The organism is Rathayibacter sp. AY1C7 (genome assembly GCF_002931865.1).
GTDB lineage: Bacteria > Actinomycetota > Actinomycetes > Actinomycetales > Microbacteriaceae > Rathayibacter.
In genome coordinates, this window is sequence record NZ_PSWB01000003.1 from 1 (window position 1) to 111637 (window position 111637).

Sequence of the window (111637 nt, forward strand, 5' to 3'; positions counted from 1 at the left end):
TTCCAAAGGAATCCCAACCCGATCCGAAGATCAAGGCCGGGGTATAAAATTGGCATTGAACATAGTGCACGCTGTTGAGTTCTCAAGAATCGGACACATCCCGCCTCCACACCAGAACGGTGCTTCACAACGAAAGTGATCGAAGATTAATGTACGAGGGCGTGAGCCACTCGATTTGTCTTGCTTGCCGAGACCGGTTAGGCTTGTCAGAACCGAAGTCCCGATCGCCTCCGTGGCAACTCGACTAACTTAGCACATCCGCAGGCCGTGTCAAGTCCGGCTTCTCCGTGGTGTTCGCTGCACGATCGAGGACCGCACCGCTGCACCGGGCTCGGCCGTGAGGCCTTGCAACGAAGCCGGGACCGTGTCCCGTGGAGGCTTTGCATCTTACGCTCGCGATCCCGCAGTCTTCAAGAGACGAATCTCTAACAGGCCTGGGAGCGAGGGGATGGTCCCCGCTTGAGGTGGGCCAGCTGGTCTCGACGCTCTGCGCCTGACTCCCGCTTGCCGCTCCTTTGGGGTGACGAGGAGTTACATTACGTCGGGCCTCGGCCGAGCGGCAAATCGCCTGCGTCCCGGGCGTGTCGCGATTCAAGGGCTCTGCGTCGCTGAGTGTCCGACTCGGTACCCGACACCGGCTACCGGCTACCGGCTACCGGCTACCGGCTACCGGCTACCGGCTACCGAGCTGATGAGACCGCCGATGCCGTCATCGCCCGCGTCCGCTCGTGGAGAGCGTGCACGCGGTCAGCGGACGAAGGCCCCGGCGAAGCTCTTCTTGCCGCGACGGAGGACGGCGATCCCGTCGATCAACGGGAGCTCGCCGAGCGTGACGGTCTCGGACGGGAGGGCGGTGTTGTTCACCGAGAGCCCGCCCTGGGCGAGAGCCCGCCGCGCCTCCCCCGTGCTGGCGACGAGTCCGGTCTCGACGAACGCCTGCAGCGCCGACGTCTCCGGGGTCGCCTCCATCGAGGGCACCGCCTCGAGTGCGCCACGGAGGATGACCGCGTCGATCCCCTCGAGCGAGCCCTTGCCGAAGAGCGCGGCCGACGCGTCGATCACCGAGCGCGTCGCCTCCGCTCCGTGCACCAGCGACGTGACCTCCCAGGCGAGCGCGCGCTGCGCCTCCCGGCGGAACGGCTCGTCGGCGGCGGCCTTCTCCAGGCGCTCGATCTCCGTGCGCGGCAGGAAGGTGAAGATCCGCAGGCGGTCGGCGACGTCGCGGTCGTCCGTGTTGACCCAGAACTGGTAGAACGCGTACGGGCTGGTGAGCTCGGAGTCGAGCCAGACGGCGTTGCCCTCGCTCTTGCCGAACTTGGTGCCGTCGGAGTTCATCACCAGCGGTGTGCCGATCGCGTGGACCGACACGCCCTCCGTGCGGTGGATGAGGTCGGTCCCGCTCGTCAGGTTGCCCCACTGGTCGCTGCCGCCGGTCTGCAGCACGCACCCGTACTGCCGGTAGAGCTCCAGGTAGTCGAGACCCTGCAGGATCTGGTAGCTGAACTCGGTGTAGCTGATCCCCGCGTCGGAGTTGAGGCGGGCGCTGACCGCGTCCTTCTTGAGCATCGTCCCCACGCGGAAGTGCTTCCCGATCTCCCGCAGGAAGTCGATCGCCGACAGCGGAGCGGTCCAGTCGAGGTTGTTGACCAGGCGCAGCCCGTTGTCGCCGCCCGCGGGAACGAACCGGCTCACCTGCGCCTGGAGGCGCTCGACCCACGCCGTCACCGTCTCGCGCGAGTTCAGCGTCCGCTCGGCCGTCGGACGCGGATCCCCGATCAGCCCGGTCGAGCCGCCGACGAGCCCGAGCGGCCGATGCCCGGCCAGCTGGAGCCGGCGCATGACGATCAGCTGCACCAGGTTCCCGAGGTGGAGGCTGGGCGCGGTCGGGTCGAACCCGCAGTAGTAGGTGATCGGCTCCCCCGACAGCAGCTCGCGCAACGCTCCCGCATCGGTCGACACGTGCACCGAGCCTCGCCAGACCAGCTCGTCCCACACGGAGTCGAAGGCGGGGTCGAGCTGCGGGCTCGTCGCGGACCCGGGGAGGTGCTGGTCGATCACCCGACCATGCTACCGTGGCGGGAAGAAGCTGGTCTCCACCAGTCAAGCGCGCAGGCTTGATCTCGGGCGATCAAGTGCGGATACTTGATCGGGGAGGTCCGATGTTCGTCGTCACCGCGGATCAGCGCGACAGCAGGCACGACCACGACCGCGTGGACCAGGCGATCGCGAGCCTGATCGACGACGGTCGGGCGTCGTTCGTCCTGCCCCCGGAGCGGACGGCGGGCGACGAGTTCCAGTGCGTGCTCGACCGGGCCGATGCCGTCGTCACACTCGTGCTCGAGCTGCACCGGACCGGCCACTGGAGCATCGGCCTCGGGATCGGACCCGTCGACCGGCCGCTCCCGGCGACCACGAGAGCGGCGACCGGCGAGGCGTACTTCGCGGCGCGCCGGGCGGTCGAGGCGGCGAAGGGCCGGCCTACGCGCTTCTCCCTCGATCCGGACGCACCGGGAACGGCGGCGCCGGCACCGGCGGACGTCCAGGCGCTGATCGATCCGCTCCTCCTGCTGCGCGACGCGCGCTCCGAGGCCGGCTGGCAGATCGTCGACCTGCTCGAGAGCGGCCTCTCCCAGAAGGATGCGGCCGAGCGCCTCGCCGTCAGCCCGCAGGCGGTCAGCCTCCGGGTCCGCGCGGCGAGTGCTCGGGTCGACGCTCCCGCCCGTGACGCGCTCGCGCGCCTGCTGACAGTGGTCGACCGTACGCTCGACCCCACCGACGAGAGGACACCCCGATGACGGCACCCCCCGGATCCCCCGCCCTGCTCCTCGCCTCCGCGCTGCAGTCCGCCTCGTGGACGGGCGTGGTGCTCGTGCTGCTCGCCGGACTCGCCGGTGCGGTGCTCGCCGTGCGCCTTCGCCGTCCGCAGCTCGCCTGGATCCCCCTCGTGGCGGCGGCCGCCGCCTTCCTGCTCACGGCGGTCGCCGGACCGTCCGCGCCCCCGATCCACTCCGTCCTGGTGGCGGTGCTGGCCTTCGCGCTGGCGATCGCGGGCGGCGGGCCGGTCGTGCTGCTCACCCTCCGGCTCGCGACGGCCGACTCCCGCAGCGGCAGCCACGGCGGCATCATGGTCGCCGGAACCTCCCGCCCCGCCGCCGGGAGCGCGCCCTCGGCGATCGGCCAGCCGATCGAGGTGCTGCGCGGGGGGACGACGATCGGGGTCCTCGAGCGGATCGCGACGGCCGGCGCACTGATGAGCGGTCTCCCCGAGGGGATCGCGGTCGTGGTGGCGATCAAGGGCGTCGGCCGCTTCAGCGAGCTCGCCTCCCCGGAAGCGCGCGAGCGGTTCATCATCGGCACGCTGGCGAGCCTCGCCTGGGCGGCGGCTCTCGGCGTTCTCGCCCGGCTCTACCTCGCGGGCTGAGCTCCGGGCCGCCGCCGGGGCACTGCTCTCCGGTAGGGCGAGACGGTGGGGTCGCCCGGGATGCTGAAGCGCCACGGGAAGTCGTCCCCGCCGCCCGGGCCCGAGACTCCGGTGCGCGGGCCCGCCGCCACGGAGGACGGCCTCTCCCCCGGCAGCAGCTCGAACGCCGCCTCGAGCGGGTCGCCCGACTCGGTGAGACGGACTCCGAGGGCCTTCGCCAGCCGTGCGGGTCCGCGGGCCAGATCCCGGCTGCGAACGGGTCCGCGCCGGATCATCGCGAGATCCTCCCCCGATACGACCTCGCCGGCGCGCAGCAGCACCGCCGACGCCGTGCCCGCCGGGGAGCAGACGATGTTCACGCAGGTGTGCATCCCGTAGGTGAAGTACGCGTACACGGACCCGGGCGGACCGAACATGGGAGCCGTCCGGGGTGTCGGTCCGCGGTGCGCATGCGAGCCCGGATCCTCACCGGTTCCGAGGTACGCCTCGACCTCGGTCAGCCGGACGCCGACCACGCCCTCCGGCGTGCGGTGCAGGAGGACGCGGCCGAGCAGCTCCGGTGCCACCTCGAGGGCCGAGCGCGAGAGATCGGGGAGGTCGGCGCTCAGAAGAAGCTCTGGCCCGACACGAGGGTGATCGCGATCACCGCGACGATGACGACTGCGGCGACGAGCACCAGAGTCCGCTGCTGCCAGGGGCGCAGCGGCGGACGTCCGTCGTCGCCCGGCGCTCCTCGAAGAGTCACGGGCGTTCCCCTCGGAGGGATCCGCGCACGACCCGGACGCGCTCGGTCAGCCGGGCGAGCTGCTCCGCGACGCGGTCGGGAGCCGTGCCGCCGACACCGTCCCGGCTCGCCACCGATCCCTCGATGCTGAGGACGGACCGCACGTCTGGAGTGAGCAGCGGCGACACCGAGGCGAGCGCGGCGTCGTCGAGATCCTCGAGCCCCCTCCCCTGCGACTCCGCCAGCTTGACCAGCTCACCGGTGATCTCGTGGGCGTCCCGGAAGGGCACGTGCTTCTTCACGAGCCACTCGGCCACGTCGGTCGCGAGGGAGAAGCCCTGGGGCGCGAGCTCCGCCATCCGGTCGGTGTGGAAGGTGAGGGTCGCGATCATGCCGCTGAACGCGGGCAGCAGGACCTCGAGGGTCGTCACCGAGTCGAAGACCGGCTCCTTGTCCTCCTGCAGGTCGCGGTTGTAGGCGAGCGGCAGCGCCTTGAGGGTCGCGAGCAGCCCGGTGAGGTTGCCGATCAGCCGGCCGGACTTCCCCCGGGCGAGCTCGGCGATGTCGGGGTTCTTCTTCTGCGGCATGATCGAGGACCCGGTCGAGTAGCCGTCGTCGAGCGTGACGAAGGCGAACTCCCGCGTGTTCCAGAGGATGACCTCCTCCGCGATGCGCGAGACGTCGATCCCGATCATGGCGCTGACGAAGGCGAACTCGGCGACGAGGTCGCGGCTGGCCGTCCCGTCGATCGAGTTCGGCACGCTCGACGCGAAGCCGAGATCGCGGGCGACCGCCTCGGCGTCCAGGCCGAGGGTCGAGCCGGCGAGGGCGCCCGAGCCGTAGGGCGAGACGTCCGCCCGGACGGCCCAGTCCCGCAGGCGCTCCAGATCGCGCAGCAGCGCCCAGCCGTGGGCGAGCAGATGGTGCGCGAGGAGCACGGGCTGAGCGTGCTGGAGGTGGGTGCGCCCGGGCATGATCGCTGTCGGGTGCGCCGACGCCTGCGCGGCGAGGGCGTCGATGAGCTGCACTACCAGCTCCGAGACGAGCGCCGCGTGGTCGCGGAGGTACATCCGGACGAAGGTGGCGATCTGGTCGTTGCGCGAGCGCCCCGCGCGGAGCTTGCCGCCGAGCTCGGGACCGGCTTCGAGCATCAGGCCGCGCTCGAGGGCGCCGTGCACGTCCTCGTCGGATTCGTCGGCGGCGAAGCTCCCGTCGGCGACGGCAGCCTCGAGCCGGTCGAGCGCCGCGAGCATCGCGGTGAGCTCGGCGTCGTCGAGGTAGCCCGCTCCGGCGAGCGCCCGGGCGTGGGCGCGGGAGCCGGCGAGGTCGTAGGGGGCGAGCTGCCAGTCGAAGTGGGTCGATCTCGAGAGCGCGGCGAGCTCGGGCGAGGGGCCGCCGGCGAAGCGGCCGCCCCAGAGGGCTCCGGCCTCGCCCGCGCGGGCGGAGGGTCGTTCCGTCATGGTTCTCCTCGGGTTCGGCTGTCGAGTCTACTGAGCGGCGTCGGCGGTGCCGGCGCGCTCCAGGAGCCACACGAGCAGGGCCTTCTGCGCGTGCAGGCGGTTCTCCGCCTCGTCCCAGATCACGCTCTGCGGGCCGTCGATCACGTCGGCGGTCACCTCGTAGCCGCGATCCGCGGGCAGGCAGTGCAGGAACAGCGCGTCGGGAGCGGCAGCGGCCATCGTGGCCGCGTCGACCCGGTAGGCGCCGAAGGTCGCGACGCGCGCCGCCTTCTCGTCCTCCTTGCCCATCGACACCCACGTGTCCGTGATCACGATGTCGGAGCCGGCCGCGCCCTCGTCGGGGTCGGTCGTGGTGATCGCCGATCCGCCGGTGGTCGCGGCGATGCGCTGCGCATCGGCCAGGACCGCCGCGTCCGGCGAGTACGACTCCGGGGAGACGATGCGGACGTGCATGCCGGCCGTGGCCCCCGCCAGGAGGTACGAGTGCGCCATGTTGCTCGCTCCGTCGCCGAAGAACGTGAGCGTGAGTCCGGCGAGGCGACCGCGGTGCTCGCGGATGGTCAGCAGGTCGGCGAGGAGCTGGCACGGGTGGAACTCGTCCGAGAGCGCGTTGACGACCGGCACGCGCGTGCTGCGCGCCATCTCCTCCAGGCCCGACTGCGCGTAGGTGCGCCACACGATGGCGGCGACCTGGCGCTCCAGCACCCGCGCCGTGTCGGAGGCGGTCTCCTTGCCGCCGAGCTGGCTGCTCGCGGTCGAGATGATCAGGGGGCTGCCGCCGAGATCGGCGATGCCGACCGCGAAGGAGACACGGGTGCGCGTGGAGGACTTGTCGAAGATCACGGCGACGGTCTGCGGCCCGGCGAGGGGCTTCCGGGAGAAGCGGTCGCGCTTGAGCTCGAGGGCGAGGTCGAGGATCTCGGCCTGCTCGGCGGGAGTGATGTCGTCGTCGCGGAGGAAGTGGCGGGTCACGGTGCTGGTCGCTTTCGGTGGAGGTACGGGGTCAGAGGGTCTGCAGTGCGCGGCCGAAGCGCTCGGCGAACTCGGCGACGTCGGCGGCGGTCACCACGAGCGGAGGCGCGAGCCGGATGCTCGAGTCGTTCGCCGCGTTCACGATCAGGCCGGCGTCGAGGCAGGCGGCGGCGAGCTCGGCGGCGACCGGCCGGGTCAGGGCGATGCCCAGGAGGAGGCCCGCGCCGCGGACCCCTCCGATCAGGGGCGAGTCGAGAGCGGTCAGCGCGTCGACGATCTGCGCCCCGCGCTCCCGCGCGTTGCCGAGAAGGTCGGCGCGCTCGATCTCGGCGAGCACGGCTCCGGCCACGGCGGTCGCGAGCGGATTGCCGCCGAAGGTGCTGCCGTGGTGGCCCTTCTGCAGGAGGTCGGACGCCTCGCCGAAGGTCACCAGCGCTCCGACGGGGAAGCCTCCGCCGAGCCCCTTGGCCAGGGTGACGGCGTCGGGCAGGATCCCCGCCTCCTGGTAGGCGAACCAGCGTCCGGTCCGCCCGACCCCGGTCTGGATCTCGTCGACGATGAGCAGCGCGCCGTGCTCGCGGGTGAGCTCACGCGCGCGCTCGAGGTAGCCGGCCGGCAGCGGGATGACGCCCGCCTCCCCCTGGATGGGCTCGACGATCAGCGCGGCGACGGACTCGTCGAGAGCCGCCTCGAGGGCCTCGATGCTCGCCTCGAGGTGCTCGACCCCTCCCGGCATCGGCTCGAACGGCGCGCGCATGGCCGCCTTGCCGGTCAGCGCGAGCGCGCCCATCGTCCGCCCGTGGAACGCATTCTGCAGCGCCAGGACGCGGTGCCGGCCGCCGGCCGCGTTCAGCCGCGCCAGCTTGAAGGCCGCCTCGTTGGCCTCGGTGCCCGAGTTGGCGAAGTAGACGCGGCCCGTCTCCCCGGCCCCGGTGAGGCGGCGCAGGGTCTCGGCGAGCTCGATCTGCGGGGCGGTCGCGAAGTAGTTGGAGACGTGGGCGAGCGCACCGGCCTGGCGCGTCACGGCCTCGACGAACACGGGATGCGCATGGCCGAGCGAGTTGACGGCGATGCCGCCGAGGAAGTCGAGGTACTCCCGCCCGTCGACGTCCCAGACCCGGCAGCCCTCGCCGCGCTCGAGCACGGCGAGCGGCGGCGCGAAGGTCTGCATCATCGCGGCGGAGTAGCGGTCGCGCGCCGAGCCGGTGCGGGACGCGGTCGTGGGGATGGACATGGTGGCCTTTCGATCGGAGCGGTCCGGCCGCGAGGGCCGACGGTGCGCGCGTCCCGGACGGGACGGGCGCTCGGAGCCGGGGCCGCTGAGGATCAGCGGCCCGACATTCGCTCCCGGTCGCGGGGGTCGAGCGAGGCGACGACCTCGGTGCCGATGCCCTCCGAGGTGAACACCTCGAGCAGGATCGAGTGCGGGATGCGGCCGTCGATGATGGCGGCCTTGGGCACTCCCCCGCGCACGGCGTCGAGGCAGGCGGTCATCTTGGGGATCATGCCCGATTCGAGCGAGGGCAACAGAGCCGCGAGGTCGTCCGAGCGGATGTGCGAGACGAGCGACTCGCGGTCGGGCCAGTCGGAGTAGAGGCCGGCCACGTCGGTGAGGACGACGAGCTTCTCGGCGCCGAGCGCGACGGCCAGCGCGGCGGCAGCGGCATCGGCGTTGACGTTCAGCGACTGCGTGGGGTCGTCCGAGTCGGGGGCGATCGAGGACACGACCGGGATCCGGCCGGCCTCGAGCTGAGCGAGGACGGCGGCGGGATCCACGGCGATCACGTCTCCGACGAGTCCGAGGTCGTGCTCCTCGCCGTCGATCACGACACCGCGGCGGCGGCCGACGAAGAGGCCCGCGTCCTCACCGGAGATGCCGGCGGCGAGGGGGCCGTGCTCGTTGATCCGGCGGACGATGTCACGGCTGATGCTGCCGGTGAGCACCATCCGCACCACCTCCATCGCCTCGGGGCTCGTGACCCGGTAGCCGCCCCGGAACTCGCTCTCGATCCCGAGCCGGTCGAGCATCCGCGAGATCTGGGGCCCGCCGCCGTGGACGACCACGGGGCGGATCCCGGCGTAGCGCAGGTAGACCATGTCCTGGGCGAAGGAGCGCTGCAGCTCCTCCGACACCATCGCGTTGCCGCCGAACTTGATCACCATCGTGCGCCCGTGGAAGCTCTGCAGCCAGGGCAGCGACTCGATGAGCGTCGCGGCCTTCCCGGGTGCGGCGTCGCGCTCGGCGCGGCTCTCGGCCGAGAGGGTGGTGTCGTCGCTCATGGCCGCCTCAGCTCGAGTACGCGGAGTTCTCGTGCACGTAGTCGTGCGTGAGGTCGTTTGTCCAGATCGTGGCCGTCGCGTCGCCGGCGTGCAGGTCGATGTCGACGGCGACCTGCCGAGGGGCGAGGTCGACGAGGTCGCGGCTCTCGTGCGGCTCGCCCGCGAGGCAGACCTGCACCCCGTTCATCGCGACGTCGATGCCGTACGGGTCGAACTGCGCATCGGTCGTGCCCACGGCGGCGAGGACGCGGCCCCAGTTGGGGTCCTTGCCGAAGATCGCGGCCTTGAACAGGTTGCTGCGGGAGACGGCGCGGGCGACGACCACGGCCTCGTCCTCGGTCGCGGCGTTCAGCACGCGGATCGCGACGTCGTGGGCGGCGCCCTCCGCGTCGGCCTGCAGCTGCAGGGTGAGGTCGCGGCAGACCGCGGTCAGGGCCTCGGTGAACTCGTCGGCGTCGGCCTCGACACCGCTGGCGCCGCTCGCGAGCAGTGCGACGGTGTCGTTCGTCGACATGCAGCCGTCCGAGTCGAGGCGGTCGAAGGTGACGCGGGTCGCGGCACGCAGGGCGGTGTCGAGAGCGGCGGACTCGAGGGCCGCGTCGGTCGTGATCACGACCAGCATCGTCGCCAGACCCGGCGCGAGCATCCCGGCGCCCTTGGCCATGCCGCCGATGCTCCAGCCCTGCTCGGAGCGGATAACCGCCTGCTTCGGGACCGTATCGGTGGTCATGATCGCGCGGGCGGCCGCCTCGCCCGCCACGGGTCCCCCGGCGAGCTCGGCGGAGGCGCCGGTCACGCCGGTGGCGAGCTTCGCGAGGTCGAGCTGGTCGCCGATCAGCCCGGTGGAGCACACCAGCACGTCGCCGGCGGACACCTCGAGGCTCTCGCCCACGAGCTCCGCGGTGCGGTGGGTGACCTGGAAGCCCTGAGCACCCGTGTAGCAGTTGGCGCCGCCGGAGTTGAGGACGATCGCCGAGACCACGCCGTCGCGCATCACCTGCTCGCTCCAGAGGACGGGGTTCGCCTTGCAGCGGTTGCTCGTGAAGACCGCGGCGGCGCTCTGCAGCGGGCCGAGGTTCTGCACGAGCGCGACGTCGCGCGCTCCGGTCGACTTCAGCCCGGCGACGACTCCCGCCGCCCGGAACCCTGCTGCTGCGGTGACGCTCACGGCGCGACTCCGTTCACGCTCAGGCCGAGGGACTCCGGGAGTCCCAGGGCGATGTTGGTGGACTGGACGGCCGCGCCCGCGGTGCCCTTGACGAGGTTGTCGATGGCCGAGACGACCACGACGCGGCGGGCCCGCTCGTCCACGGCGAGTCCGATCAGAGCGGTGTTCGCCCCCACCACGTCGGCCGTCCGGGGGAAGGAGCCCTCCGGGAGCAGCTGGACGAAGGTCTCGTCGCCGTAGGCGGTCTCCCACGCGGCGCGCACGTCCTGCGCGGAGACGCCGGGAGCGAGGCGCGCGGTCGAGGTCGCCAGGATGCCCCGGGACATCGGCACGAGGACCGGGGTGAACGAGATCGAGACGGGTCCGGCTCCGGCGAGCAGGAGGTTCTGCCGGATCTCGGGATTGTGGCGGTGCGCTCCGCCGAGGCCGTAGGCGTGCGCGGAGCCGAGGAGCTCGCTGGCGAGGAGGTCGATCCGCAGGCTCTTGCCCGCACCCGAGGGTCCGACGGCGAGGACCGCGACGAGGTCCGACGACTCGATCACTCCGGCGTGCAGGCCGGGGGCCAGGCCGAGCGTGATCGCCGTGACGTTGCAGCCGGGGACGGCGATGCGCCGCACTCCGGCGAGCGCCTCGCGCTGCTTGCGTCCGCCGCCGCCGATTAGCAGCTCCGGGAGCCCGTAGGGCCAGGCCCCGGCGAAGTCGCCCCCGTAGAAGTCGGCCCAGTCCTGCGGGTCGGTCAGGCGGTGGTCGGCGCCGCAGTCGACGACGAGGACGTCCTCGGGGAGGGTCGCGGTGATCTCGCCCGACTTCCCGTGCGGGAGGGCGAGGAAGACGACGTCGTGCCCGGCGAGGTTCCCGATCGTCGTGTCGACGAGGACGAGGTCGCGGAGCGAGCGGAGGTGCGGGTGCACGGCGATGAGGGGCTGACCCGCGTTGGCGTGCGCCGTCACCGTGCGCACCTCGAACTCGGGGTGGTCGGCGAGCAGTCGCAGCAGCTCGCCGCCCGCGTAGCCGCTCGCACCGGCCACCGCCACGGAGAAAGTCATGCCCGAGAGCCTAGCCGGTGCGGGTGCGGGGCCCCGCCCGGCCGAGCCGGACGGGACCCCCGGCCTCACTCGCGGAGTCGGGCGCCGAAGCGCTCCGCCGCCACGGCCACGCCGTTCTCCTTCGCGGCCGTCGCCTCGGCCGCGGTGAGCGTGCGGTCCGGCGCGCGGAAGCGCAGCGCGAACGTCAGCGACTTCGTCCCCTCGGCGAGCCCGGTGCCGCGGTAGTCGTCGACCAGGCGGATCGCCTCGAGCAGCTCGCCCGCCCCCTCGGCGACGGCGGCACGCACCTCGGCGGCCGCGGTGCCGACCGGGACGACGAGCGAGAGGTCCTGGGTCGCGGCGGGCAGCGCGCCCACCGGGCGGGCCACGACGACCCTCCCGGCCCGCGCGATCAGCGGCTCCAGGTCGAGCTCGACCACGGCGACGCGGCGCGGGAGGTCGAGCTCCTCGGCGAGCGCCGGGAGCAGCTCCCCCGCGTGCCCGATGACCGCGCCGTCGAGAACGACCTCGGCGGTGCGGCCCGGGTGCAGCGCGGCGTGGGCCCCCTGGCGCAGCACCAGCTCGGTGCCGGTCGCCGCGGAGACCTCGCGGACCACGTCGAGGGCGTCGCGCCAGTCGACGTCACGGCCGGCGACACCGGGCTGGCGCACGACGGCGGCGCCCGTGAGCAGCGCCGCGAGGTGCCGCGGCTGCGGCGGGATGCCCGCGTTCAGCTCGGCCTCGACCTCCGCGGACGGACGCGCCCCGCCCGCAGGGAGCGCCCCGGAGCCGAACGGGCCGCCGGCGGCCGGGAGGAAGACGGAGCCGAGCTCGTAGACCGCGAGATCCGTCAGGCCGCGCGAGCGGTTGCGGGCCGCGACCTGCACGAGACCCGGCAGCAGCGAGATGCGCAGCTGGCCCGCGGTCGCGTCGAGCGGGTTCGCGAGCGTGATCTGCTCCTGCGGCTCCCCGTCGACCGAGCCGAGCCGGTCGTTGATCGAGCGCGAGAGGAACGGGTAAGAGAGCACCTCGGTCAGACCCGCGGCGGCGAGCGCCTGGGCGAGAGTGCGGCGCAGCCTCTGGCCCGGGGTCAGACCGCGGCCGGGAGGCGCGACGGGCAGGATCGCCGGGATGCGGTCGTACCCGGTGATGCGGGCGACCTCCTCCGCGAGCGAGGCGCGGTCGACGAGGTCGGGGCGCCAGCTCGGCGGAGTCACCAGCAGGCCCGCTCCGCCGGCCTCGACGGAGGCGCCGATCTCGACGAGCGCGCCGCGGATCTCCTCCGGGGTGTACTCCACGCCGATGAGGCCTGCGACGTAGCCGTCCGGCAGCTCGACCGGCTCCGCCGTGCGCGGGTCGGCCAGGACCGAGCCGAGCTCGTCCGCCGTGCCGCCGGCGAGCTCCACCAGCAGCTGCACCGCCCGGGCCGCGGCGACCGAGGCCACCTCGGGGTCGACGCCGCGCTCGAAGCGCCGCGACGCCTCGCTCGGCAGCTTGTGCCGGCGAGCCGTCCGGGCGATCGAGACCGGGTCGAAGTTCGCCGCCTCGAGCAGGACGTCGGACGTGGCGTCCGAGATCTCGGTGCGCGCGCCCCCCATCACTCCGGCGAGGCCGATCGCCCCGCCGTCGTCGGCGATGACGAGGTCCTCCGCGTGCAGGCGCCGGGTCTGGCCGTCGAGCGTCTCGAGGGTCTCCCCCGGCGCGGCGCGCCGCACCACGATGCCGCCCTGCAGGGTCGCCAGGTCGTAGCCGTGCAGCGGCTGGCCCAGCTCGAACATCACGTAGTTGGTGATGTCCACGACGAGCGAGATCGAGCGGACGCCGGCCAGGCGCAGTCGCGCGAGCATCCACGGCGGCGTCGGTCGCGAGACGTCGACGCCCCGGACGACGCGCGTGACGAACACGGAGGCGCCGACACGGCCGCGGATCGGCGCCTCGTCGGCCACGGACACGGGGAAGACGGGCGCCGTCTCCGTGCGCTCGTGCGGAGGGAGCGCCCGAGCGGGGTCGCGGAAGGCGGCTCCGGTGGCGTGGGCGTACTCGCGGGCGATGCCGCGGATCGAGAAGGCGTAGCCGCGGTCGGGCGTCACGTTGACCTCGACCGCGGCGTCGTCGAGACCGAGGAGCGCGACGGCGTCCGTGCCCGGCTCCGGGTCGAGCTCGAGCGAGGCGAGGCGGAGGATGCCCTCGTGGTCGTCCCCGAGGCCGAGCTCGCGGCTCGAGGCGATCATCCCGTCGGACACGTGCCCGTAGGTCTTCCGCGCGGAGATCGGGAACGGCCCGGGCAGGACCGCACCCGGCAGGGACACGACGACCTTGTCGCCGGCCGCGAAGTTGTGGGCTCCGCAGACGATGCCGCGGACGTCCTCTCCGCCGTCGGCGGCCCGCCCGCCCTCCGGGGCCACGCGGACGTGGCACCAGTTGATGGTCTTGCCGTTCTTCTGCGGCTCCGGAGCGAGGTCGAGCACCTCGCCGACGACGACGGGCCCGGTCACCTCGAACCGGTGGACGTCCTCCTCCTCCAGGCCGACCGACACCAGGGCCGCGTGCACGGACTCCGTCGTGACGTCCTGCTCGAGGTCGACGTACTCCCCCAGCCAGCTCAGCGGGATGCGCATCAGATCACCATCCCGTACTGCTCACTGAAGCGGACGTCGCCCTCGACCATGTCGCGCATGTCCTTCACGTCGTTGCGGAACATCAGGGTCCGCTCGATCCCCATGCCGAAGGCGAACCCGGAGTACTCCTCCGGGTCGATCCCGGCCGCGCGCAGCACGTTCGGATTCACCATGCCGCAGCCGCCCCACTCGATCCAGCGGGCACCGCCGACGAAGGTCGGGTGCCAGACGTCCAGCTCGGCGCTGGGCTCGGTGAAGGGGAAGTAGTTCGGGCGCAGGCGGATGCGCGCGTCGTCGCCGAAGAGGATCCGCGCGACGTGCTCGAGGGTGCCGCGCAGGTGCGCCATGGTCAGGCCGCGGTCGACGGCGAGGCCCTCGAACTGCGTGAACACGGGCGTGTGCGTCGCGTCGAGCTCGTCGGTGCGGTACACCCGGCCCGGAGCGATCACGTAGAGCGGCAGCGGGCGCTCGAGCATCGAGCGGATCTGCACCGGCGAGGTGTGCGTGCGCAGCACCAGGTGCGAGTCCACGGGGTCGACGAAGAAGGTGTCCTGCATGGCGCGGGCCGGGTGGTCCTCGTCGAAGTTCAGGGCGTCGAAGTTGAACCACTCGTTCTCGAGCTCCGGCCCCTCCGCGATCTCCCAGCCCATCCCGACGAACACGTCGGCGATCGACTCCTGGAGGAGCGAGAGGGGGTGGCGGGCGCCGCGGCGCACGAAGCTGGCGCCGGCGGTGACGTCCACGCGCTCGGCCTCGAGCGCGGCCGCGTCCTCCGCCTCGACGAGCTCGGCCTCGCGGGCGGCGTAGGCGTCGCCCACCTGCTTGCGGGCACCGCCGACGAGCTTGCCGGACGCCGCCTTGTGCTCGGGCGGGACGGAGCGCATCTGCGCGTTGAGGCGGGCGAGGGCGGACCCCTCGCCGAGGTGGGCGGCTCGGGCGGACTTCAGAGCGGCGGAGTCGCCCGCCGCGCCGATGGCGGCGAGGGCGTCGGCGACCGCCGCGGAGACGGCCTCGTCGGTGATCGGGTTGCTGTCTGACACGATCCCCCAGTGTAGGCGAGGGCCTCCGTCCCCTCCCGCCGCCCGTGCGCGGTGCTCGTCGCGCTCGCCCGCGACCGGCCCCCGTCTGCGCCGACGGCTCTCGAAGCCCCGCCACCGGCGCTGCTCGACCAGCAGGGGCGGGTTCTCGCTACGCCGGGGTCGGAGGCTGCTCGACCGGCAGGAAGCTGGGCGCCGCCGGACGGGAAGACGCCCGGATCGATCGCGGCTCCCCGATCACCACCGCCTCCGCGTCGACGACGCCGGAGCGGAGCACCACCGCTCGATGCGCTGAGCGATCGCCGGACCCTCGAGGCGAACGGAGGAATCGCGTGCGAGCGATTCCTCCTAGCCGGACGCAGGACGCTCTGCGGAACCCGACCCCGTCAGGAAGCCGACCGCGGTGAGGATCGCCCTCGGGCGATCCTCACAGTTCAGTCCTGCACAGCGATCAGCTGCGTGTCCGTCTGCGCGCGGGCTGCGGGGTGGCCGCCGATGGTGCGGCCGCCGCGTCCGCCGCTCTTGGTGCGGATCTCGATCCACTTCGCCAGCCCCGAGAGGAGGAGGCAGATGCCGATGTAGATCGCTCCGATGACGATCGCCGCCGGGATGATCGGGCTGTCGAGGCTCGACTGGTTGCCCAGGTAGCGCGCGTAGTACAGCAGCTCGTTGTAGGTGATGATCGAGCCGAGCGCCGTGTCCTTGAGGGCGACGACGAGCTGGGCGATGATCACGGGCAGCATCGAGCGGATCGCCTGGGGGAACAGGATGAGCCGCATCACGCCGGACTTGCGCAGGCCGATCGCGTAGCCCGCCTCCTTCTGTCCTCGCGGGAGGGCTTCGATGCCGGCGCGGAAGATCTCGGAGAAGACGGAGCCGTTGTAGAGGGTCAGGGCGATGACGACGGCGAGGTAGGGGCTGAGCTTGAGGCCCGCGAACGGCAGGCCGTAGTACATCAGCATCATCAGGATCAGGACGGGGATCGCCCGGAACAGCTCGATGAAGAGCGTGACGGGGACGTTGATCCAGCGCCGGTCCGAGAGCCGGCCGATCGCCAGGAGGAGGCCGAGGACGAGGCTGGCGACGCCCGCCGTGGCGAAGGCCGCGAGCGTGCGGCCGAGGGCGCCGCCGATGCTCTGCCAGACCAGCGGGTAGCCGAACGCGCGCCACTTGGAGGCGTCGAACTGGCCGGACTCCGCGAAGCGCCAGACCACGAAGCCGAGGAACGCCGCGATCAGCAGGACGACGACGACGCCGATGACGCGGTTGCGCACGACGGCCCGGGGGCCGGGGTTGTCGAAGAGGACGGAGCTCATCGGGCGACCCTCCACTTCTTCTCGAGCTGACGTTGGACGAGCGAGAGCAGCGTGACCAGGACCACGAAGACCAGGGCCACCCAGAGGACGACGATGAGGCTGTTCTCGCCGCGCTCGTTGAGGACGCGGACGATGGTGCCCGCCTCCGCGACCGAGAAGCCGGCGGCGACGGTGGTGTTCTTCAGCAGCGCGATCAGGACGCTCATGAGCGGCGGGATCACGGAGCGGAAGGCCTGGGGCAGGACGACCTGCGTCATGGTGAGGCCGAAGTCGAGACCGATCGCGCGGGCGGCCTCGGCCTGGCCGATCGGCACGGTGTTGATGCCCGAGCGCAGCACCTCCGCGACGTAGGTCGCGGTGTAGAGGCTGAGGGCGCAGATCGCCAGGTTCGTGTAGTCCACCTGCGGCAGGTCGAGCTTGGGGTAGCCGAAGGCGAAGAAGAACATCACCAGCGTGAGCGGGGTGTTCCGGATGGTGTTCACGTACACCGTGCCGACCGCGCGGGCGATCGGGACGGGCGAGACGCGCATCGCGCCGACCACCGTGCCGATCAGCAGGGCGAACACGAGCGAGACGCTGAAGAGGATCAGGGTGTTGCCGAAGGCCGGGACGTAGACGTCGAGGTTGTTCAACAGGACATCCATGCGGCTGGCCCTTCTGTCGGAGCGGTGGTGGTGGTCGAGGAGAGGGGACCCCCGGGCGGCGGTCGGGCCGCCCGGGGCGCCTCCTAGTAGTCGTTCACCGCCGGCTGGGTGACGGTCGTGCCGGACTGGCCGAGCGTCTCGTCGTAGATGGCGCTCCAGGTCTCGCCGCCGTCGGTCAGCATGCCGTTGACGAAGTGGCGCAGGGCGTCGTCGTCCTTGGGCAGGCCGATGCCGTACAGCTCGGTGCTGAAGGGCTCTCCGACGACCTTGAGCTCGTCGGGCCGCTGAGCGGCGTAGCCGATCAGGATCGCGCCGTCGGTGGTGACGGCGTCGACGGTGCCGTCGGCGAGCGCGTCCACGCACTGCGAGTACGTGTCGAACTCCTCGGTCTTCACCTCGGGGTAGTTGGTGCGGATGTTCTGGATCGGGGTGGAGCCGGTGGCCGAGCACACGGTGGTGTCGGCGGTGAGGTCGTCCGGTCCGGTGATCGTGTCGTTGTCGGCCGCGACGAGCAGCTGCTGGCCGGTCTCGAAGTAGGGTCCGGCGAAGCCGACCTGCTCCTTGCGCTTGTCGGTGATCGAGTAGGTGCCGACGTAGTAGTCGATGTCGCCGTTCACGATCGACGCTTCGCGGTTGGCCGACGGGATCGCCTTGAACTCGATGGCGTCGGCCGCGAAGCCGAGCGAGGCGGCGGTCCACTTCGCGATCTCGATGTCGAAGCCGGAGCGCTCGCCGGTCGCCGCGTCGAGGTAGCCCAGCCCGGGCTGGTCCTCCTTGACGCCGATGACGACCTTGCCGTCCGCGGTCATCGCGTCGAAGGTCGGGCTGCCCTCGAGAGTGACGTCGGAGGCGACCTCGTACGCGGAGGTCCCTCCCTCGGAGCCTCCACCGGCGCCGCCGCCGGCGGTTCCGGAGTCGCCGGAGCAGCCGGCGAGGGCGAGGGTCGCTGCTGCGAGTCCCGCGGTCATGAACATGAGCCTGGTGCGCATGATCGTCCTTCCTGGGGTTCGGCCCGCCGGAGCGGGCGATGTCGGGTCGGCTCCCGGGTCACGGGTCCGACCTGCCTGGTGGCTGCGGATCGCGCTTCTAGTGCGTGATGAGCTTGGAGAGGAAGTCCTTGGCCCGGTCGGTGCGGGGCGCGGTGAAGAACGACTCCGGGTCGGTGTCCTCGAGGATCTCGCCGTCGGCCATGAACACGACGCGGTCGGCGGCCTTCCGGGCGAAGCCCATCTCGTGGGTGACGACGATCATCGTCATCCCGTCCTTGGCGAGCCCGACCATCACGTCCAGGACCTCGTTGATCATCTCGGGGTCGAGCGCCGAGGTCGGCTCGTCGAACAGCATCACCTTGGGCTTCATCGCCAGCGCCCGTGCGATCGCGACGCGCTGCTGCTGCCCGCCGGAGAGCTGGGCCGGGGTCTTGGCGGCCTGGTGGCCGACGCCGACCCGGTCGAGCAGCGCCGTGGCCTGGGCCTCCGCGTCCTTGCGGGAGAGCCCGCGGACCTTGATCGGGCCGAGGGTGACGTTCTCGAGGATCGTCTTGTGCGCGAAGAGGTTGAACGACTGGAAGACCATCCCGACGTCGGCGCGGAGCGCGGCGAGGCCCTTGCCCTCCTCCGGGAGCTTCTGCCCGTCGATGGTGATGGTGCCGCCCGAGATCGTCTCGAGCCGGTTGACCGTGCGGCAGAGCGTCGACTTGCCGGATCCGGAGGGGCCGAGGACCACGACGACCTCGCCCCGGTGCACCGTCAGATCGATGTCCTTCAGAGCCTGGAAGTCGCCGTAGTGCTTCTGCACCCCGGAGAGGACGACGAGGGGTTCACCGGCGGGAGCGGCGGCGCGCTCGTCTTGCGGGGCTGTGACCATGCCGTCAGAGAAGCACACGGGGATGGGCCGGTCAAATCATGAGGGAATTCTTAACCGAAGGGTAACATCGCGCCCTGTTCTCCAGGTTCGCGGCACCCTCGGCCCGGTTCCTCTCAGGAACGCAGCGCGAAGGCGCTCTCGTACAGGCAGACGGAGGCCGCGGTCGCGAGGTTCAGCGACTCCGCCGCCCCGTAGATGGGCACCGCCACCACGCCGTCGACGAGGGCGAGCGACTCGTCCTCGAGGCCGCGCGCCTCGTTGCCGAAGACCCAGACGGTCGGCTGGGCGAGGTCCCCGCGGGCGCGGACGTCGAGCAGGTCCTCCCCCTTCACGTCGGCCGCGACGGAACGGAGGCCCACGCCGCGGAGCCGGCCCAGCACGTCGGCGAGGTCGGCGCCGACCGCGACCGGGAGGTGGAAGAGCGAGCCGGTCGTGGAGCGCACGACCTTGGGATTGTAGAGGTCGACCGAGCGCCCGGACAGCACGACCGCGTCAGCGCCGGCGGCGTCGGCGGCACGGATGATCGTGCCGAGGTTGCCCGGATCGCGGACCTCCTCGAGCACCGCCACGAGGCGCGGCTCGGAGGCGACGACGTCCTTGAGCGACGTGGGGAACTGACGGCAGACCGCGACGAAGCCCTGCGGAGTGACGGTGTCGGCCATCGCGTCGAGGACGTCCTCGGTCACGTACTCGATCTCCACCTCCGCCTCGGCGGCGGCGGCGACGATCTCGGGGTGCCGCTCCAGAGCGGTCGGAGTCGCGAACGACTCGACGATCAGCTCCGGGCGGTACTGCAGCGCCTCGGAGAGAGCCTGCGGGCCCTCGAGGAGGAAGAGCCCCGTCTCGAGCCGGGCCGGGCGGCGGGTGAGCTTCGCCACGGAGCGGACACGGGGAGAGCGGGGGTTGTCGAGCATGCGGCGAGCCTATCGGCGCGGTGATCGCCGCCCCCGCAGACACGGCGCGGGAGGGCCCGCCGACGACGGAGGGGGCCGCGACCTCTCGGTCGCGACCCCCTCCGGGAAGCCGTGCTGACTACGCTGCGGCCTTGGGCGCCGAGGTGTCGGCGGGCAGCGCGCTCTTCGCGGTCGCGACGAGCGAGGCGAACGTGGCCGGCTCGGTGATCGCGAGGTCCGCGAGGATGCGGCGGTCGACCTGGACGCCGGCCAGGGCGAGGCCCTGGATGAAGCGGTTGTAGGTCAGGCCGTTCGCGCGGGACGCGGCGTTGATGCGCTGGATCCAGAGACGACGGAACTCGCCCTTCTTGGCGCGGCGGTCGCGGTACGAGTAGACGAGGGAGTGGGTGACCTGCTCCTTCGCCTTGCGGTAGAGGCGCGACCGCTGGCCGCGGTAGCCCGAGGCGCGCTCGAGGATGACGCGACGCTTCTTGTGGGCGTTGACGGCCCTCTTCACTCTTGCCATTGCTGTTTCTTCCTATCGATCCGTGTCGGCTGAGTAGCGACCACGCGGCGCAGCGGGCTGCGCCGGCGGTGGGCTACAGACCGAGAAGCTTCTTGGCGACCTTGGCGTCCTGCGGGGCGAGGACCTGGTCCTGGTTGAGGCGGCGCGTGCGAACGCTGGACTTGGACTCCAGGTTGTGGCGCATGCCGGCCTGCTGCTTCATGACCTTGCCGGAGCCGGTCACCTTGAAGCGCTTCTTGGCACCCGAGTGGGTCTTCATCTTGGGCATGTTCTCTCCTTGTGAACGTCACTCCGCGCTCGGCGGGGCGAAACCGGTGCCCCGCGAGCGGGGCGTCCACCGGCCCCGAGGCCGGGGCGGCGAAGTACTAGACGGACTCGGCCTCGGCCGTGTCCTCGGGGGTGTTGGCCTCGCGACGAGCGGCGCGGACCGCATTGGCCTCGGCCTTCGCCTCGGACTTGTTCTTCAGCGGGCCGATGACCATCACCATGTTGCGACCGTCGATGGTCGGGGTGGACTCGACCTGGCCGAACTCGGCGACGTCCTCCGCGAAGCGCTGGAGCAGACGGACGCCCATCTCGGGGCGCGACTGCTCGCGACCGCGGAAGAGGATCATCGCCTTGACCTTGTCGCCGGCCTTCAGGAAGCCCTCGGCGCGCTTGCGCTTGGTCTCGTAGTCGTGCTTGTCGATCTTCAGGCGGAAACGGACCTCCTTGAGGATCGTGTTCGCCTGGTTGCGACGGGCTTCCTTGAGCTTCTGAGCCTGCTCGTACTTGAACTTCCCGTAGTCCATGATCTTGGCCACGGGCGGCTTGGAGTTGGGGGCGACCTCGACCAGGTCCAGGTCTGCGTCCTGCGCGAGTCGCAGGGCGACCTCGATCTTGACGACGCCGACCTGTTCTCCTGCGGGACCCACGAGGCGGACCTCGGGGACGCGGATACGGTCGTTGGTACGGGGATCGCTGATTGCGTTTCTCCTCTGATCTCGGTGAGTGCAGCTGCGCTGCCGGAGTCTTCTCCAGCGCACCCGAGAGAGGTGATCGTCCCGTCCACGTCGTGCCTGCAGCACGGCGCTCGCACCCTGTGACGCGGTTCCCGAGGCGGACCTCGAGAGCCGCAGCCCTGCCTCCGGTGGTCTGACGACCCTCGGGGGCGGAGTGCTTCTGACCCGGTAACCTTGTGAAGCGGTCAAGCGCGGGTGGGAGAATCTCCACTTTCGAACCGAGGACATGCCTCGGAGCCCGGACAACCATAGCAGACCGGCGGCCCGCCCGACAGACCGGATCCGGCCGCCCCTCGATCCTCTGCTCCGGCGGCCGCGCCCCTCCACCACGGACGACGAACGAAGGACCCATGGCACAGTACGACGACGACTACACGCGACGATTCGGCGAGGACGGCGGAGCCTCCGACGTGGAGGCCGCCCGCGACATCGCGGAGGTTCCTGCGGTGGAGATCATCACCACCGCCGCCGTGCACCTGATGAGCGCGGCCGCCGTCAAGTGCGGACTCGCCGACGAGCCCGGAGCGCAGGTCGACCTCGACGAGGCGCGCAAGCTCATCAACGCGCTCGCGGGCCTGGTCACGGCCGGGGCGCCCGACATCAGCGACATGCACGCCCGGAGCCTGCGCGACGGCCTCCGCACCCTCCAGCTCGCGTTCCGTGAGGCGTCCCCGATCGCCGACCCGATCGGCAAGGGCCCGGGCGAGAAGTGGACCGGCCCGGTCACCTGATCGGGAGTCAGCGGGCGGCGGCGAGCTGCAGCGTCATCGAGTCGACGCGCTGCGCGACGGTCTCGTCGGCCGCCCACCGCTCCCCCAGGCGCGCGACGAGGGCGCCGAGCGCGTCCTGATCGAGCCCCGGGCGCAGGCTCAGGACCACCACGAGCTCGGGGCCCGCGAGGCGCTGCTCCGGGTCTCCCGCGCGCACCTCGAGCGAGGCGACCGCCCGCTCCCCCTCCGCAGCCGCGCGCAGAGCCAGGAGCACCTCCGCATCGGCAGGGGCCGGCCGCCAGTCGCCGCCCTCCGCGATCGCCCAGAGGGCCGGGCGCCGGACCGCGAACTCCCGCTCGGACGCGGGGTCGAGGACCATCACCTCGGTACCCTCCGCGACGGCCGCCAGGGCCGCGCGGCGCCCGTCGACAGGGACGGGACGGGCGGCCGGGTCCCATCGGCGCATGCTCTCGACGCCGCTGAAGACGGGGAGCACCGTGCGGCCGTCGGGTCCGGCGACCGTGACGATCGCGAGCTCCTGCGTCTTGTCCGCCCGGAGTCCCCCGACCCCCTCGGCCTCCTCGCCGAGGCGGGCGACCAGCGGGATGAGCAGGCGGGACGTGCGGATCGCGTCGACCACGGCCTCCGGGCCGCGAGTGCCACCGGCGAAGGACTCGAGCGCTGCGACCAGCGCCTCCGGGGCGCTTCCGTCGTCCTCCGGTGCTGCGCTCGGCTCGAAGTGCCGGCCCGCCCAGGGGGTGCCGGCCGAGTCGGTCAGATGCGCCGGGAGCGGGCGGGGCTCACTCGGATGCGACATCCAGGGCCTCCGCGAGCGTGAACGCGCCCGCGTACAGCGCCTTGCCGACGATCGCGCCCTCGAGGCCCTGGGGCACGAGGTCGCGAAGAGCGGCGATGTCGTCGAGGTTCGAGATGCCGCCCGAGGCGATCACGGGGCGGTGGGTGCGGGCCATGACCTGCTCGAGGAGCTCGAGGTTCGGGCCCTTGAGCGTGCCGTCCTTGGTGACATCGGTGACGACGTAGCGGGTGCAGCCGGCCTCCTCCAGGCGGTCGAGGACCTGCCAGAGGTCGCCGCCCTCCTTGGTCCAGCCGCGCGCGGCGAGCGTGGTGCCGCGGACGTCGAGCCCGACGGCGATCTGGTCGCCGTACTGCGCGATGACGCTCGCGGCCCACTCGGGGTTCTCGAGCGCCGCGGTTCCGAGGTTGATGCGCTTCGCGCCGGCACTCAGCGCGGACTCGAGGCTGCGGTCGTCGCGGATCCCGCCGGAGAGCTCGACGTTGACGCCCTTCACCTGCCGGATGACCTTCTTCATGATGCCGTGGTTGTCGCCGCGGCCGAAGGCGGCGTCGAGGTCGACGAGGTGGATCCACTCCGCGCCCTGGTCGGCCCAGTCGCCCGCGGCGTCGATCGGGTCGCCGTAGTTGGTCTCGGTCCCGGCCTCGCCCTGCGTGAGCCGCACGGCCCTGCCGCCCGCCACGTCGATCGCGGGCAGGAGGACCAGGCCCGGGGCCTTGGTGAACTCGCTCATCGTCATCCTCAGTCTCGGAGCCGGTGCCGGCCCCTGGAGGCGCCGACCACCGGCCGATCCTAGTTCGTGCGGAGGGTGCCCAGCCAATTGGCCAGCAGCCGGAGCCCGGCGGCCCCCGACTTCTCGGGGTGGAACTGCGTGGCCGAGAGCGGCCCGTTCTCGACCGCGGCGATGAAGGGGCCTCCGTGATCGGCCCAGGTGACCGCGGGACGCGGGAACGGGGGCATCACGTCAAGCGACCACTCGCGGGCGCCGTAGGAGTGCACGAAGTAGAAGCGCTCCTCGGCGATGCCGTCGAAGAGCACCGAGCCCTCGGGAGCGGAGACGGTGTTCCAGCCCATGTGCGGGACGACCTCGGCCGGGAGGAGGTCGACCGTCCCCGGCCACTCGCCCAGGCCCTCGCTCTCGACCCCGCGCTCGACGCCGCGCTCGAAGAGCACCTGCATCCCGACGCAGATGCCCAGGACGGAGCGCCCGCCGGCGAGGCGCTTCTCGATGATCTCGCCGCCGCGGGCGCGGGTCAGCGCCGACATCACGGCGTCGAAGGCGCCGACGCCGGGCACGAGGAGGCCGTCCGCCTCCAGCGCCCGCTGCCGGTCCCCCGTCAGCTCGACGTCGGCCCCGGCGAGCTCGAGCGCCTTGACGGCGGAGTGCACGTTCCCCGAGCCGTAGTCGTAGACCACGACGGAGGGGCGGGCCGAGCTCACAGCGCGCCCTTCGTCGACGGCACGCCGGAGACGAGCGGATCGAGGGCCTTGGCCTGACGGAAGGCGCGGGCGAACGCCTTGAACTCCGCTTCGGCGATGTGGTGCGGGTCCCTGCCGCCGAGCACCGTGACGTGCACGGTGAGGCCGGCGTTGAAGGCGATCGCCTCGAAGACGTGGCGCACCATCGACCCGGTGAAGTGACCGCCGATCAGGTGCAACGCGAAGCCCTCCGGCTCGCCGGTGTGCACGAGGTAGGGGCGCCCCGAGATGTCGACGACGGCCTGCACGAGCGCCTCGTCGAGGGGGACGAGCGCGTCGCCGAAGCGGGAGATCCCGGTCTTGTCGCCGAGAGCCTGTTGGATGGCCGTGCCGAGCACGATGCCGATGTCCTCCGCGGTGTGGTGGATGTCGATCTCGATGTCGCCGCGGGCCCGGACGCGCAGGTCCGTGAGCGAATGCTTCGCGAACGCCGTCAGCAGGTGGTCGAAGAAGGGCACGCCGGTCTCGAGATCGGCGACGCCCGTGCCGTCGAGGTCGAGGGAGAGCTCGATGCTCGACTCGCTGGTGGCACGGCTGAGGGAGGCGGTGCGCCCGGGTGCGGCGCTCGGGGAGGTCATGCCTCCCAGTCTATTCGCGCCGCGTCGCCGCCCCCGGGCGGAGCTCACTCACGCGAGAGCGCCACCGTGGCGTCGGCCGACGGTGCGGGGAGGGAGGCGAGCGCCTCGAGGAACGCGGTCGTCTCCTCCTCGGTGCCGGCGCTGACACGGAGGTGGTTCGGGATGCCGACGTCGCGGATGAGGACGCCGCGGGCGAGCAGGCCCTCGAACACGGCGGCCGGATCCGCGACGCCGCCGAAGAGGACGAAGTTGCTGCCGGTCGTGTACGGGCGGTAGCCGAGGGCGCGCAGGCCGTCGATCATCCGGTCGCGCTGCACGATGATCTCGCCGACCATGGCGAGCATCTCGTCGGCGTGAGCGAGGGCGGCGGTCGCGGCGGCCTGGGTGAGGGCCGACAGGTGGTACGGGAGGCGGACGAGGCGGAGCGCGTCGATCACCGCGGGGTCGGCGGCGAGGTAGCCCAGCCGGACGCCGGCGAAGGCGAAGGCCTTGCTCATGGTGCGGGACACGAGCAGGCGCGGTCGCCCGGGGAGGAGGCTCAGCGCAGTGGGCGCGCCCCTGCCGGCGAACTCGGCGTACGCCTCGTCGACGACGACGATGCCGTCGGTCGCGTCGTAGACCGCCTCGATCACGGCGAGGTCGAGCGGCGTCCCGGTCGGATTGTTCGGAGCGCAGAGGAAGACGATGTCGGGCCGGGCCCGGCGCACCTGCTCGGCGGCGTACTCGGCTCCGACCTCGAACTCGGCCTCGCGCGGAGCGGGGATCCACTCCGTTCCGCTCCCCGACGCGAGGATCGAGTACATCGAGTAGGTGGGCGCGAACCCCAGCAGCGAGCGCCCCGGACCACCGAACGCCTGAAGGACGTGCTGGAGCACCTCGTTCGATCCGTTCGCAGCCCACACGCCATCCGCGGTGAGCCCGAGACCGAGGTAGCCGGCGAGGGAGTCGCGAAGCTCTCGGAACTCGCGGTCGGGGTACCGGTTGACGGTGCGCAGCGCCTCCGAGACCCGCCCGACGATGTCGGCGATCACGTCGTCCGGGACCGGGTGGGTGTTCTCGTTGACGTTGAGGGCGACGGGCACGACCGCCTGGGGTGCGCCGTACGGGTGCTTGCCTCGGAGGTCGTCGCGGAGGGGCAGGTCGTCGAGAGTCGTCACCAGGGAATGGTAGCGAAGCGCCCGGCGCGGACGACCGGGCAGCCCGGCTCAGCGAGCGGTGTCGTACTGGGCCGGGACGGCGAGGCGCTGCCCGGGCTCGACGCCCGCGCTCGAGAGCTGGTTGAGGGAGAGGATGTCGTCGACCACGTCGCGCGGGTCCGCCTGCGGGGCGAGCTCCTCGGCGAGCGACCAGAGCGACTCGCCCGCGTGGACGGTGACGTACTGGAACTCCATCGCAGCGGCGTCGCTCGACGCGACCGCTCCACCGCCGTTGAGCCCGAAGGCGAAGGCACCCGCGACGATCGGCAGGGCTCCCAGAGCGGCCACCACGGCGCGGCCGCGGCGCGTGAGGCGGAGACGGGTGCGGACGATCCGCGCCTCGCCGAACGCGTTCATCGGCTCGGAAGCGGACGGCAGGACCTCGACGGGCCGGGCCGCGGACGAGCGCTGCAGCGGGCGGGAGGTGAGCTGTGCGGTCATGGGATCGCTCCTTTCAACAGGGATTCGGAGAGGCCCTCGGCCGGGAGGGCCGCCCCGAACGCCTGTACCGAACATATCTTCGAACGATGAAGCGGTCAAGAGACCGTTCCGGCTGATCCGCGTGCGGACTCGCGCGCGACACACTCGAACGAATGTTCCGAGTCGGGAGTTCCGGCGGATACAGTTTCGAGAGCCTGGTCGTAGTACAGCAGCGACCACCGACATTCCTTGTCGGGTCGCGACCGGGCGGGCGCGCACGCGGCGTGCGCACCGGGAAGAGGGAGCATCGTGAGCGACGGGCAGAGGGCCGGGACCCCGGCCGCCAAGACGAAGGCGGCCGCGGGCCGGCGCCGGAAGAGCCTGAGCGCCAAGCAGCTCGCGATCCTCGACGCGATCCAGCGCTCGGTGTCGAGCCGCGGCTACCCGCCGAGCATGCGCGAGATCGGCGACGCGGTCGGCCTCGCCTCGCTGTCGAGCGTCACCCACCAGCTCAACCAGCTCGAGCTCAGCGGCTACCTGCGCCGTGACCCGAACCGGCCCCGCGCCCTCGAGATCCTCATCGACGTCCCCAGCTCGACGGAGGACGACGGGTCGTTCGAGTCGACCGCGACGGTCGGCGACGCGGCGATGGTCCCCCTCGTCGGCCGGATCGCGGCGGGTGTGCCGATCATGGCCGACCAGCAGATCGACGAGGTGTTCCCGCTTCCCCGGCAGCTCGTCGGCAAGGGCGAGCTCTTCATGCTCAAGGTCGTCGGCGAGTCGATGATCGACGCCGCGATCTGCGACGGCGACTGGGTCGTGGTCCGCTCGCAGCGCACCGCCGAGAACGGCGAGATCGTAGCGGCCATGCTCGACGGCGAGGCCACCGTCAAGGTGCTGCGCCAGCGCGACGGCCACACCTGGCTGCTGCCCCGCAACTCCAACTTCGAGCCGATCCTCGGCGACGAGGCCGAGGTGCTCGGGAAGATCGTGGCGGTCCTCCGCTCGGTCTGACACCGGGCGTGCAGGAGGGGCTCGACCGGCGTGCAGCCGGTCGGGCCCCTCCTGCATTCGACAGGCACGGGCGATCGGGGCGCGCGCCCCTCCGTCGCGGTCACGGGAAGGCGGAGGAGAGCTGCCGAAACGAGAGCGCCGAACCCTCCGACCTCCGGAGCGGGTCGATGGTGCGGGACGCCGCACCCCCTCCCGGATGCGCCGAGCGCCCGCCTCCCTGACGGGGAGACGGGCGCTCGGGTGGTGGCGATCAGGCCTGGACGGCCGCGCGCGGAACCGCGAACTCGGTGAGCGAGCCCGCCAGATCGGCGTGCACGAGGGCGACCACGTGGGTGCCGCCCTCGACGTACTGCGTCGACAGGATCCGGCCGCTGCGGTGCAGATGCGAGATCACGTCGCCCCGGTCGTACGGCACGAGCAGGTCGATCTCGACGTCCGGCTCGGGCAGGATCTCGGCGATCCGCGCCTCCAGCTCGTCGATGCCCTCGCCGCTGCGCGCCGACACGAAGACCGCGTCGGGAGCGAGACCGCGCAGCACCAGCCGCGTGCCCTCGTCCACCAGATCGGCCTTGTTGAAGGCGATGATCTCGGGGATGCTGCGGGCGCCCACCTCGCCGATCACGTCGCGCACGGTGGCGATCTGCCCGGCCGGATCGGGGTGGGAGGCGTCCACGACGTGGACGATCACATCGGAGTCCGCGACCTCCTCGAGCGTCGACCGGAAGGCCTCGACGAGCTGGTGCGGAAGCGCTCGCACGAAGCCGACCGTGTCGGCGAGCGTGTAGAGGCGCCCGTCCTTCGTCTGGGCCTTGCGAACGGTGGCGTCGAGGGTCGCGAAGAGCGAGTTCTCGACGAGGACGCCCGCGTGCGTCATCCGGTTCAGCAGGCTCGACTTACCGGCGTTCGTGTACCCCGCGATCGCCACCGAGGGGACGGCGTTGCGCTTGCGGTTCGCGCGCTTGGCCTCGCGGGCGGGCTTCATCGCCGTGATCTGCTTGCGCAGGCGCGCCATGCGGGTGTGGATGCGGCGACGATCGAGCTCGATCTTCGTCTCACCCGGACCGCGCGAGCCCATTCCGGCTCCCGCGCCCACCTGGCCCCCGGCCTGGCGGGACATGGACTCGCCCCAGCCGCGCAGTCGCGGGAGCAGGTACTCGAGCTGCGCGAGCTCGACCTGCGCCTTGCCCTCACGGCTCTTCGCGTGCTGGCTGAAGATGTCGAGGATCACCGCGGTGCGGTCGATCACCTTGACCTTCACCACGTCCTCCAGCGCACGCCGCTGGCTCGGTGCGAGCTCGGTGTCGGCGACGACCGTGTCCGCGCCGAGGGCCGCGACGAGCCCCGCGAGCTCCTGGGCCTTGCCCTTGCCGAGGTAGGTGCTCGGATCGGGGTGCGGGCGGCGCTGGAGCAGGCCGTCGAGGACCGTCGCTCCCGCCGTCTCCGCGAGCGCGGCGAGCTCGTGCAACGAGTTCTCCGCGTCCTCCAGCGAATTCTGCGAGTACACGCCGATGAGCACGACGTTCTCCAGGCGCAGCTGGCGGTACTCGACCTCCGTGACGTCCTCGAGCTCGGTCGAGAGGCCGGCGACGCGTCGCAGCGCCTGCCGGTCGTCGCGGTCGAACTGCTCGCCGTCGCTGTTCTCGCCCTCGTGGCCGGCGCTCTGCAGCGCCTGGGCTCCACCCGCGACGAAGCGCGAGTACCCTGCCGAACGCGACTGCGCGTTCGCCAGGACCCTCGAGACGACGTCCACGGCCTCGGTCGTGTCGGTCTCGTTCAGGTCTTCCGTCATCCGGATAACACTAACTCCTCAGGTCTTGATAGGTTCACTTCTCATGGCCGCCGAGCACTACTTCTCGAGTACTCCCGACGGCGACCTCCGGCCCCGCAGGATCCAGGCCCGCCTGGCCGGCCGCGACCTCGAGGTCACGACGGCAGGAGGGGTGTTCAGCCCCGGTCACGTCGATCTCGGCACGCGCGTCCTGCTGGACGCGGTGCCCGACGCCCCCGCTGACGGGGACCTGCTGGACCTCGGCTGCGGCTGGGGCCCGATCGCCCTCGCGCTCGCCCTCGCCTCCCCCGACGCCCGGGTGTGGGCGGTCGACGTCAACCAGCGGGCGCTCGAGCTGGTCCGTCGCAACTGCGAGGAACTCGGCGTCCTCAATGTCAACGCCGTGCTGCCCGAGGATGTTCCCGACGACGTCCGCTTCCGCACGGTGTGGTCGAACCCGCCGATCCGCATCGGCAAGGAGGAGCTGCACCTCCTGCTCGAGCGCTGGCTGCCGCGGCTCGAGGAGGGCGCGGACGCCTGGCTCGTCGTGCAGCGCAACCTCGGCTCAGACTCGCTCCAGACCTGGCTGGGCGCCGCGTTCGCCGGGCGGCTCGACGTGGAGCGCGTCTCTTCTGCGAAGGGCTTCCGCGTGCTCCGGACGACCCGCCGGGCCTGACCGGGTCCTCAGTCGATCCGGATCGTCCCGGTGAAGACGAGGTCGGCCGGGCCGGAGAGCCCGACGTGCTCGCCCTCCTCCGCCGCGAACATCGTCACGCCGAGCGTGCCGCCCGGGACCTCCACGCGCCAGGCCTGCGGAGCGCGCGCTCCCGCCCAGTAGCGCACCGCCAGTGCCGCCGCCGCGGCACCCGTGCCGCAGCTCAGGGTCTCGCCGCTGCCGCGCTCGTGCACGCGCATCCGGATCCGCCCGATCCCGTCGTGGACCAGGGGCTCGCCGGGAACCACGAACTCGACGTTCGCGCCGTCCTCGGGCTCCGGGTCGAGCTGCGGGATGTAGGAGAGGTCGGCGGAGTCGAGCTCCTCGTCGTTGCTGAGGGCGACGACCACGTGCGGATTGCCGAGGTCGATCCCGAGACCGGGGCGCGCGACCTTGAGCTCCTTCGCCCGCACCAGGGGCTCGCCGCCCGCCAGCTCCCAGCGGCCGAGGTCGACCTGGAACCCGGCACCGCTGCGGGTGACGTCGCGGACGCCGGCGCGGGTGCCGATCGGCAGGGTGTCGCCGGGCTCGAGCGCCGCGAGGCCGCCCGCGAGCAGGAACGCGGCGTAGACGCGGATGCCGTTGCCGCACATCTCGGCGATCGAGCCGTCGGCGTTGCGGTAGTCCATGAACCACTCCGCTTCGCTCTCCTCGGCCAGAGCCGCGGCGCCCTCCGGGATCGCGCGGGAGCGGACGGCACGGATGACGCCGTCGGCGCCGACGCCGAAGTGGCGGTCGCAGATCATCGCGATCTGCGCGGGCGAGAGGTCGACCTCACCGTCCGGGTCGCTGAAGAGCACGAAGTCGTTGCCGGTGCCCTGGCCCTTGGTGAAGTGCAGCTCGATCGTCATGGCGCACAGCCTAGCGAGGAGCGGGAGCGGCGGCCTGGGCGGCGGCATGCGCCCGCGACACCAGGTCCGGCGCGTCGTACGGGAGCCGGTGGGCGCCGGCGTAGCGCCGGAACCAGCTGTTCTGCCGACGTGCGTAGCGGCGCGTGAGCGCCTGCGTCGCCGCGATCGCCTCCTCCTCGCGGAGGACGCCGGCACGCTGGGCGAGCGCCTGGGCGTACCCGATGGCCCGCCCGGCTGTGACGCCGCGCTCCAGGCCGAGGGGGACGAGCCGCTCGACCTCGTCGAGCATCCCGGCCGCCCACATCCGCTCCACCCGCCGGTCGAGGCGCTGCACCAGCTCCTCCCGCGGAGCCTCGAGGAACAGGATCGAGGCGGGGCGCCACCGAACCGGCTCGTCGGACATCAGCGCGCTGTGCGTGCTCCCGCCGGTGAGCTCCGCGATCTCGAGCGCGCGGACGATGCGCCGGGCGTTGTGCGGACCGATCCGCTCGGCCACTCCGGCGTCGATCCGGCGCAACCGCTCGACGAGGGCGCCCAGGCCCTCCCGCTCGGCGGTCTCCTCGAGCCGGCGCCGGACGGCCGGGTCGGTGCCCGCGAACGAGAACTCGAAGACGACGCTGGAGACGTACAGACCGGAGCCCCCGACGAGGATCGGCGTCTCCCCGCGCGCCAGCACGCTCTCGATCACGCGCCGCGCCTCGCTCTGGTAGCGGGCGACCGACGCCTCCTCCGTCACGTCGAGGACGTCGAGCAGGTGGTGCGGGACGCCCCGACGCTCGTCGGCGGGCAGCTTCGCGGTGCCGATGTCCATCCCGCGGTAGAGCTGCATCGCGTCGGCGTTCACGATCTCAGCGGCGCCGCCGTCCTGCCGGATCGCCTCGGCGAGCTCGAGCGAGAGGTCGGACTTGCCCGTGCCGGTCGCGCCGACGACCGCGATCAGCTCCGGCGCGGTATCGGGGGCTCCGGTCTCAGCGCTCGCCATCGAGGGCGTCGTAGATCGGCGTCGTCAGCGTGCCGGCGTCGCGCACGCGCAGCGACGGCAGGCCCAGCGAGACCCGGGGCGCCCCGCTCGCGCCCGGGGCGGCCGGAACTCCGCAGGACTCGGTCTGCGCCCGGTCCCAGGCGTCGCCCGCGCGGGTGCGGCGGATGCGGAGCGGCGCGCCGTCGGGCGAATCCGCCAGGAGGTAGAAGGGGGCGGCACGGGTGACCCGGACGGAGACCACGTCTCCGGGACGCGGCTGCTCGGAGCCCTCGGGCACGTCGAAGTGCACCAGACGGCTGTCCTCGGCGCGTCCGCTCAACCGGTGCGTCTCCGTGTCGCGGCGGCCCTCGCCGGTCGCGACGAGGACCTCGACCTCTCGGCCGACGACTGCGCGGTTCTCCTGCTCGCTGATCGCGTCCTGCAGGGCGACGAGCCGCTCGTAACGCTCCTGGACGACCGCCTTGGGGATCTGGTCGGGCAGCGTCGCGGCCGGGGTGCCGGGCCGGATGGAGTACTGGAAGGTGAAGGCGGAGGCGAAGCGGGCCGCCTCGACCACCCGCAGGGTCTCCTGGAAGTCGGCCTCGGTCTCGCCGGGGAAGCCCACGATGATGTCGGTGCTGATCGCCGCGTGCGGGATGCGATCGCGGACCCGGTCGAGGATCCCGAGGAACTTCTCGGAGCGGTAGGAGCGGCGCATCGCCTTGAGGATGCGGTCGGAGCCGGACTGGAGCGGCATGTGCAGCTGCGGCATCACCGCCGGCGTCTCGGCCATGGCGTCGATCACGTCGTCGGTGAAGGCCGCGGGATGGGGGCTCGTGAAGCGGATCCGCTCGAGCCCGTCGATGGTGCCCGCCGCGCGGAGCAGCTTCGAGAACGCCTGGCGGTCGCCGAACTCGACGCCGTAGGAGTTCACGTTCTGGCCGAGAAGGGTGACCTCGATCGCGCCGTCGTCCACGAGCGCCTGGATCTCGGCGAGCACGTCGCCGGGACGCCGGTCCTTCTCCTTGCCGCGGAGCGAGGGGACGATGCAGAAGGTGCAGGTGTTGTTGCAGCCGACCGAGATCGAGACCCAGCCGCTGTAGGTCGAGTCGCGCTTCGTGGGGAGCGTGGAGGGGAAGACATCGAGCGACTCGAGGATCTCGAGCTGCGCCTCGTCGTTGTGGCGGGCGCGCTCGAGCAGGCTCGGGAGGGCGCCCATGTTGTGCGTGCCGAAGACGACGTCGACCCACGGGGCGCGGTCGAGGATGACGTTCTTGTCCTTCTGCGCGAGGCAGCCGCCGACCGCGATCTGCATCCCCTCGTGTCGGCGCTTCACCGACGCGAGGTGGCCGAGGTTGCCGTAGAGCTTGTTGTCGGCGTTCTCGCGCACCGCGCAGGTGTTGATGACGACGACGTCGGCCTCGGCTCCATCGGCGGACACGTAGCCCGCCGCCTCGAGCGAACCGCTCAGCCGCTCGGAGTCGTGCACGTTCATCTGGCACCCGAACGTACGGACCTCGTAGGTCCTCGGCCGGGTCTCGGCGACGGGCGACGGGGCGGTACCGAGCGTGCTCATGGTGTGGGATTCTACGCTCCGGTCGGACCGCTCCCGGCTCGCCGTGTCAGCGGAAGCGGACGCTCGACCCCGGCTTGCGGATCGTCTCGCGGACGACGCGCTGCACGAGTCCGCCGGCGTAGCCGCGGCGCGCGAGGAATCCCGTGAGCCGGCGCTCGGCGACCTCGTCGGAGAGCGAGCGCAGGCTCGGCAGGCGCTTGCGCGCGAGCTCGAGCGCCGTGCGGTACTCGTCGTCGCCGTCCAGCTCGTCGAGCGCTGACGCGATCGCCTCGGGGTCGATCTTCCGCGCGCGCAGCTCCTGCTGGATGGAGGAGCGGCCGAGCTTCTTGCGGTCACGGAGCGAGACGACCAGCTGCTCCGCCATGCGGAGGTCGTCGAGGTAGCCGAAGCGCGTGAAGCGCTCGAGGATCTCGAGGGCGTCCTTCTCGGCGACGCCCTCCGTGTAGAGGCGCGCCTCGACCTCGGCGACCGAGAGGCTCTTGCGGGAGAGCCCCCGTACGATCCGATCCGCGACCTGCTCCGGATCGATCTCCTCCGGGATCTCGATCGCGTCGTCGTCGTCCTCGTCGTCCGCGTTCTCGACGAACGCCGGCACGCGCCGGGCGACATGAGCCGAGAGCTCGGCGATCCGCTCGGAGGCCGGAGACGCGGCGCCCCCGAGGGCGGAGCCTCCCGACTCTCCTGCGACCGTCCGGGGAGCACTGGTACTCGGCGTCCCGGCTCCGGACGGCTCCGGAAGCGACCCGGCCCCGTCGGCGTCCGGCGCCGCCGGAGCCCAGCCCTCGTCGCCCGCCGCACCCCGGTCGACCCAGGGCAGGAAGGCCACGGGGCGGCCCTTCGCCCCCTCCGCGGCCTTCTCCGCCACGGGCTAGGCGCCCTTGCGCACGGGCTGCTTGGTCTCGATCGCGACCGGCGCGGCCTCGACGGCCGCGTTCGGGTCGACGATCACGCCGAGCTTGACCAGGATGCGCTTCTCGATCTCGGCGGCCACATCGGGGTTGTCGATGAGGAACTGGCGCGCCTTCTCCTTGCCCTGGCCGAGCTGGTCGCCGTCGTAGGTGTACCAGGCGCCCGACTTGCGGACGATCTCGTGCTCGACACCGAAGTCGATCAGGCTGCCCTCGCGGGAGATGCCGACGCCGTAGAGGATGTCGAACTCGGCCTGCTTGAAGGGCGGGGCCATCTTGTTCTTCACGACCTTGACGCGGGTGCGGTTGCCGACCGCGTCGGTGCCGTCCTTCAGCGTCTCGATGCGGCGGATGTCGAGGCGGACCGACGCGTAGAACTTGAGCGCCTTGCCGCCCGCCGTGGTCTCGGGGCTTCCGAAAAAGACGCCGATCTTCTCGCGCAGCTGGTTGATGAAGATCATCGTGGTGTTCGTGGTGTTCAGTCCGCCGGTCAGCTTGCGCAGCGCCTGGGACATGAGGCGGGCCTGCAGGCCGACGTGGGAGTCGCCCATCTCGCCCTCGATCTCGGCACGCGGCACGAGGGCCGCGACGGAGTCGATCACGATGAGGTCGATCGAGCCCGAGCGCACGAGCATGTCGGCGATCTCGAGCGCCTGCTCTCCGGTGTCGGGCTGCGACACGAGGAGGGAGTCGATGTCGACGCCGAGCTTCTTGGCGTACTCGGGGTCGAGCGCGTGCTCCGCGTCGATGAAGGCGGCGATGCCGCCGTTGCGCTGCGCGTTCGCGATCGCGTGCAGCGTGAGGGTGGTCTTTCCGGAGGACTCTGGGCCGTAGATCTCGACGATGCGGCCGCGGGGGAGCCCGCCGATCCCGAGCGCGACGTCGAGCGCGATCGAACCGGTCTGGATCACCTCGACGGGAGCGCGGTCGTCGCTTCCGAGGCGCATGACGGCGCCCTTGCCGAACTGGCGGTCGATCTGGGCGAGTGCGGTCTCGAGGGACTTCTCGCGGTCGGAGGAACTGGGCATGGCCGTCTCGCTCTCGTGTTCGTGTTGGTGTCGCCTACAGGCTGTCGCGACATGCCGGTGGCTGTCGGAGTGACAGTGCCGGCCGGCTGCGACAAGGCGGTGAAGCAGGTCCGTTCAGGTGCCTCCGACGGTACGCCCGACCACCGACATCGAGGCCGAGCGAGAGCGACTCCGTGGAGACGGGGCCGTTCCTGCTTCTGTGGAGGAGCCTAGACCCGTTCGAACACGGATTCGAGCACGAGCCGTCGGCGTGTCGAACACGGCTTCGGCGACGGGAGCGTCAGCGGTGGCGCTTCCGCGGATCCACGCCGTGCCACCGGGCCTCCGGGACGTCGTTGGCGCGGCAGAGGGCGAGCCAGACCTCGCGCGGCTCCGCTCCGTCCGCGAGGGCGCGCTCGGCGGTGCGGCCCCCGAGCTCGGTCAGCACGAGGTCCGAGACCAGGACACGGGCATAGGCGCCGCCGAACTCGTCGTCCACCAGCTGCCGGAACTCGCTCAAGCGCATGCGTCCACGGTAGCCGCTGCCCGGAGGCCGCACTCCCCCGGGAACGCCGAAGGGCGCCCGGCCGGAGCCTGGGCGCCCTTCGGGTGGAACGGGTGCGGTGAGTGGAGGGGACGGGGGCCGACTACTGCGTGACGAGGTCCGCGTCGAAGCCTGCGACCATGTCGGCCGGGATGGTGTCGGGGATGGTGTCGATGCCCTCGATGACGGCGAGACGATCGCCGACCTCGCGCATGATCACCGAGATGGGGGTGTCGAGGGCGTCGGCGACAGAGGCGAGGATCTCCGAGGAGGCCTCCTTCTGACCGCGTTCGACCTCGCTCAGGTAGCCGAGCGCAACGCTCGCCTTGCTCGCCACCTGACGGAGCGTACGACCTTTCTGCAGGCGAAAGTCCCTGAGGACATCGCCGATCTCCTGACGAACTAGAACCACTGGACCCTCCTTCTCCACGTCAACCGCATGTCGTGCACCTGCACCGCGAGCACGAGCGCCGGAGATTCCGGAGCGGGTGATCGGGGGGCTGGGACGAGAGAACCGGATAGCTGTTCACTACCCGGTTCGTATGGTGTCGACTCTAATACCGGATGACTGGACTTTGCGTGTGAGCGACACCAGTTGTAACCGGGCCGCAATGCGGCGCATTCCGATTCCCGAAGGGCCCCGGCTGGGTATCCGCCTCATGGGCCGCGGGAGATCAGCTCCGCGCCGAGGGCGAGAGCAGCGTCGACCGAGGCGGCGCGGATCGCGGCGCGGTCGCCGTCGAACCGGTGCTCACGGACGAGCTCGTCCTCGCCGAGCACGGCCGCCACGAAGACGGTGCCGACGGCTGCATCCCCCTGCGGATCCGGACCGGCGACCCCCGTCGTCGCCAGGCCGAGCGTCGGACGCCCGTCGGCTGCGAGCCGCGAGGACGCTCCGCGCGCCATCTGCACGGCGACTCCGGGATCGACGGCCCCCCGCTCGCCGAGGACGCGCGCGTCGACCCCGAGGAGCCGGTCCTTGAGGTCGGTGGCATAGCTCACCACTCCCCCGCGGTACACGGCGGAGGCGCCGGGCACCTCCACGAGGGCGGAGCTGAGCGCGCCGCCGGTGAGCGACTCCGCGACGGCGAGGTCGACACCCCGCCGCCGGAGCTCGGCGATCAGCTGCGCGGCCGTCACCGCGTCGACCGGGCGGCCCGGCTCTGGCGGGCGGCGTCGGCGAGGTAGTCGATCCCGGTGGCGACCGTGAGCACCACCGCGGCCGTCATCGTGATCCCGTTCAGCCAGTGGACCCACTCGCCGAGGACGGCCCAGAGCGGCAGCAGAGCGAGGGAGATCGCGATCGACTGCACGATCGTCTTGAGCTTGCCGCCCCGTGACGCCGGGATCACCCGGTCCGAGAGCACGGCCATCCGGAAGACGGTGATGCCGATCTCGCGCACCAGGATGACGATCGTCACCCACCACGGCAGCTCCGCGAGGATCGAGAGCCCGACGAGCGCCGCACCGGTCAGCACCTTGTCGGCGATCGGATCCAGGAGCTTGCCGAGATCGGTCACGAGGCCCCGGCTCCGGGCGATGTGCCCGTCGATGCCGTCCGTGGCGATCGCGACGATGAAGAGGAGCGCCGCGGCGATCCGGATCCCGCCGTCCTGCCCCCCGTCGGCCAGCAGGAGCCAGAAGAAGACGGGCGCCAGCAGGATCCGGAGGACCGTGATCGCGTTCGGCAGGTTCCAGTTGCCCGACGCGGCCGGAGCCGGTGCGGTGGGGTGGGTCATCGTGCTCCGCCGTTCCTCGCAGTGCGGGCGACCGGGACGGTCACTCGCGTCCCGTCAGCGTCCAGGCGTCCTCGCCGGACCCCTCGTCGTCGTCGTGGTAGTCGGTGGCGGCGGGCCCCGTCGGCTCGGCCAGCGGATCCGCATACGGATCCGGGGCGACCGAGGACGGCGCGGCCGGCCCCTCGCCCGGGTCCTCGCCGCGCATCCGCGCGAGGACGCCCGGCAGCTGCTCGGCGGTGACCAGCACGTCGCGGGCCTTCGACCCCTCGGAGGGGCCGACGACCTCGCGCGACTCGAGCAGGTCCATCAGTCGGCCGGCCTTGGCGAAGCCGACGCGGAGCTTGCGCTGCAGCATCGAGGTCGAGCCGAACTGCGTGCTGACGACGAGCTCGGCCGCCGCGACCAGCAGCTCGAGGTCGTCCCCGATGTCGGAGTCGATCTCCTTGCGCTGCGCCTGCACGGTGATGTCCTGGCGGTACTCGGGCTGCGCCTGACGGGTGACGTGCTCGACGACCTTCGCGATCTCGTCCTCGCGGACCCAGGCGCCCTGCACGCGCATCGGCTTGTTGGTGCCCATGGGGAGGAAGAGGCCGTCGCCCTGCCCGATGAGCTTGTCGGCTCCCGGCTGGTCGAGGATGACCCGCGAGTCGGTCACGCTGGTCACCGCGAAGGCGAGGCGGCTGGGCACGTTCGCCTTGATGAGGCCGGTCACCACGTCGACGCTCGGCCGCTGCGTGGCAAGCACGAGGTGGATGCCCGAGGCGCGCGCGAGCTGGGTGATCCGCACGATCGAGTCCTCGACGTCGCGCGGGGCGACCATCATCAGGTCGGCGAGCTCGTCGACCACCACGAGGAGGTACGGGTACGGCTTGAGGACGCGGCTGCTGCCCGCCGGGAGCTTGATCTCGTCCGCGCGGACGGCCGCGTTGAAGTCGTCGATGTGACGGAACCCGAACGAAGCCAGGTCGTCGTAGCGCATGTCCATCTCCTTCACGACCCACTGCAGCGCCTCGGCGGCCTTCTTGGGGTTCGTGATGATCGGAGTGATCAGGTGCGGCACTCCGCCGTAGATGGTGAGCTCCACGCGCTTGGGGTCGATCAGGACCATCCGCACGTCCTGCGGGCGCGCGCGCATCAGCAGGCTCGTGATCATCGAGTTGACGAAGCTGGACTTGCCGGAGCCGGTGGAGCCGGCGACCAGGAGGTGCGGCATCTTGGCGAGGTTCGCCACGACGTAGCCGCCCTCGACGTCCTTGCCGACGCCGATGGTCATCGGGTGCGTGGACGTCGTCGAGGCCGGCGAGCGGAGGACGTCGCCCAGCGAGACGATCTCGCGGTCCGTGTTGGGGATCTCGACGCCGATCGCGCTCTTGCCCGGGATCGGGGAGAGGATCCGGACCTCGTTGCTGGCGACGGCGTAGGAGAGGTTCTTGCTGAGCGCGGTGACGCGCTCGACCTTGACGCCGGGGCCGAGCTCGATCTCGTAGCGGGTGACGGTCGGGCCGCGGGAGAAGCCGGTGACCGTCGCATCCACGTTGAACTGCTGCAGCACCTCGGTGATGGCGCGGACCATCTCGTCGTTGGCCGCCGAGCGCGCCTTGGAGGGCGTGCCCGTCGAGAGGGCGGCCGCCGAGGGGAGGCGGTACGGCGCGTCGTCCTCGAACGAGGAGTCGAAGCCGGCGGTCGGATCCTCCTCGGCGAGGGGCGCGATCGGGCCGGTCTCGATGACGGGCGGGATCGGGACGGCGGGCGCCACATCGAGGCGGTCGAGCCGGATGACCTCGGTCGCGTCGTCGTCGACCACACCGGTCGCGCCGCGGGGAGCGCCCGTCTGCTCGAAGCGGGCGAGCGCGGCCTCGGCGGTCTCGGCCTCGGCCAGCACCTCGGTGGCGTAGGAGCGGGTCGGCGGGTGGGCCTCGTCGTCGCGCTCCTCGAGCGCGGTGTCGAAGCCCTTCGCGCGGCCGCGGGCGGGAGCGGTGCCCTCGAGCACCTCGGTGAAGGAGTCGATCGGGAGCTCGGTCTGCACGGTCGGCTCGTCCTCGCGCCCGGACTCGGTGCGCCGCCACCAGGGCAGCTCTCCGCCGTCCTGCTGCGCGTCCTCCTCCTGCTCGGCCTCCGCCTTCGCCGCGGCCTTGGCGGCGGCCCGCTCGGCCTTGAGGCGGGCGCGCTCCTCGTCGTCGAGCACGGGGGCGCCGAAGAGGTAGCCGTAGAGCTCCCGCGAGCGCGCGCCGATGCGGTTCGGCGGGGTCTTGGTGATGATGAACAGCGACAGCAGGATCACGAGCGACAGCAGCACGGTCGCGCCGGGGACGGTGGCGATCGCCACGAGCGGGGCGCCCACCAGCCAGCCGAGGACGCCTCCCGCTGCCGCCATGGTCTCGATTCCCTGGCCGGGCTGCGGCAGGCCGAGGTGCGCGTGGCAGATGCCGGCGGAGGCGACGAGCAGCGTGATGACGCCCACGCCCATCCGCCCGTTGTCGTCGACGGACCGGGGGTGCCGGAAGAGCCAGAGGGAGAAGAGGAGAAGGACGACCGGCAGCACGTAGGCGACCCGGCCGAAGAAGCCGCCGAAGCTCCACGCGTCGAGCACCAGGGCGACCGGGTCGGTCGCGAGGAACCACTCGACGACCGCGCCCGCGACGGCCAGCAGCAGCAGCAGGAAGGGGACGCCGTCGCGGCGCTCCTCCTTCGCCAGCCGCTCGGGACCGAGGGCGCGCGCTGCGCCGCCCGCGAGGTGGGCCAGCGCCATCCAGAGCCGCACGGCGGGGTTGGTGCGCGGGGCGGACTCGAAGGCCACCGTCTTCGTCTCGGCGGCCGCCTTGCCCGAGCCCCGGCCGGATCGCGGCGCGCCGGAGCGCGGAGTCGCGCTGCCGCGCCCGCGCGAGGTCGTCTTGGTACTGGTCGCCATGAGGCCACCGTACCTGCCGCCCCCGTCAGGGCCGGTGACCCGCGCCGCGACGGCAGGCGCCGATCCGCCGCCGGCCGGGAGGCTCAGGCCTCGATGACGAGCGGCACGATCATGGGCCGGCGGCGGTAGGAGGTGTTGACCCAGCGGCCGACGACTCGACGGACGGCCTGCGAGAGCGCGTGCTGATCGCTCGCCCCGTTCCGCACCGCCTCCTCGAGCGCGGCCGCGATCCGCGGCTTGACCTCGTCGAAGACGCTGTCGTCCTCCGCGAAGCCCTTCGCGTGGATCTCGGGGCCGACGACGATCCGCCCCGTGCCCGCCTCGACCACCACGATGATCGAGATGAAGCCCTCCTCGCCGAGGATCCGCCGGTCCTTGAGGTCGGCGTCGGTGATCTCGCCCACCGACGATCCGTCGACGTAGACGAACCCCAGGTCGAGCCGTCCGACGACGGTCGCCCTGCCGTCGAGCAGGTCGATCACGGTGCCGTCCTCGGCGATGATCGTGTTCTCCTCCGCGATCCCGGTCTCGCGCGCGAGCTGCGCGTTCGCGACCAGGTGCCGGTACTCGCCGTGCACCGGCATCACGTTCAGCGGCTTGAGGATGTTGTAGCAGTAGAGGAGCTCGCCGGCCGCGGCGTGCCCGGACACGTGCACCTTCGCGTTGCCCTTGTGCACGACGGTCGCTCCGAGCCGCGTGAGCCCGTTGATGACCCGGTACACCGCGTTCTCGTTGCCGGGGATGAGGCTGGAGGCGAGGATCACCGTGTCGCCCTCCCCCGGCTCGATCTGGTGATCGAGGTTGGCCATCCGGCTGAGGACGGCCATCGGCTCGCCCTGCGACCCGGTGGACATGTAGACGATCCTGTCCTCGGGGACGTCGCCCGACTTCTTCATGTCGACCAGGACTCCCGGAGGGACGTGCAGGTAGCCGAGATCCGCGGCGATGCGCATGTTGCGGACCATGGAGCGGCCGAGCAGCGCCACGCGGCGGCCCGTGGCGTGGGCCGCGTCGAGCACCTGCTGCACCCGGTGCACGTGGCTGGAGAAGCTCGCGACGATGACGCGGCGGGTCGCCCTGGCCATGACGCTCTCGATGACCGGGCCGATGTCGCGCTCGCTCGGCGTGAAGCCGGGGACGTCGGCGTTGGTGGAGTCGACCATGAACAGGTCGACTCCCTCCTCGCCGAGGCGGGCGAAGGCGCGCAGGTCGGTGATCCGGCCGTCGAGCGGCAGCTGGTCCATCTTGAAGTCGCCGGTGTGCAGCACCGAGCCCGCGTCGGTGACGATCGACACGGCCAGCGCGTCCGGGATCGAGTGGTTCACGGCGACGAACTCGAGCTCGAAGGGCCCGAGGTTCTCGACGTCGCCCTCCTTCACCGTGAGCGTGTACGGCGTGATCCGGTGCTCCTTGAGCTTCGCCTCGACGAGGGCGAGCGTGAGGGTGGAGCCGATCAGCGGGATGTCGCGCTTCAGCCGGAGCAGGTAGGGGACGGCGCCGATGTGGTCCTCGTGGCCGTGGGTGAGGACCACTCCGACGATGTCGTCGAGCCGGTCCCGGATGGGCGTGAAGTCCGGGAGGATCAGGTCGACGCCCGGCTGGTCCTCCTCCGGGAAGAGCACGCCGCAGTCGACGACCAGGAGCCTGCCGTCGATCTCGAAGACGGTCATGTTGCGGCCGATCTCGCCGAGGCCGCCGAGGGGGATGATCCGGAGCGTTCCCGGAGCGAGCGGGGCGGGGATGATCACGGGACCGGGCATGCGCCCTCCTTCTCCAGCGGTGCTTTCTCGGGACGTGCCGCTCGGGCTCAGCGGGTGGTGCCGGCGACCTTCGGGAGGGCGCCGCCGGCCGCGGCGTTGCGGTCGGGCCGGAAGTTGCGGAAGTCGACGCCCGGGATGTCGCGGACCAGGCCGAGCTCGTCCTCGATGAGCGCCGCCTCCGACTCCTCCGGGCCGACCAGGGGCAGCCGCACGCGCGGCGAGGAGATGCGGCCGAGGCCGTGCAGGATGTACTTCGCGGCGACGGTCCCGGGGACGTGCGTCATCACGGCGCGCACGAGCGGCTCGAGCTGCTGGTGCGCACGAGTGGCCGCGTGGAGGTCGCCCGCGTTCACCGCGTCGACGATCGTGCGGTACGGCGCGGCGGCGATGTTCGCGGTGACGCCGATGAGCCCCGTGGCGCCGATGGCGAGCTCGGGGAGCACGTTCGCGTCGTCGCCGCAGAAGTACATCAGGTCGGTCTGGTTGAGCACGCGGCTGACCTCGGAGAGATCGCCCTTCGCGTCCTTCACGGCCAGGATGTTCGGGTGCTTGGCCGCCCGCAGGATCGTCTCGTAGCGGATCGGCACGCCGGTGCGGCCGGGGATGTCGTAGAGGATGACCGGCAGGTCCGTCGCATCCGCGATCATCCGGAAGTGGGTGAGCACGCCCGCCTGCGTGGGCTTGTTGTAGTACGGGGTGACGATCATGTTGCCGTCGGCGCCGGCCTTCTCGCTCTGACGGGCGAGCTGCATGGCGTGGGCGGTCTCGTTCGAGCCGCCTCCCGTGATGATCTTCGCGCGGCCCCCCGCGACCGAGCGGCCGACCTCGACGAGGCGGATCTTCTCCGGGTCGGTCAGGGTGCTGGTCTCGCCCGTGGTCCCGGTGACCACGATGCCGTCCGCGCCCGCTGCGATGCAGTCGTCGATGTGCTTCTCGACACCGGGCCAGTCGACCTCGCCGTCGGCGGTGAACGGGGTGACCAGGGCGACCAGGACCTGGCCGAAGGGATTCTCCGGAGTTGACACGCTGCCAGGGTAGCGGGTCGCCGCCGCGCCGCCGGGAGGAGGTTCCCGGAGCCGCCCGCGCGGACGGCAGCAGGCGGATCGGGCGGGACGGCCCGCTCGTCCTCGCCGGGCGGCGGGCTACGGAGCGACGCGGCCGTTCGCTGTGAAGGCGGCGGCCGTGAGGGGCATCAGCTCCTGGAAGTGCGTCTCCATCTGCTCGGCCGCCATCTCGATCTCGCGCTGCGGGAAGGAGGGGAACGTCGAGTCCTCGCGCTTGGTGCGCAGGGAGAGGAAGTTCATCAGCGAGCGGGCGTTGAGCGTGACGTACATCGACGAGTAGATGTTCAGCGGGAGGACGATCCGGGCGACCTCGCGGGCGACGCCCTCGCCGAGCATCCGCCGGTACGACTCGTAGGCCTGCGTGCTGACGCGGCGCGTCTCCTCGGCGACGAGCTCGGCCTGCTCGGGGGTGCCCGGCTCGAAGGAGTAGGCGCCGGGCTTGCCGACCTGCACGAGGTTGCGGCGGGGACCGGGTACGTAGAAGACCGGGCGGAGCTCGCGGTAGCGGCCCGACTCCTCGTTGTAGGAGGCGATGCGGTGCCGCATGAACTCGCGGAAGACGAAGATCGGCGCCTGCACGTAGAAGGTCATCGAGTTGTGCTCGAACGGCGAGCCGTGGCGGTCGCGCATCAGGTAGTTGATCAGTCCGCGGTCGCGCTTGCGCTGCAACTCGGCGTCGGACTCCTCGCCGTCGAGCGCCTCGGCGAGCGTCTTCTCGCCCTGGGTCGAGACGCGGGCCGCGAACAGCACGTCGGAGTCGTGGGCGCTCGCGCGGACCAGCTCGACGACGACATCACTGCGGAAGACGGGACTACTCGGGTCTGCGCTGAGGCTGCTCTGTTCGGTCACGGATCGAACCTAGACCACGCTCCGACCGCGGCCGTCGTCACATCCCGAAACAGTCGTCCGCGGAGCGCCCGCGCCGACCTACGCTTCCCGGATGGAGCCCGTGACGATCCTCGCCGCACTGCTCGGCCTCGTCGTGCTGGGCGTCGTCCTCGGGGCTGTCCATCGGGCCCGCTCCGGGCGCGTCGCGAGCGCCCCCTCGCGCCAGGACCCCGCGATCGACCCCGGCGAGCTCGTCCCCGGCGCAGTGCTCGGGACCCGGGCCACAGTCGTGCAGTTCTCGACCGACGTCTGCACGCGGTGCCCTGCAGTGCGACGGATGCTCGGGGAGCTCGCCCAGCAGCGGCCCGGGCTGGCGCACCTCGACGTCGATCTGACGCACCGCCCCGACCTCGCGGCGCGCTTCCGCGTCCGGCAGACGCCCACGCTCCTCCTGCTCGATCGAGACGGAGTGCCGCGCAGCCGCGTCGGCGGCGCTCCGACCCGGGCCGCCCTGACCATCGAGCTCGACCGACTCCAGGAGACATGATGAGCACCCGCTCCCCCTCCACCACCGGCGCCACTCCCCCGTCCGGCACCGTCGATCCCCGCGGCCCGAGGGTCGCCGCCGGAGTCACCGCCGCACTCCTCCTCACGGCCGTGGGCCTCGGGCTCGCGGCCGCGGCCCGGGCCGACCTCGACGGCCGGCTCTCCCAGCCCGGCTTCCTCCTGCTGCTCGCGCTCGCCGCCCTCTTCGCCTGGTCGGCCGCGCGCGGCGTCGGCTCCGGCCCCTGGGCGGTGCTGTTCCGCCGGGTGGTCCGGCCGCACCTGGCACCGCCGCGCGAGTGGGAGGACGCCCGCCCGCCGCGCTTCGCCCAGCTGATCGGCCTGGTGGTGACCGGCGCCGGCGTCCTCCTGCACGTCGCCGGCGTCCCGGGATCGGTTCCGGTCGCCGCGGCCGTCGCCTTCCTCGCCGCCTTCCTCAACGCCGTGTTCGGCCTCTGCCTGGGCTGCGAGCTCTACCTCGTGCTCGCGCGGGCCGGCCTGGTCGGGCGCTCGGCCGGCTCCCGGGCGTGAGGCTCTAGGCTGGGTCCGCTTCGCGGGCGGCCCGCGACCGGCTCCGGGAGGCACCATGAGCGACTCATCCGCACGGCACTCCGACCACGACGGGACCACGGACTCCGGCTCGCCGCGGCGCGCCGCGCGCACGCCGGGCGAGCGCGTGTCGACGCCGTCCGAGCTGCCGTCGGCCCGGCCGGATGCGTCCGCTCCCCGGCTCCGCGTCCTGATCTCGGGCGCCAGCGGGATGATCGGCTCCGAGCTGACCCGCCAGCTGCGCGCCGAGGGGCACGAGATCCTGCGCCTGGTGCGCCACGCGCCGTCGAGCCCGGACGAGTTCCACTGGGCGCCCACCTCGCACATGCTCGACTTCAGCGTGCTCGACCGCGTCGACGCCGTGATCAACCTCTCCGGCGCCTCGATCAGCCGCCTGCCGTGGACCGCGTCCTACAAGCGGGAGATCCTCGACTCGCGGATCCAGTCCACGCAGACCCTCACCGACGCGATGCGGATGTCCTCGACCCCGCCGACGACGCTGATCAACGCCTCCGCGGTCGGCTACTACGGAGACCGCCCGGGCGAGGAGCTCACCGAGCAGTCCTCGCGTGGCGACGGATTCCTCGCCGATGTCGTCGACCGCTGGGAGAAGGCCGCCCACCTCGCGCCCGAGGCCACGCGGGTGGTCACCGCTCGCACCGGGCTCGTCCTCGGCGACGGCGGCGCGCTCAAGCCGCTCCTGCCCCTGACGAAGCTCGGTCTCAGCGGACCCCTCGGCAGCGGCAATCAGGCCTGGCCCTGGATCAGCCTCTACGACGAGGCCGCGGCGATCCGCCACCTGCTCACGTCCTCGCTCTCGGGCCCGGTGAACCTCGCCGGACCGGTGCCGGCGACCGCGAACGACGTGATGCGCACCCTCGCCGAGCAGCTGCACCGCCCGTTCAAGCTGGCCGTCCCCGAGAAGATCATCGAGCTCGCGCTGCGCGACGCCGGGCACGAGCTCCTGCTCTCGAGCCAGCGCCTGGTTCCCCAGCGGCTGCTGGACGACGGCTTCGAGTTCCGCCACCGCACCGTCGGCGAGGCGCTGGAGTGGGTGCTCGCCTGATCCGGGCCGCCTGAGCGGTCCTCGCCCGGAGGGCCGGGCTCGGGTCGCGGCCGAGCGGTCAGGCCGGAGCCTCGTGCTCCAGCGCGATGGCCCGGCGGATGGCGCCTCGGGCGCGCTTGCGGTCGCCGCTGGCGTCGTAGGCGAGGCCGAGGCGGTACCAGGCGCGCCAGCTCCCGGGCTGCGCGTCGACCTCCTCCGCGTACTGCGGGAACAGCGCGTCCGCCTCCTCCCGGAGCGGACGCCCGCTGGCCCGCGAGTCGAGGACCTCCTGCGGCAGCGCGTTCTCGCCCTCCAGCCGACGGGCCAGCTTCTCGGCGCGGAGCCCGAACAGCAGCTCGCGCACGAGCCCCCAGACGCCGACGGCGCCGAGGATCAGCAGGCCGACGCCCATCACGATGCCGGGCACCGTCGCCGCGGCGAAGGCGACGACGGAGTACTGCAGGCAGACGAACAGGTAGAGGGCCAGCAGGACCGCCATCAGGACGACGCCGACGCGGGTCCTCACGGGGTGCTCGTCGCTGCGGCGGCCTGGCCGGACGGAGTCCGGTCGATGACGGGCTGCTCGTCGACCGGCCGCTCGGCGAGAGGCGCGGCGTCGAAGGCGGCGCGCAGGTCGATCAGCGCGTCGAGGCCCACCACCACGCCCGTGGTCGTCCGGACCGCGTCGAGAGCACGCAGGACGCCCTGCTCGTAGGACGCCTGCGAGGTGGTGTCGTGCCGGATGGTGACCGTCTCGCCGGTGCCGCCGAAGACGACCTCCTGGCGCGCCTCCACTCCGGGCAGGCGGAGGCTGTGGACCGGGACGCTCGCGACCTGCTGGCCGCGGGCCCGCTGGTCGGTGTGCGGAGCCTGCACCGGACCGAGCTCGGCCCGGGCGCGCAGCAGCAGCTCGGCCGTGCGGACCGCGGTCCCGGAGGGCGAGTCGACCTTGCGGGCGCCGTGGGTCTCGACGATCTCGGCGGCGTCGAAGAACCGCGCGGCCACGGTGGCCAGCGCAGTCGCGAGCACCGAGCCCAGCGAGAAGTTGGGGATGATCACGACACCGGCCTCGGGCTGCTCGGCGACGCTGCGCCGGAGGGCCGCGATCCGGTCGCCGGTCCAGCCGGAGGTGCCCACGAGCACCTTCCTCCCGTTGGCCACGGCGAAGTCGACGATCTGCTGGCTGACGGCCGGCACGGTCATGTCGACGACGACGTCGGCCGCGAGCATCTCGGCGGGATCGCTCCGCGAGCCGAGCCGCGCGACGAGCGAGAACTCGCTCGACGCCTCGATGAGCGAGCAGGTGAACGAGCCGAGTCGGCCGGACGCGCCGACCACGGCGACGGAGGTAGTCACCGACTCAGCGTAGCCCGCGGCTCAGTACGGCTGGGCCTCGGGCAGGCCGGTGCGCAGCTCCACGGGCAGGTGCGAGAGATCGTTGTGCACGACGAGCACCGGCGGCTTGCGGGAGCGGACGCGGATGATCGTCAGCCCGCAGTTGGCCTGGTTGAGGCCCAGCCACCGCCAGTCGGGAGCGTCGAACACGTGGCGGACGAACCAGCCGATCACGAAGTTGTGGGTGATGAGGAGGTCGTGGCGGTCCTCGCGCGACGGCGCCAGGAACTCGGCCACCGCGTCCTGCATCTGCGCGTGCCCCGCCTCGATCTCGGCCGCGGTGACGCTGCCGAAGAAGGGCTCGAACGCCTTGGGCATGTCCGGGGTCGGCCCCGAGGGGATGCAGTCGAACAGCAGCGAGGACGGCTGGAGCGGCAGGCTCGGCAGAAGCGTCTGGAAGCGTGCGGCCGTCTCCTCGGCCCGGCGCAGCGGGGAGTGCCACGCTCCGGTGAAGGGGACTCCGCCGAGCCGCTCGGCGATGAGCCTCGCCTGGCGCTCACCACGGGCCGAGAGCGGGCCGTCCGGCATGCCGTGCTCGGCGTCCTGCTGCTCGCCGTGGCGGACGAGGTAGATGTAGTGGGACACGGGGTCCTCCCTGGTGCGGCGCGGCGGTGCGCGGTCAGCGGGCGTTCGACGATCGGATCAGATCGCGGAGGCGCTCTCGATCCCGGCGATCCCGGCGAAGGCCGACTCGTCGACCGCGCCGACGGCCGAGATCGACGACGGCCCCCGGGCCAAGTCTGCCGCGAGTGCCTGGACGTCCTCCGCGCCGACGAGGGCGAGTCGGCGCAGGCTCTCGTCGAGGTCGACGAACTCGCCGAAGGTCAGCTCTGCGCGTCCGAGGCGCGACATCCGGGTGTCGGAGTCCTCCAGCGCGAGCGCCGCCGCTCCCGAGAGCTGGCCGCGGGCGCGGGCGAGCTCGTCGTCGGTGACGCCGTCCTCGGCGAGGCGGTGGAACTCGGTGAGCAGGAGCTCGGCGACCGTCCCCGCCTTCGCCGGGGTGCACGCGGCGTAGAGCCCGAAGAGGCCCGCGTCCGAGTAGGACGGGGCGAAGGAGTAGACGGAGTAGGCCAGGCCGCGCTTCTCGCGTACCTCCTGGAACAGCCGCGAGGACATGCCGCCGCCGAGGATCGAGTTGAGGACGCCCATCGTCATCCGCCGCTCGTCGCCCGCGGCGAGACCGGGGAAGCCGACCAGCAGGTTCGCCTGCTCGGTGGGGCGGTGCACCACCGACAGGGCGCTGCCGCGGGTGTAGGACGCACGGCCGCCGACGCGCCGCTCGACGGGCGGGGCCGCCGTGCCGAGGTCCCAGCCGTCGGCGACGAGGACCCGCTGGAGCAGCGCGACGAGCGCCTCGTGGTCGACGGCGCCGGCGACGGTGATCACCACGTCGCGCGGGCGGTAGGCGGCGCGGTAGTGCGCCCAGACCGCGTCCCGGGTGGCCTCGCCGATGGTCGCGGCGGTGCCCCCGATCGGGCGGCCCAGCGGGTGGTCGCCGAACACGGCCTCGAACAGCTTCTCGCCCGCCACGTCGGCCGGATCGTCGTCCGCCATCGCGAGCTCCTCGAGGATGACCCCGCGCTCGGTCTCGAACTCGTCCGGATCGATCAGGCTCGAGGTCACCATGTCGGCGATCACCTCGACCGCCATCGGGAGGTCGCGGTCCTGGATCTTGGCGTAGTAGCAGGTGTACTCCTTGGCGGTGAGAGCGTTGTGCTCCCCGCCCACGGAGTCGAAGGACACGGCGATGTCGAGGGCGGACCGCTTCTGCGTGCCCTTGAACAGCAGGTGCTCGAGGAAGTGCGTCGAGCCGACGTTGGAGGGCACGGCGGGCTCGCCCGCGGTCGCGGGGCGGCCGAGCCGCTCGTCGCGAGAACCCGCGGCGACCCAGAAGCCGATCGTGGCGCTGCGGGCGCCGGGCACCGATTCGCTGAGGATGCGGACACCGCTCGGGAGGACGGAGCGGCGGACCGTGGATCCGCCTGCGGCCCGGACTGACGTCTCCGGCTGGTCGAGGGGCAGTGCGACTCCGTGATTCATCGTGCCCACCCTAGGCCACCGCGACGGTTGCCCGAGCCGGGCTGTCGCGCCGTGGCGGGAGAGGTGCAGGGGGCGTCGCGGACGGGCGCGGTCAGCGGCGCGCGCGCTCCAGCGCGGCCAGGTGTCCGGGGTCGAGCTCGAGCGAGACCGCGCGCACCAGCGCGTCCACGTCGGCGGGTGAGCGCGGGGCGACCGTCGCGGCGGTCAGCCGCGGCCGGCCGAGCAGCCAGGCCAGGGCGACGGCGGCGGGAGCGGCCGAGAGCTCGGCACCGATCGCGTCGAGGACGGCGAGGACCCGGCGTCCGCGGCGCCCGAGGTGGGAGGCGGCGAGTGCCCCGTCGGGCAGGCGGCCGAGCTCGCGGCGGGTGCGCTCGGCGCCGCGGAGGAACCCGTGGGCGAGGGGGACGGTCGCGAGCAGGGCGAGTCCCTGGCCGGCGGCGACGAGGCCGAGGTCGCCCTCCGAGCCGGGCCGCTCGAGCAGGTTCCAGCGGACCTCCGCGCCGGCGAGGCGGGGCAGCCCGTGGGCGGCCAGGACGCGCGCCTCGAAGAGCTCCTCCGGGGAGAACCCGGAGGCGACCACCGACCGCACCAGCCCGCGCGCCAGCAGCACGTCGACAGCGCTGAGGAGCTCGTCGAGGCGCCCCGCCCCGTCGGGGCGGACCGCCAGCACGTCGAGGCGATCGGTGCGGAGGCGGCGCAGCGCCCCCTCGACACGGTCCACCAGCGCACGCGGCGTCGCGGGCGCGCCGACCGGAGCGGCGAAGCGGCCGATCAGGATGAAGCGGTCCCGGTCGCGGTGTCCGGCGGGCCAGCCGCCGACGCCCTCCGCGAGGCTCGAGTCGGTGACGACGACGCCGTTGCCGCCCCACGCCGCGTAGCGCTCGAGCAGCCCGGCACCGTCGTCGCGGCCGAGGGCCGCCGCGTCGAGCACGAAGGGGAAGAGGTCGTGGCCGGAGTCGCCCATCGGCCGGCGGTGCGAGGGTGCGACGGCGGTCGGCTCGACGGGGCCGGTCTCGGCGAGGACGCCGCTCGAGGAGGCTGCGCGGGACGCCGCGGGCGGGAGCGGGACGGCACTGTGACGGGGAGCCCGCACGACGGCGCCGGTCCTGTCCCTGGGCACGCCACCACTCTCCCTGCGGCGGCTCGGGTCCCGCCAGGGGAGAGAGTATCCGAGCGCCGGAGCCGCCACTCCGCCGGGTCGCGCACGGTTCACCAGATCGTTACACGGGCGCCGCCGGCGGGGTCGACTCGCGCCGGGCAGCGGTGCGGCGGGTCCCTCCGTGTCGGCCGTCCGGGCTAGATTCGCGACCATGGACTCCGCCGCCCCGACCCCCTCCGAGACCGCCGCCCCGACCTCCGACTCCCCCGAGCGGGAGACGTCCGCGCCCTGGTGGACGAGCGCCGTCGTCTACCAGATCTACCCGCGCTCGTTCGCGGACTCGAACGGCGACGGCATCGGCGACCTGGGCGGCATCCGCTCGAAGCTCGACCACCTCGCCGACCTGGGGGTCGACGTGATCTGGCTCTCGCCGGTCTACCCGTCGCCGCAGCACGACAACGGCTACGACATCTCGGACTACGAGGACATCGACCCGCGGTTCGGGACGCTGGAGGAGTTCGACCTGCTCCTCGCGGAGGCCCACGAGCGCGGCATCCGCATCGTGATGGACCTCGTGGTCAACCACACGAGCGACGAGCACGCCTGGTTCGTCGAGTCCCGCTCCTCGCAGGAGGACCCGAAGCGCGACTGGTACTGGTGGCGCCGCGGGCGCCGCTCGGCCGAGCCCGGCCGCGAGCTCGAGGCGGCCGCCGGCGCCGGCCTCGACGTCGCCGAGCCGAACGGCTGGCGCTCCTACTTCTCCGGCCCGGCCTGGACGCTCGACCCGGCGACGGACGAGTACTTCCTCCACCTCTTCGCGGTGCAGCAGCCGGACCTCAACTGGGAGAACCCCGAGGTGCGGCACGCGGTGCACGCGATGATGAACCGCTGGCTCGACCGCGGAGTGGACGGCTTCCGGATGGACGTGATCAACCTCGTCTCGAAGGACGTGGGAGCCGTCGACGGCGAGCAGGGCGGCGCGGGCATCGTCGGAGGGGTGGGTCCGCGGCTCCACGAGTACCTCCGCGAGATGCACGAGGCCGTGTTCGCGCACCGCGAGGGCTCCTTCCTCACCGTCGGCGAGATGCCCGGGGTCACCCTCGAGGAGGCGGTGCTCGTGACCGATCCCGAGCGGCGTGAGCTCGACATGGTCTTCCAGTTCGAGCACGTCGGCATCGACCACGGAGTCGACAAGTTCCACCCGGTGCCGCTGGACCTGGTCGCCTTGAAGGCCAACCTCGCGCGCTGGCAGGACGGCCTGGCCGAGCGCGGCTGGAACAGCCTGTACCTCGGCAACCACGACCAGCCGCGTCTCGTCTCGCGCTTCGGGGACGACGGCGCGCACCGCTACGAGTCCGCGACCCTCTGGGCGACGCTCCTCCACCTCCAGCGCGGCACGCCGTACATCTACCAGGGCGACGAGATCGGGATGACGAACGTCCCGTTCGCCGGCATCGAGGACTTCCGCGACGTCGAGTCCCTGAACTACTGGGCCGAGGCCGTCGGCGAGCGCGGCGAGGACCCGGCGACCGTGCTCGCCGGGCTGCGCGCGCAGAGCCGCGACAACGCCCGCACGCCGGTGCAGTGGGACGACGGCCCCCAGGCCGGCTTCACGACCGGCGAGCCGTGGATCGCGGTCAACCCCAACGCCGCCGAGGTGAACGTCGCCGCCGATCGGGCCGCCGAGCGGTCGGTCTTCGAGTACTACCGGGCGCTGATCGCGCTGCGGCACTCCGACGAGACGGTGCAGCTGGGCCGCTTCGCGCTGCTGGAGCCCGAGCACCCCGCGCTCTTCGCCTTCACACGCACCGGACCGGGCGAGCTGCTCGTCGTCGGGAACGTGTCCGGTGAGCCGCTCGAGGAGCCGCTGCTCGAGGAGTGGGCGGCTGCCGAGACGGTCCTCGGCAACGTCGCCGGTGCGACCGGGTCGACGTTCGGCCCGTGGGAGGCGCGCATCCTGCGCCGCTGAGCCTCGCCGCGCCCCGCTCCGAGCCCGGCGCGGGGCGCGGCGCCCGACGGCGGCGGACCAGCGGGCGAGAGCCTCAGGCGGAGACGCGGTCCAGCTGGGCGATATCGCTCCGGGTCAGTGGGAGCGCGGCCGCCGCGAACAGCGACTCGAGCTCCGCGGCGTTCCGGGCCCGGACGATCGCCGCCGAGACCTCCTGGTGCGAGAGCACCCAGGCGAGCGCGACCACGCCGGGCTCCGTGCCGTGGGCGCCGGCGATCTCGTCGAGGGCAGCGAGCACGCGGGAGCCGTGGCGGCCGACGTAGTCCAGGCCCGCCTCGAACAGGGCCGACTCCGGCTCGTCCGTGCGGCTGCGCAGGGCGCCGGTGAGGTAGCCGCTCGCCAGGGGCAGCCGCGCGAGGGTGCCGAGCTCTAGCCGCACCACCTCGGGGGCGACGTCGGTCTCGTAGGTCCGGCGCTCCATCAGGCTGTACTCCGACACGACGGCCGAGAGCGACGGCAGCGCGAACGCGGTCGCCGTCTCGTGCAGCGCCGTGATCGCGGCTCCGCTGAAGTGCGCGGCGCCCAGGGCGCCGACCGAGCCGTCCGCCAGGAACGGCGCGACCGCCGCCAGGCTGTCGGCGATGGGGATCCCGGGGTCCTCGCTGTCGAACGAGAGCAGGTCGATCCGGGTGCCGAGCCGCTCGAGGCTCCCCTCGATCGCGATGCGGACGTCCTCCGGGGCGAGTCCCGGCGCGTCCGGGTGCCGGCCGACCTTCGTCGCGACCAGCATCCGCTCGCGCAGCCCGCTCTGCTCGAGCCAGCGGCCGATCATGTACTCGCTCCGACCGGTCGCGTAGTGGTCCGCGGTCGAGATCAGGGTGCCGCCGAGGCGGCCGAACGCGTCGAGCACCTCGGTGGTGTCGTCGATCCCGGCGGCCCAGCCGAAGACGGAGCCGTCGAGGGCGAGCGGATGCACGGGGAGGCCGGTCCGACCCAGGGTGCGTGAGAGGAGGGGCGTCTCCGGCTCGGTGGCCAGGGGCGTCGGGTCGGTCACGGAGTCCTCCGGTCGGGGCGGTGCGGCGCGGTCCCGCCACCGTACCCCATGCCCCCGCCGACGACGGACGCCCGCCCCACCGGAGTGGGACGGGCGTCACGGTCGTGCAGGAGGGATCAGCTCTCGGCGGGAGCCTCGGCCTCGGCCTCCTCGGCCACGACGGGCGCGAGGGACAGCTTGCCGCGGTCGTCGATCTTGGTGATCTGGACGAGCAGCTTCTGGCCGACTCCGAGGACGTCCTCGACGTTCTCGACGCGCTTGCCGCCGGCGAGCTTGCGGACCTCGCTGATGTGCAGCAGTCCGTCCTTGCCGGGGAGGAGCGAGACGAACGCGCCGAAGGTCGCGAGCTTGACGACGGTTCCGAGGAACTGCTCGCCGACCTCGGGGTTGGTCGGGTTCGCGATGGCGTTGACCTGCGCACGCGCGGCCTCGGCCGACGGACCGTCGACGGCCCCGATGTAGACGGTGCCGTCCTCCTCGATGGAGATGTCGGCGCCGGTCTCGTCCTGGATCGCGTTGATCGTCTTGCCCTTGGGGCCGATCAGCTCGCCGATCTTGTCGACGGGGATCTGCACCGAGATCACGCGGGGCGCGGTCGGGGCCATCTCGTCGGGCTGGTCGATGGCCGCCGTGAGCACCGCGAGGATCGTGGTGCGGGCGTCCTTGGCCTGCTTGAGCGCGGCGTCGAGCACCGACGACGGGATGCCGTCGAGCTTGGTGTCGAGCTGGATGGCCGTGACGAACTCGGCGGTTCCGGCGACCTTGAAGTCCATGTCGCCGAGCGCGTCCTCGGCGCCCAGGATGTCGGTCAGCGCCGCGTAGCGGGTCTGGCCGTCGACGACGTCGGACACGAGGCCCATCGCGATGCCCGCGACCGGGGCGCGCAGCGGCACTCCGGCGTTGAGGAGCGACAGGGTCGACGCGCAGACCGAGCCCATCGAGGTCGAGCCGTTGGAGCTCAGCGCCTCGGAGACCTGGCGGATCGCGTAGGGGAACTCCTCGCGGCTCGGCAGCACCGGCACGAGGGCGCGCTCGGCGAGGAAGCCGTGCCCGATCTCGCGACGCTTCGGCGATCCGACGCGGCCGGTCTCACCGGTCGAGTAGGGCGGGAAGTTGTAGTGGTGCAGGTACCGCTTCTTGGTGACGGGCGACAGCGAGTCGATCTGCTGCTCCATCTTGAGCATGTTCAGCGTGGTGACGCCCAGGATCTGGGTCTCGCCGCGCTGGAAGATGGCCGAGCCGTGGACGCGCGGGATGACCTGCACCTCGGCGTCGAGCGGGCGGATGTCGGCGAGGCCGCGTCCGTCGATGCGCACGCCGTCGCGAAGGATGCGGCCGCGGACGACCACCTTCGTGACGGACTTGTACGCCGCTCCGACCTGGTTGTAGGCCTCGGCCGACAGCTGACCCGAGGCGATGCGCTCGGCGATCTGCTCCTTGACGCGCGCCTTGAGGGCGTCGTCGGCGTCCTGCCGCTCGACCTTGTCGGCGATCTGGTACACGCGGACGAGCTCGTCGTAGCTGAGCTCGGCGACGTTGTCGTAGGTCTCCTGCGCGTAGGGCAGGAACACCGGGTAGTCCTTGACCGGCTTCGCGGTCTCGGCGGCGAGCTTCGCCTGCGCCTCGACGAGTGCGCGGAGGAAGGGCTTGGCGGCCTCGAGGCCCTCGGCGACGACGTCCTCGCTGGGCTTGGTCGCACCCGCCTTGATGAGGTTCCAGGAGGACTCCGTGGCCTCGGCCTCGACCATCATGATGGCGACGTCCGAGGAGCCGTCCTCGTTGGTGACGACGCGGCCCGCGACGGTGAGGTCGAAGACGGCGTTCTCCAGCTGGGAGGCCTTGGGGAAGGCGACCCACTGGTCGTTGCCGGAGCCGTCGGACATGAGCGCCAGGCGGACGCCGGCGACCGGGCCGGAGAACGGCAGGCCGGAGATCTGCGTGGACGCGCTCGCGGCGTTGATCGCGAGGGCGTCGTAGAACTCGTCCGGCGCGATGCTGAGGACCGTGATGACGATCTGGACCTCGTTGCGCAGGCCCTCGACGAACGAGGGGCGCAGCGGCCGGTCGATCAGACGGCAGACCAGGATCGCCTCGGTGGAGGGGCGGCCCTCGCGGCGGAAGAACGAGCCGGGGATCTTGCCGGCGGCGTAGGAGCGCTCCTCGACGTCGACGGTCAGCGGGAAGAAGTCGAAGTTGTCCTTCGGGTTCTTCGAGGCCGACGTGGCCGAGAGGAGCATGGTGTCCTCGTCGAGGTAGGCGGCGACGGCGCCCTGAGCCTGCTGCGCGAGGCGGCCGGTCTCGAAGCGGACGGTGCGGGTGCCGTACGAGCCGTTGTCGAGAACGGCTTCGGCGAATGTGATTTCAGGACCTTCCAAGAGGTCTGTCTCCTTAACGTCTGCAGCGGCGCCCCTTCTGGGCGCCGGCGTTCGTCGGAGCAGCGGTCCGGTCAGGAATCGAGACGATCCCACGGCAGGGCTTCGCGCCGTGCCGTCTTGTGGAGGGCGTTCGTGCTGGCCACCAGTAGAAGAGCTCCGGGCTGTCGCGACCTGTGCCGCGAGCGGGACGTGCCGCCTGCGACTCGTGCCGCGGCGGCCCGTGCTCTGTCGCACGCTGCCGCCGTCCGGGACTCCACCACCGAGGACCAGCTTCCTGCCGGCCTGCTCCGTGGCTCGAATCCTGGGTCGACCGGCGGTCGCTTTCGGATTCGGAACCGGTTCATGCTATCAGCCGCGGTGCGGTTCCTCCATGGACCGCGCCGACCCGGCGGGCCCTCCGCCCGTCAGCCCCGCGTCTCGTGCATCAGCAGCTCGACGCGCAGCCCGCCCCTCACCGTCACGATGCGGGCCGGCACGCGGGGCGACCTCCCCGCCTCCGAGAGCCGGGCGAGGGCGGCCTCGACCACGTTCTCGAGACCGCGCGGCACCTGGCCGACGAGCCCCGAGGGGCGCTGGGCCGCGAACAGGCGGACCGGCATCGGAGCGTCCACGCGCTCCTCCTCCGCGGTGCGGCGCGGGATCACGGCCGTGACCTCGTCCTCGCCGAGGGCGAGCACCCGCGCGATCTCGTCCTGGTGCGGCCGGGAGTCGGCGAGGCGGAGGAGGGTGTCACCGCGCCGCGACTTCGGGCGCAGCTCGTAGTCGTAGTCGTCGAGCTTGCCCGAGCCGCGGTCGTCGGAGGGGAGGGGGTTCGCGTCGCCGCGTCCGAACGAGAAGAGCTTCATGCCTCCATTGTCCAGCGCGCGGCCCCTCCCCCGCTCGCGTCAGGCGGTGCGCCGCATCCGGGCGATCGCCGCGAGCACCAGGACGAGCACGACGGCGACGAAGCCGAGCAGGACCGGGACGGCCGGCAGGAGCGCGAGCGCGGCACCGATCGCCAGGACCGGCACCGCGAGGCCGAGGTAGGCGGCGAGGAACACGGCCGCGAGCACCTCGCCTCGGGTCTCGTCGGTGGCGAGCGAGCCGGCGACTCCGAGCGCCAGGCGGAAGAGCAGGCCCACGCCCGCTCCCGCGAGCACCCCGCCGACGATGAAGGCGGACACCGAGACGATCACGGCGCCGGTCGCGACCAGCAGCAGCCCGGCCGTCAGCGCCACGGCCGCGAGGCGGAGCGCCGTCCGCGAGGACAGCCGGATCGAGACCAGCTGCGCGACGGCTCCGGCGGCGAAGACCCCGAAGGAGACCGCGCCCGCCTCGAGGTGGGAGGTCTCGCCGAAGCGCCCGGCGAGGAAGGTCGGCGCCAGCGAGGTGAAGAGGCCGAACACGGCGAACCCGGCGAACGCGCCGACCGCGGCCGAGAGGAAGACGCCGCGGGACGCGGCCGGCACGGCCAGGCGCTGCGGACGGTAGGCCGGGAGGACCTCGCGCCGCTCGACCGTCTCGGGGACGAGCGCGACGCCGATCCCGAGGACGACCAGGAGGACGAGGAACACGGCGTACGGGACGACCAGGGGCTCGCGCACCGTCACGGCGAACACCCCGCCGATGAGCGGTCCGAGCGCCAGCCCGCCCATGTTCACGAGGGCGGAGACGGCGCGGGAGGTGCCGGGGCCCTCCTCCGGGCGGGCGACGGCGCGCAGCTCCGAGAGATGGGCGGTGGCCATCGCGGTGAGCGCGCCGACGCCGAGCCCGGTCAGCAGGCGGGCGAGGATCAGCCCGGGCACGTCCGGCCAGAGCAGGAACACGGCGGCCGCCAGGACCTCGACGAGGATCGACGCGAGCAGGATCCGGCGGCGGCCGAGCCAGTCGCTGACGTGCCCGGCGAGGAAGAGGCTCGCCACGACTCCGACCGCGTACGCGGCGAAGACCACGGTGACGACGAAGGCCGGGAACCCGTCGCGCTGCTGGTAGATCGCGTAGAGCGGTGTCGGCACGGTCGAGAACGCCATCACCGTGAGGAAGGCGACGGCGATCACCCAGAAGCCGTGACGGTGCGGGAGCTCGCGGCGATGGACGGACGGGAGGGAGCGCTCGGTGGTGGTCACGGTGTCCACAGTGCTCCGCCCCATCATCCGTGTCCAACGGAGGATCTCGGTTGGATTGATCGTCTCTGCTGGATAATGGGCGGATGGACGACCGCCAGCTCGCCGCCTTCGTCGCCGTCGCCGAGGAGCTCAGCTTCACCCGGGCGGCCGCGCGCCTGTTCGTCGTGCAGTCGACCCTCTCGGCGAGCATCCGCTCGCTCGAGCAGGAGCTCGGCTCGCCGCTGTTCGCCCGCTCGACCCGGCGGGTGGCGCTCACCGCGGTCGGCGAGGCGCTCCTGCCCTCGGCCCGATCGGCGATCGACAGCCTCGACCGGATGCGCTCGCTCGCGGCCGACGACGCGGCGGGGCTCCGCGGGCGGGTGCGGGTGGGCACCTTCTCCGCCCTCGACCTCGTCGACCTGCCCGGCGCGCTCGGCGTCTTCCGCACTCGGCACCCGCTGGTGGACCTGCTCCTGCGCACCTCGACCACCGGCTCCACCGGTCTCGCCGAGGACCTGCGCCGCGGCCTGCTCGACGCCGCTCTGCTGGCACTGCCGGCGACGCAGCTGCGGGGCCTGGCGGTGACGCGGCTGGTGCGCAGCGACTACGTCCTGCTGGTGGAGAGCGCGCATCCGCTCGCCGCGGCGGGACCGCCCTCCCCGCAGGACCTCGACGGGCTCACCTTCGTGGACACGCCCGCCGGCTTCGGCAACAGGGTCGCCGTCGACCTCGCCTTCCGCGAAGCCGGGGCGTCGCGCCGGGTGGCCACCGAGGTCGCCGATCTGCCGGGGATCCCCCGCTTCGTGCAGGCGGGGCTGGGGCCGGCGATCGTGCCGCGCGCGGGCGTCGAGCCGCTGGAGGGCGTCACGGCCCTCGCGCTCGACTGGCCGGGGCTGGTCTGGGAGCTCTCGGTCTGCACGGCGCCGCGCCCCTCCGCCGCGGTGCAGGCGCTCACGGCCGTGCTGGCGGAGCGGTCGGCCTAGGCCTCAGCCCTCGCGCAGGGGGCCGCGGACGATCGAGTCGCCGGAGTGCTCCGGGTCGTCGTCGAACGGCTCCTGGGAGACGTCCACGAGCGGGTACTCGGCGAGGTCGACGTCATCGGGCACGGCGAAGACGCCGTCGGTCCCGTCGAGCACGCCGAGGCCTACCAGCCCGGAGGCGTCGGCGGCGAGGAGCCAGACCTCCCGGTACGAGTCGTCCGCGCTCTGCGCATCGAGGTGCACGTGCAGGCGGCGGGCGCCGTCGGCGTCCTCCAGCTCCGCGGTTCCGCTCGCTCCCTGCCAGTCGGGGAGAGCGGCGAGATCAGCGCGCGCCACGACGGCGGCGGCGTCGTCGCTCCGCGAGGCCTGCCACCAGGCTCCGCCCGCGACCCCGATGACGAGCGCGCCGAGAGCTGCCAGAACGGCGCTCAGAGCGCGGGGCCGGCGGCGGCGGGCGGGACGGTGCCGTCCCGGGGGAAGGGCGAGCGGAGGCGGCACGGCAGCGGCCGACGACGGCAGGGCGCCGGGCCCGAGGTCGCCGAGGGCGAGCTCCTCGCGGATGCGGTCCCAGACGATCGCGGGCGGCGCCTCCAGCTCGACAGCACGGCTCGCACGGCCCAGGCCCGCGGCGTGGCCGAGCTCGACCAGCTGCCGGGCGCAGTCGGGGCAGTCGCGCAGGTGGGCCTGCTCGGCGTCGCTCGAGTGCTCGCCGAGGGCGAGCAGGGCGAGCTCGTCGGGATCGAGGTGGGTCATGTGCTGGTCACCTCCAGGCGGGAGCGGAGCCGGTCGAGGCTGCGGCGGATGTGGCTCTTGACGGTACCGAGCGGCAGGCCGGTGCGCTCGGCGATCTCGGTGTGGGTGAGGTCCTCGTAGAAGGCGAGGCCGATCACCCGCCGGGGGACGGGATCCAGGCGGGCCAGCTCGTCGGCGATCAGGATCCGCGCCTCGAGGTCGACGGGGGCCTCCCCCTCCTCGACCGGCGTGACGGCGACGAGGGCCTCGGTGAGCCTCCGCTCGCGCGCCCGCGCCTCGTGCGCGTCCGCGATCCTCCTCCGGGAGATCCCGACCAGCCAGGCTCCGAGAGCCGCCCGTCCGGGGTCGAAGCCCGAGCGCGAGGTCCAGGCCGAGACGAACACGCGCTGCACCACGTCCTCCGCGTCGCCGCGGTCGCCGAGCGAGCGCAGCGCCAGCGTGAAGACCAGCGGCGACCAGCGCGAGCAGGCCTCGGCGAGCGCCGCCTCCTCCCCTGCGGCGAAGCGGCGGCCGAGCCGGGCCACGAGAGCGCTGTCGGCCTCGGCGCCGTCGGCGGGCTCGATGGTCTCGATCAGGGGATCCCTCCAGGGCTGCGGGGAGCGCTGCCGCCCGGGGGCGTGCGGCGCTGCGAGGCTCATCGTACGACGCTGAGGCTCGGGCGGGCGGATCAGCCGGCCGGGACGGCCGTGACCACCACGTTGCTGAGGTAGTGGCGGGTGTCGTAGTCGAAGTCGCCGCCGCAGGTGATCAGGACCAGCCGCGGCGGTCCGTCGGCGGCGAACACGGCCGAGAGGTCGACCGTGGTCTTCTCCGTGGTCTCCACCGTCGAGACGGTGTACGCGCGCTCCGAGCCGTCCGCGCCGGTCAGGGTCACGGTCTGGCCCGGGACCGCCTTCTTCAGCTCGACGAACGGCCCGAGGCCGTAGGCGAGGGAGTCGACGTGCGCGGCGATCACGACCGTGCCCTCCGGCTCGTCGAGGCCGGCGCCGAAGCGGTACCAGCCGGCGACCTGCGTGTCGGGCACGAGCTCCATCGTGCCGTCGTCCGCGACTCCGACCGGCTCGACGGCCATGTCGACGGGGAGCCCCTCGACGACGAGCCGCTCGGGAGCGAGCGCGGTGGGGGCGGGGGTCGCGCCGAGCCGGGCGTCCGCCACCGGGACGGACGGCACCGCTTCCGGCGGGGCCGCCGTGGGCGAGGAGGGGACCGTGGCCGGCACCGGCTGCTGGGGCGCCGAGGAGACGGCGGCGGGAGCGGGCTCCACCCGGGACTCCTGCGCCGCGCATCCGGCGAGACCGGCACCGGCCACGATCAGCCCGACCACGGCGAGGACGCGCAGAGGGAAGGGGCTCCGGCTCATGGCGTCCTCCTGGGTCGTGGTCGGGGGTGCCGGGACGGCCGCGCTCCAGCACGGCCGACCCGGCGGTCGGTTCCTCGGGTCAGCGACGCGAGGCGGCGGTGCGGCGGCCGATCAGCACGGCGCCGGCGGCGGCGAGGGCGGCGAGCAGTGCTCCGCCCCACCAGCCCGCGGCGGCGTCGGGGCGGTTGTCCGCGGCGAGGCCGGCCTCACCGGCGGGGACGCCCGACGGCGAGGAGTGCAGTCCGTCGATGGTCTGCGTCGCGAGAGCGAGGTTACCCTTCTCCAGGCTGCCCCAGGCGTAGACGATCGTGTTCACGCCCTCCTGGACCTGCACGTCGGCCGGGCCGATGACCGGCGCGGTGGTCCCGGTCGCGGCGACCACGGTCGAGATCGTGGCCGGGGCGAGGTTCAGCACGCCCTCGTTCGGGTTCGTCACGTTCGTCAGGACGGGCGACCCTCCGGCGAGGATGTCCACGGCCGGAGCGGCGGCGATGTGGCGGACCGTGAGCCGGCCCTCGCCCGCGGCGGTCTTCGAGATGTCGTTGGTGAAGAGGGTCGCGGTGGGGGTGTTGTCGGGCTTGAGGTGCGCCGCGACGGTGTAGCTCTTCCCCGCCTCGAGGCTGATGTCGATCGGGCCGATCACGGGGGCGCTGGCGTCCGCGGCGGTGGAGGCCGTGATGGCGACCTTGTAGGTGCCGGTGGGGAGGTCGAGCGGGCCGGCGAGCGAGCCGGGGGTGAAGTCGTCGAGCGTCAGCTTGCCGTCGACGTAGACGTCGACCGGGGTGTCGGGGACGGCGTGCAGGACCGAGAGGTCGGCCGAGTCGGCGTCGGCGGCGGCGGCGGGCGTGGCGGCGATGCCGACGACGGCCAGGGTTCCGATGCAGGCACCGGCGAGCAGGCTGCGGGAGAAGCGGGAGGTGGTCACGGTGTTCCTCTTTCACGATGGGACCCGCGAGGGGTCGGGGGGTGGTCGAGAAGGGCCTTCACCACTACTTCCGCCCGAGGCGCCTCCTCGGATGCACCCGGTCTGAGATTCCTCGAAAGAATTCCTGCCGGACGCTTCGAGGGCCCCTCGCGGCGCTGGCCCGAGCGCCCGTGCCGGGCTAGCCTCCGACCAGGAGGTGCGGAGGATGGGCAGGCGCGGCGTGGTCCTCCTCCTCGCCGCCGCGGCGCTCACCACGGCGGCGGTCGCGGGCGTGCACGGCTCCCTCGCCCCCCGGGCGCCGGTCGCCGACCAGTCCGCCGCCGCCTCCGACGTCCCCGCCCAGTGCGACGACGCCCGGGAGCTGCTGGCCGCCTCGTCCGCCTTCGAGGGCGGAGCGGGCGTGCCGGCCGGCCACCTCGTGGCCTGCCTCGACGAGGACCACCGGCGCCTCACGATCCACAACCGCACCCCCGTCGTCTGGAGTCTCGGCGACTCCTCGGTGCGGGGCGTGACGAGCGGGACGGACGGAGTGACGGGGCTGCTGAGCCTGCACGCGTCGCAGTCCTCCTCCGGGCTGCTCCTCGCACCCGGATCGGCGGCCTCGGTCTCGGCCGGCGACGGGAGGATCCGACCGCGGCCCGACGAGCCCTCGACCCGGCTGCAGCTCGCGCTCACCGCGGTGGTCGCGGCTCAGGATCAGGCGATCGGCCCCTCCGCCGGTCCCGACAGCATCATCCGCGGCGCCGCGCTCACCTGCGCGGTCGTGGTCGCGGAGTCGGACACCGGCTGGCGGGTGACCTCGCCGCGGGCTCTCGCCGCGGCGGCCGAGGACCCGGTGTGCGCGCGCGACTGGGCCCGCGCCCAGCGCAGCGCGGCGGCCTGGCGGATCGCCCTGCCCGGGCTCGTCGACGCCGTGGAGGCTCCCGGCCGCCCCGAGGAGGACACGGCGCTCCAGCGGGCCGCGGCCGACTGGTTCTCGGCCTCGAGCGGCTACTCGTGGGGCGGAGTCGACCGCCCCGCTCCCCTGCCCTGACCGGCGCCGCGCGCCTCGTCCGCCCGGGAACGCGGAACGGGCCGCCCTCCGCGAGGAGGACGGCCCGTTCGGCAAGAAGTTCGCGGTGTCATCGAGACCGCGCCCTGCTCCAGGAGGAGCTAGCGGCGCAGACCGAGACGCTCGATCAGCGAGCGGTAGCGGTTGATGTCCACATCCGACAGGTAGCCGAGGAGTCGACGACGCTGACCCACGAGCAGCAGCAGACCACGACGCGAGTGGTGGTCGTGCTTGTGCTCCTTGAGGTGCTCGGTGAGGTCCTTGATCCGCTTGGTCAGGACGGCCACCTGCACCTCGGGGGATCCGGTGTCACCGGGGTGGGTCGCGTACTCTTCGATGATCGCCTTCTTGACATCTGCTTCGAGTGCCATATATGGGATCCCCTCTCTCTCGTTGCGCGGTGCCCGGCGCCTGATGCGTGGGCTCTCTTGATCCGCGGCCGTCGAACGGCAACCGGACGACTCTACCAGAGGGAGGGCGGCATCAGGAGCCGGTGGCCCGGTTCCAGAGCACGACGAGCCACGGCGAGACCAGCAGCTGCCAGTAGACGAGCACGAGGACGTTGAGGACCACGCCGATCCAGCCGGCGATCGGCGGGCGCTTCTCGCGACGCCGGGCGCGGAGGGTGGAGACGGCGAGCAGGATCCCGGCGAGCAGGACCGCGTGCACGAGCGCGGTGTAGAGCACGCCGACCAGCAGGTCGCTGACGGCCTGGTCGCCCGGGTAGGCGCCGAGCGAGATCAGGGCGTACCAGACGAAGAACGACAGCGGGACGGCGAGGACGGCCAGGAGGACCGAGACGATCCCGGCTCCGTAGCGGCGGAGGAATCCGCGGGCTCCCGGGGCCGTGGCACCGGTCCGAGCGGCTCCGGCGCGGACGCCGCCCGTGGAGCTGCGCCGACCGCCCGTGGCGGCCGCCGCGCGACGCGCGCCCGCCTCGGCGGCGGTGCGGATCGAGCGTCGCGAGGGGGCGGCTCCGGCTGCTCGCGGGGCAGGAGGACCCTGACGCCCGGGCGCGCCGTCGGATGACGTGCTCATGCCTCTCACCCTAGGGGATGACCCCTGAGCCCCCGGATCGGCGCGACGCGGCCCGCCGGGGCGGCGGAGTCAGCAGAATGGAGCGAGTGAGCCAGACCCCCCGCGCCCCCCGGCGCAGCCACGTCCTCGACGTCTCCCCCCTCCGCGAGTCCCCGGCCTTCGCCCGGCTCTGGGCCGGCAACGTGATCTCGGGCATCGGCGGCCAGATGACGATCGTCGCGGTCGGCCTGCACATCTACGAGCTCACCGGATCGACCCTCGCGGTCGCGCTGGTCGGCGTGGTGGCGCTGGTCCCGACCGTGATCGCCGGCCTCTACGGCGGGATGCTCGCCGACGCGTTCGACCGCCGCCTGGTGCTCCTGCTCGCCGCGGTCGTGGCCTGGGGCTCGACCGCGGGGATCGCGGCCCTCGCCTGGCTCGGCGCCGAGACCCCGCTCTCCCTCTACGCGCTCACCGCCGTGAACGCGGTGGCGACGACGGTGATCGTGACCACCCGGATGACGCTGGCTCCGCGGCTGCTCCGCACCGAGCTGGTCCCCGCCGCCGCCGCGCTGGGCGGCATCGCGAGCGGAGTCGAGGTGACCGTGGGGCCCGCCCTCGCCGGCGTGCTGGTCGCCTCCTCCGGCTTCGCGATCACGTACACGATCGACGTCGTGCTGTTCCTCGCCGCGTTCCTCGGCATCGCGGGGCTGCCGGCGCTCGTGCCCGAGGGCGAGCGGCAGCGGCCGGGGCTGGAGTCCCTCCGCTACGGCCTGGGCTTCCTGAAGGGCGCCCCGAACATCCGGATGTCCTTCCTGGTCGACATCGTGGCCATGACCTTCGGACAGCCGCGCGTGGTCTTCCCGGCGGCCGCCGCCGTGCTGCTCGGCGGAGGCGCGGTGACGGTGGGCGCCCTCACGGCCGCGTTCGCGATCGGGGCGCTGATCAGCGGCGTCTTCTCCGGCCGGCTCACCGGGGTCCGCCGACAGGGCCTCGCGATCGGCCGCTCGATCCAGGTGTACGGAGCGTTCGTGGTCGCGTTCGGCGCGGTCCTGCTCGGTGCCGCATTCGTGCAGCACGACGCGTCGGCGCCGAACGCGGTGCTCATCGCGCTGGCGGCGGTCGCCCTGGCCGGCGCGGGCGCCTCCGACAACGTCAGCTCGATCTTCCGGCAGACGATGCTGCAGACCGCGGTCCCCGACAACATGCGGGGTCGGCTCCAGGGCGTGTTCATCGTCGTGGTGACGGGCGGCCCGCGGGTCGGCGACCTCTACACGGGACTGCTCGCCTCGCTCGCGCTGCTCTGGCTGCCGCCGCTCGCGGGCGGGCTCGCGATCATCGCGATCCTCGCCGCGGTGCTGCGACTCCGACTGGGGTTCCGTGGGTACGACGCCCTGCACCCGACGGCCTGAGCGGAGGGGCGTCTCCCTCGAGCCGGATGGGACAGCGCGCCCGCCCGCTCGGCTCAGGCCGGCGGACGGGCGCGCCGGAGATCAGTCGCCGGAGGCCGCGTCGGCGCCGCCGCCGTCGGTCAGCCGGTCGTCCGAGACCAGTCCGCTGCCGTCGTCGCGGCCCTCGACCCGCACCGGGCGGTAGACGTGGAAGCCGTCGTCGTCGGGCTCCAGCTCCCAGACCACCTCGACCTCCTCGCCGTCGATGTCGGCCAGGCGGGTGAAGGAGCGCTGCGGGGAGCCGTCGATCATCTCGAGGCGGATGCTCTCCTGCTCCGCTCCGCTGTCGAGGATGGCGGTGTACGTCGATTCGGTGTCCATGCCTCGACGCTAGACACGCGCGGTGAGGCGTCGCCACCCCTTGCGGCGGCGCACGGTCCGCGTAGCGTCGGCACCATGACCGACACCGACATCACTCCCGCCGACTCCGACGACCGCGAGCAGATCACCGAGATGGTGAAGAGCGCCGGGATCGGGCTCCTCACCACCGTCAACGCCACCGGGCAGCTCGTCAGCCGTCCGCTCAAGGCCCAGGACATCGACTTCGACGGCGAGCTGTGGTTCTTCACGCAGGACCCGTCGCCCAAGGTCGACGACATCCGCGCGAACCCGAGCGTCAACGTCGCGTTCGAGTCGAAGAAGGGCTACCTGTCGGTGGCCGGCTCGGCGACTGTCGTGCACGACCCGGCGAAGGTGGACGAGCTGTGGTCCCCGGCCGTCGCCGGCTGGTTCCCCGACGGCAAGGACGACCCGACCGTCGCGCTGATCCGCGTCGAGGCCGAGACCGTCGAGCTGTGGGCGACCGACGAGCCCCGTCCGGTCGTGCTGTTCAAGGTCCTCAAGGCCGCCGTCACCGGCGGACAGCCCGACATCGGCGAGAACCGCACCGTCTCCTTCGAGTGATCCCTCCCCCCGGGGCGCCGCCGGGGCGCGGCGCCTCGCGGGGAAAGGCGTCAGGCGCCGCCGAAGCGCTCGGTGCGGACGCGCTCGGGCGCGTGGCCCTGCTCGACCAGGGCGGTGGCGACGGCCTCGACGAACGAGGTCGGGCCGCACACGTAGACGGTCGGCTCGAGCGAGGCCGGCAGAGCCGCCTCGGCGAGCAGCTCCGGAGTGACGCGGCCGGCCGGACGTGCCGCTCCCGCCGGCGCCACCCGGGTGAAGACGTGGTCCACCGCGACTCCGCCCGTCGCGGCCGGCCGCTCGGCGAGCGCCGCCAGCTCCTCGCGGTAGTAGGCGAAGACGGGCGAGCGGACCGAGTAGAGCAGCTGCATCCGCGCCGCGCTCCCGGACCGGGCGTGCTCGCGCGCCATCGCCATCAGCGGCACCACGCCGCTCCCGCCCGCGATCAGCTGCACCGGCTCCGCCTGCTCGGGGCGCCAGACGAACCAGCCGCCGATCGGACCGCGGATCTCGAGCCGGTCGCCCGCTTCGAGTCCGTCGACCAGGTACGGGGAGACCTCCCCGTCGTCCAGCCGCTCGACCGCGAGCTCGACCCGCTCCCCGTCGGCCGGGGCGCCGATCGAGTAGGAGCGGCTCGCCTGGTAGCCGTCGGGCGCGGTGAGGCGCACGTCGAGGTGCTGCCCCGCCAGGTGGCCCGGCCACCCGGGCACGCGGAGTACCAGGAGGCGCGACGTGGGCGTGAGCGGCGCGACCGTCTCGGCTACCGCCTCCGTCCACATCACCAGTAGCGCTCCTCTTTCCAGGGGTCCCCGTGCATGTGGTAGCCGTTCTGCTCCCAGAAGCCTGGCTCGTCGCCGGGCATCAGGCGGAGCGTCCGCACCCACTTCGCGCTCTTCCAGAAGTAGAGGTGCGGCACCAGGAGCCGGGCGGGGCCGCCGTGCTCGGCCGCGAGGGGCTTCCCCTCGAACTCGGTGACGACCCAGGCCCTCCCGCCTCGGATCTCGGCGAGCGGGAGGTTCGTCGTGTAGCCGCCGAAGCTCTGCGCCATGACGAAGCCGGCGTCCGTCTGCAGGCCCTCCAGCAGAGTGTCGACCGAGACGCCGCGCCAGCTGGTGCCGAGCTTCGACCACCGGGTCACGCAGTGGATGTCGGTGTGGACGTCCTCGTGCGGGAGCGCGTCGAACTCCGCCCGGTTCCAGCGGCGGACGCCCGCGGGGCCGCCGTCGATGGAGAAGGCCCACTCGTGGATGTTCGGGGTGGGCCCGATCGAGAGGACCGGGAAGCCGTTCTCGAGGTGCTGGCCCGGCGGGAGGTCCGGGTCCGCCTCCCTCTTGCCGAAGAAGCCCCGCGTGATGATGCCCATGTCCGCCCTCGTCGTCCTCGGGGCCTGGCCCCGGATCGCTGGAAACCGCTCGTCGCGCTCACGCTACCGCTCGGCGCTACCGCATGCGGGCCCGCCGGGCGAGCCCGGGACCGTGTCGGACGTCGGTGCCAGGATCGGGGCATGAGACGAACCGTCGTGCCGCCGTACCTCCTCGTCCGCATCGCCCGCCTCGACGATCCGGCCTTCGCCCGGGCCGCGCGGGCCGCGAGCCGCTCGCTCGAGCAGGACGTGCCGTTCCGGCGCGTCCGGCCCGGAGAGCCCGCGCCCGACCGCGGGGCGCCGACCGCCGCCGCGACGTCCTCGCCGCGCACCCGCGTGCAGTCGCTCCAGCGCACCATCGCGGACGCGCGGACCGAGGAGACCCTGCCCGGCACGGTCGTCCGCCGCGAGGGCGAGGCGGCCACGGGGGACGCGGCCGTCGACGAGGCGTACGACGGCCTCGGCGCGATGTCGGCCTTCCTGCAGGGTGCGTACGGCCGCGACTCGATCGACGACGCCTGGCTGCCGCTCGACGCGACCGTGCACTTCGGCGACGACTACGACAACGCCTTCTGGGACGGCTCGCGGATGGTCTTCGGCGACGGGGACGGCCAGGTGTTCCGCCGCTTCACCGTGTCGCAGAGCGTGATCGGCCACGAGCTCGCCCACGGCATCACCGAGTACACGGCGAACCTCGTCTACCGCGGCCAGTCCGGAGCGCTCAACGAGTCGGTCTCGGACGTGTTCGGAGCCCTGCTGGAGCAGTACGGCGCGGGCCAGAGCGCCGATGAGGCGAGCTGGCTGATCGGCGAGGGGCTCTTCACCGACGAGGTGCAGGGCACGGCCCTGCGGTCGATGATCGCCCCCGGCACCGCGTACGACGACGACGTCCTCGGCTCCGACCCGCAGCCGGGCTCGATGGCCGACTACGTCGAGACCGACGACGACAACGGCGGAGTGCACATCAACTCGGGGATTCCCAACCGCGCGTTCGCCGTGGCGGCGACGACCCTCGGCGGGAAGGCGTGGGAGCGCGCAGGGCAGGTCTGGTACGACGTGCTGACCGGGGGCGTCCTCACCGCGACGGCCGACTTCGAGGCGTTCGCGGCGCTCACCGTGCAGGCCGCCGCCGAGCGCTACGGATCCGGCTCCGAGGTCGAAGCCGCCGTGCGCACCGGCTGGACGACGGTCGGCGTGACGCTGTCCGCCTGAGCCGGTCCGATCGAGGGCGGAGGCGGGTAGCATCGCGCGCATGGACGTCATCGTGTCGCGCAGCGGCGGAGTCGCCGGCCTCCGCCGGGTGTGGCGGGTCGACGTCGAGCAGCAGCCCGACGAGGGCGCGTGGCGCGACCTGCTCGGCTCGCTCCCCTGGGACGCCGCCGACGGCGAGTCCCCCGGCCGGGCCGACCGCTTCGTCTACGAGATCCGCGTGCAGACGCACCACGTCCGCCTCGGCGAGACCGAGCTCGACGGAGCCTGGCGCGAGCTGGTCGACCGCGTGAAGAAGGCGCAGCCCCGTTAGGAGCTGCGCCTTCGTCGTGTGCTCGGAGCTACTTGGTGCCGAGCAGGTCGATCACGAAGATCAGGGTCTTGCCGGAGAGCGGGTGCCCTCCACCGGCCGGGCCGTACGCCAGCGCGGGCGGGCAGATCAGCTTGCGGCGGCCGCCGACCTTCATCCCCGGGATGCCCTGCTGCCAGGCGCGGATGAGGTTGTTGAGGGGGAAGTTGATCGACTGGTCGCGGCTCCAGGAGGAGTCGAACTCCTCGCCGGTGTCGTACTCGACGCCGAGGTAGTGGACCTCGACGGTCGAGCCGGGCTGCGCCTCGGCGCCGTTGCCGACGACGATGTCCTCGACGACGAGGGTGTCGGGGGCCGGGCCCTCAGGGGCGTCGACCTCGGGCTTGGTCAGGTTCTCGCTGCTCATGCCTCGATCCTACGGCGCTCGGGAGCGGAGTCTGGGAGCGGGCTGCGAGCACTCACTCCACGAGCGTGAGGCGCTGCGTCGGCCGGGTCATCGCGACGTAGAGCGATGCGGCGCCGCGCTCGCCGGTCTGCGCGATGAGGCGAGGGCGGGCGATGATCACGGAGTCGAACTCGAGCCCCTTGGCGTCGTTCGTCGACAGCACGGCGATCGCGCGGTCGAGCCCGGTCGCTCCGCGGCCCACCTCCCGGCCGAACCGCTCCTCGAGGCGCTCGGCGACCGCGGCGAGGTCGTCGTCGGGCGCGATGACCGCGAGCGTCCCCTCCGCCTCGATCGCCCGGTCCTCGACGACGGCCGCCAGCACGCGCTCCGAGAGGCTCGCGTCGCCGCGATCGCGGATCGTCCGCACCGGCCACTCGGTGGAGCGCACGGCCTCCCCCGGCGTGATCTCCAGCCCGTTCTCGCGCGCCGTCCGCTCGGCGAAGGCGACGATCTGCGCGGGCGTGCGGTAGTTGACCGTCAGCTCCTCCAGGCGCCACGGCGCCGCCTCCACTCCCCGGCCCTGGCGGCCGAAGGTGTCGCGGAGCGCGGCGTCCCAGCTCGAGGCGGCGGAGGCGCCGGACGCCTGCGCGACGTCGCCCACGATCGTGAACGAGCGCATCGGGCAGCGGCGCAGCAGCACCCGCCACTGCATCGGCGAGAGCTCCTGCGCCTCGTCGACCACGACGTGCCCGTAGGTCCAGGTGCGGTCGGCCGCGGCCCGCTCGGCGGTGGTGCCGAGCACCGAGCGCTCGGCGAAGCCGGCCGCGAGGTCCTTGGCGTTGACGAGGCCGTCGACGCCCATGTTGCGGATGGCGGCCTCCGCGTTCTCGACGTCGCGCTTGCGCTGCTCCTTCTCGGCCTTCTTCGAGGCGTCGGCGTGGTCGTCGTAGGCGCCGAGCAGCTCCGCGGCCTCGTCGAGCAGCGGTACGTCGGAGACCGTGAACGGAGCGTCGCGGTCTCGGCGGAGGAGGGAGCGCTGCGCGGCGGTCCAGCGCGGCGTGAGGGTCGCGAACCAGTTCGGACGGGCGTAGAGGTCCTGCAGCAGCTTCTCGGGGGTCAGCGGGATCCACGCGGTGTTGAGAGCGACGCGGACGTCGTGGGCGGTCCGCACGTCCTCGCGCAGCACCGCCTCGTCGGCCTCGTCGACCGTGCTGCCGTGGCTCCGCAGCTGATCGGCGAGCTGGCGGGTGAGCTGCGAGAGCAGCGTCTTGACGAAGGAGACGCGCGCCTCGTTGTGCGGCTTGCGGGTGTCGCGCGCCCGGGTGATCGCGCGCTCCACGTCCTGCGGCTCCAGACGGAGCTTCTCGCCGTTGACGTCGAGCACCTGGGTCTCGGCCGGGACGGTCTGGCGGGAGCGGACCGCGCGCTTGAGCAGCTCCGCCATCCGCGCCGAGCCCTTCACGCGGGCGACCGCGGGCACGTCCTCCTCGACGAGGTCGAGGCCCGGGTAGAGCTGGCCGAGCGTCGAGAGGACGACGCCCGTCTCGCCGAGCGAGGGCAGCACCGCCTCGATGTAGCGGAGGAAGGACCGCGAGGGGCCGACCACGAGCACGCCGGAGGAGGCGATGCGGTCTCGGTAGGAGTAGAGGAGGTAGGCGGCCCGGTGCAGGGCGACCGCGGTCTTGCCGGTGCCCGGCCCGCCCTGCACGACGAGCACGCCGCGCAGCTCGGACCGGATGATGCGGTCCTGCTCGCTCTGGATGGTCGCGACGATGTCGTGCATCCGGCCGGTGCGCTGCGCGCCGAGAGCCGCCATGAGCGCGCCCTCGCCCTGCAGCACGGTGCCCTCGCGCAGCAGCTCCTCGTCGAAGACCTCGTCCTCGAAGCGGAGGACCTCGCGGCCCCGAGTGGTGAGGTGGCGCCGGGCGCGCGTCCCCATCGGCCGGGCGGCGGTGGCCTGGTAGAACGCGGCCGACTGCGGGGCGCGCCAGTCGAGCAGCAGCGTGTCCTGCTCCTCGTCGCGCAGGCCGATCCGGCCGATGTAGCGGTGCTCGGCGTCGGCGTCCGCGAGCGTCAGCCGGCCGAAGGCGAGCCGGTCGTCGGCGCCGGTGAGCGAGCGGATGCGGTCCTCGTAGAGCCGCGCGTACGCGTCGCGCTCGGAGCGGCTCTGGTGGTTGCCGCCGACGCTCTCGATGCGGACGGTGTCCAGAGCCTCGCGGGCCTGGGCGATCAGCTCGTCGAGGCGGGCGTAGAGCGCCGCCACGTAGTCGCGCTCCCGAGAGAGCTCGGTGGCCTGCACAGTGCTGCCGTCCGTCATCGTCCGCCTTCCGAGGGTCCGCCGCCGCGGGCCGGGAGGCGCGGGATGCGCTCCGGGGGCCGCGGGAAAACAGGCGGTCCAGTCTACCGAGCGATCCGAAGCGGCCCGTCCCGACAGCGGGATCCGGATGCCTCTTGCGCTCGGCGCCGCGGAGGAGCATCCTCTCTCTCACGAAGAGCTCGACGCCCCGTCCGAGCAGCCGGCCCTGCCGCTGCCGCAGGGCGTCGAGCTCTTTCTCGCGGGTGCCCGTCCTCCGTCCGGTCATCGACCGGGAAGAGAACCGGACGGCCCCGCGTTGCACGCCCCATGGCCACTCCGAGCAGCAGCGTCACCGCCCCCTCCCGCGCCTCGATCGACCTCACGGAGTCGGCACGCGCCGGCTGGGAGTCGTGGCTCGCCCGACGCGTCGAGCGCGTCACCGGACCCCGGGGCGATCTCGCCCTCGTCGAGACGCGCTGGCTCGAGCCCGGCGAGAGCGCCGACGACGAGCAGGCGCTGGCCGGCTACGGCCCCTCGGCGACCCTGACGCGGATGCGCCGCGAGAACCTCGACACCGGCGAGCCCGAGTACGGCTACCGCGTCTGGGACGCGGCCTCCGACGGCATCCGCTCCTTCGACGCCATCGAGACCTTCCCGTTCGACGCCGCCTGGGTGCTCGAGGCGTGGTTCGAGCCGGTCGCCGAGGATCGCACGGTCCCGTTCGAGCACCTGCGCGACAACGGCGCCACCCGCGAGCTCGTCGTGCCCGGCGACATCACCTTCTCGCTCGTGGACGACGGGCGCGCCCGCGAGTACACGGTCGCGGCGTTCGACGACGGCGGCACGCTCCTCGTCCCGTTCGGCGACCCGACCAACCGCAGCGACGACCCGGAGCTCGCGAGCTACCCCGTCGGCCGCTTCCTCGTCGTGCAGCGGATCGGCGGCGCGGCCGACGCGGGCACCCCCGGTCCGGTGCTCCTGGACTTCAACCGGGCGTACATCCCGCCGTGCGGCTTCTCGCCCCACTACAACTGCCCGCTGCCGCCCGCGCAGAACCGGCTCGGCGTGCCCGTGACGGCCGGCGAGCGCCGCGTGCGCAGCGCCTCCGCCTAGCGCGCCGGGGCTGAGCGGGGGCGGCCCCGGCTCAGCGGGTGAGCACCGCCCGGCGGGCGACGAGCTCGTCGAGCAGGACCTGCTCGTCGCCCGCTCCGGTGCGTCCGCCGCGGCCCAGCAGCAGGTGCTGCCGGTGGTGCGCGAGCCTCGTCGCCGAGCGGAGGAAGTCCCGCATCGCCCGCGGCCGGTCCCCTCCCGCGCTCCGGGCCCAGCGGGCGGCGGTGCGGCGCCCCTCCGCGGTGCCGATCATCCGCACCTCGGCCGGCGAGAGCCAGCCGGCGACGGCGTAGTCGTCGAGCCGCTGGAGCGTCACGCGCCGCTCCTGCCGGCGCAGCAGCACCACGACGACCACGGCCACCGCGAACAGCGGCACCTGGACCACGCCGTAGAAGCCGAACCAGTCGGACACCAGGAACGACGAGCCGTTCCAGAGCGCGTGCAGGAACGCGGCGAGCGCCAGCCCGAGCAGGGCGATGGGCAGCCGCGCGACGGCGGGCCGGTTCGAGGCGAAGCCGAGGGCCGCGCCCGTGCAGGCGGTGAAGAGCACGTGCGCGAAGGGCGAGAGCACCCCGCGGAGGAAGAAGGTCACGGCGAGCGAGCCGAGACCGCCCTCCACGAGCGCGCTGCCGAAGTAGAGGATGTTCTCGACGAAGGCGAACCCGGAGGCGACGACGGCCGCGTAGACGATGCCGTCGACGGGTCCGTCGAAGGTCCGGCGCCAGATCAGCAGGACGAGCAGGACGCCGATCCCCTTGGCCGTCTCCTCGACCAGCGGCGCCTGGATCACGGCGCCGACGAAGTCGGATCCGCTCGGCTGCTGCCCGGACGCGTAGACGGCGATCTGCACGCCGAGGTCGACCAGGAGCGCGATCGCGACGGACCCGGCCGCGCCCCAGAGGAACGCGAACCACAGGCCCAGCGCGGGCTCCGGCTCCCACCGGTCGACCCATCGGACGCCCAGCAGGACCACGGTCAGCGGGACGAGGGCGATGACCGCGCAGATCCCCGCGGCGCTGACGCCGAGTCCGAGGACCACGTAGGCGAGCACGAGCAGCAGCAGGATCCCGAGGAGCGCCACGCCGATCGAGCCGAGCACGGTCGGCACGACGGAGGGGCGGGCGGTGGCGGGCGGTGCGGGCGGCGGATAGGCGCTCATGGGGCCGACAGTAGGGCACGGGCGGGGTGCGCTGTCGGCGGTTGACACGCGCCGGGCGCGTGGAGGAGGGCCGGGGCGCGGACGCCCGTGTCCGATTCCCGCTCCTGCTCGACGTCGCCGCGTGCGAGGCTCGAGGCGTGCCCGACTCCGATCCGCTCTTCGAGGAGCGCTACCGCGCCGTCGCCTCCCGCGACTCCCGGTTCGACGGGCGGTTCCTGACCGGCGTGCACTCCACCGGCATCTACTGCCGTCCGAGCTGCCCCGCCATCACACCGCGGCGCGCGAACGTGCGCTTCTACCCGACGGCCGCCGCCGCGCACGAGGCGGGGCTCCGCGCCTGCAAGCGCTGCCTGCCGGACGCCGTCCCCGGCTCCCCCGAGTGGAACCTGCGCGACGACACGGCGGCGCGCGCCATGCGGCTGATCGCAGACGGAGTGGTCGACCGCGAGGGGGTCGAGGGGCTGGCCGCACGGCTCGGCTACGGCGCGCGCCACCTCGGCCGCATCCTGCGCGAGGAGCTGGGCGCGCCTCCGCTGGCGCTCGCGCGCGCCCAGCGCGCCCAGACCGCCCGGCTCCTGCTCACGAGCACCGACCTCCCCGTGTCCGACGTCGCCTTCGCCGCCGGCTTCACGAGCATCCGGCAGTTCAACGCGACCCTGGCGGAGGTGTACGAGCGGACCCCGACGGCCCTGCGCGCCTCGGCCCGCGGCACGCGCTCCGAGGCGAGCGTCCACGACGGCGCGACCACGCTGGAGCTCCGGCTGGCAGTGCGGGCTCCGTTCGATCCCGGGGTGCTCGACGTGCTCGGCGGCACCGCGCTCCCGGGCATCGAGGAGGCGTCCCCCGGCGGCTACGCGCGCTCGCTCGTCCTGCCCGGGGGCGCGGCGCTGATCCGGCTGGCGGCGGACGGGGAGAGCGTCCGCTGCAGCGCGACGCTCGTCTCCGTCGCCGACGTCGGGCCGCTGGTCGCCCGGGTGAGGCGGCTGCTCGACCTGGACGCGGACGCCCGCGCCGTGGACGAGGCCCTCGCGGCCGATCCCGCACTCGCTCCGAGCGTCGCCGCCCGCCCCGGTGTCCGCGTGCCCGGCTCCGTCGACCCGGCCGAGACGCTGGTGCGCGCGCTGCTCGGCCGGCGGGAGGCCGCACGGCTGGTCGCGGCGCTCGGCGCGACGCTCCCGGAGTCCGTGGTGAGCGGATCGATCGCACGCGCCTTCCCCTCCCCCGCGGTGATCGCCGAGCACGCAGCCGACGTGCTCTGCGGATCCGCCGACGTGCTGGTGCGGACCTGCACGCTGCTCGCCGAGGGAGCCCTGCGGCTCGACGCCGACCGGGAGGAGCTCGCCGAGCAGCTGCTGGCGGTCCCCGGGATCGACGCGGCCACGGCGGCCGAGGTGGCGCAGCGGGCGACCGGAGATCCCGACGTCCTGCTCACCGGGGATCCCGCGCTCCGGCGGGGCGCGGCGGCGCTCGGCCTGTCCACGGGCGAGCGCGCGCTGGCCGAGGCCGGGCGCCGCTGGGCGCCCTGGCGCAGCTACGCCGGGGCGCGCTTCGCGGCCGCGGTCACGCCTCCGGTGCGGGGTCGATGATCGGGAGCGCCGCGGTCATCGCCTCGATGCCCGAGAGCCGCGCCGGCGAGATCAGCCGCATGACCTCCTCGCGGGACATCAGCCCCGCCTCGACCACCAGGTCGGCGATGTTGCGGCCGGTCGCGAGGGCGGCCTTCGCGAGGGCGGCGGACGCGGTGTAGCCGATGCTCGGCGTGAGCGCCGTCACGACCCCGACCGAGGAGGCGACCATGGCCTCGAGCCGGTCGACGTTCGCGGTGATGCCGTCGATGCAGTTCTCGCGGAGCGTCTTGCAGGCCTGCGTCATCCAGGTGATGCTCTGCAGCAGCGAGTGCGCGATCACCGGCTCGAAGGCGTTGAGCTGGAGCTGACCCGCCTCGGCCGCCATCGTGACCGTGACGTCGGCCCCGGCCACCGAGTAGGCGACCTGGTTGACCACCTCGGGGATGACCGGGTTCACCTTGCCGGGCATGATGCTGGATCCCGCCTGGCGCGGAGGCAGGTTGATCTCACCGAAGCCGGCCTGCGGGCCCGAGGAGAGGAGCCTCAGGTCGTTGCAGATCTTGGACAGCTTGATCGCGGAGCGCTTGAGCGCGCTCGAGAACGACATGAAGACGCCGGTGTCGCTCGTCGCCTCGACGAGGTCCTGCGCCATCTCGAGGTCGAGGTCGGTGATCTCGTTGAGGTGGCGGACCGCGGCCGCGCCGTAGCGCGGATCGGCGGTGATGCCGGTGCCGATCGCGGTGGCTCCGATGTTGACCTCGGCGAGCAGCCAGATGGTCTCGGAGAGACGGGCGTGGTCCTCGCCGAGGGTCGTCGCGAAGCCGTGGAACTCCTGGCCGAGCGTCATCGGCACCGCGTCCTGCAGCTGCGTGCGGCCGACCTTCAGGACGCTGCCGAACTCGACCGCCTTGCGGGAGAACGACTCGCGCAGCAGCGCCAGCTCGTCGAGCAGGCGGCGCAGCGACCAGGTCATCGCGATCTTGATCGCGGTCGGGTAGACGTCGTTGGTGGACTGGCTGCGGTTGACGTCGTCGAGCGGGTGCAGGTGGGCGTAGTCGCCCCGCTCGAAGCCGCCGATCTCGAGTGCGACGTTGGCGACGACCTCGTTCGCGTTCATGTTCGTCGAGGTGCCGGCGCCGCCCTGGATCACCCCGACCACGAACTGGTCGTGGAACTCGCCGTCGATGATGCGGCGGCACGCGGTCTCGATCAGCTCGGCCTTGGCGGGGGCGAGGCTGCCGAGCTCGGTGTTCGCCCGGGCGGCCGCGAGCTTGACCGTGGCGAGGGACCGGACGAGATCGGGGTAGATCGAGATGGGGCGCTTCGAGATCGGGAAGTTGTCGAGGGCCCGTGCCGTGTGGATGCCCCAGTAGGCCTCGGCGGGGATCTCCATCGAGCCGAGGGAGTCGCTCTCGGTGCGCGTGGCGGGGGTCTCGGTGTCGTCCAGGGCTCTGCCTTCCGGGTCGCGGTCGGGGAGGGTGCTCGGTGCGAGGGTCACGTCCAGCTCCGTTGCTGTCGTCGTGCGGCCCCGGAGGGTGCAGGGGGCTCGCGAACTGCGCGGCCAGCCTATCGCCGGGGCACGGGGCGGCGGCGGACGCGGGCGCGGAGCGTCCGCTCGGCGGGCGCGGAACGACCGCGCCTCCCGCCGCCGGAGCGGACAGGAGGCGCGGGACGCGGGAAGCGGCGGATCAGCGGTAGTCGCTGCCCGACGCGAGGGCCGCGAGCGGCACGAGCACGACCACGACGAGCACGGCGATCGCGAAGAGCAGGACGAGGCCGAGCATGACGGAGTTGAGCACGATGCCCCAGATCGAGAGCGTGCGGCCGGTCGGCTCCCTCCGCAGGCCCAGGATGCCGAAGACGAGGCCCGCGGCCGGAGCGATCACGGTCAGTCCGAAGAAGACGGAGGTGACGCCGAGGATCAGGCTGGTGAGCGAGAACGGGGTCGAGGGCGCCGGGGCGAGCGCCGCGGCGCCCTCGACCCCGTTCTCGCTCACCAGCCTGATCCTCGGCGGCGGGGCGCTCCCCGGCGGACGGCCGCTCCTCGGTGAGGACGGCGGTCGCGCCCAGGTCCACGGTCGGCTGCTCGTCGGCGGGGGTGGAGAGGCGGGCGGTGCGGTCGTCGGTGGTCACGGTGTGCTCCTTCTCGGGTGCCGGTCGCCCGGCGGGATGCGATCCCGCCGGGCGGGCCGGCGGTGCTGCCGGTGTGCTCCGGCGATGCCTCCACGCTACGGACGAGCCCGGACCCGCCCCATCCGGGGAACCCCCGGAACTCGGGGGCGATCCCCCGCCTCGACGCGGGGGCGGGTGCGAGACTGGTCCCGGCGCGAGGAGGCGGCGACGATGGACGACGACGAGCTGCGGCACCGCACCCGGGACCGCAAGGGCGCCCGGGCCGTCTGGTTCGCCGGGCTCTCGGCGCTCGCCGGCTTCGTGGTGATCTCCCCCGTGATCTCCCTCACGGCGACCGTGATGGTGTGGGGGTCGCGGCGGCGGATCGGCACCCTCAGCGACCGCAACGGGCTGGTCGCCGTCAACTGGCAGCTCACCTACCTCGCGCTCCAGATGATGCTGGTCCCGCTGCACCTCGCCCTGGTGTCGGTGCGCGACTCGCTCGGCGCCGGCTGGCCGCTCGCGACCATCTCGGCGATCCTCGCGCTGGCCGTGCTCAACCTCGTGCTGTGCGTCGTCCTCGGGATCCGGTCCGGCCGGGGACGCACCGTGCGCCTCTGGATCGCCGTGCCCTTCGCCCGCTCCACCCGCCCGCCGCGCTGACCGTCGGGGCACCCCGGCCCGCACGGCTCCCCGCTCCTGGGGCTGCCCCGGCGTGTCCGCGGCGCGGTGCCCCCTCGACCCCGCGGCGGCGGGCAGGGTGGTGGAGTGATCGCCTTCCCTCCGCCCGTGTACGTCGTGGCCGACGACGGAGTGCGGCTGGCCACCTACTCCGTCGGCGAGGAGAGCGCCCCGACCGTCCTCGCCGTGCACGGCTTCGCCTCCCACGCCGTGCTCAACTGGGAGACGTCGGGCTGGCTGCGGACGCTGCACCGGGCCGGGTACCGCGTCGTGGCGCTCGACCAGCGCGGGCACGGCGCGAGCGAGAAGCCGCACCACTCCGACTCCTACAGCGTGGACGCCATGGTGGCCGACCTGGTGCGGGTGCTCGACTCCTACGACCTCGACGCGCCCCACGTGCTCGGGTACTCCCTCGGCGCCCGGATGAGCTGGGTGCTGGGGCTCGAGCACCCGGAGCGGATCGCATCGCTGAGCCTCGGCGGGCTGACGGTGGGCGAGCCCCTCCGCTCCTTCGACGCGGAGGCGGCCCGGGCCCGCGTCGCCTCCGGCGGCGAGATCGACGACGGCTTCACCCGCGCCTTCATCGGCATGGCGGAGGGCGTGCAGGGCAACGACCTCGCAGCGCTGGTGGCGGTGGCCGACGGCGTCCGCGGCGGGGCGCACCCGGAGCACGGGCGGCATCCCCACCTGCCGACGCTGCTCGTGACCGGCGGCGCGGATCCGATCGCTCCCGGCGGAGAGCTGCTGGCGGCGGAGACGGGGGCGCGGTTCGTGAGCGTCCCCGGCCGCGACCACACCAGCACCGTGCCCGCGCGGGGCTTCAAGGACGCCGTGCTGGCGTTCCTGGCGGAGCAGCGCTGAGCCGGCCCCTCGCCGGACGGGAGCACCGCGAGCGCCGAGGCCCGCGGCGTAGCATCCCCCTCATGCAGGCGATCCGCATCGAGAACCCCGGCCCCGACTCCCGACTCGTGCTGGAGGAGGTGCCGACGCCCTCCCCCGGACCCGGCGAGGTCCTCGTCCGCGTGGCGGCCGCCGGCGTCAACCGCGCCGACCTCGGCCAGCGCGGCGGGGTCTACCCGCCGCCGCCCGGCGCCTCCGAGATCCTCGGGATGGAGGTGTCCGGCACGGTCGTCGCGCTCGGCGAGGACGCGACCGGGTTCGCGGAGGGCGACGAGGTCTGCGCGCTGCTCTCCGGCGGCGGCTACGCCGAGTACGTCGCGGTCGACGCGGGCCTGGTGCTGCCGGTGCCGGACGGCGTCGGCCTCGTCTCGGCCGCCGCCCTCCCGGAGACGACGTCCACCGTCTGGTCGAACCTCGTGATGGTGGCCGGGCTCGGATCCGGCGACACCGTCCTCCTCCACGGCGGCGGGAGCGGGATCGGGACCACGGGCATCCAGATCACCGCCGCCCTCGGCGCCCGCGTCGCCGTCACGGCCGGCAGCCCCCGCAAGCTCGAGGCGTGCCGCGCGCTCGGGGCCGACGTCCTGATCGACTACCACGAGGAGGACTTCGTCGAGCGGATCCGGGAGGCGACCGGCGGGCGCGGCGTCGACGTGATCCTCGACCCCGTCGGCGGCGACTACCTGGCCCGAGACCTGGAGGCGCTGGCCGTGGGCGGGCGCGTGGTGTTCATCGGCAACCAGTCCGGTGCGCTGGGCTCGCTCGACCTCGGGGTGCTGATGCGCAAGCGCGGGGCGGTGCACGCCACGACCCTCCGCGCCCGGCCCCTGGAGGAGCGGCGCGCGATCGTCGCGCAGGTGCGCGCGGAGGTCTGGCCGCTGGTCGCCGCCGGGACGGTGCGACCGGTGGTGGACGAGGTGGTCCCGCTCGCCGAGGCCGAGCGGGCGCACGACGTGATGCGCTCCTCCGGCCACATCGGCAAGCTGCTGCTCACCCCGTGACGCCCCGCACCGGAGGAGGCCCCCGCCGCCCGGCGTGAGCGGGAGCGGGGGCCTCCTCCGGTGATGCCCTCCGGCGGGGCGTCAGACCGCGGAGCGCAGGAGTCCGAGCGAGCGATTGATGCCGTCGACGTCGACCGCGGCCGGATCGAACGAGGCTCCGGCGGCGAGGCCGAGAGCCTCGAGCGCCTCCGCGTGGTCGGCCGAGGACGGGTCGGTCGCCGCCCGCACCGTGTCGGCCCAGGCCGCGGGGCCTCCCGGCACGTCGAGCGGAGCCGCGCCGCGCGCGCCCGTGCAGCGCGGCAGAGCCGACGACAGCGGCGCGATCGACTCCAGACGGATCACGTGGCGCCACTCGTCCTCGAGGTCGTAGACGTAGAAGAGCTCGTCCTGCTCCTGCTCGAGCACCTCGGCGAGCGCGACGCCCGCCTCGTCCACGAGGTCGGCGCCGAACTCCTCCGCGTCGGACGGCGAGCCGATCGGAGCCTGCTCCTCATCGGGCACGCCCACGCTGAAGTAGTGCGGCTGCGCGTCGGTCCAGCCCAGCGAGAGCTGGAGCGCGAGGTGCAGATCGCGCAGCGACGACTCGGAGGAGAGCTCGAGGCGCCGCCAGACGACGGGCTTGGTCCCGAGCAGGGCGACGTGGAGCGCGTAGGCCGTCGCCGTGTCCTGGGTCCCCTCGTCGAGGATCTCGAGGCGGGTGGCCTCGCGCTCTCCGAGGAGGACGACCGTCGCGCGGACGACGGAGGCGAGGACGGGCGCCAGGCCCTCCGGCACCGCGTAGCCGAACTCGGGCGAGTGCAGCAGCAGCCCGAGCTCGGCGGTGTCGTCGAGCATCCGCTCGGCCGTGCCGACCATGCGCTCGCGCTCGTCGAGGGCCTCGTCGAGCGAGACTCCGGAGTCGGCTGCCAGCTCGTCGACCAGCTCGCCGACGACCAGGCCCGGGTGGATCTCGGCCTGGCAGGCTACCGCGATGCGGACCAGCACGGCGTCGGTGGTGGTGACCGCGCGCTGCTCCGGAGAGAAGGCGCCGTCCTCGGTGTCGGCGGCCGCCAGCGCGGTCTGGGCGCTGAGGATCCACTGCTCGAGGAAGCGGGCGACGTAGGCGATGCGCTCGGCGGCGGCCTCGTGCGCGTCGGAGCTGCGCCAGAGCACGGCGGCCTCGCCGAGACCTGCGGCGGATCCCTCCTGCTCGAGCACGGCCGAGCCGACCAGCGCGTCCCACCAGGCCGAGACCGGGATGCGGACGGAGTCGTCGCTCGGGGTGGATCCCGCGGAGGAGATGCCCGCCTCGACCGCGATCTCGCGGGCGGCGCGCTCGGTGAGGGTCGCGCCGTCGTCGGCGGCGAGGTGCTCGACCACGACGTCGGCGGCGTGCACGAGAGCGGTGGCGCGCACGGCGGAGAGCTGCTCCTCGGCCGGGACCTCGTCGAGCTCGGCGAGGTCGTCGAGCACGGCCTCCACGAAGGAGCCGGCGAGGTCGAGGACCTCGTCGAGGACGGCCTGGCACTCGTCCAGCTCCTCGTCGGTGCCGGTCCAGAGGTCCTCGTCGGTGAGGAAGTCGAGGAAGTGCTCGACGACCTCGGCGACGGTGAAGAGGGTGTCGTCGAGGTCGGCCTCGCTCTCCTCCCCCGACAGGTCGGCCTCGATCTGGTCGAAGACGGCCTCGAGCAGCTCGGCGTCGGGCTGGGCGAAGGAGCCGCGCGGGCGCAGGTCGCGGGTCATCGCGAAGAGGTCGGTCAACACCTCGACGGCCTCGTCGGCCTCGAGGTGCTCGTGCTGCATTCCCACCTCGGCGAGGTGCGAGCGGTACCAGCTGCGGAACCGCACCATCAGCGCGGTCTCGGCCGTGCGGCCGCCGCCCTGACCGCCGGACCCGCCCTGACCGCCTCCGGATCGTCCCTGGTTGCGCTTCTTGCCCATGATTCCTCCGCGACCGCTCCACTCACGACGAAGCGCTCCAGCCTACCCAGTGCGGGCGCGCGGCGGCACGCGCGGCCGCCCCCTGCTCACCCTGTGCGCACCGGGTCCGCTCGCTCTGATACGGCCGATCGCCCGAGTCCCGGGATCAGCGCGCGGTGGGAGGCCTCGCCGCCCGGGCCCCTGCCACACGGGTCCCGATGATGAGAAATCTCGCAGCGATCGGGCGGCGAGGCTTGCGCTCGAACCCCTCGCTTCGGTGGAGTGTCCGGATGACCGACACGACGGACACCGCCGAGACCGCTCCCGGGAAGACGTCGCTCAAGCGGGTGATCACCGGGCCGCTGCTGTTCGCCTTCATCGTGGGCGACACACTCGGCGCCGGCATCTACACCCTGGTCGGCACGATGGCCGAGGACGTGGGCGGCGTGATCTGGCTGCCGCTGCTGATCGCGCTGGTCGTCGCCCTGCTCACCGCGGGCACGTACGCCGAGCTGATCACCAAGTACCCGCACGCCGGAGGGGCGGCGCGCTACGTGGACCGCGCGTTCGGGCAGCCGTACCTCTCGTTCCTGATCGGCTTCCTGATGATGGCCTCCGGCATCACGACGGCCGCCTCCCTGGCGAACGCGTTCGCGGGCGACTACCTCGGGGCTCTGCTGGACGTGCCGCCGATCCCCACCGCGATCGTCTTCATCGCGATCCTCACCCTGGTGAACCTGCGCGGTGTGAAGGAGTCGCTGACCGCGAACCTGGTCGCCTCGGTGATCGAGGTGAGCGGACTGGTCATCGTCATCGTCTGCGCCGCGGTCTTCTTCGGCTCCGGCGACGGCGACGCCTCCCGCGTGCTCGAGTTCAACCCCGACGTCGCTCCGCTGCAGGGGGCGTTCGCCGCCTCGATCGTCGCCTTCTTCTCGTTCCTCGGCTTCGAGGCCGCGGCGAACATGGCCGAGGAGGTGCGGAACCCCTCGAAGGTCTACCCGCGGGCCCTCTTCGGGGCGCTGATCACCGCCGCCGTGGTCTACCTCCTGATCGCGCTCGGCGCCGTGATCGTGCTGCCGAACGACGAGCTCGCGGCCTCCAGCGGTCCCCTGCTGGACGTGGTCGCGGCGAGCGGAGTGGCGGTGCCGCCGTGGCTGTTCGGCCTGATCGCGCTCGTCGCCATCGCGAACGGCGCTCTGCTGTTCATGGTGATGGCGTCGCGGGTCGGCTTCGGACTCGCCACCTCCGGGCTGCTGCCGAGCGCCTTCGGGAAGGTGCTGCCGGGCCGCCGCACGCCGTGGGTGTCGATCGTGGTCGTCGGCGGAGTGACGATGCTGCTCAGCCTGATCGGCGACGTCGGCACGCTCGCCGAGACGACGGTGCTGCTGCTCCTGCTGGTGTTCATCGCGGCGAACGTGTCGGTGCTGGTGCTGAAGAAGGACCGCGTCGACCACGCCCACTACTCCGTGCCGCGGGTGGTGCCGGTGCTCGCGACCATCGCGAGCGTGGTGCTGCTGACGCAGCAGACGGGCGTGGTCTGGCTGGCGACAGCGGGCTACGTGGTCGTGGGGACGCTGCTGTTCCTCGCCACCCGCCTGGGGAAGCGGAAGCACGCGGAGCGGACCCCGGACTGATCCGGGCCGGCGGCGATCCGTCGCGAGCGGCCCGTCCGCGGATCCCCTGCGGGCCGTCCGCGGCGGATCGATCGCGGGGGGCGGTGAGGAGTGGGATCGTGAGGCTATGACCGTCACGCTCGAGCCGATGCCCGCCGCCGCTCTCGCCGCCTGGATGCGGGTCCAGCGCTCGGCGTACATCGAGGACCGGATGCGGGCGGGCGACGACGAGGCGGCCGCGACGCGCAACGCCGACGCCTCGTACGAGAAGTACTTCCCGGGCGGCTCCCCCGCCGCCGGGCACGACGTGCTCCTCGTCTCCGAGGACGGCCGCGCGGTCGGGTCGCTCTGGCTCGGCCCGCACCCGAGCGGACTCGAGGGCGTCGGGTACGTCTGGGACGTGCAGATCGACGCCGCCGAGCGCGGCCGCGGCCTCGGCCGGGCGGCGATGCTGCTCGCGGAGTCGCACGTCCGCTCCCAGGGCGGCTCCGCCCTCGCGCTGAACGTGTTCGGCTTCAACACCGCCGCGCGGGCTCTGTACGAGTCGCTCGGCTACGAGACGACGTCCCCGCAGATGCGCAAGCCGCTGGTCTGAGCGGGGCCGCTCGACGCCGGGCAGTGGCACGACCCGGTCGCGCAGAACGCCGCACGCCGTGCTCGAGGGCGGACGCCGACGGGCGCCCACCGACGAGCACGGCGGCGGCAGTGGTGGAACCGCCGGGGATCGGCGGGACCCTGCGGTCAGCTCGTGGAGGCGACGGCGGTCGGGTCGCCGGTGCCGGACGGACGCGGGGCGTCACCCGATCCCGTCGCCACCGACGCGCCGGTCGGAACGACGGTGCCGCCGGTCGCCATCCCCCGGCCGAAGGCCTGGCCCTGGAGGATCGCGCCGAGGTCGACGCCGGTCGCCGACTTGACGCTGTCGAACGTCGCGGCGAGACCCGCCGCCTGCTCGCGCGCGATGTGGGTGCCGGCGGTGTCGCCGCCGATCAGCGTCACCGAGCCGACGTTCTGGTAGCCCTTCGCGAACTCGGCCATGAGCGAGGGCAGCTGCCCGATGAGCTCGCGACCCAGGATCGCCTCCTGATTCTCGCGGAGCGCCTCCGCCTCGGCCGCGATGGCCGCCGCGCTCGCCTCGCCCTTCGCGCGGATGGCCTCCGCCTCGGCGGTCGCGTTCGCGCGCAGCGCCTCGGCCTCTGCGCCCGCCTTGGCCCGCAGTGCGTGGGCCTCGGCCTCGGCGCGGGCGCTCACGGCGGCGGCCTCGGCGGCGGCGGACGCCTGGCGCGCCTCCGCCTGGCGCTGGACGGCGTACGCCTCGGCGTCCGAGACCTGCTGCGCGACCTGGCGGTCCGTCTCGGCCTTCTTCTCGCGTCCGTAGGCGTCGGCGTCGGCCTCGGTCTGACGGCGGTACTTCTCGGCGTCCGCGACGCGCTTGACGTCGGCGTCGAGCTCGGCCTGCCGGTTCTCGGCGCGCTGCACGAGGACGGCCTGCTCGCGCTCGGCGCGGGCCAGGTTCTCGGCCTGCTCGGCCTCGGCGTTGGCGCGGCCGACCTCGGACTTCGCGGCGGCGGTGTTCTTGTCGTAGGCGGTCTGCTCGATCAGGTTCGCCTCGTCCGTGGCCAGCTGGCGAGCCTTGACCTCGCGGGCCGCGTTGATCCGCGCGACGTCGGCCTCGCGGCGGACGCGCTCGATCTCCTGCGCTCCGAGCGCCTCGATGTAGCCGTTGCGGTCGGTGACGCCCTGGATGGCGAAGGAGTCGAGGACGAGGCCCTGGGCGAGCAGGTCGCCCTTGATGCCCTCGGCGATCTCGTCTCCCAGCTTCTGCCGGTCCTGCATGACCTCCTCGACGCTGAGCTTCGCGACGACGCCGCGGAGGGCGCCCTCGAGCTGCTCGGTCGTGAAGACGTCGATGGACTGGTCCTGCGACGCGAAGCGCTCGGCGGCGGCGCGGACCTGGTCGGCCGTGGACCCGATCTTGACCAGGGCGACGCCCGCGAGGTGGATGGTCACGCCGTTCTTGGTCTGCGCGACCGGCTCCATCTTGATCTGGCGGGAGCGCAGCGAGATGCGGTCGGACCGCTGGGTCAGCTTGTTCACGAACGCGCCGCCGCCGGTGATGACGGTCATGTTCGAGGTGAGGCCGTCCTCGCCCTTCTGCTTCTTCCCGACGATCACGATCGCCTCGTCGGCCTGCGGCACCTGGTACCAGGCGCGGAAGAGGAAGAAGCCGATGAGGGCGATCAGCAGGAGTGCGCCGACGGCGACTCCGGCGAGGACGATCCAGAGGAGATCCGGTTCCATGGGCGGGCGACCTTTCGTCCGACCCGCGCGACGCGGGTACCTGAGAGACGTACAGGTTCCATCGTGTCACAGCGCCTCGGACGGCCGCGTCGGCCGGAGGGGGGATACTGCGGACGCCGCCGAGAGCGGATCACGAGGGGGCGGGCCCGGAGGAGGACGCCACGAACGAGGGCGTCGCGCGGAGTGCCGCGGAGGAGATCAGTGCTGGGGTACCTGGACTCGAACCAAGAACAACTGAACCAGAATCAGCCGTGTTGCCAATTACACCATACCCCAATGGTCATCCGGAGGTGATCCCGGGACCAGGCGGCGACCGGATCGAGACCCGAGCGCCGAGAGACGACAGTACCCTACGCGGGCATCCCGCTCAAATCGAGCCGCGGACGACGCTGCCCTCGGACTCCGGGGCGGCCTCGCCGAGGCGGGCGCGGACGAGGTCGCGGTTGATCGCGGAGGCGACCTGGGCGCCCGATCCGGCGGCGACGATCAGCTGCTGCGGGCCGGGAGGGGTGACCTCGCCGGCGGCGTAGAGGCCGGGGACGGACGTGCGGCCACCGGCGTCGACGCGGAGGAAACCGTCGGCGTCGCGGTCGGGGCCGGCCGCGTCCAGGTAGTCCAGCGCGGGCGTCCAGACGGGGCGGACGAACGCGCCGGTGCGCGGCACGACGTCGCCGTCGACGAGGCGGACGCCGGTCATCTCGGCGCGCTCCCCGGCGAGGTCGGCGACCGGGCGCCGGTCGACCCGGATGCCGATGGAGGCGAGCAGCGACTCGTCGGCGTCGCTCACCGTCCCGACGCCGTTGGTGAAGACGATCAGGTCGGTCGACCACTGCGAGAGGAGCATGGCCCGCTCCGCGAGGTCGTCGGTCTCGCCGATCAGGGCGAGCGCCTCCCCCGCCTTCTCGTAGCCGTCGCACTCCATGCAGCTGTGCACGGCGGTGCCGTAGTAGGCGCGCAGGCTCGGGAGCGCGGGCGGCGTCTCGAGGAGCCCCGCGGCGACCACGACGGCGGTGGCGACGACGGAGCGGTCCGCGCTGCCGCGCACGCCGCGCGCGCCGACCACGAACTCGCCGCCGGAGCGCTCGACCGACGTGACGAGGGCGTTGTGCACCTCGGCGGCCTCGTAGCGCTCGAACTCCTCGCGGCCGAGGCGGCGCAGCTCGAGCGGCGAGATGCCGTCGCGGGTGAGGAACCCGTGCGAGTGCAGGGTCGCGGCGTTCCGCGGGCGGTTGCTGTCGAGCAGAAGCACGCTCCGGCGCGCCCGGACGAGGTTGAGCGCGGTGGAGAGCCCGGCGGGGCCCCCGCCGATCACGACGACGTCGTATCGTCCGCCGACCGTCTCCGCCACGGTCAGGCCTGCCGGGAGGCGCCGAGGTGAGCGCCCAGGCGGTCGAGGCGGGCGATCGACTCCTGCTTGCCGAGGATCTCCATGGACTCGAACAGCGGCGGCGAGACGCGGCGTCCGGAGACCGCGGTGCGCAGCGGCCCGTAGGCGATGCGGGGCTTGAGGCCGAGGCCCTCGATCAGCGCGGAGGCGAGCGCCTCCTGGATCGAGGCCGTCAGCCACTCGGACGCGGGGACGAGCTCGAGGGCGCCGATCGAGGCGGCGAGCACCTCGCCGGCGTTCGCGGGCAGGCCCTTCAGCGCGTCCTCGTCGTACTCGAGCGCGTCGGACGCGGTGAAGAGGAACCCGAGCATGCCGGGGGCCTCCCCCAGCAGGCCGATCCGCTCCTGCACGAGGGGTGCGGCGGCGTCGAGCACCGCGCGCTGCTCGGCGGTCGGCTCGCCCGCGAGCACTCCGGCCGCCACGAGGTACGGGATCGTCCGCTCGGTGAAGTCGTCGACGGCCAGGAGGCGGATGTGATCGCCGTTGATCGACTCGGCCTTCTTGAGGTCGAAGCGGGCCGGATTGGGGTTCACGTCGGCGACGTCGAAGGCGGCGACCATCTCGTCGATCGAGAAGACGTCGCGGTCGTGCGTGAGCGACCAGCCGAGCAGGGCGAGGTAGTTGACCAGGCCCTCCGGGATGAAGCCGCGGTCGCGGTGGTGGAAGAGGTTCGAGGACGGGTCGCGCTTGGAGAGCTTCTTGCTGCCGTCGCCCATCACGTACGGGAGGTGCCCGAAGCGCGGGACGAAGGTCGTCACTCCGATGTCGATCAGCGCGTGGTACAGCGCGATCTGCCGGGCGGTCGAGGGCAGGATGTCCTCGCCGCGCAGCACGTGGGTGATCTGCATGATCGCGTCGTCGACCGGGTTCACCAGCGTGTAGAGCGGCTGGCCGTTGGGGCGCACCACGACGAAGTCGCTGAAGGAGCCCGCGGGGAACGTGATCGGGCCGCGGACCAGGTCGTCGAAGGACAGGTCGGCGTCCGGCACGCGCAGGCGCAGCGCCGGGGCGCGGCCCTCGGCGCGGAAGGCGGCGCGCTCCTCCTCGGTGAGGTCGCGGTCGTGGTTGTCGTACCCGTGCTGCTTCGCGCGGCCGGCCGCCTCATTGCGCGCGTCGATCTCCTCGGCCGTGGAGTAGCTCTCGTAGAGGTGCCCCGAGGCCGTAAGGCGCGCGATCACGTCGAGGTAGACATCGGTGCGCTCGGACTGCCGGTACGGGCCGTGCGGGCCGCCGACTCCGACGCCCTCGTCCCAGTCGAGCTTCAGCCAGCGCAGCGCGTCGAGGATCTGCTCCACGCTCTCCTCGCTGTCGCGGGCGGCGTCCGTGTCCTCGATGCGGAAGACGAACGTGCCGCCGGTGTGGCGCGCGTACGCCCAGTTGAACAGGGCGGTGCGGATGAGGCCGACGTGCGGGGTCCCGGTCGGCGAGGGGCAGAAGCGGACGCGGACGTCGCTCCCGGTCGCGGTCGTGAACGGGTGCGCGTCCGGCGCGCTTTCCAGGGGCGGGGTGAGCTCACACATACGAGGCCGATCCTACCGGCGGGAGCCGGTGCGGCGCCCGGGATCGCGGGGGCCGTGGCGCCTCCGCCCCGGGCACGGTGCGCGCCTCGAGGCGACTGCTTCTACCGGACAGCACTGCTCCGAGTCAACGGACTCCCCGAGCGAGCAGGAGCAGTGGTGCGCTGACCCCGGGCCTCTCGTCGAGAGGGCCCGAGCGCCGCACCGCAGGCCGCGCCGGGCCTCCGCGCGAGCGTGCCCGGAAGGAGCACTGATGAGCACGATCGATCTCGACCCCCGCACCGACCGCCCGAGCGCCCTCACCGAGGCGGCGCGGGAGGAGAAGGACGCCCGCACGCTCTCGCTCTTCCAGGCGGCTGTGAGCGCGGAGGCCGCCGAGGGCGCGCGCATCCGCGAGCGCATCGTGCTCGACCACCTGGGCCTGGCCGAGGCCATGGCCCGCCGGGTCTCCCGGAGCGGAGGCGACTGGGCGGATCTGCGCCAGGTCGCCTACGTGGGCCTCGTGAAGGCCGCCCGCCGCTTCACTCCCGAGCGCGGCGACAGCTTCGCCGCGTTCGCCGTCCCCACGATCACCGGCGAGCTCAAGCGCCACCTCCGCGACCTCGGCTGGATGATCCGGCCGCCGCGCGGCGTGCAGGAGCTGCACCGCCGCTCCGCCGTCGTCGCCGACGAGCTCGCGCAGGAGCTCGGCCGTCACCCCACCGACCAGGAGATCGCCCGCCGCCTCGGAGTGGACGCGGCGGAGGTGGCCGACGCGCGCCTCGCGGGGCATCCGCTCTCCCTCGACGAGACCGTGGGCGAGGGCGGCGTCGGCCTGGGCGACACCCTCGGCGGCGAGGACGACCGGCTGCTCGAGATCGACCGGCGGCACGGGCTCGCCGAGGCCCTCGCCGAGCTCGAGGAGGGCCAGCGCGAGCTCCTGCGGATGCGCTTCGTCGAGGAGCGCACCCAGCAGCAGATCGCCGACGCCCTGGGGACGACGCAGATGCAGGTCTCGCGCCTGCAGCGGCGGATCCTCGCGCAGCTCGCCGACCGGCTCGGCGCCCCCTCGCGCAGCCATCAGCCGCGCGCTCCCCGGGCCCGCGTGGCCACGGTCACTCCGGTCCGACCGGCGACGCGGCTGAAGTCCGCCTGAGGTGGGCCTCGGCACGCGACGGGAGCGACGAGAGGGCGGCGAGGACGTCGTCGACCTGGACCGCGAGCAGCGCCGGGTCCGGCTCGGCGGAGAACACGTCGCCGCGGCGGAGGGAGGCGTCGGTCAGCACGACGTGCGGACCCGAGGCCGGAGGACCCCAGGCCTCGGGAGGTGCCGGACCGAAGATCACGACCGAGGGGACGCCGTACGCGGAGGCGAGGTGCGCGGCCCCGGTGTCGACGGTCACCACGACCTCGGCGGCCGCGACGACCGCGGCGAACCCGCTGAGCGCGAGCTCCCCCGCCAGCACCTCGCCCGTGCCGGCGAGCTCGGCGACGCGGCGGGCGCGGTCGGCCTCGTTCGCGCCCCCGGTGTAGACGACGCGGTGCCCATCGGCGGTGAGGGAGCGGGCCACCGCGGCGAAGCGCTCCTCCGGCCACTCGCGCGAGCCGTAGAAGGCCCCGATGTGCACGACGGCGGCTCCGGGGGCCGAGGCGGGCTCCTCCGGGACGGCGATCGCGACGTCCTCGGGGTCGGCGTCGAGACCGATCGAGTTCACCAGGCGGGCCCAGCGGGCGCGCTCGAGCTCGCCGTCGATCCAGAGCGGCCGCGGGTCCTCCGGGCCCGCGCCCGGGTCCAGCGCCGGGACGCGGAACTCGAGCGTGCGCTCGGGCGCGATCTCGCGCAGCCGCAGCCGCGACTCCGGGCCGTTGCCGTGGAGGTTCACGCCGAGCTCGACCCGGCCGGCGGCCATCGGCAGCGGGTCGTCGAGTCCGCGGAGGGTGGGCACGAGCGCGTCCAGTCCCTCGACCAGGTCGACGATCGGCTCGAGCCAGGGCGTGGTCGCCATGATCAGCCGGTGGTCCGGGAAGCCGCGGCGCAGGGCCTTGAGCGCCGGGACGGCGACGAGCAGGTCGCCGAGCTTGAGGGCGCGCAGCGCGAGGATCTCCGGAGTCCCGTCCGGGGCGGTGAGAGCGCGCACGGCGCCTCCTTCCTGTCGGAGTCCCCGTACCCCGCTGCGCGCACCTCAGACGCGCCGCCCGCAGATGCGAGCGACGCGCCCGGAGGGACCGACTTCTCCGGAAGGGGGTTTACATCCCCGGTCGAGGGGTACGAGGAGAAGGTGAACGACTCCTCCTCCCGGAGCGCCGACGAGCGCGCGAGGGCCCCGCGCCTGCGGGGGATCCTCTTCGACCGCGATGCGACGCTCGTGGTCGACGTGCCCTACAACGGCGACCCGGCGCAAGTCTCCCCGATGCCCACCGCCCTCGCCGCGGTCGAGCGCGCGCGCGAGGCGGGGCTGGCCGTGGGCGTGGTCACCAACCAGTCCGGGATCGCCCGCGGGATCATCGACCGCGGCCAGGCCGACGCGGTGAACCGGCGCGTGGACGAGCTGTTCGGTGGCTTCGACGTGTGGATGCTCTGCCCCCACGGCCCGGAGGACGGCTGCTCCTGCCGGAAGCCCCGGCCCGGCATGGTGCTCGGCGCCGCCGAGCAGCTGGGACTGCCGGCCCGCTCCCTCGCCGTGATCGGCGACATCGGGGCCGACGTCGGCGCCGCCGCCGCGGCCGGCGCCCGTGGAGTGCTGGTGCCGACTCCGATCACCCGCGCCGAGGAGGTGGACGCCGCTCCGCTGCAGGCGGCGACGCTCCTCGAGGCGGTCGAGCTGCTGCTCGCGATGCAGCCCGACGAGGACGCCGAGTGAGGCGCCGCGTGCTCGTCGCCCGCCTGGACAGCGCGGGAGACGTCCTGCTGTGCGGACCCGCCGTCCGCGCGATCGCGGCCGACGCCGAGGTGCTGCTGCTGAGCGGTCCGCAGGGAGCGCCCGCGGCCGCGCTGCTGCCGGGTCCCTCCTCCGTCCGCACCTGGTGGTGCCCGTGGATCGGCGACGCCTCCCGCCCCGTCGACTCCGAGCTCGTCGACGAGCTGCGCGCGATCGTCGAGGAGTTCGCGCCGGACGAGGCCGTGATCCTCACCTCCTTCCACCAGTCGCCGCTTCCGCTGGCCCTGCTGCTCCGCCTCGCCGGTGTCGCCCGCATCACGGGCGCCTCGATCGACTTCGCGGGCGCCCTGCTCGATGTGCGCCTCGTCCCGGGCGAGACCCTCGAGGAGGACCAGCCGGAGCCGGAGCGCGCGATCGCGATCGCGGCGGCGGCCGGCTTCGCGCTGCCCGCCGGCGACGACGGACGGCTCCGCGTGCGCCGCGAGGGCGTGCTGCCCGCCGCTCTCGAGGGGATCGGCCCCTACGCGGTCGTGCACCCCGGGGCAGCCGTCCCCGCCCGCGCCTGGCCCGCGGCGAACGCGGCCCGCGCCGTCGAGCTGCTGGCGGACGCGGGCCTCGCCGTCGTCGTCACCGGCGGCCCGGGCGAGCGCTCCCTCACGGCCGAGGTCGCGGGCTCCCGCGGCATCGACCTCGGCGGGGCGACGGACTTCCCCGGCGCCGCCGAGGTGCTGGCCGGCGCCGACGTCGTGATCTGCGGCAACACCGGCCCCGCGCACCTCGCCGCCGCGGTCGGCACCCCCGTGGTCAGCCTCTTCGCGCCGGTCGTCCCGGCCGTGCGCTGGGCGCCCTACGGCGTCCCGGTCGCGCTGCTCGGCGACCAGGAGGCGCCCTGCGCCGGCTCGCGCGCCCGCGTGTGCCCCGTCCCCGGCCATCCCTGCCTCGCGGGGGTGAGCGCCGAGGAGGCGGTCGCCGCCGCCCTCCGACTCCGACCCACGACTTCCCCGAGAGAGGCCATCGCATGAGGATCCTGCTCTGGCACGTGCACGGCGGCTGGGCGGACGCCTTCGTCCGCGGCGCCCACACCTACCTGCTCCCCACGACTCCGGCCCGCGACGGCTGGGGCCTGGGCACCGGCGGCCGCGACTGGCCGAGCGCCGTCGAGATCGCGCCCGAGGAGCTGCACGACGCCGACGTCGACGCGGTCCTCCTCCAGAGGCCCGAGGAGCTCGCCGAGGCCGAGCGCCTGCTCGGGCGACGCCTCGGCCGCGACGTGCCCGCCGTCTACGTGGAGCACAACACCCCCCGCGGGGATGTGCCGGACAACCGCCACCCGCTCGCCGACCGCGACGACCTGCTGATCGTCCACGTCACCCACTTCAACGCCCTGATGTGGGACACCGGATCGACGCGGACGACGGTGATCGAGCACGGGATCCACGACCCGGGTCCCCTCTACACCGGCGAGCTGCCGCACTTCGGCGTGGTCGTCAACGAGCCCGTCCGCCGGGGCCGGGTCGCCGGGACCGACCTGCTCCCCCGCTTCGGCGCCGTCGCTCCGCTGGACGTCTTCGGGATGAAGACCGACCGGCTCGCCGAGCTGCCGGGCCTGGAGGACGTGACGGTCCTCGGCGACGTCCGCACGCAGGCGATGCACGCGGCCCTGGCCCGCCGCCGGGTCTACCTGCACCCGTTCCGCTGGACCTCCCTCGGCCTCGCGCTGCTGGAGGCGATGCATCTCGGGATGCCCGTCGTCGCGCTCGACGTGACGGAGGCGGGGCGCGCCGTCCCGCCCGAGGCCGGAGCGGTCTCGAACGACCTCGACGCCCTCGTCGCCTCGGCCCGGGCGCTCGTCGAGGACCCGGACCGCGCCGCCCGCGCCGGCGCCGTCGCCCGCGAGGCCGCGCTCGCGCGCTACGGCCTCGCCCGGTTCCACCGCGACTGGGACGAGGTCCTCGCCGACCTCCCGGGACGCCGGTCGCCGGAGCCCGCTCTGGAAGGGAGCACCCGATGAAGCAGCACCTCTCCTCCGCGCCCGCGCTCACGATCGCCATGGTCTCGGAGCACGCGAGCCCGCTGGCGACCCTCGGCAGCGTCGACGCCGGCGGCCAGAACGTCCACGTGGCGGCGCTCGCCGACGCCCTCGCGCGCCGCGGCCACCGCGTGGTCGTCTACACCCGCCGCGACGACCCCTCCCTGCCCCGGCGCGTGCCCTTCACCTCGGGAGTCGAGGTCGTGCACATCGACGCCGGGCCGCCGCGCCGGGTGTCCAAGGACGAGCTGCTGCCCTTCATGGGCGACTTCGCCGTCGACCTCGCCGAGGAGTGGCTGCAGGAGCGGCCGGACCTCGTGCACAGCCACTTCTGGATGTCCGGGGTCGCCGCGCTCGACGCCTCCGAGCGGGTGGAGCGAGCCACGGGTCGGCGCGTGCCCGTCCTCCACACCTTCCACGCGCTGGGCGTGGTCAAGCGCCGCCAGCAGGGCGCGCTCGACACCAGCCCCGAGGAGCGCGCCTGGCTCGAGCCCGGAGTGGGCCAGAAGGCCGACGGCGTCGTCGCCACCTGCTCGGACGAGGCCTTCGAGCTCAAGGGGCTCGGCGTGCCGACCTCGCGCATCTCGGTGGTGCCCTGCGGAGTCGACATCGACCGGTTCTCGGTCGAGGGCCCGGTCGCGCCCCGCAGCGAGCGCTCGCGGCTGATGACCATCGGACGCCTGGTGCCGCGCAAGGGCATGGGCATCGCGATCGAGGCGCTCGCGCACCTGGTCGCGGCCGGCCACGACGCCGAGCTCGTCGTGGTCGGGGGCTCCGGCTCCGGCGACGCGCTGACGGCGGACCCCGAGTACCAGCGGCTGCACGGCGTGGCCGAGAGCCTCGGCGTCGCGGACCGTGTCGACTTCGTCGGCCAGCTCTCGCAGACCGAGATGCCCGCGATGCTCCGCTCGGCCGACGTCGTGGTCTGCGCGCCCTGGTACGAGCCGTTCGGCATCACTCCGCTCGAGGCGATGGCCTGCGGCGTGCCGGTCGTCGCCTCCTCCGTGGGCGGCCTGATCGACACCGTGGTTGAGGACGTCACCGGGGTCCACGTGCCTCCGCGCGACCCGGTCGCCCTGGCCGCCGCCCTCGGCTCGCTGCTGGAGGACCCCGACCGCGCCCGCGCCTACGGGGCCGCCGGCCGCGAGCGCGTCGAGTCCCGCTACTCCTGGGACCGCGTCGCCGCCGACACCGAGCGCGCCTACGTCACGACCCTCGCCGGCCTCGGCGACGAGTCGCTCCTCACCGGCGCCACGAGCGCACCCTCATCCCCCACCACCCGGAAGGCGGCTCCGCGACGATGACCATCGACACCGCGACCATCGACACCGTTCTGGACACCCCGGCCGACGCCGCCCGGCGCCTCGTCGACGACCACGTGGCGCGCGCGCTCGACGCGGTCGCGCAGCTGGAGCGCCACTCCGACAGGATCGCCGCCTGGGGCGTCGAGCTCGCCGACCGCCTGCACTCCGGCGCGCGCCTGCTCGCCGCGGGCAACGGCGGCTCCGCGGCCGAGGCGCAGCACCTCACCGCCGAGCTCGTCGGCCGCTTCGACGGCGACCGCGTCCCCTTCTCCGCCATCTCGCTGCACGCCGAGACGTCGAGCCTGACCGCGATCGGCAACGACTACGGCTTCGACCACGTGTTCTCGCGCCAGGTCACCGCGCACGCCCGGGTGGGGGACGTCGTGGTGCTGCTCTCCACCAGCGGACGCAGCGCGAACCTCCTCCACGCCGCGGAGGCCGCCCGTGCGGCGGGCGCCCGGTCGTGGGCGCTGACCGGCGAGGGGCCGAACCCGCTCACCGAGCTCTGCGACGAGGCGATCGCCCTCGAGGGCCACGGCTCCAATGTGCAGGAGGCGCAGCTGGTGCTCGTTCACGCGCTCTGCCGGGCCTTCGAGCACCGGATCCGCGCGCGGACGGCGGCCGCCGCGTGAGCCGCCTGCGCCTCGTCGTCGTCGGCGACGTGATGCTCGACGTCGACCTCTCCGGACCCGCCGAGCGGCTGAGCCCGGACGCCCCCGTCCCCGTGGTCGACGTGTCGGCCCGCAGCGCCCGCGCCGGCGGTGCCGGGCTGGTCGCCCGGATGCTCGCCCGCGACGGGCACGAGGTGACGCTGGTGACCGCGCTCGCCGAGGACTCGGATCCGGACGTGGCGGAGCTGCGCGCCGAGCTGTCCGGCGTCCGCCTGGTCGCCGGGCCCTCGGGAGCGCCGACGCCGGTGAAGACCCGCGTCGCCGCCTCCGGCCAGGCCGTCGTGCGGATCGACCGCGGCTGCGAGACGCCGCCCGTCCCCGGCGTCACCGACCCCATGCTCGCCGCGCTCGCCGACGCCGACGCCGTGATCGTCGCCGACTACGGCCGCCGCCTGACCGAGGAGCCGTCGCTTCGCACGGCGCTCGACGCGCTCACCGTGCCGCTGGTGTGGGATCCGCACCCGCGCGGCTCGCAGCCGGTCGCCGCCACCTCCCTCGCCACCCCGAACCTGGCCGAGGCCACCGCCTTCTCGGGAGCCGTCGGCCGCGGAGTGACGCGCGCCGAGTCCGCCGCGACCACCCTCCTCGAGCGCTGGGGCTGCGGTGCGGTCACCGTGACGATGGGATCCTCCGGCGCCCTGCTGCGCTCCCGCGGCGCCGGCGTCCCGGTCGTCGCACCGGCCTTCGCCGTGCCGCCCACCGACCCGTGCGGCGCGGGCGACCGGTTCGCCGCCTCGGCCGCCGTCGCCCTCGCCGAGGGCGCGAGCACGTCGGAGGCGGTGCAGGCGGCGGTCGCCGCGGCCGGCGCCTACCTCCTCGCGGGAGGGGTCGCCTCCCTCTCCGCTCCCGCCGACCCCGCACCCCTCCACGGCGGCGGGGTGGACGCCCTGCGCGTCGCCGAGTCCGTCCGCGCGGCAGGAGGAACGGTGGTCGCGACGGGCGGCTGCTTCGACCTGCTCCACGCCGGCCACGCCCGCACCCTCTCCGCAGCACGGGCTCTCGGCGACTGCCTGATCGTCTGCCTCAACTCGGACGACTCCGTCCGGCGCCTCAAGGGCGCGGCGCGGCCGATCATCCCCGAGGACGACCGCGTCGACCTGCTGCTCGCGCTCGAGTGCGTCGACGCCGTGCTGGTCTTCGGCGAGGACACGCCGGACGAGGCGCTGCGCCGCATCCGCCCCGACGTCTGGGTGAAGGGCGGCGACTACTCCGCCGAGTCCCTCCCCGAGACGGCGACGGTGGCGGAGTGGGGCGGCCGGGTCCTGACCGTGCCGTACCACCCGGGCCGCTCGACCACCCATCTCGCCGCCGCGCTCGCGCGCGTCGGCTGACCCGCGGCCCACGAGGCCCGCAGACCACCCCCGGAAGGAAACCATGAGCACCACTCCCACCCCCATCGGCCGCGTCCTGATCACCGGAGGAGCCTCCGGGCTCGGTGCGGCCGTCGCCGCCGCGGTCACCGCCGCCGGCGGCACCCCGATCGTGCTCGACCGCGACGTCTCGTCGGTGAAGGAGGGCGTCGCCGCCTACCAGGTCGACGTCGCGAAGACCCGCGAGGCCGAGAAGGCGGTCGTCGAGATCGCCCGCGAGCACGGCGGGCTCGACGCCGTCGTGACCGCGGCCGGCATCGACCGCTGCGGCCGCCTCGTCGATGTGGAGCCGGAGGAGTGGGAGCGCGTCATCTCCGTCAACCTCCTCGGCACCGCGGCCGTCGTCCGGGCGGCGCTGCCTTTCCTCACCGAGACCCACGGCCGCGTCGTCACCGTCGCCTCCTCGCTCGCGATCAAGGCCGTCTCGGACGCGACCGCGTACTGCGCCTCGAAGTTCGGCGTGCTCGGCTTCACCCGCGCGCTCGCGGCCGAGACCAAGGGCGAGATCGGAGTGACCACGCTGATCCCGTCGGGCATGAAGACGCGCTTCTTCGACGACCGCGACGAGCAGTACAAGCCGGGCCCGGACGCGCTGCTGAACGACCCGGAGAACGTGGCGAACGCCGTCATGTTCGTCCTCGGCCAGCCGCGCGGCTGCGAGGTCCGCGAGCTCGTCATCACGCACGAGGAGGAGCCGTCCTGGCCGTGATCCGCTGACGCGGACCCAGGGATCCCCCCTGCTGCGAGATGCCACCTGTGACGCCGACACGCCGATGTCGAGCACCACAGGTGGCATCTCGCGGTTCAGCGGGTGGAGGCGAGCACTCCGCGGACGTCCTCGAGCACGCGGTCGACCGGCACGTCGTCGACGAAGGTGAGCTCGTGCTCGCAGCGCGGAGCGGTCCAGCCCACCTGCGTCACATCGATGCCGCAGACCGGGCAGCGGGTGGTCCAGCTCAGCTGCACCCGGTGGCGCTGCCGTCCGAGGGGCTGCGCGTTGATCGCGTTGCCCACCCAGAAGATGCCGACCGTCGGAGCACCGACCGCGGCGGCGAGGTGGCGGGGGCCGGAGTCGTTGCCGAGCACGAGGTCGGCGAGCGAGAGCAGCGGAGCGAGGTCCGGGAGGTCCACGACGCCCGCCCAGGAGACCGCTCCCGGCGCTCCGGCGACGATCTCGTCGGCGGCGGGCACATCGGAGGCGTCTCCCACCACCAGCACTCGCGCCCCGTCGGCGAGGAGAGCGGTCGCCACCTCGGCGAACGACGCACTCGGCCAGCGGCGGCGGACATCGGTCGCTCCGGGGTGGATCAGCACGAGCGGGCCGCCCGCGGGCAGGGCCGCGGCCAGGCGGTCGCGGCGCTCCGGGTCGACCGGCAGGACGGGCTCCAGGCGGACGGCTCCGGCTCCGGCCAGCCCGACGATCTCGAGCGCCCGCAGCATCTCGTGCTGGTAGTAGACGTAGGGGATCGTGCGCTCGAGCTCCGCGGCGTCGTCGGTGCGCGACCCGATCGTGTGGCGCGCGCCGAGGCGCTGGAGGAACGGGTTGGAGTAGCGCCCGCCGCCGTGCAGCTGCACGGCCAGGTCGAAGCGGCGCGCGCGCATCCGCTCGGTGAAGTCCTCGACGACCCGGGGGTCCTCCCCCTCTCCGTCGCGGACGCCCTGCGCCACCGGCAGGATCTCGACGTCGGCGATCGGCGACTCGACGCCCGTCAGCAGGACCCGGTGCGCGGGCGTCCCGAGCAGGGTGATCTCGGCTCCCGGGTAGGCGGCCGCGAGGGCGTCGACGGCGGGCAGCGCGAACAGCAGGTCGCCGAGTCCGCCGCCGCGCAGGACGGCGATCCTCTCGACTCCGGCAAAGGGCTCTCGGAGGGGGGCGATGGCGACCACGACGGGTTCCTCTCAGGTGCGGAGGGCGCGCGGGCGCCGCTCCGGGGACGGTGCACTCCTCCACTTCCCCGCCGGGACCGATCCGAAACCGGATCGGGGGCGAGCCCGTCGCCGATCCGGGGGTGGATTCCCGAGGCGGCGTGTCTAGGCGCGCACCACCCGGGTACCGGACGGATGCGTCCGCCACTCCGCGGGCGCCCCCGACCGAGAGGTGACCGTGACCATCGACATCACGACCCCCGCCACGACCGCCGCCGACGCCGTCCGCCGCGCGCGGACCGCGTTCCCCGCGTGGGCCGCCACCGCGCCCGCCGAGCGCGGCGCCCTGCTCCGTGCCGCCGCCCACCGCGTGGCCGAGCGCGAGCAGGAGCTCGCCGACCTCAACACGCAGGAGACGGGCAAGCCCGCCGGCGACGCGCTGGGCGGCGTGCGCGCCGGTGTCGACACGCTGCTCCAGTACGCCGAGCTCGGCCCGCTGCACCGCGGGAGGAGCCTGCGCGGAGGGGCTCTCAACGTCGATCTGGCCCTGCCGCACCCGCGCGGTGTCGTGCTCGCCCTCACTCCGTGGAACGACCCGGTCGCCGTCGCTGCGGGCCTCCTGGGCGCCGCGATCGTCTCCGGTGACGTCGTCGTGCACAAGCCGAGCGAGCGCAGTCCGGGCACGGGCGCCCTCTTCACGAGCATCCTCGCCGAGGCGCTGCCCGAGGGCGTGCTGACCCTGGTCAAGGGCGACGGGGCGGTCGGCGACGAGCTGGCGCGCACCGAGGGCGTCGACGTCCTCGCCCACGTCGGCTCGACCGCCACCGGCCGCGCGCTCGCCCGGGTCGCCGCCCTCACCGGCACGCACGTGATCCTCGAGAACGGCGGCAACGACGCGCTCGTCGTCGACCGCGACGTCGACCCGGTCTGGGCCGCCGAGCAGGCCGCGCTGGGCGCCTTCGCCAACGCCGGCCAGATCTGCACCTCCGTCGAGCGGATCTACGTGCACCGCGACATCGCCGAGGCGTTCACGGCGGCGCTGGTCGCCGAGGCCGACCGCTGGAGCGCGGGCCCGCTCCCCCGCCTCGTCGACGCCCGCATGCGCGACGCCGTCCACGAGCACGTCACGGAGGCGCTCGGCAGCGGCGCGCGCGCCCTCACCGGCGGCACTCCCGGGGACGGCACCTTCTACCCCGCGACCGTCCTGGCCGACTGCACCGAGTCGATGCTGGTGATGACGGAGGAGACCTTCGGGCCCGTCGCGCCGATCCGCGTCGTCGACTCCTTCGACGAGGGCCTGGACCTGGCCGCCGCGAGCCCCTACGGTCTGGCCGCCTCGATCCTCACCGCCGACATGGAGCACGCCCATCGGGCCGCGGCGACGCTGCCGGTGGGCACCGTCAAGGTCAACGGCGTCTTCGGAGGAGCCCCGGGCGGCAGCGCCCAGCCCCGCGGAGCGTCCGGCTCCGGCTTCGGCTACGGCCCGGAGCTGCTCGACGAGATGACCACGACCACGGTCGTGCACTTCGGCCTGCCCGTTCTGCCGGGAGGCGCGCGATGAGCCTCGAGGGCTCGGCGCTCCAGCGGGCGAGCGCCCTCCTGGCGCACGTCCACGAGCGCCCGCCGGTCGTCGCCGTGATCGGGGACCTCATCCTCGACTCCTGGTGGCTCGGCGAGGCGGAGCGCGTCACGCGGGAGGCGCCCGCGCCGGTCCTGCGGCTCGAGGACGTCGTCGACGTCGCGGGCGGGGCCGCCAACACCGCCGCCAACCTGCGCGCGCTGGGCGCCGTCGTCCGCACGGTCGGCGTGGCCGGACGCGACTCCGAGGGCGACCGGCTCGTGCGCGCCCTCGAGCGGGCCGGCCTGGACACCTCCCGGGTCGTCCGCACCGGCGCTGCGACGACGATCAAGACCCGCGTGGTCGGCGGCGACAGCGTGATGCTGCGCGTCGACTCCGGCCCGCACCACCCGGCCGACGACGAGCTGGCCCTGCTCGCCGGTGCCGCCGCCGAGGCCGCCGCGGGCGCCGACGCCGTCCTGGTCTGCGACTACGGCTCGGGGATCCTCCGCGAGGCCGTCGAGCGCCTGCTCGCCGTCGGGCGCCCCGGCCTCCTCGTGATCGACGCGCACGAGCTCGCCGACTGGGCCTTCGCCCGGCCGGACCTCGTCACCCCGAACGCCAAGGAGGCGGAGCGGCTGCTCGGCGGCTCCCTCGGCCGCGGGACGGAGCGGGCCGCCGCCGTGCGCGACGCGGCGGACGACCTGCGCGCCCGCTCGGGCGCCCGGCACGTCGTGGTCACCCTCGACCGGGACGGCTCCACCGCCCTCGACGCCGACGGCACGGTCAGCCGCACCTTCGCTCAGCCTGCGGAGGAGAAGCAGGCATCCGGCGCCGGCGACACCTTCGCCGCGACCGCCACCCTCGCCCTCGCCGCCGGCCGCTCCCTGGCCACCGCCGTCGATCTGGCGCAGGCCGCCGCCGACGTGGTCGTGCAGCGCCCCGGCACCTCCGTCTGCTCGGGCGACGACCTGCTCGCCTCCCTCGCCGCTCCCGGCGCCGTCGTGCTCGGCGAGGACGCCCTCGTCGAGGTCCTCGCGGAGCAGTCGCACCGCGGTCGCCGCGTGGTGTTCACCAACGGCTGCTTCGACGTCCTGCACCGCGGCCACACCGCCTACCTCCGCCAGGCCCGCGAGCTCGGCGACGTGCTCGTGGTCGCGGTGAACGACGACGACTCCGTCCGGCGGCTGAAGGGCGAGGGACGGCCGATCAACCCGGAGGGCGACCGCGCGGGCGTGATCGCCGAGCTGGGCTGCGTCGACTACGTGACGCTCTTCGGCGGAGACACCCCCATCCCGCTGCTCGAGCGCGTGCAGCCCGACGTCTACGTGAAGGGCGGGGACTACAACCCCGACATGCTCGCGGAGGCGGCCGTCGTCCGCTCCTACGGGGGCGTCGTCACCACGGTCGGCTACGTCTCGGAGCACTCCACGACCGAGATGGTCCAGCGCATCCGATCGACCGCGCCGTGACCAGCCGCCGGTGGTCCGGGCGCTGGGGGGTCCCGGAGGCTCCCCGGCAGCCGCTGATCGACGTGCTGGTGCCGACGGTCGGCCGCCGTGCCGAGCTCGCCGCCACGCTCGCCGGACTCGCCGCCCAGGACGACCCGCCCTTCCGCGTGATCGTGAGCGACCAGTCCGACGACGCGGTCGCCGAGAGCGACCCGACGATCCTCGCGATGCTGCGCGTGCTGGAGGCGCAGGGCCGGGCTCCGGTGGTGCGCCGGCACCTGCCCCGGCGCGGGCTCGCGGAGCAGAGGCACTACCTCCTCTCCCTCGCCACCGCCCCGGCCGTCCTCTTCCTCGACGACGACGTGTGGCTCGAGCCGGGCACGCTCTCGCGGCTGCACGAGGCCCTCGAGCGCCTCGACTGCGGCTTCGTCGGCTCCGCGGTGCAGGGCCTGTCCTACCTCGAGGACGTGCGCCCGCACGAGACCGAGTCGTTCGAGACCTGGGAGGAGCGCGTGGAGCCCGAGCGGGTGCGGCGCGGAACCCCTGAGTTCGAGCGCTGGCCGCTGCACAACGCGGCGAATCTCACGCACGTCGCCGCCCGCCTCGACGTCCCGGAGGGCGCCTGGCGCGCGTACCGGGTCGCCTGGCTGGGCGCGTGCGTCCTCTACCGCCGCGACGCCCTCCTGGCCGTCGGCGGCTTCGACTTCTGGGAGCAGCTGCCCCCGGAGCACAGCGGTGAGGACGTCGCCGCGCAGTGGCGCGTCATGGAGCGCTTCGGCGGCGCGGGCCTCGTGCCCAGCGGCGCCGTGCACCTCGAGACGCCCACGACGGTCACCGACCGGCGCGTCGACGCCTTCGACCGGCTCTTCGCCGAAGAGCACTCGTAACACTCAGCAAGGCGACGAAAGGACAGCACGATGGACGCACCCAACCCGATCCAGATCCAGAAGTACCTCTCGGGCATCGACTACCCCGCCTCGAAGGACACGATCGTCGAGACCGCGGAGAAGGAGGGCGCGGACGGCGACGTCCTCGAGGCCCTCCGTGCGATCCCGGACGGCGACTATGAGAAGCCCACCGACGTGAGCTCGGCCGTCTCGAAGGTCTGACCCCCTCCGCGGGACGCCGCTCCGGTGCACGGCACGCCGTGCCTGCTGTACCGGAGCGGCGTCCCGCGAGCGGCGATCGGCCGGCGCGGAGAGCCGGGGTCAGGCGGAGGCGTGCTCGCGCTCGCGCAGGACGCCGGACTCGAGCGCCTGGAACGACAGCACCTTGTAGCCCTCGGACTCGAAGAAGATCGTCGCCCGGTCGGCCTCCACGCTCATCACGGTGCCGGCGCCCCACTCGCGGTGCTCCACCGACTCGTCGACGTTCAGAGGGGCGTCCACGGGCGCCTCGACGGTCTCGCCGCTCGCCTCGTGCCGCTCGCAGCCGTCGCAGTTGCCGCACCACTCGGCCGACTCCACGCCGAAGTAGTCCAGCAGGACTCGGCGGCGGCACTGGCTGGTCTCCGCGTAGGCGCGCATCATCGACAGGCGCGACTCCGCGATCCGCTCGCGGGAGGCCAGAGCCTCCTTCACCGCGTGCACGGCCTCGTCGCCCGAGGCCTCGCGCGTCGCGCGCAGTCCGGACCCGGTCTCCACCAGCCCCGCGTCCGCGAGATCGTTGACGATCCGGGCGATCGTGCGGGCCGGCTTCCCCAGCTCCTTCGCGAGAGCCGCGGTGTCGAGCCCCGGCTGCTCCGAGACGGCCGCCCAGATCACGCGCAGCGCGGCCTTGTCGACCGAGCGCTTGGCGAAGAAGCGGCGGAGACCCAGGTCCTCGGCGCGGTAGTGCAGCGCGCCCGTCGCCGGCTCGCCGTCGCGGCCCGCGCGGCCGATCTCCTGGTAGTACGCGTCGAGCGACTCGGTGGTCGTCGCGTGCAGCACGAAGCGGACGTCGGCCCGGTCGATGCCCATTCCGAAGGCCGAGGTCGCGACGACGACGTCGAGCTCGCCGGCGCGCCACTGCTCGTGCACGACCTTGCGCTCGGACACCTTGAGTCCGGCGTGGTACGCCGCGACCCGGCGCCCCTCCGCCGCGATGTCGGCCGCGTAGGCCTCCGTCTCCTTGCGGGTGGCGACGTAGACCAGGCCCGGAGCCGTCCAGCTGCGGGCCTCCTCGACCACGGCGGCGCGCTTCTCGTTCTCGCTCTCGTGGCGGTGCACCACCAGCCGGATCTCCGGACGGTCGACGCCATGCACCTGGATCTCGGGGTCGGTCATGCGGAGGCGCTCGATGATCTCGTCGCGCACCGGCCCGGAGGCGGTGGCGGTCATCGCCAGCACCGGCGGATCACCGAGCTCGCCGCGCACATCGGCCAGGCGGAGGTAGTCGGGGCGGAAGTCGTGGCCCCAGGAGGAGACGCAGTGCGCCTCGTCGACGACCAGGAGCGACACCCCCGCGGCCGCCAGACGCGCCACGTTCTCGGGCTTGGCGAGCTGCTCGGGCGCCAGGAGCACGTAGAGCGGGCCGCCCTCGTCGATCCGGTCCCAGGCGCGGGCGACGGCCGCGGCGCCCTGGGAGGAGTTGATCGCGACGGCGGGCGGGGCCGCCGGAGCCGCCTCGATCGCGGCGAGCTGGTCGGCTTGCAGGGCGACGAGCGGGGAGACGACCAGGACGACGCCGCCGCGCTCGGCTCCGGCGATCTGGTAGACCGCGGACTTGCCGCCGCCCGTCGCCAGCACCAGCAGTGTGTCGCGCCCGGAGGCCGCCGACTCGATCGCCTCGCGCTGACCGGGGAGCAGCGACGACCAGCCGAAGTCCTCCCGGGCGATGCGGCTGACAGAGTCGGTGCGGGAGGAGTTCATAGCTCGACGCTACGACCAGACGGCCCCGGAGGCAGTCCGCTTGACAGCGCCGGGGAGCACGGTGAAGGCGCGTCGCCCGGCCTCGCGGCCCGCCTCTGCCCCCTCGTCCCCGCGCTGTCAACGTCCTGCGGAGGGGCCCGTCGCGTGCTGGGCTGGAGCCCCGACGAGAGGAGCCGACATGGCCGACCAGAACGTGAACGAGGACCTTCCCGGATCCGGCGGCGACGCCGCCCCGAACACCGGCGGCGCGCAGACGGTGCTGCCCGGCGAGGACGCGGCCGACGCCTCCGCAGCGGGGGCCGCTCCCGGGGGCACCGCGATCGACCGCGGTGTCACGGACGCCGTGACCGACGGCGACAGCGGAGGGGACACCGTCTCCGGCGACGCCGACCTGCCGGACGAGACCGAGGGCGCGGTCGGCAGCGACCCGGCGAGCACCGACTGACGTCCCGCTCGAGCGCGTCCGGCCCGCGCGGTCCGAGGATCCGCGCGGGCCGGAGGCGCTCGTCCCTCCGCGGAGGAGGGCCCGGGCTCAGCGCCGGACGACCACCGGGTTGAACAGCGTGCCGATGCCTTCGACGTCCACCGCGACGGTGTCCCCGTTCGCGATCGGCCCGACGCCGGCGGGCGTCCCCGTGAGGATCACGTCCCCGGGGAGCAGCGTGAAGATGCGCGAGACGTAGGCCACGAGCTCGGGCACCCCGTGGATCATGTCGCCGGTGCTGCCCGACTGCTGCACGCGCCCGTTGACGCGCGTCTCGATCGCGCTCTCGTTCCAGACGAACTCGGTCTCGATGACCGGGCCGAGCGGGCAGAAGGTGTCGTAGCCCTTCGCCCGCGCCCACTGGCCGTCGGAGCGCTGGAGGTCGCGCGCGGTGACGTCGTTGGCGATGGTGTACCCGAAGACCACGTCCTCGTAGTCCTCCGCGCGGACGTTGCGGGCCACGGCGCCGATCACGATCGCCAGCTCGCCCTCGAACTCCACCTGCTGGCTGTCCTCGGGGAGGACGATCGCCTCGTCCGGGCCGATGACCGACGTGTTCGGCTTGAGGAACACCAGCGGCTCCGCCGGGGCGTCACCGCCCATCTCAGCCGCGTGGTCGGCGTAGTTCTTCCCGATGCCGACGACCTTGGAGCGCGGGATCACCGGCGCGAGGAGCTTCGCCTCCGCGATCGGGATGCGCTCCCCCGTGGTGTCGAACCCGGCGAACATCGGGTCGCCGGCGAGCACGACCAGGTCGTCCTCGTCCACGATCCCGAAGTGGATCGCTCCCCCGTTGTCCCCGTCGCGCTGCGTGGCGAATCGTGCGATCTTCATGCGTCCAGCCTCGTCATCCATCCGTGCGTGTCCTCGCGGCGTCCGTACTGGATGCCGGTCAGCTCCTCGCGGAGCGACATCGTGAGCTCCCCGGCGGGCGCGCCCTCGCGGCCGACGGAGAAGCCCTCGCCCTTGAGCTCGGCGATCGGGGTGATCACGGCGGCGGTCCCGCAGGCGAACACCTCGACCACATCGCCGGAGGCCACTCCGTCGCGCCACTCGTCGATGCTCACGCGGCGCCGCTCGACGCGGTGGCCGCGGTCCTCGGCGAGCTGCAGGACGCTGTCGCGCGTGATGCCCTCGAGGATCGAGTCCGATTCCGGGGTGACCAGCGTGCCGTCCTTCTTCACCAGCACCACGTTCATGCCGCCGAGCTCCTCGATCCACTGCGACTCCTGCGAGTCGAGGAAGAGGACCTGCGCGCAGCCGTGGCTGTAGGCCTCCTGCTGCGGGAGGAGGGAGGAGGCGTAGTTGCCACCCGTCTTCGCCGCTCCCGTGCCGCCCTTGCCCGCCCGGGCGTAGGAGGTGGAGAGCCAGATCGACACGGGGGCGACGCCGCCCGAGAAGTAGGCGCCGGCGGGGCTGGCGATCACGTAGTAGCCGACGTCCTCGGCCGCGCGCACGCCGAGGAACGCCTCCTGCGCGAACATGAACGGGCGCAGGTAGAGGCTGGTCTCCGGCTCCGAGGGGACCCAGTCGCCGTCGACCGCGATCAGCTGCCGCAGCGACTCGACGAAGAGGTCCGTCGGGAGCTCCGGCAGCGCGAGGCGGCGGGCCGAGCGCTGCAGGCGGCGCGCGTTCGCCTCCGGGCGGAAGGTCCAGACGGAGCCGTCCTCGTGGCGGTAGGCCTTCATCCCCTCGAAGATCTCCTGCGCGTAGTGCAGGACGGCGGCGGCGGGGTCGAGCGCGAGCGGGCCGTAGGGCTCGACGCGGGCGCTGTGCCAGCCGTCCGTGCGGGTCCAGCGGAGGCCGACCATGTGGTCGGTGAAGTGCATGCCGAAGCCGGGGTTCGCGAGGATCCGGGCGCGCTCCTCGGCGGAGCGGGGCGCGGGGGCGGCGGTCACCTCGAAGGCGAGGTCGGCGGGGGCGGAGTCGGTGCTCATCGTGGTGGTGTCCTTCTGCGGGGGATCAGCGGAGGCGGGCGACGACGGAGTCGCCGATCGCGGCCGTGGAGCGCGGGGTGCCGTCGCGCGACTCGATGTCGGCGGTCACGGCCGCGGTGACGCGGGCGGCCTCGTCGCTCCGGCCGAGGTGGTCCAGCAGCATCGCGGCCGAGAGGATCGCGGCGGTCGGGTCGGCGAGCTGCCGTCCGGCGATGTCGGGCGCGGATCCGTGGACCGGCTCGAACATGCTGGGGAACGCGCCGTCGGGGTTGATGTTGCCCGAGGCCGCGAGTCCGATGCCGCCGCTGATCGCGCCGGCCAGATCGGTCAGGATGTCGCCGAAGAGGTTGTCGGTGACGATGACGTCGAACCTAGCAGGGTCGGTCACGAGGAAGATCGTGGCGGCGTCCACGTGGAGGTAGTCGACGGCCACGTCCTCGAAGGCGGCCCCCACCTCGTCGACGATCCGCTTCCAGAGCGAGCCGGAGAAGACGAGGACGTTCGTCTTGTGGACGAGCGTCAGCCGGGAGCGGCGCGTGCGGGCGAGCTCGAACGCGTGTCGGACGACGCGCTCGACCCCGTAGGCGGTGTTGACCGACACCTCGTTGGCGACCTCGTGCGGGGTGCCCTGCCGGATCGAGCCGCCGGTGCCGACGTAGGGGCCCTCCGTGCCCTCGCGGACGACCACGAAGTCGACCTCGCCGGGAGCCGCGAGCGGCGAGGCGACGCCCGCGTAGAGACGGGTGGGCCGCAGGTTGACGTAGTGGTCGAGCTCGAAGCGCAGCCGCAGGAGCAGCCCGCGCTCGATGTTCGCGTCCCGGAGGCGCGGGTCGCCCGGTGCTCCGCCGACGGCGCCCAGGAGGATCGCGTCGTGCCCCGCGATCGCCGCGAGGTCCTCGTCGGTGAGGACGTCGCCGGTCTCGAGGTAGCGGGCGGCGCCGAGCGAGAAGGTGGTCGTCTCGAGCACCAGGTCGGAGTCGGCGGTGACGGCGTCGAGGACCTTGACGGCCTCGGCGGTCACCTCGGGCCCGATCCCGTCTCCGGGGATGACGGCGAGCTTCACGGTGCGGGGCATGGCGGTCCTCAGGCGTACGGGGTCGGAGTCCCCCCAGCGTACTCGCGGCCCGCCCGCGCCGCGGTCCGGGGCACGCGCCCCCGTCGGGCTGGCGAGGGCCGTCCGGGAGGCGCTGCGCGTCCCGGGCGGCCTCCCTCGGGAGGAGAGGAGGAGCGTCAGCTCCGGCGGAGGCGCCAGGCGCCGACCGCGGCGGCGGCCAGCACGAGGACGACACCGAGCCAGGCCGACCAGCCGACGCCCGAGTCGAACGCCGCGCTCGCCGACGCGACGAGGCTCGCGGCGGAGTCGGCGGGCAGCTCGCCGGCGACCGAGACGGCGCCGCCGAGGGTCTCCCCGGCCCGCTGCGCCTGCGCGGCGTCGAGGCCCTCGGGCAGCACGACTCCCCCGCGGTACACGGCGGTGAGGACCGTGCCGAGCGTCGCGGTGCCGAGGACCGCGCCGAGCTCGTAGGCGGTCTCGGAGACGGCGGAGGCCGCACCGGCCTTGTCGGCGGGCGCGTTGGCCAGGATCAGCTCGTTCGACACCGTCTCGGCCGCACCGATGCCCAGGCCGAGGAACGCGAAGGCGACGGCGACGGCGAGCGCGGACGCTCCTCCGGGCGCCTCGCTGCCGAGGGCCAGCAGGATGTACCCGACGGCCGAGACCAGCAGTCCGGCCGGGACGACGAGGCGCGGAGCGACGCGGCGCGCGATCGGCACCACGCCGAGCCCGGCCAGGATCATCACGGCGAGGCCCGGCACGAGCACGAGGCCCGCCTCCAGGGGCGAGAGCCCGACCACGAGCTGCAGGTGCTGCGAGAGGAAGAAGAGCCCGCCGACCAGCGCGGTGACGCTGAGGAGGTTGACCACGATCGCCGCACTGAACGAGCCGCGGCGGAAGAGTGAGAGATCGAGCATCGGCGAGGCCCGGCGCTGCTGGCGGCGGACGAACAGAACTCCCGAGACGACGCCCACGACGAGCGCCGCGATGCCGACCGCGTCGATCCCGTGCTCGGCGAAGGACTTCACCGCGTAGACGACCGGCGCCATGGTCGCCAGCGACAGCAGGATGCTGACCACGTCGACCGGGCCGGGCTGCGGGTCGCGCGACTCCGGCACCAGGATCGGCACCAGGACGACCAGCGGGAGCAGCACGGGCACCGCGAGCAGGAACACCGACCCCCAGGGGAAGTGCTCGAGCAGCACGCCGCCGACCAGCGGGCCGATGCCCGAGCCCACGGCGAAGCCGGTCGCCCAGATCGCGATCGCGAGGCGGCGCTGGTCGCGGTCCCGGAAGACGCTGCGCAGGAGCGAGAGCGTCGAGGGCATCAGCATCGCGCCGAAGAAGCCCAGTGCCGCGCGGGCGCCGATGAGCGCCGCGGCGGTGGGAGCGAACGCGGCCACGACCGAGACGGCGGCGAAGCCGACCGCGCCGACCAGCAGGAGGCGCCGCCGCCCGACGCGGTCGCCGAGGCTGCCCATCGCCACCAGCAGGCCCGCGAGCACCAGCGGGTAGGCGTCGACGATCCACAGGAGCTCGGTGCCGGAGGGGCCCAGATCCTCGGCGATCGAGGGGAGCGCGAAGTTCAGCACCGTGTTGTCGACCGAGACCAGCAGCACCGGGAGCATCAGCACCGCGAGCGCCACCCAGGCGCGTCGCCCGACCCGGTCGGCGGCGCCGGCGGTGTCGTGGGTGGAGACGGGAGCGGTGCGCGCGGACACGGGGACGACCTTTCAGAGGAGAACGGAGAGAGTATACCGTCCAGCCGGTACAGTCGCCACTGATCCGCCGTAGGATGGTCGCCGTGCCTCCTGCCCCCGCCCGCGACCGCGTCCTCGACGCGTTCGAGCAGCTCCTCATCGAGCAGGGCGAGCGCGCCGCGACCCTCGACGCCGTCGCCCGCGAGGCCGGAGTCTCCAAGGGCGGGCTGCTCTACCACTTCCCCTCGAAGGACGCCCTCGTCGACGGGCTCCTGCAGCGCCTCGACGCGCGGCGGGAGGCGGACGTCGCGCAGAGCCTCGCCGCTCCCGAGGGCGTGGTCGCCTACCTGCTGCGCACCTCCTTCGCCGCCGACTCGGCCTTCGACCGCACGATCCTCGCCGTGTCGCGCATCGCGCAGGGGCACGACGAGCGCGCCAGCGGGGGCCTCGCGCGGATCCACGACAGCTGGAACGAGGTGGTCGCCGACGCCGTGGGCGACCCGCTCGTCGCCCGGGCGATCGTCCTGATGAGCGACGGGCTCTACTACAACTCCGCCCTGCTCCCCACGGGCTCGCCGTCGCGCGGCGAGGCCGAGGACGTCCTCGCGGTCGTCCAGCGACTCCTCGGGAGCTGAGCGGCGCCGCCCCCGGCGGACCCGCTACAGCTCGACGACCCCGTCGATCAGGGTCACCGTCGCGCCGCCGATCCAGATCGCGCCGTCCGTGCTCTCGACGCGCACGCGCCCGGCTCGGCCCAGCGCCGCCCCCTGGGCGGCCGTGTAGCGCTCGGGCAGCACGCCGCTGCCGATCAGCCACTGGGCGATCCCCGCGTTGAGGCTCCCCGTCACCGGGTCCTCGGACACACCGGCGTCGGGGATGAACGCCCGCACCTCGACCGCGCACTCGCCTCCCGCCGGATGCTCGCCCACGACGCCGACGGGCAGCCCGGCGAGGAGAGCCTGGTCCGGCCGCAGCGCGAGGACCTGCTCCGCCGACGCGAGCCGCACGGCCAGCCAGCCGGGACCGTTGTCGACCCACTCGTGGTCGAGGATCTCCGCGCGCGGGATCCGCAGAGCCGCGGCCACCCGCTCGAGCGTCGCCTCGTCGACCGGTCCGGTCCGCCGGCGGGGCGGGGCGGGGCGGCGAAGGCGATGCCCTCCTCCGTCACCCGCAGTCGGACGAGACCCGCGGCGCACTCCTGCACGAGCTCCCCCGCCGCGCGGGCCGTCCCTCCGGCCGCGAGCCAGGCGTGCGCGCTCCCGAGGGTCGGGTGCCCGGCGAAGGGCAGCTCCCCGCCCGGCGTGAAGATCCGCAGCCGGTAGTCGGCCGCGGGGT

110 protein-coding genes, 1 tRNA gene and 1 pseudogene (1 of these 112 cut by a window edge) are annotated in these 111637 nt (G+C 73.3%); 36 read left to right on the forward strand and 76 right to left on the reverse strand.

Translation table 11 applies throughout. From position 1 onward, the window contains the following. Window positions 1-747 precede the first annotated feature (747 nt). Window positions 748-2058 carry a tyrosine--tRNA ligase gene (gene tyrS, locus C5C69_RS01980; RefSeq protein WP_104233290.1) on the reverse strand — a complete coding sequence of 437 codons (1311 nt, stop codon included), beginning with the start codon at window positions 2056-2058 and terminating at the stop codon, window positions 748-750. 101 nt (window positions 2059-2159) lie between these two features. On the opposite strand from tyrS, the gene C5C69_RS01985 reads away from it, so the two are divergent. Continuing rightward, complete coding sequence (locus C5C69_RS01985) at window positions 2160-2795, forward strand: DNA-binding protein (protein WP_104233289.1); 636 nt, start codon at window positions 2160-2162, stop codon at window positions 2793-2795. Further along, on the forward strand, window positions 2792-3421 hold the full coding sequence (locus C5C69_RS01990; RefSeq protein ID WP_258059401.1) for a hypothetical protein: 630 nt from the start codon (window positions 2792-2794) through the stop codon (window positions 3419-3421). Before C5C69_RS01985 ends, C5C69_RS01990 begins: the two co-directional genes overlap by 4 nt. On the opposite strand, the gene C5C69_RS01995 is transcribed toward C5C69_RS01990, so the two are convergent. The 18 genes from C5C69_RS01995 to infC all read right to left on the reverse strand — a co-directional run bounded on the left by C5C69_RS01995 (window position 3406) and on the right by infC (window position 20864). Next, window positions 3406-4029, reverse strand: a complete 624-nt coding sequence (locus C5C69_RS01995; protein ID WP_104255579.1) for a DNA-3-methyladenine glycosylase — start codon at window positions 4027-4029, stop codon at window positions 3406-3408. The genes C5C69_RS01990 and C5C69_RS01995 overlap by 16 nt on opposite strands. Continuing rightward, window positions 4026-4166: a hypothetical protein gene (locus C5C69_RS16845; RefSeq protein WP_181127003.1), complete on the reverse strand. Its 141-nt coding sequence runs from the start codon at window positions 4164-4166 to the stop codon at window positions 4026-4028. The genes C5C69_RS01995 and C5C69_RS16845 overlap by 4 nt, the downstream gene beginning before the upstream one ends. Next, on the reverse strand, window positions 4163-5605 hold the full coding sequence (gene argH, locus C5C69_RS02000) for an argininosuccinate lyase (RefSeq protein ID WP_104238646.1): 1443 nt from the start codon (window positions 5603-5605) through the stop codon (window positions 4163-4165). Before argH ends, C5C69_RS16845 begins: the two co-directional genes overlap by 4 nt. A gap of 27 nt (window positions 5606-5632) precedes the next feature. Further along, the gene (gene argF, locus C5C69_RS02005; protein ID WP_104226319.1) at window positions 5633-6577 is read right to left on the reverse strand and encodes an ornithine carbamoyltransferase; all 945 of its coding nucleotides are present in this window, start codon (window positions 6575-6577) and stop codon (window positions 5633-5635) included. A 31-nt stretch (window positions 6578-6608) separates the two neighbouring features. Next, window positions 6609-7811 carry an acetylornithine transaminase gene (locus C5C69_RS02010; protein WP_104257206.1) on the reverse strand — a complete coding sequence of 401 codons (1203 nt, stop codon included), beginning with the start codon at window positions 7809-7811 and terminating at the stop codon, window positions 6609-6611. Between the two features lie 92 nt (window positions 7812-7903). Then, window positions 7904-8857 carry an acetylglutamate kinase gene (gene argB, locus C5C69_RS02015; RefSeq protein ID WP_104224497.1) on the reverse strand — a complete coding sequence of 318 codons (954 nt, stop codon included), beginning with the start codon at window positions 8855-8857 and terminating at the stop codon, window positions 7904-7906. Window positions 8858-8864: 7 nt separating this feature from the next. Further along, on the reverse strand, window positions 8865-10025 hold the full coding sequence (gene argJ / locus C5C69_RS02020) for a bifunctional glutamate N-acetyltransferase/amino-acid acetyltransferase ArgJ (RefSeq protein ID WP_104238643.1): 1161 nt from the start codon (window positions 10023-10025) through the stop codon (window positions 8865-8867). Then, the gene (argC, locus tag C5C69_RS02025) at window positions 10022-11071 is read right to left on the reverse strand and encodes an N-acetyl-gamma-glutamyl-phosphate reductase (protein WP_104257207.1); all 1050 of its coding nucleotides are present in this window, start codon (window positions 11069-11071) and stop codon (window positions 10022-10024) included. Before argC ends, argJ begins: the two co-directional genes overlap by 4 nt. A 65-nt stretch (window positions 11072-11136) precedes the next feature. After that, window positions 11137-13668: a phenylalanine--tRNA ligase subunit beta gene (gene pheT, locus C5C69_RS02030; protein WP_104257208.1), complete on the reverse strand. Its 2532-nt coding sequence runs from the start codon at window positions 13666-13668 to the stop codon at window positions 11137-11139. Continuing rightward, a complete protein-coding gene (gene pheS, locus C5C69_RS02035) occupies window positions 13668-14708 on the reverse strand; it encodes a phenylalanine--tRNA ligase subunit alpha (RefSeq protein ID WP_104226313.1) in 1041 nt (346 codons plus the stop codon). The genes pheT and pheS overlap by 1 nt, the downstream gene beginning before the upstream one ends. Before the next feature lie 431 nt (window positions 14709-15139). Further along, the gene (locus C5C69_RS02040) at window positions 15140-16021 is read right to left on the reverse strand and encodes an amino acid ABC transporter permease (RefSeq protein WP_104224492.1); all 882 of its coding nucleotides are present in this window, start codon (window positions 16019-16021) and stop codon (window positions 15140-15142) included. Further along, window positions 16018-16665 carry an amino acid ABC transporter permease gene (locus C5C69_RS02045; protein ID WP_104224491.1) on the reverse strand — a complete coding sequence of 216 codons (648 nt, stop codon included), beginning with the start codon at window positions 16663-16665 and terminating at the stop codon, window positions 16018-16020. Before C5C69_RS02045 ends, C5C69_RS02040 begins: the two co-directional genes overlap by 4 nt. Window positions 16666-16748: 83 nt before the next feature. Next, complete coding sequence (locus tag C5C69_RS02050; RefSeq protein ID WP_181073455.1) at window positions 16749-17654, reverse strand: glutamate ABC transporter substrate-binding protein; 906 nt, start codon at window positions 17652-17654, stop codon at window positions 16749-16751. A gap of 97 nt (window positions 17655-17751) precedes the next feature. Next, complete coding sequence (locus tag C5C69_RS02055) at window positions 17752-18531, reverse strand: amino acid ABC transporter ATP-binding protein (RefSeq protein WP_104224489.1); 780 nt, start codon at window positions 18529-18531, stop codon at window positions 17752-17754. A 113-nt stretch (window positions 18532-18644) separates the two neighbouring features. Beyond that, window positions 18645-19445 (reverse strand): RNA methyltransferase, encoded by an 801-nt coding sequence (locus C5C69_RS02060; RefSeq protein ID WP_104224488.1) that lies wholly within the window; start codon window positions 19443-19445, stop codon window positions 18645-18647. Window positions 19446-19563: 118 nt separating this feature from the next. After that, window positions 19564-19950: a 50S ribosomal protein L20 gene (gene rplT / locus C5C69_RS02065; protein WP_104224487.1), complete on the reverse strand. Its 387-nt coding sequence runs from the start codon at window positions 19948-19950 to the stop codon at window positions 19564-19566. Window positions 19951-20023: 73 nt separating this feature from the next. Then, the gene (gene rpmI / locus C5C69_RS02070; RefSeq protein ID WP_055793295.1) at window positions 20024-20218 is read right to left on the reverse strand and encodes a 50S ribosomal protein L35; all 195 of its coding nucleotides are present in this window, start codon (window positions 20216-20218) and stop codon (window positions 20024-20026) included. Window positions 20219-20315: 97 nt separating this feature from the next. After that, on the reverse strand, window positions 20316-20864 hold the full coding sequence (gene infC / locus C5C69_RS02075; protein WP_374952931.1) for a translation initiation factor IF-3: 549 nt from the start codon (window positions 20862-20864) through the stop codon (window positions 20316-20318). Between the two features lie 437 nt (window positions 20865-21301). Here infC and C5C69_RS02080 point away from each other — a divergent pair, with 437 nt between their 5' ends. After that, window positions 21302-21682, forward strand: coding sequence for a DUF1844 domain-containing protein (locus C5C69_RS02080; protein ID WP_104313470.1), 381 nt, complete (start codon window positions 21302-21304; stop codon window positions 21680-21682). Between the two features lie 7 nt (window positions 21683-21689). Here the strand turns inward: C5C69_RS02080 and C5C69_RS02085 are convergent, their stop codons facing one another. Genes C5C69_RS02085 through C5C69_RS02110 form a run of 6 tightly spaced genes read right to left on the reverse strand, consistent with a single transcriptional unit; the run spans window position 21690 to window position 26169 of the window. Then, on the reverse strand, window positions 21690-22478 hold the full coding sequence (locus tag C5C69_RS02085) for an SseB family protein (protein ID WP_104257210.1): 789 nt from the start codon (window positions 22476-22478) through the stop codon (window positions 21690-21692). Continuing rightward, window positions 22462-23208 carry a bifunctional 1-(5-phosphoribosyl)-5-((5-phosphoribosylamino)methylideneamino)imidazole-4-carboxamide isomerase/phosphoribosylanthranilate isomerase PriA gene (gene priA / locus C5C69_RS02090; RefSeq protein ID WP_104224506.1) on the reverse strand — a complete coding sequence of 249 codons (747 nt, stop codon included), beginning with the start codon at window positions 23206-23208 and terminating at the stop codon, window positions 22462-22464. The genes C5C69_RS02085 and priA overlap by 17 nt, the downstream gene beginning before the upstream one ends. A gap of 59 nt (window positions 23209-23267) precedes the next feature. After that, window positions 23268-23915, reverse strand: a complete 648-nt coding sequence (gene hisH / locus C5C69_RS02095; protein ID WP_104257211.1) for an imidazole glycerol phosphate synthase subunit HisH — start codon at window positions 23913-23915, stop codon at window positions 23268-23270. Continuing rightward, window positions 23912-24532 carry an imidazoleglycerol-phosphate dehydratase HisB gene (hisB, locus tag C5C69_RS02100; protein WP_104257212.1) on the reverse strand — a complete coding sequence of 207 codons (621 nt, stop codon included), beginning with the start codon at window positions 24530-24532 and terminating at the stop codon, window positions 23912-23914. Before hisB ends, hisH begins: the two co-directional genes overlap by 4 nt. A gap of 44 nt (window positions 24533-24576) precedes the next feature. Beyond that, the gene (locus tag C5C69_RS02105; RefSeq protein ID WP_181127004.1) at window positions 24577-25689 is read right to left on the reverse strand and encodes a histidinol-phosphate transaminase; all 1113 of its coding nucleotides are present in this window, start codon (window positions 25687-25689) and stop codon (window positions 24577-24579) included. Between the two features lie 48 nt (window positions 25690-25737). After that, the gene (locus C5C69_RS02110) at window positions 25738-26169 is read right to left on the reverse strand and encodes a LysM peptidoglycan-binding domain-containing protein (protein ID WP_308471118.1); all 432 of its coding nucleotides are present in this window, start codon (window positions 26167-26169) and stop codon (window positions 25738-25740) included. Between the two features lie 288 nt (window positions 26170-26457). Here C5C69_RS02110 and lexA point away from each other — a divergent pair, with 288 nt between their 5' ends. After that, on the forward strand, window positions 26458-27162 hold the full coding sequence (lexA, locus tag C5C69_RS02115; RefSeq protein ID WP_104257214.1) for a transcriptional repressor LexA: 705 nt from the start codon (window positions 26458-26460) through the stop codon (window positions 27160-27162). Between the two features lie 250 nt (window positions 27163-27412). Here lexA and hflX read toward each other — a convergent pair whose 3' ends face one another. Next, entirely contained in the window at window positions 27413-28951 is a 1539-nt protein-coding gene (gene hflX, locus C5C69_RS02120) for a GTPase HflX (protein ID WP_104224481.1), read from the reverse strand. A gap of 43 nt (window positions 28952-28994) precedes the next feature. Between hflX and C5C69_RS02125 the strand changes: the two genes are divergently transcribed. Further along, the gene (locus C5C69_RS02125) at window positions 28995-29606 is read left to right on the forward strand and encodes a class I SAM-dependent methyltransferase (protein ID WP_104226309.1); all 612 of its coding nucleotides are present in this window, start codon (window positions 28995-28997) and stop codon (window positions 29604-29606) included. 8 nt (window positions 29607-29614) lie between these two features. Here C5C69_RS02125 and dapF read toward each other — a convergent pair whose 3' ends face one another. The 13 genes from dapF to thyX form a co-directional block, all read right to left on the reverse strand. Beyond that, window positions 29615-30496 (reverse strand): diaminopimelate epimerase, encoded by an 882-nt coding sequence (dapF, locus tag C5C69_RS02130; protein ID WP_104226308.1) that lies wholly within the window; start codon window positions 30494-30496, stop codon window positions 29615-29617. A gap of 10 nt (window positions 30497-30506) precedes the next feature. Beyond that, the gene (gene miaA, locus C5C69_RS02135) at window positions 30507-31478 is read right to left on the reverse strand and encodes a tRNA (adenosine(37)-N6)-dimethylallyltransferase MiaA (RefSeq protein ID WP_104257215.1); all 972 of its coding nucleotides are present in this window, start codon (window positions 31476-31478) and stop codon (window positions 30507-30509) included. Next, a complete protein-coding gene (miaB, locus tag C5C69_RS02140; protein WP_104257216.1) occupies window positions 31465-33033 on the reverse strand; it encodes a tRNA (N6-isopentenyl adenosine(37)-C2)-methylthiotransferase MiaB in 1569 nt (522 codons plus the stop codon). The genes miaA and miaB overlap by 14 nt, the downstream gene beginning before the upstream one ends. 46 nt (window positions 33034-33079) lie before the next feature. Further along, on the reverse strand, window positions 33080-33898 hold the full coding sequence (locus C5C69_RS02145; RefSeq protein WP_104233270.1) for a regulatory protein RecX: 819 nt from the start codon (window positions 33896-33898) through the stop codon (window positions 33080-33082). Between the two features lie 3 nt (window positions 33899-33901). Continuing rightward, window positions 33902-34969, reverse strand: a complete 1068-nt coding sequence (gene recA, locus C5C69_RS02150; protein WP_104224475.1) for a recombinase RecA — start codon at window positions 34967-34969, stop codon at window positions 33902-33904. Between the two features lie 280 nt (window positions 34970-35249). Next, on the reverse strand, window positions 35250-35474 hold the full coding sequence (locus C5C69_RS02155) for a DUF3046 domain-containing protein (protein WP_104224474.1): 225 nt from the start codon (window positions 35472-35474) through the stop codon (window positions 35250-35252). A 121-nt stretch (window positions 35475-35595) separates the two neighbouring features. Further along, window positions 35596-35904, reverse strand: a complete 309-nt coding sequence (locus tag C5C69_RS02160) for a helix-turn-helix domain-containing protein (protein ID WP_068207524.1) — start codon at window positions 35902-35904, stop codon at window positions 35596-35598. A 245-nt stretch (window positions 35905-36149) separates the two neighbouring features. Further along, complete coding sequence (locus tag C5C69_RS02165) at window positions 36150-36632, reverse strand: CinA family protein (protein WP_104233269.1); 483 nt, start codon at window positions 36630-36632, stop codon at window positions 36150-36152. After that, window positions 36629-37231: a CDP-diacylglycerol--glycerol-3-phosphate 3-phosphatidyltransferase gene (gene pgsA / locus C5C69_RS02170; RefSeq protein WP_104233268.1), complete on the reverse strand. Its 603-nt coding sequence runs from the start codon at window positions 37229-37231 to the stop codon at window positions 36629-36631. Before pgsA ends, C5C69_RS02165 begins: the two co-directional genes overlap by 4 nt. Window positions 37232-37271: 40 nt before the next feature. After that, window positions 37272-40139, reverse strand: coding sequence for a DNA translocase FtsK (locus C5C69_RS02175; RefSeq protein WP_104233267.1), 2868 nt, complete (start codon window positions 40137-40139; stop codon window positions 37272-37274). A gap of 83 nt (window positions 40140-40222) precedes the next feature. After that, window positions 40223-41899, reverse strand: coding sequence for a ribonuclease J (locus tag C5C69_RS02180; RefSeq protein ID WP_104224470.1), 1677 nt, complete (start codon window positions 41897-41899; stop codon window positions 40223-40225). Window positions 41900-41946: 47 nt separating this feature from the next. After that, window positions 41947-42924 (reverse strand): 4-hydroxy-tetrahydrodipicolinate synthase, encoded by a 978-nt coding sequence (gene dapA / locus C5C69_RS02185; RefSeq protein ID WP_104224469.1) that lies wholly within the window; start codon window positions 42922-42924, stop codon window positions 41947-41949. Between the two features lie 117 nt (window positions 42925-43041). Continuing rightward, on the reverse strand, window positions 43042-43812 hold the full coding sequence (gene thyX / locus C5C69_RS02190; RefSeq protein WP_104224468.1) for an FAD-dependent thymidylate synthase: 771 nt from the start codon (window positions 43810-43812) through the stop codon (window positions 43042-43044). 91 nt (window positions 43813-43903) lie between these two features. Here thyX and C5C69_RS02195 point away from each other — a divergent pair, with 91 nt between their 5' ends. The 3 genes from C5C69_RS02195 to C5C69_RS02205 are packed head-to-tail and all read left to right on the forward strand — an operon-like array spanning window position 43904 to window position 45949. Further along, a complete protein-coding gene (locus C5C69_RS02195; RefSeq protein ID WP_104233266.1) occupies window positions 43904-44338 on the forward strand; it encodes a thioredoxin family protein in 435 nt (144 codons plus the stop codon). Next, window positions 44338-44865, forward strand: coding sequence for a DUF4395 domain-containing protein (locus C5C69_RS02200; RefSeq protein ID WP_104233265.1), 528 nt, complete (start codon window positions 44338-44340; stop codon window positions 44863-44865). The genes C5C69_RS02195 and C5C69_RS02200 overlap by 1 nt, the downstream gene beginning before the upstream one ends. A 55-nt stretch (window positions 44866-44920) precedes the next feature. Further along, window positions 44921-45949, forward strand: coding sequence for a TIGR01777 family oxidoreductase (locus C5C69_RS02205; RefSeq protein ID WP_104233264.1), 1029 nt, complete (start codon window positions 44921-44923; stop codon window positions 45947-45949). Window positions 45950-46007: 58 nt separating this feature from the next. Here the strand turns inward: C5C69_RS02205 and C5C69_RS02210 are convergent, their stop codons facing one another. The 5 genes from C5C69_RS02210 to C5C69_RS02230 all read right to left on the reverse strand — a co-directional run bounded on the left by C5C69_RS02210 (window position 46008) and on the right by C5C69_RS02230 (window position 50483). Next, entirely contained in the window at window positions 46008-46454 is a 447-nt protein-coding gene (locus C5C69_RS02210; RefSeq protein WP_104233263.1) for a tetratricopeptide repeat protein, read from the reverse strand. Beyond that, a complete protein-coding gene (gene dapB / locus C5C69_RS02215; RefSeq protein ID WP_104257217.1) occupies window positions 46451-47284 on the reverse strand; it encodes a 4-hydroxy-tetrahydrodipicolinate reductase in 834 nt (277 codons plus the stop codon). Before dapB ends, C5C69_RS02210 begins: the two co-directional genes overlap by 4 nt. A 21-nt stretch (window positions 47285-47305) precedes the next feature. Further along, a complete protein-coding gene (locus C5C69_RS02220) occupies window positions 47306-47908 on the reverse strand; it encodes a histidine phosphatase family protein (protein WP_104224462.1) in 603 nt (200 codons plus the stop codon). Between the two features lie 57 nt (window positions 47909-47965). Beyond that, a complete protein-coding gene (locus C5C69_RS02225) occupies window positions 47966-49363 on the reverse strand; it encodes a pitrilysin family protein (protein ID WP_104233302.1) in 1398 nt (465 codons plus the stop codon). A 91-nt stretch (window positions 49364-49454) separates the two neighbouring features. Then, the gene (locus tag C5C69_RS02230; RefSeq protein ID WP_181127005.1) at window positions 49455-50483 is read right to left on the reverse strand and encodes an aldo/keto reductase; all 1029 of its coding nucleotides are present in this window, start codon (window positions 50481-50483) and stop codon (window positions 49455-49457) included. A gap of 190 nt (window positions 50484-50673) precedes the next feature. On the opposite strand from C5C69_RS02230, the gene C5C69_RS02235 reads away from it, so the two are divergent. After that, window positions 50674-52431 carry an alpha-glucosidase gene (locus tag C5C69_RS02235; protein ID WP_104257219.1) on the forward strand — a complete coding sequence of 586 codons (1758 nt, stop codon included), beginning with the start codon at window positions 50674-50676 and terminating at the stop codon, window positions 52429-52431. Between the two features lie 73 nt (window positions 52432-52504). Here the strand turns inward: C5C69_RS02235 and C5C69_RS02240 are convergent, their stop codons facing one another. The 4 genes from C5C69_RS02240 to C5C69_RS02255 form a co-directional block, all read right to left on the reverse strand. Next, window positions 52505-53464 (reverse strand): aldo/keto reductase, encoded by a 960-nt coding sequence (locus tag C5C69_RS02240; protein ID WP_104233259.1) that lies wholly within the window; start codon window positions 53462-53464, stop codon window positions 52505-52507. 116 nt (window positions 53465-53580) lie between these two features. Beyond that, on the reverse strand, window positions 53581-55839 hold the full coding sequence (locus C5C69_RS02245) for a polyribonucleotide nucleotidyltransferase (protein WP_104226293.1): 2259 nt from the start codon (window positions 55837-55839) through the stop codon (window positions 53581-53583). A 404-nt stretch (window positions 55840-56243) separates the two neighbouring features. Next, window positions 56244-56684: a hypothetical protein gene (locus C5C69_RS02250; RefSeq protein WP_104233257.1), complete on the reverse strand. Its 441-nt coding sequence runs from the start codon at window positions 56682-56684 to the stop codon at window positions 56244-56246. Window positions 56685-56723: 39 nt separating this feature from the next. Further along, window positions 56724-57944, reverse strand: coding sequence for an MFS transporter (locus C5C69_RS02255; RefSeq protein ID WP_258065253.1), 1221 nt, complete (start codon window positions 57942-57944; stop codon window positions 56724-56726). A gap of 83 nt (window positions 57945-58027) precedes the next feature. Between C5C69_RS02255 and C5C69_RS02260 the strand changes: the two genes are divergently transcribed. After that, window positions 58028-58906, forward strand: coding sequence for a LysR family transcriptional regulator (locus C5C69_RS02260; RefSeq protein WP_104233255.1), 879 nt, complete (start codon window positions 58028-58030; stop codon window positions 58904-58906). Window positions 58907-58909: 3 nt separating this feature from the next. On the opposite strand, the gene C5C69_RS02265 is transcribed toward C5C69_RS02260, so the two are convergent. The 4 genes from C5C69_RS02265 to C5C69_RS02280 form a co-directional block, all read right to left on the reverse strand. Then, complete coding sequence (locus tag C5C69_RS02265; RefSeq protein WP_104257221.1) at window positions 58910-59656, reverse strand: anti-sigma factor; 747 nt, start codon at window positions 59654-59656, stop codon at window positions 58910-58912. Beyond that, complete coding sequence (locus C5C69_RS02270) at window positions 59653-60294, reverse strand: RNA polymerase sigma factor (RefSeq protein ID WP_104257222.1); 642 nt, start codon at window positions 60292-60294, stop codon at window positions 59653-59655. Before C5C69_RS02270 ends, C5C69_RS02265 begins: the two co-directional genes overlap by 4 nt. Window positions 60295-60323: 29 nt before the next feature. Further along, on the reverse strand, window positions 60324-61016 hold the full coding sequence (locus C5C69_RS02275) for a class F sortase (RefSeq protein ID WP_104257223.1): 693 nt from the start codon (window positions 61014-61016) through the stop codon (window positions 60324-60326). A 79-nt stretch (window positions 61017-61095) separates the two neighbouring features. Continuing rightward, complete coding sequence (locus C5C69_RS02280; RefSeq protein WP_104224813.1) at window positions 61096-61941, reverse strand: DUF4397 domain-containing protein; 846 nt, start codon at window positions 61939-61941, stop codon at window positions 61096-61098. 205 nt (window positions 61942-62146) lie between these two features. Here C5C69_RS02280 and C5C69_RS02285 point away from each other — a divergent pair, with 205 nt between their 5' ends. Then, window positions 62147-62974 carry a hypothetical protein gene (locus C5C69_RS02285; RefSeq protein WP_104257224.1) on the forward strand — a complete coding sequence of 276 codons (828 nt, stop codon included), beginning with the start codon at window positions 62147-62149 and terminating at the stop codon, window positions 62972-62974. A gap of 119 nt (window positions 62975-63093) precedes the next feature. Here the strand turns inward: C5C69_RS02285 and rpsO are convergent, their stop codons facing one another. Together rpsO and C5C69_RS02295 are read right to left on the reverse strand one after the other, a co-directional pair. After that, entirely contained in the window at window positions 63094-63363 is a 270-nt protein-coding gene (gene rpsO / locus C5C69_RS02290) for a 30S ribosomal protein S15 (protein ID WP_068252328.1), read from the reverse strand. A gap of 112 nt (window positions 63364-63475) precedes the next feature. After that, window positions 63476-64030 (reverse strand): hypothetical protein, encoded by a 555-nt coding sequence (locus C5C69_RS02295; protein WP_104257225.1) that lies wholly within the window; start codon window positions 64028-64030, stop codon window positions 63476-63478. A gap of 86 nt (window positions 64031-64116) precedes the next feature. Between C5C69_RS02295 and C5C69_RS02300 the strand changes: the two genes are divergently transcribed. Further along, window positions 64117-65421, forward strand: a complete 1305-nt coding sequence (locus C5C69_RS02300) for an MFS transporter (RefSeq protein WP_258065255.1) — start codon at window positions 64117-64119, stop codon at window positions 65419-65421. Window positions 65422-65502: 81 nt separating this feature from the next. Here C5C69_RS02300 and C5C69_RS02305 read toward each other — a convergent pair whose 3' ends face one another. Beyond that, window positions 65503-65781, reverse strand: coding sequence for a hypothetical protein (locus tag C5C69_RS02305; protein ID WP_104257227.1), 279 nt, complete (start codon window positions 65779-65781; stop codon window positions 65503-65505). Window positions 65782-65856: 75 nt separating this feature from the next. Between C5C69_RS02305 and C5C69_RS02310 the strand changes: the two genes are divergently transcribed. Then, window positions 65857-66363 (forward strand): pyridoxamine 5'-phosphate oxidase family protein, encoded by a 507-nt coding sequence (locus tag C5C69_RS02310; RefSeq protein WP_104224818.1) that lies wholly within the window; start codon window positions 65857-65859, stop codon window positions 66361-66363. 50 nt (window positions 66364-66413) lie between these two features. Here the strand turns inward: C5C69_RS02310 and C5C69_RS02315 are convergent, their stop codons facing one another. Both C5C69_RS02315 and C5C69_RS02320 read right to left on the reverse strand, forming a co-directional pair. Further along, window positions 66414-67139 (reverse strand): ferredoxin reductase, encoded by a 726-nt coding sequence (locus tag C5C69_RS02315; RefSeq protein WP_104257228.1) that lies wholly within the window; start codon window positions 67137-67139, stop codon window positions 66414-66416. Further along, window positions 67139-67723: a molybdopterin-dependent oxidoreductase gene (locus tag C5C69_RS02320; protein WP_104257229.1), complete on the reverse strand. Its 585-nt coding sequence runs from the start codon at window positions 67721-67723 to the stop codon at window positions 67139-67141. Before C5C69_RS02320 ends, C5C69_RS02315 begins: the two co-directional genes overlap by 1 nt. Before the next feature lie 141 nt (window positions 67724-67864). Here C5C69_RS02320 and C5C69_RS02325 point away from each other — a divergent pair, with 141 nt between their 5' ends. Continuing rightward, window positions 67865-68935: a M4 family metallopeptidase gene (locus C5C69_RS02325; protein WP_104257230.1), complete on the forward strand. Its 1071-nt coding sequence runs from the start codon at window positions 67865-67867 to the stop codon at window positions 68933-68935. 40 nt (window positions 68936-68975) lie between these two features. Beyond that, on the forward strand, window positions 68976-69245 hold the full coding sequence (locus C5C69_RS02330; RefSeq protein ID WP_104226281.1) for a protealysin inhibitor emfourin: 270 nt from the start codon (window positions 68976-68978) through the stop codon (window positions 69243-69245). Window positions 69246-69273: 28 nt separating this feature from the next. Here the strand turns inward: C5C69_RS02330 and C5C69_RS02335 are convergent, their stop codons facing one another. Together C5C69_RS02335 and C5C69_RS02340 are read right to left on the reverse strand one after the other, a co-directional pair. Beyond that, the gene (locus tag C5C69_RS02335) at window positions 69274-69648 is read right to left on the reverse strand and encodes an FKBP-type peptidyl-prolyl cis-trans isomerase (RefSeq protein ID WP_104257231.1); all 375 of its coding nucleotides are present in this window, start codon (window positions 69646-69648) and stop codon (window positions 69274-69276) included. A gap of 52 nt (window positions 69649-69700) precedes the next feature. After that, window positions 69701-71944, reverse strand: coding sequence for a UvrD-helicase domain-containing protein (locus C5C69_RS02340; RefSeq protein ID WP_104257232.1), 2244 nt, complete (start codon window positions 71942-71944; stop codon window positions 69701-69703). A gap of 306 nt (window positions 71945-72250) precedes the next feature. On the opposite strand from C5C69_RS02340, the gene C5C69_RS02345 reads away from it, so the two are divergent. Further along, the gene (locus C5C69_RS02345; RefSeq protein WP_104257233.1) at window positions 72251-73036 is read left to right on the forward strand and encodes a DUF1684 domain-containing protein; all 786 of its coding nucleotides are present in this window, start codon (window positions 72251-72253) and stop codon (window positions 73034-73036) included. A gap of 31 nt (window positions 73037-73067) precedes the next feature. Here the strand turns inward: C5C69_RS02345 and C5C69_RS02350 are convergent, their stop codons facing one another. Then, window positions 73068-74192: a PrsW family intramembrane metalloprotease gene (locus tag C5C69_RS02350; RefSeq protein ID WP_104257234.1), complete on the reverse strand. Its 1125-nt coding sequence runs from the start codon at window positions 74190-74192 to the stop codon at window positions 73068-73070. Between the two features lie 137 nt (window positions 74193-74329). Between C5C69_RS02350 and C5C69_RS02355 the strand changes: the two genes are divergently transcribed. Next, a complete protein-coding gene (locus C5C69_RS02355; RefSeq protein WP_181127007.1) occupies window positions 74330-75778 on the forward strand; it encodes a DNA-3-methyladenine glycosylase 2 family protein in 1449 nt (482 codons plus the stop codon). On the opposite strand, the gene C5C69_RS02360 is transcribed toward C5C69_RS02355, so the two are convergent. Then, window positions 75753-77207 carry an aspartate ammonia-lyase gene (locus tag C5C69_RS02360; RefSeq protein ID WP_258065257.1) on the reverse strand — a complete coding sequence of 485 codons (1455 nt, stop codon included), beginning with the start codon at window positions 77205-77207 and terminating at the stop codon, window positions 75753-75755. The genes C5C69_RS02355 and C5C69_RS02360 overlap by 26 nt on opposite strands. Window positions 77208-77448: 241 nt before the next feature. Further along, window positions 77449-77757, reverse strand: coding sequence for a DUF4190 domain-containing protein (locus C5C69_RS02365; RefSeq protein WP_104257236.1), 309 nt, complete (start codon window positions 77755-77757; stop codon window positions 77449-77451). 310 nt (window positions 77758-78067) lie between these two features. Between C5C69_RS02365 and C5C69_RS02370 the strand changes: the two genes are divergently transcribed. The 3 genes from C5C69_RS02370 (at window position 78068) to C5C69_RS02380 (ending at window position 80454) form a co-directional block, all read left to right on the forward strand. Further along, a complete protein-coding gene (locus tag C5C69_RS02370) occupies window positions 78068-78535 on the forward strand; it encodes a DUF4870 domain-containing protein (RefSeq protein ID WP_181127008.1) in 468 nt (155 codons plus the stop codon). 105 nt (window positions 78536-78640) lie between these two features. After that, window positions 78641-79414: an alpha/beta fold hydrolase gene (locus tag C5C69_RS02375; protein WP_181127009.1), complete on the forward strand. Its 774-nt coding sequence runs from the start codon at window positions 78641-78643 to the stop codon at window positions 79412-79414. A gap of 62 nt (window positions 79415-79476) precedes the next feature. Next, window positions 79477-80454, forward strand: coding sequence for an NAD(P)H-quinone oxidoreductase (locus tag C5C69_RS02380; protein ID WP_104257239.1), 978 nt, complete (start codon window positions 79477-79479; stop codon window positions 80452-80454). 81 nt (window positions 80455-80535) lie between these two features. Here C5C69_RS02380 and C5C69_RS02385 read toward each other — a convergent pair whose 3' ends face one another. Further along, on the reverse strand, window positions 80536-82374 hold the full coding sequence (locus C5C69_RS02385; RefSeq protein ID WP_104257240.1) for a plasmid pRiA4b ORF-3 family protein: 1839 nt from the start codon (window positions 82372-82374) through the stop codon (window positions 80536-80538). A gap of 269 nt (window positions 82375-82643) precedes the next feature. On the opposite strand from C5C69_RS02385, the gene C5C69_RS02390 reads away from it, so the two are divergent. Together C5C69_RS02390 and C5C69_RS02395 are read left to right on the forward strand one after the other, a co-directional pair. Next, window positions 82644-83987, forward strand: a complete 1344-nt coding sequence (locus C5C69_RS02390) for an APC family permease (RefSeq protein ID WP_104257241.1) — start codon at window positions 82644-82646, stop codon at window positions 83985-83987. 106 nt (window positions 83988-84093) lie between these two features. After that, window positions 84094-84561 (forward strand): N-acetyltransferase, encoded by a 468-nt coding sequence (locus C5C69_RS02395; protein ID WP_104257242.1) that lies wholly within the window; start codon window positions 84094-84096, stop codon window positions 84559-84561. A gap of 146 nt (window positions 84562-84707) precedes the next feature. On the opposite strand, the gene C5C69_RS02400 is transcribed toward C5C69_RS02395, so the two are convergent. The 4 genes from C5C69_RS02400 to gltX all read right to left on the reverse strand — a co-directional run bounded on the left by C5C69_RS02400 (window position 84708) and on the right by gltX (window position 89174). Next, window positions 84708-86267, reverse strand: a complete 1560-nt coding sequence (locus C5C69_RS02400; protein ID WP_104257243.1) for an SPFH domain-containing protein — start codon at window positions 86265-86267, stop codon at window positions 84708-84710. A gap of 204 nt (window positions 86268-86471) precedes the next feature. After that, window positions 86472-86543 (reverse strand) — tRNA-Gln (locus tag C5C69_RS02405). Window positions 86544-86634: 91 nt separating this feature from the next. Next, entirely contained in the window at window positions 86635-87615 is a 981-nt protein-coding gene (locus C5C69_RS02410; protein WP_104276156.1) for an NAD(P)/FAD-dependent oxidoreductase, read from the reverse strand. A 2-nt stretch (window positions 87616-87617) separates the two neighbouring features. Continuing rightward, window positions 87618-89174 carry a glutamate--tRNA ligase gene (gene gltX, locus C5C69_RS02415; protein ID WP_104257244.1) on the reverse strand — a complete coding sequence of 519 codons (1557 nt, stop codon included), beginning with the start codon at window positions 89172-89174 and terminating at the stop codon, window positions 87618-87620. Window positions 89175-89424: 250 nt separating this feature from the next. Here gltX and C5C69_RS02420 point away from each other — a divergent pair, with 250 nt between their 5' ends. Next, a complete protein-coding gene (locus tag C5C69_RS02420) occupies window positions 89425-90306 on the forward strand; it encodes a sigma-70 family RNA polymerase sigma factor (RefSeq protein ID WP_104257245.1) in 882 nt (293 codons plus the stop codon). Here C5C69_RS02420 and C5C69_RS02425 read toward each other — a convergent pair. Further along, window positions 90266-91288 (reverse strand): glycosyltransferase family 9 protein, encoded by a 1023-nt coding sequence (locus C5C69_RS02425; protein WP_104257246.1) that lies wholly within the window; start codon window positions 91286-91288, stop codon window positions 90266-90268. The two genes, C5C69_RS02420 and C5C69_RS02425, sit on opposite strands and share 41 nt — an antisense overlap. 141 nt (window positions 91289-91429) lie before the next feature. Between C5C69_RS02425 and C5C69_RS16850 the strand changes: the two genes are divergently transcribed. Genes C5C69_RS16850 through C5C69_RS02455 form a run of 7 tightly spaced genes read left to right on the forward strand, consistent with a single transcriptional unit; the run spans window position 91430 to window position 98112 of the window. Next, entirely contained in the window at window positions 91430-92011 is a 582-nt protein-coding gene (locus C5C69_RS16850) for an HAD-IIIA family hydrolase (RefSeq protein WP_104226264.1), read from the forward strand. Then, complete coding sequence (locus C5C69_RS02430) at window positions 92008-93051, forward strand: glycosyltransferase family 9 protein (RefSeq protein WP_219812333.1); 1044 nt, start codon at window positions 92008-92010, stop codon at window positions 93049-93051. The genes C5C69_RS16850 and C5C69_RS02430 overlap by 4 nt, the downstream gene beginning before the upstream one ends. Then, window positions 93048-94040 carry a glycosyltransferase gene (locus tag C5C69_RS02435; protein WP_104233231.1) on the forward strand — a complete coding sequence of 331 codons (993 nt, stop codon included), beginning with the start codon at window positions 93048-93050 and terminating at the stop codon, window positions 94038-94040. The genes C5C69_RS02430 and C5C69_RS02435 overlap by 4 nt, the downstream gene beginning before the upstream one ends. After that, window positions 94037-95362, forward strand: coding sequence for a glycosyltransferase (locus C5C69_RS02440; protein WP_104257247.1), 1326 nt, complete (start codon window positions 94037-94039; stop codon window positions 95360-95362). The genes C5C69_RS02435 and C5C69_RS02440 overlap by 4 nt, the downstream gene beginning before the upstream one ends. Continuing rightward, window positions 95359-95994, forward strand: coding sequence for an SIS domain-containing protein (locus tag C5C69_RS02445; RefSeq protein ID WP_104257248.1), 636 nt, complete (start codon window positions 95359-95361; stop codon window positions 95992-95994). Before C5C69_RS02440 ends, C5C69_RS02445 begins: the two co-directional genes overlap by 4 nt. Window positions 95995-95999: 5 nt before the next feature. After that, the gene (locus C5C69_RS02450; RefSeq protein ID WP_104257284.1) at window positions 96000-97364 is read left to right on the forward strand and encodes a PfkB family carbohydrate kinase; all 1365 of its coding nucleotides are present in this window, start codon (window positions 96000-96002) and stop codon (window positions 97362-97364) included. 43 nt (window positions 97365-97407) lie between these two features. Next, the gene (locus tag C5C69_RS02455) at window positions 97408-98112 is read left to right on the forward strand and encodes an SDR family oxidoreductase (RefSeq protein ID WP_104250150.1); all 705 of its coding nucleotides are present in this window, start codon (window positions 97408-97410) and stop codon (window positions 98110-98112) included. A 95-nt stretch (window positions 98113-98207) separates the two neighbouring features. Here the strand turns inward: C5C69_RS02455 and C5C69_RS02460 are convergent, their stop codons facing one another. Further along, window positions 98208-99290 (reverse strand): glycosyltransferase family 9 protein, encoded by a 1083-nt coding sequence (locus C5C69_RS02460; RefSeq protein WP_104257249.1) that lies wholly within the window; start codon window positions 99288-99290, stop codon window positions 98208-98210. A gap of 217 nt (window positions 99291-99507) precedes the next feature. Between C5C69_RS02460 and C5C69_RS02465 the strand changes: the two genes are divergently transcribed. Genes C5C69_RS02465 through C5C69_RS02480 form a run of 4 tightly spaced genes read left to right on the forward strand, consistent with a single transcriptional unit; the run spans window position 99508 to window position 103387 of the window. Beyond that, entirely contained in the window at window positions 99508-100830 is a 1323-nt protein-coding gene (locus tag C5C69_RS02465; RefSeq protein WP_258065158.1) for an aldehyde dehydrogenase, read from the forward strand. Next, entirely contained in the window at window positions 100827-102299 is a 1473-nt protein-coding gene (gene rfaE2 / locus C5C69_RS02470) for a D-glycero-beta-D-manno-heptose 1-phosphate adenylyltransferase (RefSeq protein WP_104257251.1), read from the forward strand. Before C5C69_RS02465 ends, rfaE2 begins: the two co-directional genes overlap by 4 nt. Next, complete coding sequence (locus tag C5C69_RS02475; RefSeq protein ID WP_219812158.1) at window positions 102296-103165, forward strand: glycosyltransferase family A protein; 870 nt, start codon at window positions 102296-102298, stop codon at window positions 103163-103165. The genes rfaE2 and C5C69_RS02475 overlap by 4 nt, the downstream gene beginning before the upstream one ends. A 30-nt stretch (window positions 103166-103195) precedes the next feature. Beyond that, entirely contained in the window at window positions 103196-103387 is a 192-nt protein-coding gene (locus tag C5C69_RS02480; RefSeq protein WP_104223528.1) for a DUF2795 domain-containing protein, read from the forward strand. Between the two features lie 99 nt (window positions 103388-103486). Here C5C69_RS02480 and C5C69_RS02485 read toward each other — a convergent pair whose 3' ends face one another. Then, window positions 103487-105127 carry a RecQ family ATP-dependent DNA helicase gene (locus tag C5C69_RS02485; RefSeq protein ID WP_104233225.1) on the reverse strand — a complete coding sequence of 547 codons (1641 nt, stop codon included), beginning with the start codon at window positions 105125-105127 and terminating at the stop codon, window positions 103487-103489. A gap of 178 nt (window positions 105128-105305) precedes the next feature. On the opposite strand from C5C69_RS02485, the gene C5C69_RS02490 reads away from it, so the two are divergent. Next, on the forward strand, window positions 105306-105572 hold the full coding sequence (locus C5C69_RS02490; RefSeq protein ID WP_104233224.1) for a hypothetical protein: 267 nt from the start codon (window positions 105306-105308) through the stop codon (window positions 105570-105572). An 87-nt stretch (window positions 105573-105659) separates the two neighbouring features. Here the strand turns inward: C5C69_RS02490 and C5C69_RS02495 are convergent, their stop codons facing one another. The 4 genes from C5C69_RS02495 to C5C69_RS02510 all read right to left on the reverse strand — a co-directional run bounded on the left by C5C69_RS02495 (window position 105660) and on the right by C5C69_RS02510 (window position 110323). Beyond that, the gene (locus C5C69_RS02495) at window positions 105660-106445 is read right to left on the reverse strand and encodes a fumarylacetoacetate hydrolase family protein (protein WP_104233223.1); all 786 of its coding nucleotides are present in this window, start codon (window positions 106443-106445) and stop codon (window positions 105660-105662) included. After that, entirely contained in the window at window positions 106442-107548 is a 1107-nt protein-coding gene (locus C5C69_RS02500; protein WP_104226252.1) for a branched-chain amino acid aminotransferase, read from the reverse strand. The genes C5C69_RS02495 and C5C69_RS02500 overlap by 4 nt, the downstream gene beginning before the upstream one ends. 25 nt (window positions 107549-107573) lie before the next feature. Continuing rightward, complete coding sequence (locus C5C69_RS02505; protein ID WP_104257252.1) at window positions 107574-108623, reverse strand: 3-isopropylmalate dehydrogenase; 1050 nt, start codon at window positions 108621-108623, stop codon at window positions 107574-107576. Window positions 108624-108778: 155 nt separating this feature from the next. Next, a complete protein-coding gene (locus tag C5C69_RS02510) occupies window positions 108779-110323 on the reverse strand; it encodes an MFS transporter (RefSeq protein WP_258065159.1) in 1545 nt (514 codons plus the stop codon). Between the two features lie 74 nt (window positions 110324-110397). Here C5C69_RS02510 and C5C69_RS02515 point away from each other — a divergent pair, with 74 nt between their 5' ends. Continuing rightward, window positions 110398-110937 (forward strand): TetR/AcrR family transcriptional regulator, encoded by a 540-nt coding sequence (locus tag C5C69_RS02515; RefSeq protein WP_104239274.1) that lies wholly within the window; start codon window positions 110398-110400, stop codon window positions 110935-110937. Window positions 110938-110961: 24 nt separating this feature from the next. Here the strand turns inward: C5C69_RS02515 and C5C69_RS17365 are convergent, their stop codons facing one another. Both C5C69_RS17365 and C5C69_RS17370 read right to left on the reverse strand, forming a co-directional pair. Continuing rightward, complete coding sequence (locus C5C69_RS17365; protein ID WP_308558026.1) at window positions 110962-111387, reverse strand: PhzF family phenazine biosynthesis protein; 426 nt, start codon at window positions 111385-111387, stop codon at window positions 110962-110964. Window positions 111388-111518: 131 nt separating this feature from the next. Then, window positions 111519-111637, reverse strand: a pseudogene (locus C5C69_RS17370) (PhzF family phenazine biosynthesis isomerase) (its annotated part continues 166 nt past the right edge of the window); the annotation flags it as partial.

Bases quoted from the DNA above. Each gene is read 5' to 3' on its own strand.
- argH (WP_104238646.1), bottom strand. From the start codon at position 5,605: ATGACGGAACGACCCTCCGCCCGCGCGGGCGAGGCCGGAGCCCTCTGG.
- C5C69_RS02200 (WP_104233265.1), top strand. From the start codon at position 44,338: ATGAGCACCCGCTCCCCCTCCACCACCGGCGCCACTCCCCCGTCCGGC.
- gltX (WP_104257244.1), bottom strand. From the start codon at position 89,174: ATGTGTGAGCTCACCCCGCCCCTGGAAAGCGCGCCGGACGCGCACCCG.
- C5C69_RS02305 (WP_104257227.1), bottom strand. From the start codon at position 65,781: ATGGACACCGAATCGACGTACACCGCCATCCTCGACAGCGGAGCGGAG.
- C5C69_RS02380 (WP_104257239.1), top strand. From the start codon at position 79,477: ATGCAGGCGATCCGCATCGAGAACCCCGGCCCCGACTCCCGACTCGTG.
- C5C69_RS02515 (WP_104239274.1), top strand. From the start codon at position 110,398: ATGGTCGCCGTGCCTCCTGCCCCCGCCCGCGACCGCGTCCTCGACGCG.
- C5C69_RS02485 (WP_104233225.1), bottom strand. From the start codon at position 105,127: ATGAACTCCTCCCGCACCGACTCTGTCAGCCGCATCGCCCGGGAGGAC.
- C5C69_RS02315 (WP_104257228.1), bottom strand. From the start codon at position 67,139: ATGTGGACGGAGGCGGTAGCCGAGACGGTCGCGCCGCTCACGCCCACG.
- C5C69_RS02205 (WP_104233264.1), top strand. From the start codon at position 44,921: ATGAGCGACTCATCCGCACGGCACTCCGACCACGACGGGACCACGGAC.
- C5C69_RS02330 (WP_104226281.1), top strand. From the start codon at position 68,976: ATGGACGTCATCGTGTCGCGCAGCGGCGGAGTCGCCGGCCTCCGCCGG.
- C5C69_RS02080 (WP_104313470.1), top strand. From the start codon at position 21,302: ATGGCACAGTACGACGACGACTACACGCGACGATTCGGCGAGGACGGC.
- C5C69_RS02275 (WP_104257223.1), bottom strand. From the start codon at position 61,016: ATGAGCCGGAGCCCCTTCCCTCTGCGCGTCCTCGCCGTGGTCGGGCTG.
- C5C69_RS02500 (WP_104226252.1), bottom strand. From the start codon at position 107,548: ATGAGCACCGACTCCGCCCCCGCCGACCTCGCCTTCGAGGTGACCGCC.
- C5C69_RS02175 (WP_104233267.1), bottom strand. From the start codon at position 40,139: ATGGCGACCAGTACCAAGACGACCTCGCGCGGGCGCGGCAGCGCGACT.
- C5C69_RS02270 (WP_104257222.1), bottom strand. From the start codon at position 60,294: ATGAGCCTCGCAGCGCCGCACGCCCCCGGGCGGCAGCGCTCCCCGCAG.
- dapF (WP_104226308.1), bottom strand. From the start codon at position 30,496: ATGACGATCGAGCTGCACTTCACCAAGGGCCAGGGCACCGGCAACGAC.
- C5C69_RS02350 (WP_104257234.1), bottom strand. From the start codon at position 74,192: ATGAGCGCCTATCCGCCGCCCGCACCGCCCGCCACCGCCCGCCCCTCC.
- C5C69_RS02085 (WP_104257210.1), bottom strand. From the start codon at position 22,478: ATGTCGCATCCGAGTGAGCCCCGCCCGCTCCCGGCGCATCTGACCGAC.
- C5C69_RS02110 (WP_308471118.1), bottom strand. From the start codon at position 26,169: ATGACCGCACAGCTCACCTCCCGCCCGCTGCAGCGCTCGTCCGCGGCC.
- C5C69_RS02490 (WP_104233224.1), top strand. From the start codon at position 105,306: ATGGCCGACCAGAACGTGAACGAGGACCTTCCCGGATCCGGCGGCGAC.
- C5C69_RS02040 (WP_104224492.1), bottom strand. From the start codon at position 16,021: ATGAGCTCCGTCCTCTTCGACAACCCCGGCCCCCGGGCCGTCGTGCGC.
- C5C69_RS02395 (WP_104257242.1), top strand. From the start codon at position 84,094: ATGACCGTCACGCTCGAGCCGATGCCCGCCGCCGCTCTCGCCGCCTGG.
- C5C69_RS02050 (WP_181073455.1), bottom strand. From the start codon at position 17,654: ATGCGCACCAGGCTCATGTTCATGACCGCGGGACTCGCAGCAGCGACC.
- C5C69_RS02445 (WP_104257248.1), top strand. From the start codon at position 95,359: ATGACCATCGACACCGCGACCATCGACACCGTTCTGGACACCCCGGCC.
- C5C69_RS02045 (WP_104224491.1), bottom strand. From the start codon at position 16,665: ATGGATGTCCTGTTGAACAACCTCGACGTCTACGTCCCGGCCTTCGGC.
- C5C69_RS02060 (WP_104224488.1), bottom strand. From the start codon at position 19,445: ATGCTCGACAACCCCCGCTCTCCCCGTGTCCGCTCCGTGGCGAAGCTC.
- hflX (WP_104224481.1), bottom strand. From the start codon at position 28,951: ATGACGGAAGACCTGAACGAGACCGACACGACCGAGGCCGTGGACGTC.
- C5C69_RS02125 (WP_104226309.1), top strand. From the start codon at position 28,995: ATGGCCGCCGAGCACTACTTCTCGAGTACTCCCGACGGCGACCTCCGG.
- C5C69_RS02455 (WP_104250150.1), top strand. From the start codon at position 97,408: ATGAGCACCACTCCCACCCCCATCGGCCGCGTCCTGATCACCGGAGGA.
- C5C69_RS02390 (WP_104257241.1), top strand. From the start codon at position 82,644: ATGACCGACACGACGGACACCGCCGAGACCGCTCCCGGGAAGACGTCG.
- C5C69_RS02055 (WP_104224489.1), bottom strand. From the start codon at position 18,531: ATGGTCACAGCCCCGCAAGACGAGCGCGCCGCCGCTCCCGCCGGTGAA.
- C5C69_RS02340 (WP_104257232.1), bottom strand. From the start codon at position 71,944: ATGACGGACGGCAGCACTGTGCAGGCCACCGAGCTCTCTCGGGAGCGC.
- C5C69_RS02285 (WP_104257224.1), top strand. From the start codon at position 62,147: ATGGGCAGGCGCGGCGTGGTCCTCCTCCTCGCCGCCGCGGCGCTCACC.
- C5C69_RS02260 (WP_104233255.1), top strand. From the start codon at position 58,028: ATGGACGACCGCCAGCTCGCCGCCTTCGTCGCCGTCGCCGAGGAGCTC.
- C5C69_RS02435 (WP_104233231.1), top strand. From the start codon at position 93,048: ATGAGGATCCTGCTCTGGCACGTGCACGGCGGCTGGGCGGACGCCTTC.
- C5C69_RS01990 (WP_258059401.1), top strand. From the start codon at position 2,792: ATGACGGCACCCCCCGGATCCCCCGCCCTGCTCCTCGCCTCCGCGCTG.
- C5C69_RS02400 (WP_104257243.1), bottom strand. From the start codon at position 86,267: ATGGAACCGGATCTCCTCTGGATCGTCCTCGCCGGAGTCGCCGTCGGC.
- rpsO (WP_068252328.1), bottom strand. From the start codon at position 63,363: ATGGCACTCGAAGCAGATGTCAAGAAGGCGATCATCGAAGAGTACGCG.
- C5C69_RS02155 (WP_104224474.1), bottom strand. From the start codon at position 35,474: ATGCGCTTGAGCGAGTTCCGGCAGCTGGTGGACGACGAGTTCGGCGGC.
- C5C69_RS02195 (WP_104233266.1), top strand. From the start codon at position 43,904: ATGGAGCCCGTGACGATCCTCGCCGCACTGCTCGGCCTCGTCGTGCTG.
- C5C69_RS02320 (WP_104257229.1), bottom strand. From the start codon at position 67,723: ATGGGCATCATCACGCGGGGCTTCTTCGGCAAGAGGGAGGCGGACCCG.
- pgsA (WP_104233268.1), bottom strand. From the start codon at position 37,231: ATGACCCACCCCACCGCACCGGCTCCGGCCGCGTCGGGCAACTGGAAC.
- C5C69_RS02235 (WP_104257219.1), top strand. From the start codon at position 50,674: ATGGACTCCGCCGCCCCGACCCCCTCCGAGACCGCCGCCCCGACCTCC.
- argB (WP_104224497.1), bottom strand. From the start codon at position 8,857: ATGAGCGACGACACCACCCTCTCGGCCGAGAGCCGCGCCGAGCGCGAC.
- C5C69_RS02480 (WP_104223528.1), top strand. From the start codon at position 103,196: ATGGACGCACCCAACCCGATCCAGATCCAGAAGTACCTCTCGGGCATC.
- C5C69_RS02010 (WP_104257206.1), bottom strand. From the start codon at position 7,811: ATGTCCATCCCCACGACCGCGTCCCGCACCGGCTCGGCGCGCGACCGC.
- C5C69_RS02225 (WP_104233302.1), bottom strand. From the start codon at position 49,363: ATGAATCACGGAGTCGCACTGCCCCTCGACCAGCCGGAGACGTCAGTC.
- priA (WP_104224506.1), bottom strand. From the start codon at position 23,208: ATGAGCGAGTTCACCAAGGCCCCGGGCCTGGTCCTCCTGCCCGCGATC.
- C5C69_RS02385 (WP_104257240.1), bottom strand. From the start codon at position 82,374: ATGGGCAAGAAGCGCAACCAGGGACGATCCGGAGGCGGTCAGGGCGGG.
- C5C69_RS02440 (WP_104257247.1), top strand. From the start codon at position 94,037: ATGAAGCAGCACCTCTCCTCCGCGCCCGCGCTCACGATCGCCATGGTC.
- pheT (WP_104257208.1), bottom strand. From the start codon at position 13,668: ATGCGCATCCCGCTGAGCTGGCTGGGGGAGTACGTCGACCTCGAGCAG.
- rfaE2 (WP_104257251.1), top strand. From the start codon at position 100,827: ATGAGCCTCGAGGGCTCGGCGCTCCAGCGGGCGAGCGCCCTCCTGGCG.
- rpmI (WP_055793295.1), bottom strand. From the start codon at position 20,218: ATGCCCAAGATGAAGACCCACTCGGGTGCCAAGAAGCGCTTCAAGGTG.
- rplT (WP_104224487.1), bottom strand. From the start codon at position 19,950: ATGGCAAGAGTGAAGAGGGCCGTCAACGCCCACAAGAAGCGTCGCGTC.
- miaA (WP_104257215.1), bottom strand. From the start codon at position 31,478: ATGGCGAGCGCTGAGACCGGAGCCCCCGATACCGCGCCGGAGCTGATC.
- C5C69_RS02250 (WP_104233257.1), bottom strand. From the start codon at position 56,684: ATGAAGCTCTTCTCGTTCGGACGCGGCGACGCGAACCCCCTCCCCTCC.
- argC (WP_104257207.1), bottom strand. From the start codon at position 11,071: ATGACTTTCTCCGTGGCGGTGGCCGGTGCGAGCGGCTACGCGGGCGGC.
- C5C69_RS01985 (WP_104233289.1), top strand. From the start codon at position 2,160: ATGTTCGTCGTCACCGCGGATCAGCGCGACAGCAGGCACGACCACGAC.
- miaB (WP_104257216.1), bottom strand. From the start codon at position 33,033: ATGAGCACGCTCGGTACCGCCCCGTCGCCCGTCGCCGAGACCCGGCCG.
- C5C69_RS02180 (WP_104224470.1), bottom strand. From the start codon at position 41,899: ATGCCCGGTCCCGTGATCATCCCCGCCCCGCTCGCTCCGGGAACGCTC.
- C5C69_RS02495 (WP_104233223.1), bottom strand. From the start codon at position 106,445: ATGAAGATCGCACGATTCGCCACGCAGCGCGACGGGGACAACGGGGGA.
- hisB (WP_104257212.1), bottom strand. From the start codon at position 24,532: ATGACCTCCCCGAGCGCCGCACCCGGGCGCACCGCCTCCCTCAGCCGT.
- C5C69_RS02295 (WP_104257225.1), bottom strand. From the start codon at position 64,030: ATGAGCACGTCATCCGACGGCGCGCCCGGGCGTCAGGGTCCTCCTGCC.
- C5C69_RS02325 (WP_104257230.1), top strand. From the start codon at position 67,865: ATGAGACGAACCGTCGTGCCGCCGTACCTCCTCGTCCGCATCGCCCGC.
- recA (WP_104224475.1), bottom strand. From the start codon at position 34,969: ATGCCCAGTTCCTCCGACCGCGAGAAGTCCCTCGAGACCGCACTCGCC.
- C5C69_RS02335 (WP_104257231.1), bottom strand. From the start codon at position 69,648: ATGAGCAGCGAGAACCTGACCAAGCCCGAGGTCGACGCCCCTGAGGGC.
- C5C69_RS02505 (WP_104257252.1), bottom strand. From the start codon at position 108,623: ATGCCCCGCACCGTGAAGCTCGCCGTCATCCCCGGAGACGGGATCGGG.
- C5C69_RS02265 (WP_104257221.1), bottom strand. From the start codon at position 59,656: ATGACCCACCTCGATCCCGACGAGCTCGCCCTGCTCGCCCTCGGCGAG.
- C5C69_RS02420 (WP_104257245.1), top strand. From the start codon at position 89,425: ATGAGCACGATCGATCTCGACCCCCGCACCGACCGCCCGAGCGCCCTC.
- C5C69_RS02310 (WP_104224818.1), top strand. From the start codon at position 65,857: ATGACCGACACCGACATCACTCCCGCCGACTCCGACGACCGCGAGCAG.
- C5C69_RS02345 (WP_104257233.1), top strand. From the start codon at position 72,251: ATGGCCACTCCGAGCAGCAGCGTCACCGCCCCCTCCCGCGCCTCGATC.